Source organism: Azospirillum baldaniorum, assembly GCF_003119195.2.
Lineage (GTDB): Bacteria > Pseudomonadota > Alphaproteobacteria > Azospirillales > Azospirillaceae > Azospirillum > Azospirillum baldaniorum.
This window is the reverse complement of sequence record NZ_CP022262.1, coordinates 562672-675167: the sequence shown is the minus strand read 5'-3', so window position 1 is coordinate 675167 and position 112496 is coordinate 562672. Positions and strand designations below refer to the sequence as shown.

Genomic DNA, 112496 nt, shown 5'->3' with positions numbered 1-112496 from the left:
GTCGCGGCAGACGAAGCACAGCTCCTCGCTGCTGATCTCCTGATACTCGAAGCACGCGGCGTCGACGTGGTCGGGCAGGCGGCCGATCGCGAAATCCATGACGCCCTGCCGGACCCGCTCGGCCAGCACGTCGCTGGTCTCCACCGCCACGGCGATCTTCAGGTCGGGGTGATCGCGGGTCAGCGTGGTGATCACCGGCACCACCAGCTCCACCGCCGGGGCCATCACCGTGCCGATGGAGACGCTGCCGCTGTGGCCGGCCAGCAGGTCGTTCAGCTCCTCCCCCGCCTCCTGCAGGCCGCTGAGGATCGCCCGCGCGTGGCGGATCATCAGGCCGCCGTACCAGTTCGGCTCAACGCCGCGGCCATGGCGTTCGAACAGGGTGACGCCCAGCGACTCCTCCAGGTCGCCCAGCAGCTTCGAGGCGGCGGGCTGCGACATGGTCAGGCTGGCGGCGGCGCGGTGCAGGTTGCGGTGCTCGTCCAGCGCCACGAACAGCTGGAGATGGCGCAGCTTCAGCCGGGCCTTGAGGAACCAGTTGGCCGGGAAACGGTGCGGGGTCACGGGCGGGGGCCTCCGGTCTGGCGATGGCGTCGGCATACGAAATCTCGTATCGCCGGCGCCGATATTCGTATTGGACGATTATCAGAACGCTCTCTATTGTTGGCATGGTCAACAAAATTCAGAACGGGACCGCGAGGGGGAGGCGACACGGCATGCCGCAGGAGGTTCGTTGCGTCTGGCCCGCCCGGGCGCTCCTGGGCGAAGGCCCGCTGTGGTCGCCGGAGCAGGGCGCCGTCTTCTTCGTCGACATCCACGGATCGCGGATTCTGCGCCACGGGCTCGACGACGGGTCCCAAGCGGACTGGGCGCTGGAGGACGCGGCCTGCTGGCTGGTGGAATGCGCCGATGGCGACGGCTTCATCGCCGGGCTGCGCTCGCGCCGGGTGGTCCGCCTGCGGTTGGAGCCGGGCCGCGCGGTGATCGCCGGGGAACTGGCGCGGATCGACCCCGACCGGCCGGGCAACCGGCTGAACGACGCCAAGGCCGACGCGCAGGGGCGCCTGTGGATCGGCAGCATGGATGACGGGGAGGAAACGCCGTCCGGCGCCTTCCACCGGCTCGACCCCGACGGGTCGATCACCCGCATGGATGAGGGCTACACCGTCGCCAACGGCCCAGCCCTGTCCCCGGACGGGCGGACGCTCTACCACACCGACAGCGCGGCGCGGACGATCCATGCCTTCGACCTGGACGGCGCGGGACGGCTGTCCGGCAAGCGCGCCCACATCCGCTTCGCCGAGGCCGACGGCTATCCCGACGGCATGACCTGCGACGCCGAGGGCGGCCTGTGGGTGGCCCATTGGGACGGCGGACGGGTCAGCCGCTTCCGGCCCGACGGCACGCTCGACCGTGCGATCGCGCTGCCGGTGTCGCGCGTCACCTCCTGCGTCTTCGCCGGTCCCGCCCTCGACCGGCTGTTCGTGACCACCGCGGCGCATGGCATCGGCCGCGACGGCCGGCCGGACGAACCGCTGGCCGGCGCGCTGTTCGAGTGCGATCCCGGCGGCGTTCGCGGCCTGCCACCCGGCCGCTTCGGGCATCCGCCGGGCTGACCGGCTCCTCCGCATACCCGACAGAAGGACCCCAACGGCCATGGACCCCAGCGCCCGTCCCTACCGGGGAGTGTTCCCCGTCGTCCCCACCATCTTCACCGAGACGGGGGACCTCGACCTCGCCGGGCAGACGCGCTGCGTCGATTTCATGATCGACGCCGGCTCCGACGGCCTGTGCATCCTCGCCAACTTCTCCGAGCAGTTCGTGCTGACCGACGCCGAGCGGGAACTGCTGATGGAGACCATCCTCGGCCACGTCGCCGGGCGGGTGCCGGTCATCGTCACCACCACCCATTTCAGCACCGCCGCCTGCGCCGCGCGCAGCCGCCGCGCCCAGGAGCTTGGGGCGGCCATGGTGATGGTCATGCCGCCCTACCACGGCGCCACCATCCGCGTGCCCGAGGCGGGCATCACCGCCTTCTTCCAGCGGGTGTCCGACGCCATCGACATCCCGATCATGATCCAGGACGCCCCGGTCAGCGGCACCGCGCTGTCGGCGGAGCTGCTGGCCCGCATGGCGCGGGAGATCGCCAACGTCGCCTACTTCAAAATCGAGGTGCCGCAGGCCGCGGCCAAGCTGCGCCGGCTGATCGAGCTGGGCGGCGACGCCATCGAGGGACCTTGGGACGGCGAGGAGGCGATCACCCTGCTGGCCGATCTCGACGCCGGGGCCACCGGCGCCATGACGGGCGGCGGTTATCCCGACGGCATCCGCCAGATTGTCGATTCCTTCCTGGCCGGCGACCGTGAGGCGGCGGTGGCGGCCTACGGGCGATGGCTGCCGCTGATCAACCACGAGAACCGCCAATGCGGCCTCGCCACCGCCAAGATCCTGATGAAGGAGGGCGGCATCATCGCCTGTGACGCCGTGCGCCACCCGCTGGCGGACCCGCACCCGGCCAGCCGCGCCGGCCTGCTCGACGCCGCCCGCCGCCTCGACCCGCTGGTCCTGCGCTGGGCGCGCTGAGGACGGCGCCACCCCTCGCCAAACCGGGAGACCCATGATGACCATCACCGGCGAGATGCTGATCGGCGCCCGCGGCCACCGCGGCTCCGACGGCGCCTTGCGCGCCGTCGATCCCGCCACCGGCGCGGAGCTGGAGCCGGTCTTCGGCGGCGGCGGGGCGGCGGAGGTCGAGCGCGCCTGCGCGCTGGCCTGGGCCGCCTTCGACGCCTTTCGCGAGACCGGGCTGGAGGCGCGGGCCGCCTTCTTGGAGACCATCGCCGCCAACATCCTCGACCTCGGCGACGATCTGATCCTCCGCGCCATGGCCGAGAGCGGCCTGCCGCGCCCCCGGCTGGAGGGGGAGCGCGGGCGCACCGTCGGCCAGCTCCGCCTGTTCGCCCAGACGGTGCGCGAGGGCGGCTGGCTGGAAGCCCGCATCGACCCGGCTCAGCCGGAGCGCACGCCGCTGCCGCGTCCCGACGTCCGGCAGCGCCACATCCCGCTCGGCCCGGTCGCGGTGTTCGGCGCGTCGAATTTCCCGCTGGCCTTCTCGGTGGCCGGGGGCGACACCGCGTCGGCGCTGGCCGCCGGCTGTCCGGTGGTGGTCAAGGGCCACTCCGCCCATCCCGGCACGTCGGAGCTGGTTGGCCGGGCCATCCGGGCGGCGGTGGCCTCCTGCGGATTGCCCGAGGGCGTCTTCTCGCTGCTGTTCGGCGTCGGCACCCCCATCGGAACGGCGCTGGTGACCGACCCGCGCATCAAGGCGGTGGGCTTCACCGGCTCGCGCCGCGGCGGCTTGGCTTTGATGGAAGCGGCGGCCCGCCGGCCCGAACCGATCCCGGTCTATGCGGAGATGAGCAGCATCAACCCGGTCTTCCTGATGCCGGCGGCGCTGGCCGCGCGGGCGGAGGCGCTGGGCAAGGGCTTCGTGGCGTCGCTGACCATGGGCGCCGGCCAGTTCTGCACCAACCCCGGCATCCTGCTGGGCGTCGACGGGCCGGACCTCGACCGCTTCCTGGCCACCGCGGTGGATGCGCTGGGCGGCAGCGCCGCCTCGACCATGCTGACCCCGGCCATCCAGGCCGCCTATGATTCGGGGGTGGCGCGGCTGTCCGGAAGCGCCGCCGTGGCGACGCTCGCCCGCGGGCTGGCCTGTTCCGGCCCCAACCAGGCGCAAGCGGCTTTGTTCGGCACGACGGCCGACGCCTTTCTCGCCGACCCGGCTCTGCAGGACGAGGTGTTCGGGGCGGCGTCGCTGCTGATCCGTTGCCCGGACGTCGCAGCGATGCGGACCGTCGCCGAGCGGCTGGAGGGCCAGCTCACCGCGACCGTGCAGATGGAGCCGGCGGACGGCGACGCCGTGGCGGCGCTGCTGCCGACCCTGGAACGCAAGGCGGGCCGAATCCTGGCCAACGGCTGGCCGACGGGCGTCGAGGTCTGCCACGCCATGGTGCATGGTGGCCCCTTTCCGGCGACCTCGGACAGCCGGACCACCTCGGTTGGCACCTTGGCGATCCGGCGCTTCCTGCGCCCGGTCTGCTACCAGGACATCCCCGCCGCCCTGCTGCCGGAGGCGCTGCGCGACGGCAACCCGCTCGGCCTGTGGCGGCGGATTGACGGTGTGCCCGGAGAGGTCTGAGGGAAGGACCGGCAACGCTTTGCCCGCATCGGGCGATCATGCCGGTTTCGGTATCGCTTCGGTCGAGAATCGTATTGGACAGATATGGTTTTTGACGCCTAATGTTGGCGCAACGAACAGATGCGAGCGGGCACAGGCGGGTCGCCGGGGTTGCCCGGATCGATGACAAGACACCCAGGGGAGTGAAACGGTATGTCCAGGACATGGCTGATCTCCGCCGCTGCCGCCGCGGCCTTGTTGATCGGGCTCGGCGGCGCGCAGGCCGCCGACAAGAAGCTGGTGGTCGGCTTCTCGCAGATCGGCTCGGAATCGGGCTGGCGCGCCGCCGAGACCAAGACCGCCAAGGCGGAAGCCGAGAAGCGCGGGATCGATCTGAAGATCTCCGACGCCCAGCAGAAGCAGGAGAACCAGATCAAGGCCGTGCGCTCCTTCGTCGCCCAGGGCGTGGACGCCATCTTCATCGCCCCCGTGGTGGCGACCGGCTGGGATTCGGTGCTGAAGGAGGCCAAGGAGGCGAAGATCCCCGTTGTCCTGCTCGACCGCCAGATTGAGACCCGCGACCCGGGCCTCTACATGACCGCCGTCACCTCCGACACGGTGCTGGAGGGCCGGGTCGCCGGCGAGTGGCTGGCCAAGCAGACCGGCGGCACCTGCAACGTGGTCGAACTCCAGGGCACCGTCGGCTCCTCCCCCGCCATCAACCGCAAGAAGGGCTTCGACGAGGTCGTCGCCAAGACTCCCGGCATGAAGATCGTCCGCACCCAGTCCGGCGACTTCACCCGCGCCAAGGGCAAGGAGGTGATGGAGAGCTTCATCAAGGCGGAGAACGGCGGCAAGGGCATCTGCGCGGTCTACGCCCACAACGACGACATGGCGGTCGGCGCCATTCAGGCGATCAAGGAGGCCGGGCTGAAGCCGGGCAAGGACATCCTGGTCGTGTCCATCGACGGCGTGCCCGACATCTTCAAGGCGATGGCCGAGGGCGAGGCGAACGCGACCGTGGAGCTGACCCCGAACATGGCCGGCCCGGCCTTCGATGCGCTGGTCGCCTTCAAGAAGGACGGCAAGGCGCCGCCGAAATGGATCCAGACGGAATCGGCGCTGTTCACCCCGGACACCGCCAAGGCCGAGTACGAACGCCGCAAGGACGCCTACTGACCCGGCCGTCCCACGGAACTGCCGGCAAGGCCCCCCGCATGACGGACCCCACCCCCACCGCGTCCCCGCCGCTTCTGGCGATCCGCGGTCTGTCCAAGGCCTTCCTGGGCGTCCAGGCGCTCGACGGCGTGGACTTCACCGTGCGCCACGGCGAGATCCACGCCCTCCTCGGCGAGAACGGCGCCGGAAAGTCGACGCTGATCAAGACCCTGACCGGCGTCTACCAGCGCGACGCCGGCACCGTGACGCTGGAGGGGCGGGCGATCGCCCCGCGCGGCGTGGAGGAGGCGCAACGCCTGCACATCGGCACCGTCTATCAGGAGGTGAACCTGCTGCCGAACCTGTCGGTGGCGGAGAACCTGTTCCTTGGCCGGCAACCCATGCGCTTCGGCTTGGTCGACCGCGGCGCCATGCGGCGGCGGGCGCGGGCGGTGCTGATCCCTTACGGCCTGACCCTCGACGTGACGGCGCCGCTCGGCCGCTTCTCGGTGGCGACGCAGCAGATCGTTGCCATCGCCCGCGCGGTGGACATGTCGGCCAAGGTGCTGATCCTCGACGAGCCGACCGCCAGCCTCGACGCGCAGGAGGTGGCGGTCCTCTTCAAGGTGATGCGGACCCTGCGCTCGCGCGGCATCGGCATCGTCTTCGTCACCCATTTCCTCGACCAGGTCTACGCGCTGTGCGACCGCATCACCGTGCTGCGCAACGGCCGCCTGGTGGGGGAGCGGCGCACCGCGGAACTGCCGCGCCTCGACCTCGTCGCCATGATGCTGGGGCGGGAATTGGAAGCGGTGGCCCACCGCATCGCCCCGCCGGCGGACGACGCGGAGGAGGACGCCCGGCCGCCGCTGGTCCGCTTCCGCGGCTACGGCAAGGCGCGCAGCGTCGAGCCCTTCGACCTCGACATCCGCCCCGGCGAGGTGGTGGGGCTCGCCGGGCTGCTCGGCTCCGGACGGACGGAGACGGCGCGGCTGGTCTTCGGCATGGACCGCGCCGACCGCGGCGAGGCGGCGGTGGACGGCCAGGCGGTGCGGCTGCGCGGGCCGCGCGACGCCATCCGCCTCGGCTTCGGCTTCTGCCCGGAGGACCGCAAGAAGGAGGGCATCGTCGGCGCGCTGTCGGTGCGCGAGAACATCATCCTGGCGCTCCAGGCCCGCCAGGGCTGGCTGCGGCCGATCCCGCGCTGCCGCCAGGAGGAGATCGCCGACCGCTTCATCCGCCTGCTCGACATCCGCACGCCGCACGCCGAGCAGCCGATCCAGCTCCTGTCCGGCGGCAACCAGCAGAAGGCGCTGCTCGCCCGCTGGCTGGCGACCGAGCCGCGCCTGCTGATCCTCGACGAGCCGACGCGCGGCATCGACGTCGGCGCCCACGCCGAGATCATCCGCCTGATCGAGCGGCTGTGCGCCGACGGCATGGCCCTGCTGGTCGTCTCGTCGGAGCTTGAGGAGATCGTCGCCTACAGCCGCCGCGTCGTCGTGCTGCGCGACCGCCGCCATGTGGCGGAGCTGAGGGGAGGGGAGGTCGCCGTGGACCGCATCGTCGCCGCCATCGCGTCGGAGTCCGTTCCCGAGGAGCCGCGCCCATGACGCGGTCAGCCCCCGGCCCGTCGCGCAACCTGCCGCAATACGGCGCGCTGGCTGCCGTGCTGCTGGCCAACTGGCTGCTCTTCCCCGACTTCTTTTCGATCCGTCTGCAGGACGGCCGGCTGTTCGGCAGCCTGATCGACGTGCTGAACCGCGGCGCCCCGGTGGCGCTGCTCGCCATCGGCATGACCATGGTCATCGCCACCCGCGGCGTCGACCTGTCGGTGGGCGCGGTGATGGCGATTTCCGGCGCGGTCGCCGCCACCCTGACCCAGGCGGGCTGGGGCTTGACCCCGGTGCTGGCGGCGTCGCTGGCGGCCGGCCTGCTCTGCGGCCTGTGGAACGGGCTTCTGGTGGCCGTCCTGCGCATCCAGCCGATCGTCGCCACCCTGATCCTGATGGTCGCCGGCCGCGGTATCGCCCAGCTGGTCACCGAGGGGCAGATCGTCACCTTCACCAGCCCCGGCCTCACCTTCATCGGCAGCGGGTCGTTCCTGACCGTGCCGATGCCGGTGGTCATCACCGCCGTCCTGCTGGGGGTGACCGCACTGCTGGTCCGGATGACCGCGCTGGGGCTGATGATCGAGGCGGTCGGCGTCAGCCGGCTGTCCAGCGCCGGGGCGGGGGTCAACACGCCGGTCGTGCTGGTCGCCGTCTATGTCTGGTGCGGCCTGTGCGCCGCCGTCGCCGGTCTGGTGGTCGCCGCCGACATCCGCGGCGCCGACGCCAACAACGCCGGCCTGTGGCTGGAGCTGGACGCCATCTTGGCGGTGGTGGTCGGCGGCACGTCCCTGCTCGGCGGCCGGTTCGGGCTGCTGCTGTCGGTGGTGGGCGCGCTGACCATCCAGGCCATGAACACCGGCATCCTGCTGAGCGGCTTCAAGCCGGAGTTCAACCTGATCGTCAAGGCGGGCGTCCTGATGGTCGTCCTGCTGCTGCAGTCGCCGACCCTGACCCTGTTCCTGCCGCGCCCGGCCGGCCACCGACCCGCCCAGCCGCCGGTCCGGCCGCCGACTCCGCCACGGGCCAAGCCCGAGAGCCCAAGCCCGAGCGCGGGAGCGTGACGCCATGATCCACCGCTTCCTTCCCCTGCTGGTGACCAGCGCCGTCCTGGTGGTCGGCTTCCTGCTCTGCGCCGCGCAGTTCCCCAACTTCGCCTCGTTGCGGGTCGTCGGCAACCTGCTGACCGACAACGCCTTCCTCGGCATCACGGCGGTCGGCATGACCTTCGTGATCCTGTCGGGCGGCATCGACCTGTCGGTGGGGGCGGTGATCGGTTTCACCACCGTGCTGCTGGCCGTTCTGATCGAGCAGGGCGGTTGGCACCCCGTCTCCGCCTTCGCGGTGGCGCTGGCGGTGGCCGGCGGTTTCGGCGCCGCGATGGGCGCCGTGATCCACGTTTTCCAGATGCCGCCCTTCATCGTCACGCTGGCCGGCATGTTCGTCGCCCGCGGCCTCGGCTTCGTGCTGAGCACCGATTCCATTCCGATCAACCACCCGCTCTACGCCGAGCTGGGCGATCTGGCGCTGCGTTTCGACGGCGGGGGCAAGCTGACGCTGCCGGCGCTGCTGATGCTGGGGGTGGTGGCGGCCGCTGTGGTCTGCGCCCATTGGACGCGCTTCGGCGCCAACCTCTACGCACTGGGCGGCAACCGGCAGTCGGCGGAGCTGATGGGCGTGCCGGTGGGCCGCACCACGGTGGCGGTCTACGCCCTGTCGGGGCTGCTCGCCGGGCTGGCGGGGATCGTCTTCTCGCTCTACACCGGAGCGGGCTATTCGCTGGCGGCGACGGGGGTGGAGCTGGACACCATCACCGCGGTGGTGATCGGGGGGACCCAGCTGACCGGCGGCTACGGCTACGTGATCGGCACCTTCATCGGCGTGCTGATCCAGGGGCTGATCCAGACCTACATCACCTTCGACGGCAGCCTCAGCAGCTGGTGGACGAAGATCGCCATCGGCGTCCTGCTGTTCGTCTTCATCCTGCTGCAGAAGGGCCTGCTGGCGGTCTGGACCGGCCGCGGCGGCGCCCCAGCGGAGGCGTGATCCCGTTTACTTGACGGGCGCGGTCGCCAGGGTGACCTTGTTCATGAAGTTCTCGGCCTGCCCCTTCACGACCAGCGGGAAGGCGTCGGCAACGGCGTCGATCAGCGGGTCGAGCCAGCTCTGCTCGGCCTTGGCGAAGTCGTGGAGGACATAGCCGCTGACCCGGTCCTTGTCGCCGGGATGGCCGATGCCCAGGCGGATGCGCCAGTACTCCTTGCCGAGATGCGCGTCGATGGAGCGCAGGCCGTTGTGCCCGCCATGCCCGCCGCCCTTCTTCACCCGGATCTTGCCGGGCGGCAGGTCCAACTCGTCATGGATGACGACGACGTCCTCGGGCTTCAACTTGAAGAACTGGACGGCCGCGGTGACCGACTGGCCGGACAGGTTCATGAAGGTCAGCGGCTCCAGGGCGATCACCTTCTCGCCGCCGATCGTGCCCTCGGCGGTCTGACCCTGGAAGCGTTTGCGCCAAGGGCCGAAGCCGTGGCGGCGGGCGATCTCCTCCACCGCCATGAAGCCGATGTTGTGCCGGTTGCGCGCGTATTCGGCGCCAGGGTTGCCCAATCCCACCAGCAGCAGCATGGCGCATTCTCCTCATCTCATGACAGCGTAGGCCGGAAACGAAACAGGGGGCCGAAGCCCCCTGTCGCAACCCCAAAGGCGGCTTCCGATCAGGAAGCGGCGGCCTCGGTGGCTTCGCCCTCTTCGGACTTCAGGCCCGACGGGGCGACGATCGTGGCGATCGTGAAGTCGCGGTCGGTGATGGTCGAGGCGACACCTTCCGGCAGCTTCACCGAAGAGATGTGGATCGAATCGCCGACGTCGTAGCCCTCGCAGGAGATCGTGATCTGCTCCGGGATGTTGCCGGCGGAGACGGTCACGTCCAGCTCGTGGCGGACGATGTTCAGCACGCCGCCGCGCTTCAGGCCCGGCGACTTCTCCTGGTCGACGAATTCGACCGGAACCTGCACGGTGGTGCGGGTTTCGGCGGAGACGCGCAGGAAGTCGACGTGCAGCGGGACGTCGGTGACCGGATGGAACTGCACGTCGCGCGGCAGGACCCGGTGGGTGGCGCCATCGACGGTGACGTCGAACAGGTGCGTGAAGAAGCCCGCCTGGTTCAGAACACGGGTGAACGTGAACTTCTCCAGCGAAATCATGATGGGGGCCTGCTTGCCACCGTAGATCACGGCCGGGATACGGCCATCACGACGGGTCTGGCGGGCGGTCCCCTTGCCGGCCCGGTCGCGCGCTTCGGCGCTGAGCGGAACGATCTGCGTCATCGGAAAACTCCTTGAACGGAAAAAAGCGCCAGCCTCCAGGGGTGCTGACGCGTGGGCGCGGTGATTAAGCCATGCGGGGCGCGGCGTCAAGGACAGAGTCCGGAAACGCGCGGAAGACGGCCGGGAAGCCCAAGAAAAAAGCCCTTCCCCCGCGAAGGGGAAGGGCTTTCCACGTGGGATGGAGCGCTGTTACGAGAACAGGCTCGACACCGAACGCTCCTCGCTGATGCGCGTGATCGCGTCGGCGAGCAGCGGGGCGATGGTGAGCTGGCGGATGTTGCGGGACACGCGCACGGCCTCGGTCGCCTGGATGCTGTCGGTGGTGACGAGCTGCTCCAGCGGCGACACGGCCACGCGGGCCACCGCGCCGCCGGACAGGACGCCGTGGGTGCAATAGGCGTGGACCGACTTCGCGCCGGCGTCCATCAGGGCGACCGCGGCGTTGCACAGCGTGCCGCCCGAATCCACGATGTCGTCCAGCAGGATGCAGCGGCGGTTCTTGACGTCGCCGATGATGTTCATCACCTCCGACACGCCGGCGCGCTCACGCCGCTTGTCGATGATGGCGAGATCGGCGTCCAGCCGCTTGGCCAGCGAGCGGGCGCGCACCACACCGCCGACGTCGGGCGACACCATCGTCACCTCGCCGATGTCCTCGAAGGTCGCGCGGATGTCCTTCTCGAACACCGGGGCGGCCATCAGGTTGTCGGTCGGAATGTCGAAGAAGCCCTGGATCTGACCCGCGTGCAGGTCCATGGTCAGCACGCGGTTGGCGCCGGCCTGGGTGATCAGGTTGGCGACCAGCTTGGCCGAGATCGGCGTGCGCGGGCCGGTCTTGCGGTCCTGGCGCGCATAGCCGTAGTAGGGGAGGACCGCCGTGATGCGCCGGGCCGACCCGCGACGCAGGGCGTCGATGGTGACCAGCAGCTCCATCAGGTTGTCGTTGGCCGGGAACGACGTCGACTGGACCACGAACACGTCTTCGCCGCGCACGTTCTCCAGGATTTCGACGAACACCTCCATGTCCGAAAAACGGCGGATGCTCGCTTTGGTCAGCGGCACGCCGAGACAGGTGGAGATGGCCTCGGCCAGCGGACGGTTGCTGTTGCCGGCAAGCACCTTCATCGCAGTCGGCTCTCTCTGCAGGGAATAGGTTTCGGTGCGCCCGTCAGTCCCTTGCCGACGCCGCCCCTTGAAAACGCGGCGGACCATAACAAAGGGGCGCACCTATGTAAACGTTCCATGACGGGCGGTTCAAGACGCCGCAGCCAGCCGGCCCTGCGATTCCCGCATGGCGCAAGCGTGGCGGCAGGACACTTGCGCATCACCGCACGGCGAACTTCGCAAGGTGCGATTTCATGGGCAGGTCGGCCTTCACGAAATGGTCGAAGAACCAGAATTGCAGAAGCTCGTCCGCCTTGGCCTTCACATAGCTGTATTCGAAGGCCGACTCCTCGGCGTCCACCTGCCCGATGATGTCGTCCAGCAGGGTGGCCAGCCGGCGGTGCTGCGCCCGGTGTTCCTCCAGATGCGGGTAGCGCATCGAGGCCTGGACCCGCTCTTCCCGCAGGAAATGGCGGACGGAGACGCGGCGCAGCTCGTTCAGCAGGGCCAGCGCCGGCTTGCGCTCCGCTTCCTCGCCCGGCAGGGCGACGAAGCGGCGGATCAGTTCGTGCTGCATCCGGTGGTCGGCGTCCAGTCCGCCGTTGTCGAGCACCATCCGCGCGCTGCGCCAATCGCTTCGCCCGTCGCCGCCCCGCCCATCGCTCCGATGCGTGTCTTCCCGGTGCGCGTCCATCGTCATGCCGGCGTCTCCCTCTCCGGAATGCCCTCACCCTTGAGAATCGATCTTACCTGAAATAGGTCGTATCGCAATCAGTCAGAGGTAAGAACAAATTTCGGGCGGGAACTTTTCTGTCGTGTTCAGCCCTGAAGGACGATGGCCGACAGGCCGCGCCCATAGTCCTTTTCGCCGCGCAGGCAGGACCGGCGGTAGCTGAAGAAGCGGTCCTCCTCGACCACCGTGTCGTTGGGGCAGCGCTGGATGATCTCCACCCCGGTGTCGCCCAGGCGGCGGGTGATGTAGCCGGCCAGATCGAACAGGAAATGATCCGGGCGGCGGGCCGGCGCGAAGTAATCGCGGTTGCGCGGGTCCTCATCCAGGAAGGGGGCGGGGAATTCCGGCCCGACCTCGTAGGAGCGCTGGGCGATGCAGGGGCCGATGGCGGCGACGATGCGGTTGCGCTTGGCGCCCAACTCCTCCATCCGCGCGATGGTCGCCTCCAGAACGCCGCCCTTGGCGCCCTTCCAGCCGGCGTGGGCGGCGCCGATGACGCGGGCCTTCTCGTCGGCGAACAGCACCGGGGCGCAGTCGGCGGTCAGGATGCCCAGCGCGATGCCCGGACGGTCGGTCGCCATGGCGTCGGCGTGGGGCGCCTGATCGGGCGTCCAGGGCTCGGTGACGGCGACGCAGGTCGGGCTGTGCACCTGATAGCAGGTGACGAGCCGCTCCGGCGGAACGTCCATGCGGGCCGCGGCGCGCGCGCGGTTCTCCGCAACGGCGGCGGGCGCGTCCCCGGAGCCGAAGCCGACGTTCAGCGAGGCGTACAGCCCCGTCGACACGCCGCCGGTGCGGGTGAAGAAGGCGTGTCGGATGTGGGTGATGTCGTTCAGCGCGCCAAGCGTAATCACGAACCCGTCCCTTTGCTGTCGCGGTCTCTTGTTTGGATGCCAGTGTTCAGGATGCCAGACCCGGGCTTTCGAAGCCCGCCGGAGGCCCCAGGCCGGGGGAGGCGAGGGCCAGAACCTTGAAGAGGGTGCCCATTTGGTCGGGCCCGATCAAGCGGGCCAATGCGGAGTCGATGTCCGCGGCCTGCGTCGCCGTGGCGTTGCGCTTCAGCGCGGCGGCGCGCGGCTGGATGCCCAGCCGGACCAGCCAGTCGCCCTGGTCCACCGGGCCGAAGCTCTCCGCCCCGCCCTCGCGGGCCGCGGCGGCGATGGCGGCGAAATCCACATGGGCGGTCAGGTCGGCCTCGCCCGGTGCGTCCAGCACCGGGGCGTAGGCGTGGCGGCGCAGCGCCTGGAGCGTGTCGCCGACCGCCGGCCCGCCGCGGTAGCCGTAGTCGATCACCAGCGCCGCGCCAGGGTGGGCGGCCAGACGCTCCCCGATCAGGCGGGCCACCGCCTGGGAGGCCGGGGAGACCTCGACCACGCTGCCTTCCGGCGCGTCGCGCAGGGCCGGCGGGATCAGCCGGGCGCCGGCGCTGCCGAAGGCCTCCAGGACGAAGCGGAAGCGGGGCGTGTCGGCCGTCGTATCGGTGGGCACGGCGGGGTCGATGTCGATCAGCCGCTCGAACCAGCCGTGGTTGGTCTTCTGGACCTGACGGATGGGCAGGGCGTCGAAGAACTCGTTGGCGAGGATCAGGGTCGGGCCCTCGGGCACGTCCTCCAGCCGGTCGTGCCAAGCGACCGGAAGGCCGGCCAAAGTTTCCTTCTGGCGGGCGCGCAGCGTCGGGCTGGTTTCCACCAGATGGACCTGGGCGGCTTCGCGGAAGGCGGGGACGAGCGCGGCGGCGCGCAGGGCGTCCTGCATCAGCGTGCCGCGGCCCGGACCCAGCTCCACCAGATGGAAGGAGGCGGGGCCGCCCAGCCGCGCCCAGGTGTCGACGCACCACAGCCCGGCCAGCTCGCCGAACATCTGGCTGATTTCCGGGGCGGTGGTGAAGTCGCCGGACACGCCGAAGGGGTCCTGGCGCATGTAGTAGCCGAAGCGCGGGTGCCCCAGTGCCTCCGCCATGAAGGCGGCGACCGACAGCGGCCCGTCCATCACGATGCGGCGGGCGAGGTGGTGGGCGAGGCAATTCGGGGCGGCATCACTCATGGCGGGACCTTCCGACCTCAGACGGCGGCGGGGCGGCGGCGGGCCTGGGCGACCAGCCACACACCGAACAGAACCATCGGCACCGACAGAAGTTGTCCCATCGTCGCCCCGGCGTAGAGGAAGCCAAGCTGCGCGTCCGGCTCGCGGAAGAACTCCGCGATGATGCGCGACAGGCCGTAACCGATGAAGAAGATGCCCGCCGTCATGCCCGCCCGCCCGCGCACGGCGGGCATCCGCACCAGGATGGCCAGGAGGACGAACAGCACCGCCCCCTCCAGGAAGGCTTCATAGAGCTGGCTGGGGTGCCGCGGCACCTGCAGCGGGTCGCGCGGGAACACAACCGCCCAGGACACGTCGGGGGCCGGGCGGCCGTACAGCTCGCCGTTGATGAAGTTGGCGATGCGGCCGAAGAACAGCCCGATGGGGGCCGCCGCGGCGATCAGGTCGCCGAAGGCCAGCGGCGACAGGCCCCGCCTCCAGCAGAACAGCAGGATCGCGCCGAGGACGCCGATCAGCCCGCCGTGGAAGGACATCCCGCCGTGCCAGACCATCAGCGCGTCGAGCGGATTCTGGAGGTAGAAGGGCAGGTTGTAGAACAGCACGTAGCCGATCCGTCCACCCAGGATGACGCCGACCACGGCCCAGGTCAGGAAGTCGTCGTAATCCTCCGCCGAGGGGCGGCCGGGCGTGCGGCGGGCCAGCGCCAGGCAGTAGCGCCAGCCGAGCACGAAGCCCGCCAGATAGGCCAGCGCGTACCAGCGGATGACGATCGGCCCGAGTTCGAACGCCACGGGGTCGATGGCGGGAAAGGCGATGGCGAGCATGCGCGGCGGGTGCCTTTTGTTGTTTGGGCGTTTCCCCGGTCGGGGAGAGGCGGAACCGTCAGCGGTAGGGGTCGGGCTGCGACAGGAAATCTTGGACGTAGCGGCGCACGCCCTCTTCCAGCTCGGTGAAAGGCTGGTCGAATCCGGCGGCGCGCAGGCGTTCGGTGCGCGCCTCGGTGAAATACTGGTATTTGCCCTGAAGCTCGGCCGGCATGTCGAAATACTCGACGCGCGGCTCCAGCCCCAGAGCGGCGAAGGTGGCGAGCGCCAGATCCTTGAAGCTGCGGGCCTTGCCGGTGCCGACGTTGAACAGCCCGCTGACCTGCGGGTTGTCATACAGCCAGAGCATCACCGCCACGCAGTCGTCCACGAAGATGAAATCGCGGAGCTGCCCGCCATCCTCGAACTCCGGGCGGTGGGACTTGAACAGCCGCGCCGGTTCCCCGGCCTTGAGCTTGGGGTGCAGCTTGGCGACGACGCTCATCATGTCGTCCTTGTGCCGCTCGTTCGGGCCGTAGACGTTGAAGAACTTCAGGCCCGCCCACTGCGGCGGCAGGATGTCGCCCTCGCTCACCACGCGGGCGACGCGGCGGTCGATCAGATGCTTGGACCAGCCATAGGCGTTGAGCGGGCGCAGGGCCGCCAGCGCCTCCGGCGACCCGTCGTCGTCGAAGCCGGCGGAGCCGTCGCCGTAGGTCGCGGCGGAGGAGGCGTAGATCAGCCGCGCCCCCCGCCAGGAGGACCAGCGCCACAGGTCCAGCGTCAGCGCCACGTTGTTGGCGACGATCTTGTCCACGTCGCGTTCCGTCGTCGCCGAGATGGCGCCGAGGTGGAAGATCACGTCGATCTCCGCGGCGTGCTGGTCAAGGAAGGCGAGCGCGTTTTCCGGTGCGACGAGGGTGGCGAGTTCCCGCTTGGCGAGATTCTGCCACTTCTCCCCGTCGCCGAAGCGGTCGATCACCGCGACGTTGGTGATCCCGCGCGCGGCCAGGGCCGCCACGAGATTCGAGCCGATGAAACCGGCCCCACCGGTGACCACGATCATGCGCTTTTCCTTGCCGCCGGACCGAAAGAAAGGACGAGCGTCCTTATAGGGTCCGGGGGGCGGGGCCGCAAGGTGGGGTGGGGCGTATGGCCACCCTGCGGTTCCGGAAGGGCACGCGGTGCCTTACGAGCCCTTCCGCCGCTCCGCCTCCTCGTCGAGCAGGGCCTTGCGCGACAGCTTGCCGATCATCGTCTTGGGCAACTCGCCGCGGAACTCGATCGCCTTGGGCATCTCGATGGGGGAGAGCTTGTCTTTGAGGAAGCCGATCAGTTCCTCGCGCGTCAGGGTCTTGCCGTCGTCGACGCGGATGTAGGCCTTCACCGTCTGGCCGCGGTATTCGTCGGGCAGGCCGGCGACCACGCATTCCGCGACGGCGGGGTGCAGGTAGATCGCCTCCTCCACGTTGCGCGGGTAGACGTTGAAGCCGCTGCACAGGATCATGTCCTTGATGCGGTCGACGATGTGGGTGTAGCCGTCCTCGTCCATGTAGCCGACGTCGCCGGTGTGCAGGCGCCCGTCCACCAGGGTCAGCGCCGTTTCGGACGGCTTGTTCCAATAGCCCTTCATCACCTGCGGGCCGCGGATGCACACCTCGCCTTTCTCGCCGACGGGCAGGACGCGGCGCGGCTCCTCCAGGCTGACGATCTCAATCAGCGTGCCGGGCAGGGGCAGGCCGATGGAGCCGGCCTTGTTCAGCCCGGTTATCGGATTCGCGGTGGCGACGGGGGAGGATTCGGACAGGCCGTAACCCTCCACCAGGACGCAGCCGGTGTTCCGCTCGAACGCCTCCTTGACCTCCACCGGCAGGGGGGCGCCGCCCGACAGGCAGTAGCGGATCGAGGAAAGGTCGTATTTTTCCAAGTGCCTGTGGTGGTTGATCGCCGTGTAGATGGTCGGCACCGCCGGGAACAGCGTCGGTTTCCTGGCGTGGATGGTCTCCATCACCTGATCCAGCTCGAAGCGGGGCAGCATCACGATCTCCGCCCCTATGCGGATGCTGAAGTTCATCACCACGGTCATGGCGAAGACGTGGAAGAAGGGCAGCACGCCCAGCATCCGCTCCTCCCCCTGCCGCGCGCCGACGAACCACAGGCTGCACTGCTCGGTGTTGGCGAACAGGTTGGCGTGGGTCAGCATGGCGCCCTTGGGCACGCCGGTGGTGCCGCCGGTGTATTGCAGCACCGCCACGTCCTCCGTCGGGTCGATGGCGACCGGCTTCGGGGCGCCGTCGTTGGCGACGAGCCGGCGGAAGGACAGGTGGCGGTCGTCCGCGGGGATGCGTGCGACCTCCGCCCGCTTCACGATGGGGAACAGCCAGTTCTTGGGGAAGGGCAGGATGTCGGCCATCGGGCAGATCACCAGCCGCTTCAGCCCTGATTCGGCGAGCATCCGGGCCATCTTGCCGTAGAGCACCTTGAGGTCGAGCGTGACCATCAGCTCGACGCCGCTGTCGGTGATCTGGTGGTGCAGCTCGCGCTCGGCGTAGAGAGGGTTGAAGTTCACCACCGTCCCGCCGGCCTTCAGGATCGCGAAATAGCAGATCACGAAATAAGGCGTGTTGGGCAGGAACAGCCCGACGCGCACGCCCTTGCTGACGCCGATCGCCTGAAAGCCGCGGGCGGCGCGGTCCACCATCCGCGCCACCTCCGCGTAGGTCGAACGCTTGCCCATGAAGTCCAGGAAGGGGCGCTCGGCGAAACGGGCCGCCGCGTCCTCAAGCAGCGCGGTCAGCGGCTTCACCGGAATCGGCGCGTTCCAGTCCACGTCGGGCGGGTAGCCCAGGGTCCAGCTCTGGTCCGGCAATGTGCGGGCCGCATCCCCCATCATCGTTATCCCTCCCATGTTCGATTCTTGTTGGTTCGGTTCTTGTTCGGCCCTGGCGCCCGTTCGAGCTTAGTTGCGGGCCTTTGACGCGTTGTAGCCCTTTTGGAAACCCGTCATCCGGAGAAATGGTCCCTGTGACGGTGCCGCCGCCAGAGGCAAACGGCGGGCGTGAAGAAAAAATTACGCTGGAAACCCTATTTTTCGTGTGGCTAAATTCGTGTTCGGCGGACGATCCGCTTTCCGCGCTTGGCGCCTTGACCGAAAGGATCGGACCCTTGCCTTCAGCCGATTCGCATCCCAGCGGCGTTCCGGATGTTTTCTCCTCAGGCGAAGCAGCCCCGCTCCGCGCTTCGGTGAAGTGGTTCGATCCGGTCAAGGGCTTCGGCTTCGTGGCGCCGCAGGACGGGACGACCGATGCCTTCCTGCACTTCTCCGTCCTGAACCGGGCCGGGCTGCACGAGATCGGCGAGGGGGCGGAGCTTCTGTGCCGGGTGGTTCCGGGGGCCAAGGGGCCGCAGGTTGCCGACATCCTGGACGTTCTGAGCACCGGCACGCCTGCCGAAAGCCGCAACACGCGCCACGACGCAGCGTCCGGCCCCGAGGAGGAACTGACGGGCACCGTGAAGTGGTTCAAGCCGGAGCAGGGCTTCGGATTTGTCACGGCGGACGACGGGGCCAAGGACGTCTTCGTCCACAAGAGCGTCCTGCGCCGCTGCAACCTGACCGGATTGGAGTCCGGACAGCGGGTGCTGTTGCGGGCGCGCGCCGCGCCGAAAGGGCGGGAGGCGTCCTGGGTCGTGCTGCTGTGACGCGCTCGTCGACGCCGAAAGGTCGGCGGGGCATACGGACCTGTTGTATTTTCTTTAATTACCATTGATTACCATCGTCGACGCTCTTGTCCCTTCCAGGCTCACGACGATGCCTCTGTCCGGACCGCTTCACTTCCAATCCTCCGTCGGCAGCGACTGCCGCGGCGCGGATGGCGACGGGACGCGCGCGGACGGCAGCTACCTGGACCGCGAGTTCGGCGCCTATGTGGTTCCGGTGGTGCTTGGTCATCATCGGATCTCCGGGCGCGACGACGACATGCTGGTGACCACGCTCGGGTCCTGCGTCGCCGCCTGCATCAATGATCCGGTCGCGAGGGTTGGCGGCATGAACCATTTCCTGCTGCCCGGCTCCCCGTCCGGCGGCGAGGGCTTCGGAGTCGCCACCCGCTACGGCAGCGTCGCGATGGAACGGCTGATCAACGACCTGCTGGCGCGCGGCGCCCGCCGCGAGCGCATGGAGGTCAAGCTGTTCGGGGCGGCCCGCGTCATCGAGACCAGCCTGGACGTCGGTGCCGCCAACGCCGCCTTCGCGGTGGATTATGTGCGGCGGGAGGGGCTGGGGCTGGCCGTTCAGGATCTGGGCGGGGACAAGGGGCGGCGCGTCCATTTCTTCCCGGCCACCGGGCGGGCCTTCCGCCGCCTGCTGCGCCCCGAGGCGGAGCGGGAGACGGTGCATCAGGAGATGGACTATCTCCAGGCGCTGCGGCGCACCCCCGTCGAGGGGGAGATGGAGTTGTTCGACCGGCGCTGACGGGTCACTCGCGCAGAATTTCCACGGTCTCCACGGTCATCCACTCCGCCTGGTCATTGTCCTCGCCATCGGTGAAGAGGGCGACGGTCACCGGCTCCTCTCCCGGCTTGCGGGCGGGGAAGTGATAGGCGCAGGCCGATCCGCCCGGCCCGCCGCCGGTGTGTCCCCAGTAGGGTCCGGCCTGCCCGTCGCGCTCGACCATCAGGCCGAGGCCATAACCCGGCTCCACCCACGGGCGTCCGCGCATGGTTCCCGGCACCGGGAAGGAGTCCTGCATCCGCGCCGCCAAGGCGCCGGGCAGCAGGCCGTCCGCGAACAGCGCGTGAAGAAGACCGGCGATGTCCGCCGCCGTCGCCGCCACCACGCCGTGGGCCACCCAGCCGGGATGGTAGAGGGCCGCCACGGCGGCGGACGGACCGTCCTTGCCGCCGAGATAGGGGCTGGGGCCGGTCCACAGGCCGGACAGGTCGCCGCGCTCCGTCGGCACCGACCAGCCGGTCAGGCCCAGCGGGGCGAACAGCTCGCGGTCGAGAGCCTGGGCGAAGGGCAGGTCGGTGACCCGCTCCAGCACCCGCTTCGCCAGCAGGTAGCCAATGTTGGAATAGGAGAACTCCCGCCCCGGCGGGGCGAACAGGTCGGCGGCGCGGCAGCGTTCCAGGAACCCGTCCTCGCTCCACGGCTCCTCGCCCGCCCGCACGGCGGCATGGTAGGCGGGGCTGCCGCCGTAATTGCGCAGGCCGGCGCGGTGGGCGAGCAGTTGGGCCAGGGTGATCCGGTCGGCGGCCGCGAAGTCGGGCAGCCAGCGATCCAGCGGGGCGTCGGGGTCGATCAGACCTTGCCCGCACAGGCGCAGCAGGGCGGCAGCGGTCAGGGTCTTGGTGATGCTGTAGACGAGGAAGCGGGCCGTGACCGGCGGAGCCGCCGAGCCGCCGCGGGCGAAACCGGCGGTCCAGGAGCGCGGACCCGAACGGACCGCCACCACCGCGGCGCGGGCCGAGGCGGGGCCGTCGCCCTCGTCGAGACAGGCGACGAGGCGCTCGGTCAACAGATCGATGTGCCGGGTCGGAAGGGTGGCGTCAGTGTCCACGGAACCATCCCTCAAAAAACGAAGGCCCCCAGGGGTGGGGGCCTTCGCGTCGTCGGGTACCGGTCAGTCGCGTTTCACCGTGTCGGCGTCGAGCGCCGCCTGGGCGGCGGCGAGACGGGCGATCGGCACGCGGTAGGGCGAGCAGGACACGTAATCCAGCCCGACCTTCTCGCAGAAGGAGATGGAGGCCGGGTCGCCGCCATGCTCGCCGCAGATGCCGAGCTTGATGTTGGGACGGACCTTGCGGCCGCGCTCCGTGGCGATGGCGATCAGCTCGCCGACGCCGTCCTGGTCCAGCGTCTGGAACGGGTCGTGCTCCAGGATGCCCTGGCGCTGGTACTCCGGCAGGAAGGCGCCGGCGTCGTCGCGCGACAGGCCGAAGGTGGTCTGGGTCAGGTCGTTCGTGCCGTAGGAGAAGAACTCCGCCGTCTCGGCGATCTCACCGGCCTTCAGCGCGGCGCGCGGCAGCTCGATCATCGTGCCGACCATGTACTCGAACGTGACGCCGGTCGAGTCCATGACCTCCTTGGCGACGCGGTCGACGACCGCCTTGAGGATGTCCAGCTCCTTCTTGGTGCCGATGAGCGGGATCATGACCTCCGGCATCACCGTCTCGCCCGTGGTCTGGGAGACCTCGGCGACCGCGCTGAAGATGGCGCGGGCCTGCATCTCGTAGATCTCGGGGTAGGTGATGCCGAGGCGGCAGCCGCGATGGCCGAGCATCGGGTTGGCCTCGTGGAGCTGCACCACGCGGTGGTTCACCTTGAGCTGGTCGGTGCCGGTGGCCTTGGCGACCTCCGCCATCTCCGCCTCGGTGTTGGGCAGGAACTCGTGCAGCGGCGGGTCGAGCAGGCGGATGGTCACCGGCAGGCCCGACATGATCGTGAACAGCTCGGCGAAGTCCTTCTTCTGGAAGGGCTCCAGCTTGGCGAGCGCGGCGCGGCGGCCGGCCTCGGTCTCCGCCAGGATCATCTCACGCACCGCCAGGATGCGGTCCGGGTCGAAGAACATGTGCTCGGTGCGCGACAGGCCGATGCCCTCCGCGCCGAACTTCCGCGCGGTGCGGGCGTCCAGCGGGGTCTCCGCGTTGGTGCGGATCTTCATGCGGCGCAGCGAGTCGGCCCAGCCCATCAGCGTGGCGAAGTCGCCCGACAGCTCCGGCTGGATCGTCGGGACCTGGCCCAGCATCACCTCGCCGGTCGAGCCGTCGATGGTGACGATGTCGCCTTCCTTGATGGTGACGCCGCGGACCGACATGATCTTGGACTTGTAGTCCACGCGCAGGTCGCCGGCGCCCGACACGCAGGCGCGGCCCATGCCGCGGGCCACCACGGCGGCGTGGCTGGTCATGCCGCCGCGGGTGGTCAGGATGCCGCGGGCGGCGTGCATGCCGTGGATGTCCTCAGGCGAGGTCTCCACGCGGCAGAGAATGACCGCCTCGCCCTGGCCGGCCAGCGTCTCCGCCTCGTCGGCGGTGAAGACGACCTTGCCCGAGGCGGCACCCGGCGACGCCGGCAGGCCCTTGGCGATGACCTTGCGCTCCGCCTTCGGGTCCAGCGTCGGGTGGAGGAGCTGGTCGAGCGAGGCCGGATCGATGCGGCGCACGGCCTCCGCCTTGTCGATCAGCCCTTCCTCGGCGAGGTCGACGGCGATCTTCAGCGCCGCCGGGGCGGTGCGCTTGCCGTTGCGGGTCTGCAGCATGAACAGCTTGTTCTGCTGGACCGTGAACTCGATGTCCTGCATGTCGCGGTAGTGCTTCTCCAGCGTGAGGCGGACCTCGTTCAGCTGGTTGAAGACCTCCGGCATGACCTCTTCCATGGCGGGGAGGTCGGACTTGTTGGCCTCCTTGCCGGCAATGGTCAGGTGCTGCGGCGTGCGGATGCCGGCCACCACGTCCTCGCCCTGGGCGTTGACGAGGTATTCGCCGTAGAAGGCGTTCTCGCCGGTGGACGGGTTGCGGGTGAAGGCCACGCCGGTGGCGCAGTCGTTGCCCATGTTGCCGAACACCATGCACTGCACGTTGACGGCGGTGCCCCAATCGGCGGGGATGTCGTGCAGCTTGCGGTAGGTGATGGCGCGGGCGTTCATCCACGAGCCGAACACGGCGCCGACGGCGCCCCACAGCTGCTCCTGAACGTCCTGCGGGAAGGGCTTGCCGAGCTCGTGCTCGACGGCCTTCTTGTAGTCCTCGATGACGGCCTGCCAGTCGGCGGCGCTCAGGTCGGTGTCGAGGTTGTGGTTCTTGTCGCGCTTGTGGTTGTCCAGGATCTCCTCGAAGTGGTGGTGGTCAACGTCCAGCACCACGTTCGAGTACATCTGGATGAAGCGGCGGTAGCTGTCGTAGGCGAATCGGGCGTCGCCCGAGCGCTTGGCGAGGCCGGCGGCGGTCGCGTCGTTCAGCCCGAGATTCAGCACCGTGTCCATCATGCCCGGCATGGAGGCGCGGGCGCCGGAGCGCACCGAGACCAGCAGCGGGTTGGCCGGATCGCCGAAGGTGGCGCCCATGGCCTGCTCCAGCCCCTTCACCGCGCCGTCCACCTGGGCCTTCAGCTCCGGCGGATAGTTGCGGCCGTTGGCATAGAAATAGGTGCAGACCCCAGTCGTGATGGTGAAACCCGGAGGAACCGGGAGGCCCAGATTGGCCATCTCGGCCAGATTGGCTCCCTTGCCGCCGAGCAGGTTCTTCATGTCCGCCCGGCCTTCGGTGGCATCGGCACCGAAGCAGTAAACCCACTTGTTCTCGCCCTGGCTCGCCATCGTGAAATCCTCGTTCACCTCTATGGTCGTCCGGCCGTCGGCTGTGCGGGGAACCGGTGAAGATCAGCCCGGCGAACGGGTGTCCTTCTGGTATGACCGCGCAACCGCATCCGATGGAGCCCCTTCTAGCCCTCCGCGGAAGGAGAACACAAGACGATCCGTTGCATAGCGTGAGCGCGACGGTGCTGATCCCATTTATGCCACGGCGCGCAAAAGGGGCAGGCCGGACGGAAAGCTACCCCTTATCCCTTGCGCGAAAAGGGAAATCCGCTGCGGCCCTCACGGACCGCGGGCCAGATCGAGCACGGCGTCGGTGGCCGGCGGGGGCGGGCGTTCGCGGTCGGCGCCGCGGCGGCTGCGGAAGGTCCGGAAGGCGATGGCCATCCAGGTGCCGTGGAAGGCCATGCCGCAGAGCAGGACGATCTCCCCCGGCACCGGCCCGATGGTCGCCCGCGCGAACAACTCGTCCAGGCTCGACAGCGGGACCGGGTGGATCATCAGCTTGCCCAGATAGGCCACCACCTGGATCAGGAAGATCCAGCCGTAGTTCCGCCGCAGCCGGCGGCCCACCGCCTCCAGGTAGGTGATGTGCAGGTTGGGGTGCTGGTAGTCCTGGAACAGCGTCTCATTCCAGCCCCGGGCGAATTGGTCGCCCTGGCCGCGCAGGATGGGGCCGAGAAAGTACAGCTCCAGCACATGGGCGCGGATTCGCCAGAAGTCGAAGAAGCGGTAGCGCCGCGCCTCGATGTAGAGGAACACGGCGACCAGAAGCCCCACCAGCACCAGCGGCAGGGGGGAGGCGGTGGCGCTGCTGAAGGTCAGCGACAGGGCGATCCCGGTGGTGACCACCGCCCAGTTGGTGGTGGCGTCCAGCCGCGTGCGCCAGACGGTGCTGCGGTAGATCTCGGCCCTGTAGAGGTGCGACAGGGCCGTGACCTCGGCCGAGGTGTAGTGGGTCTTGGGTGCTTTGGTGGCGATGTCGTCCATGCTCGGCGTCCTCCCCCTGGCTTTTTCTTGCGCAGGGGCCGGGGACGCCGGCGCGTCAGTGGGCGCCGCCGTCGGCCTCCAGCCCCAGCCGGTCGAACAGCCGCCGGTCGGCCTCATGCTCCGGGTTGCCGGTGGTCAGCAGCTTGTCCCCATAGAAGATGGAGTTCGCGCCGGCGTAGAAACAGAGCGCCTGCCCCTCGTCGCTGAGCGAGCGGCGGCCCGCCGACAGGCGGACGTAGGAGCGCGGCATCAGGATGCGGGCGACCGCGATGGTGCGGATGAACTCGAAGGCGTCCAACGCGTCGACGCCGCCCAGCGGGGTGCCGGCGACCGACACCAGTTTGTTGATCGGCACGCTTTCCGGCTGCGGCGACAGGTTCGCCAGGGTCTCCAGCAGGCCGGCGCGGTCCACCCGGCTCTCTCCCAGCCCGACGATGCCGCCGGAGCAGACCTTCAGCCCGGCGTCGCGGACGTTGGCCAGCGTGTCCAGCCGGTCGCGGTAGCTGTGGGTGGAGACGATCTGCTCGTAGAACTCCTCCGACGTGTCGAGGTTGTGGTTGTAGTAGTCGAGGCCGGCGTCCTTCAGCGCGTCGGCCTGCGGGCGGGTCAGCATGCCCAGCGTCATGCAGGCCTCCAGCCCGAGGTCCTTCACGTCGCGGACGATGTTCGCCAGCTTCTCGACGTCGCGGTCCTTCAGCTCGCGCCACGCGGCGCCCATGCAGAAGCGGCCGGCGCCCGCCTGCTTGGCCTTCTCCGCGGCGGCGCGCACCTGGGCGCGGTCGAGCAGCTTCTCCGCCCCGACGCCGGTGTCGTACTTCACGCTCTGCGCGCAGTACTTGCAGTCCTCCTGACAGCCGCCGGTCTTGATGTTCAGCAGGGTGGAGAGCTGGACCTTGTTCGGGTCGTGGTGCTGGCGGTGCGTCTCGTGGGCGCGGTGCAGCAGCTCCATGAAGGGCAGCTCGAACAGGGCCAGGATGTCCGCGCGGGTCCAGCGCCGGGCGATGGTGGTGGTGGCGGAGTCCGCGGTCTGCATGGCGGTGTCGGGCATGGTTGGTCCTCGGGGGAAAAGCGAATCAGAGAAGGGTATCGGCGGCGTCGCGGATCGCGGCGTAGGCGCGGTCCAACTGCCCGTCCGTCACGCAGTAGGGCGGCAGCAGGTATATCACGGGGCCGAGCGGCCGCAGCAGCAATCCCCGCTCCAGGAAGAAGCGCTTCAGCGTCTGCCCGACCGCGGCGGTGTAGCCCTGCGCGTCGGTCACCTCGATGGCGGCGATGGTGCCCATGACGCGCCCGCGCGACAGCTTCGGGTGGCCGGACAGGTCGGCGATGGCGGCGCGGTGCCGCGTCTCGATGCGCGCGAGGTTGGCGGTGGTCTCCGCCGAGGTGGTCAGCTCCAGCGAGGCCAGGGCGGCGGCGCAGCCCAGCGGGTTGGCGGTGAAGCTGTGGCCGTGGGCGAAGGCGCGGTCGAAGCCGGCGCCGAGGAACGCCTCGTAGATCGAAGCGCCGCAGGCGGTGACCGACAGCGGCAGGAAGCCGCCGGTCAGGCCCTTGGACAGGCAGATCAGGTCCGGCGCGACCCCGGCCTTCTGGCTGGCGAACAGGGCGCCGGTGCGGCCAAAGCCGGTCATCACCTCGTCGAAGATCACCAGGCCGCCCGCCGCCCGCACCCGCGCCGCCATGGCCCGCAGGAACTCCGGGCGGCAGAAGCGCATGCCAGACGCGCCCTGGACCAGCGGCTCGATGATGACGGCGACCAACTCCGCCCCGTTGGTGGCCAGCCAGCGGTCGAGCCAGTCCAGTGCCGCGGCCTCCTTGGCCTCGACCTCCGGGTCGCCGTCCCAGGTGGCCGGGTAGGGCATGCGGTCGACGGCGAACAGCAACTCCTGGAACGGCGCGTAGAAGCCGGAGCCGACCCCCGCCGCCATGGCGCCGAAGGTGTCGCCGTGGTAGCTGCCCTCGAAGGCGAGGAAGCGGCGGCGCTGGCCCTCGCCCTTGTTGCGCCAGTACTGCCAGGCGAGCTTCAGCGCCACCTCCACCGCGGTCGAGCCGTTGTCGGAGTAGAAGACGCGGCCGAGGCCGCCCGGCAGCACCTCGGCCAGCCGGGCGGCGAGGCGGGCGGCCGGGCTGTGGGTGAAGTCGGCGAAGATCACCTGCTCCAGCCGGTGCGCCTGCTCCGCGATGGCTCCGGCGACGGCCGGGTGGGCGTGGCCGTGCAGGTTCACCCACCAGGAGGAGATGAGGTCGAGGATTTCCCGCCCGTCCTCGGTGAACAGGCTGGCTCCCTTGCCGTGGGTGACGGCCAGCGGCTCCGGTGCGGTCTGCGCCTGGGTGAAGGGGTGCCAGACGTGGCGCTGGTCGAGAGAAACGGTGTCGGTCATGGAAACACGCTGTCGAAGGAAGGGATGAGCGCCGCCGCGTCCGCGACGGTTTCGGCGTCGATTCGGTCGAGCGTTGGGATTTCGGCCAGGACGCGGACCTTGCCGAACCGTTCGATGGCGGCGCGGTTGCCGGGGTTGGGCGGGCCGTTCAGCACCACCCCGGCCACCGCCAGCCCGCGCGCCCGCAGCGCCTCCAGGCTGAGCAGCGTGTGGTTGATGGTGCCGAGCGTGCTGCGCGCCACCAGCACCACCGGCAGGCCGAAGCGGGCGATCAGGTCGATGATGAAGACGTCCTCCGTCACCGGCACCATCAGCCCGCCGGCCCCCTCCACCACCAGCGGGCGGCCGGTGTCGGGCAGAGTCAGGGCGCCGGCGTCGATGGCGACGCCCTCCAGCTCTGCCGCGGCGTGGGGGGACAGCGGCTCGGCCAGCGCATAGGCCGGCGGATGCACGCGCTCCGCGGGCAGGGCGGCAAGGGAGGTGACGGTGGGTGTGTCGCCGCCCTCGTCCTTCAGGCCGGTTTGCAGCGGCTTCCAATAGACGGCGGACCACGCCCGCGCGAGGCACGCGGAGACCAGCGTCTTGCCGACGCCGGTGTCGGTGCCGGTGACGAACACCCCGCGGGGCTGGGCGCCGTCCTTGCGGAACAGGCCGTAGGCGATGTGATGGGTCATGGTCAGTCCTTCCGGCCGTTCCAGCTGGCGCAGCACGCGGCGCAGGGCGCCCGGCGGCAGCGGGCGGCGGCCCTCCGCCGGCAGATGGGCGCCGATGCCCTTCAGTTCGGCCAGGAACTCCAGACCGTCGGCGTGACGGCGCAGCAGCCGCTCCTCCTCCACCGATCCCTCGCCCCCGGCGGGCCACAGCCGGTCGAGGGTGTGGCGGGTGGGGTAGGTGGGAACGCCGGCCTCAAGCCCCAGCGCATGGTGGGCCTCCCGCCATTCGAGGAAGCTGTCGGCGGCGAGCGTGGCGACGGCGATGCGCCCGCCCGGCGCCAGCAACTCCGCCCAGCGCGCCAGGGCGGCGGCGGGGTTGCGGAACCATTGCAGGGCGAGGCTGGAGACGATGAGGTTGAAGGGGCCGTCGAGGTCCGGCTGTTCTCCATCCACGATCCGGAATTCGGAATTGGCTGGGTCACCCAGCGTGGCGCGGCAGCGCGCCAGCATGCCCGGCGACAGGTCGGTGAACAGCCAGTCCGCCGGCCCGATCCGCTCGCGCAGGGCGCGGCTGAGGAAGCCGGTGCCGCAGCCGATCTCCAGCACGCGGGGGCGGGGCGGCAACGGCAGACGGGCGACGCGTTCCGCCAGACGTTCCGCCGCGACGCGCTGCACGGCGGCGTGTTCCTCGTAGCGGGGGGCGGCCTTGCCGAAGGCGGCGGCGATGGCGGCCTTGCGCGGGTCGGCGGTCATGCCGTCAGTCCGGCGGCGAAGGCGGCGATCCGCTCCGCGCACCAGCCCGGCGCGGTCAGCGGCAGCAGATGCCCGCCCTCCGGGTGCCACTCGACCGAAATCTGACCGTATCCACCATCCCCTCTCCCCCCTGGGGAGAGGGTTAGGGTGAGGGGGTTGCGCAATGCCTGATCGTCCGGTTCCCCGAGAACCCCCTCACCCGGCGCCTTCGGCACCACCCTCTCCCCGGAGGGGCGAGGGACAGAGTGGTCGTGAAACGCCTGTTCAGTCATGGCCGGCGGGACGATGGGGTCCTGCGCCCCCGCCAGGGCCAGCACTGGGCCGGTGAGCGCGTCGCGGGCGTCCCAGTCGCGCAGCGCCCGCAGCGCGTCGCCCAGCCGGGCCGCGTCCAGCCCCTCGGGCAATGGAGTCTCGACACCGCAGCGGCGCAGGAAGTCCGCGGTCACCGCCTCCGGTGCCGTGTCGAAGCGCGCGATCATGCGGTCCAGCAGCCGGCGCGGCGTGGCGGGGGCGAAGCCGTCGCCCTCGGTGAAGCGGGGGAAGCCGTTGACCAGCACCAGCCCGTCCCAGGCGAAGGGCCGCTCGTGCAGCAGCCACAGCCCCCCGAAGGAATGACCAACCGCGACGACGGGGCGTCCGGTGGGGAGCGCAGGAATCAATGGCGGGCCGCAGAAGCCCAGATCCACCGCCACGCTCTCCACCTCGGAAAGGGCGTTCCGCAAACCATCCCAGACGGCGGGGCCGAACCCCCAGCCATGGACGAAAACGAACAGCGGCTGGGTCATCGCCGGCCGAGTCATCGCCGGCTCCAGGCGTCGGCCACCGCGCTCACCAACGTCTCCAGGTCGGCGTCCGTGTGGGCGGCGGACAGGGCGAAGCGCAGGCGGCTGGTGCCCGGCGGAACGGTCGGCGGGCGGATGGCGATGCCCAGGATGCCGCGCTCCTCCAGCCGCCGGCCGAGGGCCAGCGCGTCCTCCTCCGCTCCGGTGATGGCCGGGACGATCTGCGTGCTCGACCCCGCCGTGGCGACGCCCAGCCCGTGCAAGGCGGTCCGCAGCCGTTCGGCCATGGCCTGGAGCCGCGCACGCTCCGCGTCCAGCTTCGGCACGAGGTCGAGCGCCGCGTCCATCGCCCCCAGCACGGCGGGCGGCAGGGCGGTGGCGTAGATCAGCCCGCCGCAGCGGTTCACCAGATAGTCGCAGAGTTCCCTCGACCCCGCCACGTAGGCACCGAAGCCGCCCAGCGCCTTGCTGAAGGTGCCCATGGCGAGGTCCACGCGCCCGCCGCCCAGCGCCGCCAGCCCCATCCCGCGCGGGCCGAGCACGCCGGTCGCGTGCGCCTCGTCAAGGAACAGGAAAGCGCCGTGCCGCTCCGCCAGCGCGGCCAGCGCCGGCACGTCGGCGCGGTCGCCGTCCATGCTGAAGACGCTCTCCGTCACGATGAAGCGCATGCCCGGCTCGCCCGTGCGTTGGGACAGAAGCGTTTCCAGATGGTCGAGGTCGTTGTGGCGGAAGCGGATCTGCCGCACCCCGGCGGCGGCGCAGCCATGGTGCAGGCTGGCGTGGTTCAGCCGGTCGGTGAAGACCTGGGCCTCCACGCCCAGAAGCTCGCGGTCGAACAGGGCGGGCAGGACGGCGGCGTTGGCCTGCCAGCCGGAATTGAACAGAAGCGCCGCCTCCGTGCCCTTGAGCCGGGCGAGCTTCGCCTCGACCTCCGCGTGAAGCTCCAGCGTGCCGCAGACGAGACGCGACGCCGTGGCCCCCGCCCCCCAGCGCCGCGTCCAGTCGCCGGCGCGCTCCACCAGCAGCGGATGGGAGGCGAGGCCGAGATAGTCGTTGCTGGAGAAGTTCAGCAGCGTCCGCCCGCCGCGCCGGATGCGCCCCGCCCCCTCCGGGCGCACGGGCAGCAGGGTGCGGCGCGTGTGGCGCCGGTCGAGGCGGTCGAGATGCTGGCGGAACAGCGGGTCGAGCAGGGACATGATGCGGGCGTGATAGCAGAGCGCGCCGCTGGGGCGAAAGGTCCGATTAACAACCGGTGCCCCCACGCTTCGGCGGCGGTAGACTGGCATGGCCATGCCGCCCGATCCGCAATTCCACGACCGCCCCGACACCCTGCCGCCCGAGCCCGGAGCCTATGTGCTGCTGATCGCGCTGGACCGGGACCTGCCGCTTCGCCTGCCCGGCAAGCCGGAGCGCGTGCTGGCGCCGGGCCGTTACCTCTACTGCGGCAGCGCGCGGGGGCCGGGTGGCCTGCGCGCGCGGGTGGGGCGCCATTTCCGCCAGGGCAAGCCGGAGCGCTGGCACATCGACCGGCTGACCGCGGCGGGGCGGATGCTCGGCGCCTGGATCGTTCCCGACGGCGACGAATGCGCCCTGGTCGTAGCGCTGTCCGGCCTGCCGGTGCCGGTTCCCGGCTTTGGGAGCAGCGATTGCCGCCGCTGCGCCAGCCATCTGCTGCATTGGCCGGACGGGGCGCCGATTCCGCTGCGCAATGCGCCGTTTTGAGGCTCCGGACGGGCTTCGGAACGGGAATTGAGGCGAATTGCTTGGTTCGACCGCCTTCCGGAGGTTATAGTCCCCCGTCATCGGGAGGCGGGCATGAAGACATTGACCCATAACCGCCGGGATGTCCTCCGGGCGTTCGGGGCCGCGGCCATGCTTCTGACGGCGCCCCAGGCGTTGGGGCAATCGGCACCCTCGGCACCGTCCACCCTTGGATCGCCCGCCCTTGGATCGTCCGACTTGGGCGTCGGCGTCCTCTACTGCGGGGACCGCGCGGATTTCGGCTTCAACCAAGCCCATGCGGAGGCCGCCCGCGCCCTGACCGGTTTGCCCGGCTTGCGGCTGGAGGAGCGGGAGCACGCCGCCGGCACGCTGGCCGCCACGGCCGAGGAACTGGTCGGCCCCGAGGGCTGCCGGATCGTCATCGTCACCGCTGCGGGTGACGCCCTGCCGGGGCTGCTGGCCCAGGCCGACGCCCACCGCGACACGGTGTTCCTGTTTGCCGGCGCGCCGCTGGATCGCGAGCGGCTGCCGATCAACACCGGCTTCTTCGAAGGCTATCTGGAGGAAGCGCAGCACATCTCCGGCCTCGTCGCGGGCTACGCCAGCCGGGCCAAGACGATCGGTCTCGTCGCTTCCCACCCCGCACCGGACGTGCTGCGCTGCGTGAACGCCTTCGCGCTGGGCGCCCGGCGCGCCGATTCCGCCACCGCGCTGCGCGTCGCCTTCGTCGGCGAGGCGGCGACGCCGCAGCAGGTCGCGGAGGCCGCCCGCGCCCTGGCCGAGGGCGGCGCCGACGTGCTGGCCGCCCAGCTCGACGGGGCCCGCCCGGTCTGCGAGGTGGCGGAGGCCCACGGCATCCTGTGCTGCGGCCTGCACACCGACCTGTCGGCCTTCGCCCCGCAGGGCTTCCTGACCGGGGCCGAATGGGCCTGGGAAAGGGCCTATGCCGAGACCGTCGCGCTGATCGCCGCGGGGAAGCCGTGGAAGCATCTGCGCCAGGGCGGCTTCGACCAGGGCTTCGTGCGCAACACCGCCTACGGTCCGGCGGTGGGGGTGGAGGCGCGGGCGCACGCCGACGCGGCGCGGATGCAGCTCGCCAACGGCAACGCCACCGTCTTCCGCGGGCCGATCCAGGACAACACCGGGCGGACGGTGGTTGCCAAGGGCAAGGCCCTGCGCGGCGGCGACGCGGAGCTTGGCCGCATGGTCTGGCTGGCCGACGGAGTCACCGAGGTCGGGCGCTGACCCTTACGCCCCGCTTCGTTCCGTCCAGCCGCAGGCGGCCAGAGCGTCCTGCATGTGCGGCGGGGGCGGCGCCAGGGCGGTGACCGGCTCGCGGTCGAAGGCCATGGTGAAGGTGACCGACCGCGCCAGCAGATGCAGGTTTCCCGGCGGCACGCGCACCGGACCGTAATAGGGCTCTCCCACCAGCGGGCAGCCGATGGCCGCGCTGTGGACGCGGAGCTGATGCGTGCGCCCGGTCCGTGGCCTCAGCTCCAGCCATGCCCGCCCGTTGCCGGTTCCCAGCACCTTGTACTGGGTGACGGCGGGCTGGCCGGTGGGGTGCGTCACGATGTTCCAGGCGCCGGGGATCAGCAGCTTCAGCAGCGGGAAGTCGATGACCCCCTCCGCCGTCTCCGGGATGCCCTCGCTGATTGCCCAGTAGGTCTTCTCGACATGGCCGGCGGCGAACATGTCGCCCAGCCGCTTCAGCGCCCAGAGTGACCGGCCGAGCACAAGGCAGCCCGCCGTGTCGCGGTCCAGCCGGTGGGCCAGCCGCGGCGGCGTGCCGTCCCCCTCCGCCAGGAAGGGCAGATAGAGGTCGAGATGGTCGGTGATCCGCCCGGCCTTGTGCACGGCCAGCCCGGCGGGCTTGTCGATGATGAAGACGTCCTCATCCTCGTGCAGGATTCGGGCGCGCAGCGTGGCGGGGGTGAAGGTGGTTCCGGCGTCGCTCATGGGCGCCACCCAAGCACGGCGCGGGGGGAGGGGCAAGCCCGCCGGATGTTCCGCGTCGCGGAACCCTATCGGCGCACAGCCTGTTGCCCAACGGGCGGCGTTGTGGACGAGTCTTGGATGGACGAGTCTGGACCCATGCCGCCGCGCCGCCCATCTTTACGGAATGACGAAGCACCGTGGCGAAGGGATGCGGGCGATGGCTGAACGCGACAATCTGCCGGCGCAGCAGCGGTCCACCCAGACCGAGGTGGACGATTTCCTGAGCCGTGTGGCGGCCCTTCCACGGGCAACGGGGGGGCCGCGCGGGCGCCTGATGTTCGCCATGGACGCCACGGCCAGCCGCGAGCCGACCTGGGACCGCGCCTGCCAGATCCAAGGGGAGATGTTCCAGGCGACCTCCGCGCTGGGCGGGCTGGACATCCAGCTCGTCTACTACCGGGGATTCCGTGAATGCCAGGCCAGCCCCTGGGTCGGCAACGCGCAGGACCTGCTGCGGCGGATGACCGCGGTGTCCTGCATGGCCGGCCAGACCCAGATCGCGCGGGTGCTGGGGCACTGCATCAAGCAGACGCGGGACCGCAAGGTCAACGCGCTGGTCTTCGTCGGCGACTGCATGGAGGAGGACGTCGATCAGCTCGCCCATCAGGCGGGCCAGTTGGGGCTGCTGGGCGTTCCCGTCTTCATCTTCCACGAGCGGGGGGACCTGATCGCCAAACGCGCCTTCCAGACCATCGCGCGGCTGAGCGGCGGCGCCTATTGCCCGTTCGACGGCTCGTCCGCCCAGCAATTGCGGGACCTGCTGAGCGCGGTCGCCGTCTATGCGGCGGGCGGCCGGGCCGCGCTGGAGCATTACAGCCGCGGGAGGGGAGACGCGGTGCGGCTTCTCACCAGCCAGCTTGGGAGCGGACAGGGGGGACGCGGAGACCAAACCCATGCATCATAGGGCAGGATTCGGCTAGAGATGGGGCAGAGCGGGATGTTTGGGTTTTTTCTCCTGGGCATCGCTCTGGTGGCCGGCCTTGCCATGCTGGCCCGCGTCTTCGTGTCCGCGGACCCGCGTGCGCTCGCCACGGCGGTGCGCTATGGCGGCGTCGCGCTGGCGGCCGTGACGGTCGTCATTCTGACTCTGACGGGGCGGCTGGGCACCGCCATGATGCTGGGCGCCTTGGCCTTTCCGTTGCTGACACGCTGGCGGACGCTGCGCGACGCCTTCCGCCCCTCGTCCTACGGAGCCTCCGCGGGCAGCGGACAGACCTCGCAAATCGAGACGCTCTATCTGCGGATGACGCTGCAGCACGACACCGGGGTGATGGCGGGGGAGGTGCTGCACGGGCCGTGGCGCGGGCGAACGCTGGAGTCGCTGACCCTGGGGCAATTGCTGGCGCTGCTGGAGGATTGCCGGCGCGACGATGCGCAATCGGCCTCCGTGCTGGAAGCGTGGTTGGAGCGTGCCCATCCCGGTTGGCAGACCGCTGAAGAACAACCCGCTGGCGGTGCGAACAATCCCGGCTCCAAGGACAGTGGCGGCGGTCGTGGGGGCGGTTCTATGACCCGCGACGAGGCCTATGATATTTTGGGGTTGTCGCCCGGAGCCACACCCGAACAGGTAAAGGACGCACACCGACGGCTGATGATGAAAGTGCATCCAGATCATGGGGGGTCCACCTATTTGGCGGCCAAGATCAACCAAGCGAAGGATTTGCTGCTTCGCAACTAACCTTTTGCCGGGTTACGGAAGGGGTGTTGCGCCACCGAATTCTCTGTGGCAGAAAGCTGGACGAGCGTTTTGCAAACCTGCGAATCGTCTCCGTATTCGAAGTATTTCCTCAAGCAACCACAAGAGAACCCCAATGCGAAAGCCTGTGCGCAAGGTGGTGTTCCCCGTCGCCGGTCTCGGTACGCGCTTTCTGCCGGCCACCAAGGCGATTCCGAAGGAAATGCTGCCTTTGGTCGACCGGCCTCTGCTTCAGCATGCCGTGGAGGAGGCGCGGGCCGCCGGCATCGAGGATTTCGTGTTCGTCACCGGCCGCAGCAAGCGCGCCATCGAAGACCATTTCGACACCGACACGGAACTGAACCGCACCCTTGAGGAGCGCGGCAAGCAGGACGCCCTCGAGGTGGTGCGCGACAGCGAGATCGCGCCGGGCCGCTGCTTCTACACGCGTCAGCAGGTCCCGCTGGGCCTCGGTCACGCGGTGTGGTGCGCGCGGGCGGTGATCGGCAACGACCCCTTCGCCATCGTCCTGCCCGACGACTTCGTCCAGGGCGACACCCCCTGCCTGAAGCAGATGGTGGAGGCCTACAACGAGGTGGGCGGCAACATCGTCGCCGTGGTGGACGTCCCGCGCGAGCGGACCAGCAGCTACGGCATCCTGGACGTGGAGAAGGACGACGGCCGTCTGGCCACCGTGCGCGGCCTCGTCGAGAAGCCGAAGCCGGAAGAGGCGCCCTCCACCCTGTCGATCATCGGCCGCTACATCCTGCAGCCGGAGGTGTTCGACCATCTGGAGAAGCAGCAGCGTGGCGCCGGCAACGAGATCCAGCTCACCGACGCGATGGCCAAGCTGATCGGCACGCAGCCGTTCCACGGCCTGCGCTTCGAAGGCACACGCTACGACTGCGGCGACAAGGTCGGCTTCATCGAAGCCACGCTGGCCCACGCGCTGCGCCGTCCGGACATGGCGGACAAGGTCCGCGACATGCTGCGCAAGTACTGCTGAGGCGGACGGCCCGCGGGGAAGGGCGCCGCCCTTTTCCCGCGGGCCAGCCGTTTTCCTGCGGGGCCGGCGCCCGTCAACGGCCGCCGGCGGCCCGGCGGGGAGGCCGCGCGGCTTCCTCCGGCGGAGCGGAGCGGCGGAAGGTGCTGAGTTCGGGGATGCGGTTCACCGACAGTCCGGCGACCCGGCAGGGCACCACCTCCAGCACCTGGAATCCGGCCTTGCGCGGGTAGCGGGCACTGACGCGCTCGCGCACCTCCCGTTCCGTTTCGGCGGTCAGGAGACAGCGGCGGATGCCCACCCAGCCGCGCTGGCCGGTCATCACGGTGGCCTCGCTCGGCAAGTGACGCACCGCGGCTTCCCAGAACCGGCCCGGCCGGGGTTCGGAGCGGTCGAACACGTGATAGCGCACGACCGGCGCGGTCTGCCTCGCCTCCAGTTCGTTCAGGGCGGCCTGCATGTCCTGCTCCGCCTTCTGGGCGCGCTTCTCGGCCTCGGCGTGCTTCTGGGTGATCTGGGAATAGGCGGTGGCGATGTCCTCCACGTCCTTCCCCACCTCCTCCATCTTCTCACGGATGCGCAGCTGGCCCTGCCGCAGACCTTCCAGCTGCCGCCGCCAGTAGCGGTTGGACAGCACCGTCAGCACCATCAGCCCAAGGCTGAGATAGAGCATCATCCCGGTCATGCCGCCGCTCCTTCCGCGTCGGGGTCGGGTGCCTGGGCGAGCGGGACGACCATGGTCGGCAGGACGCCGTTCTTCACGGTGAAGGCGACACGCGCCATCGCCGCCGCCTGATCGACGGAGTAGGTCCAGACGTGGGCGACGTTCGGATAGCTCCAGATCTGGCGGGCGAAGATCACGTCGCGCCGTTCGATGGTGGGGAACTCATCCTGCACCGCCAGCCGGACCCAGAAACAAGCGGCCTCCTCGCCGTCGCCCAGCTCATGCACGAACTCCACCTTGGTGAGTTCCAGCGCCCTGATCTCCGACAGCGCCTTCTGCCGTCGTCCGTTGCATTCGGTGGTGCGGGCCTGGAAGGCGGTCATTTCCTCCTGCCGCTGCTCCAGCTTGCGGGTCCATTCGCCCAGCGCCGTCTTCTTCCGGTCGTGCTGGCGCATCATCATGGTCTGGCGCGCCTTCTCCGACGTGATCTGCCCAACGTCGATGACGATGGACAGGCCGAGCGCCGCGGCGCTGGTGACCAGCAGAAGCATGCCCAGGAACTCGGCCGATAGAACCATTGGTGTACCTTATGGTTGCGGCGGAAGCTTCACGTCTCCTTTATTGAGGACCGGGAGCCACGACTTGGCACCGCGGTATTCCGTCGCACGGCCCGCCGCATGCAGACAGGAATATGTCGCGCGGTTGCAACAAACGGTCGATCGGGCTGAATTCCATTGATCTTTTCGGACCCATGCGCAAGCGTTCGGCCACAATGTCGCAGTGCTTGGACACAGTCCTGAAATGTTGCGCACCCCTGGTCACAGGACTGACATTTCCACCGTTTGAAGGGAGGACCCATGCTGGACCTGATGACTCGCAGCGACGAGGCGCTGGACACCATCCGCCGCACCTTTCCGGTGGCGCTCGGCGACTACGCGATGCCGGCCGGGGGCACCGGGCTGGTGATCGTCGACGAGGTGAAGGGGTTCGCCGCCGTCGGTTGCGGTCCGCTCGCCCCGGCGGCGCCGAACGCCCAGGTCGACCGCATGATCGCCGAGACGGACCGTCTGGCCCGCCGCTTCGCCGGGGCCGGCTGGCCGATCTGCGTCTCGCTGGACCGCCACGCCCCGGACAAGCCGGAGCCGCCCTATCCCCCGCACTGCCTGATCGGCACCGGCCATGACGAACTGGTGTCCGAATTGGCTTGGCTCGAGTCGGAGCCGTCGGCGACCCTGATCGCCAAGGACTGCATCAATTTTTTCATCGGCGCGACCGAACTGGGCGCGGGTGGCAAGGCCGGGCGCAACCGGCTGGTGGACTGGGTGAACGGCAACCGGCTGGTGTCGGTCGTCACCGTCGGCATCTGCACCGACGTGTGCGTGATGGATTTCGTCCTGACCCTGCTGTCCGCGCGCAACCACGGCATGATGCCGACGCTGAAGGACGTGGTGGTCTACGAGCCGGCCTGCGCCACCTACGACCTGCCGGAGGAGACGGCGCGGGACCTCGGCCTGCCGGAGACGGCGGCCCACCCGCAGGAGCCGGCGCACCACATGGGGCTCTACATGATGGCGTCGCGCGGCGCGCTGCTGTCCGACACGCTGCGCTGAGGCGAGGCAAATCAGGGCTTTCGCTTTTTCCAGGCGGCTCTGGTAACATCCCAGCGTGGCAAGGGTCCCGATCGTTCAACCGGCGTGCGGTGCCGGCGGAAACGGCTGGACGGCGCGGAGGCGTCGCACGTGGAAGAGCGATATCTGAGGGCGATCCGCAACGCGCTGGTCAAGCATCAGCAATGGCTGACGCGCGACCCCAGCATGAAGGGGCGCTGCGCCGACCTCAGCTTTCACAACCTGTCGGGTCTGGGGCTGCGCCGCATCAACCTCAGCGGCGCCAAGCTCAGCGGGGCGAACCTGAACAGCGCCCGGCTGTCCGGGGCCGTTCTGTCGCGCACCGACCTGTTCGGCGCCGACCTGTCCAAGGCCGACCTCACCGGCGCGTCGCTGGAGGGGGCCGACCTGCGCGGCGCGCGGGTGGAGGGCGCCTTGATGGAGGAGGCCAACCTGCGCGGCGCCGACCTGCGCAAGGGCATGATGCTGGGGGCGGACGAACGCAAGCCGGCGGGCAACGCCGACGGCAGCACCACCTTCATCGGGTCCAAGATGGCCCGCGCCATCCTGTCCGACGCGCGTCTGGCGCAGTGCGACTTTTCCGGTTGCGATCTCTGCGGCGCGACCTTTTCCGGCAGTGACATGACCGGAACCATCCTGATCGGCGCCAATCTGATCGGCGCGGTGATGGAGCGGGTGGAGATGCAGGGCGCCCTGCTGTGCGGCGCCCGGCTGGATGACGAACTGCGCCAGACGCTGGAGCGGCGCGGCATCGACGTCGACGGGACCGGGCTGGTCAGCCTCGCCGGGCGAATGGCCGACAGCATTTCCGCCCACCAGCTCTGGGTCGAGCGCAACGCCGCCGCCGGCCTCCGGCTGGAGATGCAGCGAGTCGACCTGCGCGGCTACAACTTCGCCAACCAACTCCTCGCCGGCAGCGTGATGCGCTTCTGCGGGCTGCGCGGGGCGGATTTCTCCGGGGCGAAGCTGGTCATGGCGGATCTGTCCTACTGCGACCTGCGCGAGGCGGACTTCACCAGCGCCGACCTGTCCGGCTGCAACCTGCGCGGTGCCAATCTGGCGGGGGCCAAGCTGTGGCGGGCGCGGCTGCGCCCGGTGGACCTCGCCGGGGACGGCAGCCGCCTGTGGCCGACCAACCTCGCCGAGGCCAGCCTGACCGGCGCCGATCTGCGCGACACCAGCCTCGCCCGCGCGATCCTGCACGGCACCGACCTGACGCGCGTCCGCGCCACGGCGGAAACGCTGCGCGGCGCCGACCTGAGCTTCGCCGTCGGGGTCGAACCGCAATACGCTTGAGGGTGGCTACGAGGCGTCGGCCACCCGGATGCGGCCCTGGATGATGGCCTCGCGCGCCTCCTCCAGCCGGTCCTTCATGGCGGGGGTGACCAGCGCGCGGTTGTTGTCGTCCAGCGCGTAATCGACGCCGCGCTCGGCCAGCCCCAGGGCGCGCGGGCCGGGGGTCCAGGCGCCGCTGCGGCCCTCCCCGAAGGCGCGCTCCACCGCCAGATCCACCCGCTTCAGCATCGAGGTCAGGATGGTGCCGGGGTAGAGGTGGTTCTGGTTGCTGTCCACCCCGATGGCGAGGCGCCCGCCATCCTTGGCCGCCGCGAAGATCCCGAAATTGGACACGCCGGCCCCGGCGAACACCACGTCGGCGCCGCGCTGGAACTGGGCCTTCGCCACCTCCGCCCCGGTGGTCGGGTCGTTGAAGGCGGCGGGGGTGGTGCCGACGAAATTGACCAGCAGGCCGATGTCCGGGCGGGCGTGACGGGCACCTTGCTGGAAGCCGGCGATGAATTTGCGGATCAGCGGGATGTCCAGCGCCCCGATGAAGCCGACGGTTCCCGTCCGTGAGGCCATGGCTGCCAGCATGCCGACGAGGAAGGACCCCTCCTGCTCCTTGAAGGTCACGGACTGGACGTTCGGTGCCTCCACCACCGCATCGACCAGGGTGAAGCGGACGGCGGGGTGCCTCGGCGCGAGGCTGGCCAGCGGCGCGGCGTAGTAGAAGCCGATCAGCGCGAGGTCGGTCACGCCGCGGCGCAGCAGGGCGGCCACCGCCTGCTCGAACTGCGCCGTGCTGGCCGGCAGATAGTCGCGGTAGGCGACCCCGGTGGCCTCCTTGAACCGCTCCGCGCCGGTGAAGGCGCCCTCGTTGAAGCTCTTGTCGAACTTTTGCCCGACCGCGTAGAGCAGCCCCGGCGCGAAGTCCTGCGCCCGCGCCGGAGCGGCGAGCGTGGCGAGGCCGGCGGCGCCCAGCGCCAGGACGGAACGGCGGGAGAGATGGGTTGTCATCGGGCGGGCTCGGCGGTCAGGATTTCGGACACCAGTGCCGCGTGCCGCGCCCGCAGCGGGGCGAGGGCAGGGCTGTCGGGCTGGGGCGGCTGGAGAACGAGCCGCGCGTCGGCGCGTCCGGTCGCGGCCAGGACCGCACCGGGGATGGCGTCGGCGGCGCGGCGCAAAAACTCCGCGAAGGCCTCGTCGGGCAGACCACTGTAAGGCGTCCCGTCGTTACCGCGCAGATTCAGAAACAGCAGCGTGTCGCCGAAGGCGGTGTAGCCGCCGCCCAGCCCCTCATGCTCCGCCGCGGCAGCGAGGAAGAAGCGCTGGGCGCGGTCCGGCGTCAGGCTACCCGCGGGAAAGCGGACCAGGGCATAGCCGGTGGCGCCGTCGGCGCTGTCGAAATCGGCCACCAGGACGCTGTCCTGTTCGAGGCTCCAGGCGATGGCCCCGGCCAGACGGTCGGCGGGACCATCCTCCAGCCGCAGGGTCAGGTGGAGCGACGGGTTGGTCCGGAGCTGGTAACCGCCCATCCGCAGGTCGGCGACCGCGGCCGCTCCATCCAGGCCGGCGGCGTCGAGAATGGCGGGCAGCAGCTCGGTCCGGGCTTGCTCGGTCAGGCGTTGCCGCGCCTCGTAGGACATGTTGAGCGGGGAGGCCGCGGGCACGGCCTCGAAGAACAGGTGCTGCGCCACCACCTGCGCGAAGGCGGGCGAGGCGCCGAGGAGCAGCGCGAGGGCGAGGATGTGACGGCGCACCGGCCGGAACTCCCGAACGAGAGGGGCAAGCGCAGTCTAGACGGGATGGGTGCGTTGACGCATAGGGTAATTGAATGACGCATGCGTCTGGACGAGTCGCGGGGGATGTGTGATAGCATCGCCGGCAACCGGCCAACTGCGGCGGAAGAACCATGGGGAGGGAAGCGACATGACGGACACCCGCACGCTGAAGGGCAAGACCCTGTTCATCACCGGCGCCAGCCGGGGCATCGGCAAGGCGATCGCGCTGCGCGCCGCCCGCGACGGCGCCAACGTCGTCATCGCCGCCAAGACGTCGGAGCCGCACCCCAAGCTGCCCGGCACCATCTTCTCCGCCGCGGAGGAGGTCGAGGCCGCCGGTGGCAAGGCGCTGCCGATCCTCTGCGATATCCGCGACGACGCCCAGGTGGCCGAGGCGGTGGCCCGCACGGTGGAGGCGTTCGGCGGCGTCGACATCCTGGTCAACAACGCCAGCGCGATCAGCCTGACCGGCACGCTGGACACGCCGCTGAAGCGCTGGGACCTGATGATGGGGGTCAACGGGCGGGGCACCTTCGCCTGCGCCCAGGCCTGCCTGCCGCATCTGCTGAAGGCGGAGAACCCGCACATCCTGACCCTGTCGCCGCCGCTGAACCTCAATCCGCGCTGGTTCCAGCACCACACCGCCTACACCATCGCCAAATACGCGATGAGCCTGTGCACGCTGGGCATGAGCGCCGAGTTCCGCGGCAAGGTCGCCGTGAATTCCCTGTGGCCGCGCACCATCATCGGCACGGCGGCCATCGCCATGCTGAAGGGCGCAGCCGAGTTCGACAATTGCCGCAAGCCGGAGATCCTGGCCGACGCCGCCCACGCCATCCTGACCCGCGACGCCAGGACCTGCACCGGACACTTCTTCATCGACGACGAGGTGCTGGCGGAGGAGGGCGTTACCGACCTGGAGCCCTACGCGGTCAAGCCGGGCGTCCCGCTGGCGCCGGACATCTTCCTGGATTGAGGGCGGTCCAACGGGGCCATGAAATCTGTCGAAGTGGCCGTGCCGTGGCTACCCCTTTTGCGTCCTGTGAACGCTCTTGGCGCAGAGCAGCGTTCCCACGATATCACAAGCATCGGCCGCCGGTTTCGATTACACTGCGGTTTGTTTGCTCCCCAAATCGAAAGGGACCCTTTTCGCCGATCGGCTGATCCCCGGATTCAATCCGCCAACCGGCAAGTGTCCGCACGTCCCTTTCCAGCTTGTTTTCACACACCGTCCGGTTGGGGCGGAGCGGATGCTCGAACAGCGTCAAACACTGAGCTTGTCCCAGAACAATCGGTTCATTCCGGAGCTCTTATGACCATCGAGCTGCACACCTTTACCGTTACCCTGAATCACTCGGAAGCAACGGCGTACAAGAGCTTGGCCGAGCATCGGGCCTGGGTTCGCACCGCGGTGTCCGACCTGTCGGAGGTGCTGCGCACCGCCGGCATGGGCGCGGAGGCCCGCCTGCGCGGGCACGACCGCTGCGGTCACCTCGTCGTCGAGGCGACCGACACGGGTGCCGACTTCCTGCGCACCCTGCCGGCCATCGTCAGCGTGGAGGTCCACTGACCGGCGAAGCGCAACGGTCCAGGGACATTGTGAAGGGGGCCGGAGCGGCAACGCTCCGGCCCTTCCGCGTTACAGGCCCCTTTGTTACAGCCCCTTCTTCGCGGCATCCCTCAGCCGGTGCAGGAAACGCTCGGCGCGGGCGAGTTCGCTCAGCTCCACATACTCGTCGGGCTTGTGGGCCTGCTCGATGTCGCCGGGGCCGCAAACCACGGCGGGGATGTTGGCGATGCTGGTGAACAGAGCGCCCTCCGTGCCGAAAGCCACCTTGCCGTGGCCGTTCTGCTCGGCGAGGTTCTTGACCAGCGTCACCTCCTCCGACTCCGGCGGGGTGTCGAGCGCCGGGCTGTCCGACAGGGTTTCCCAGGAGAATCCGGCATCGGGGCGGACGGCGCGCATCTCCGGTTCCAACGTCTTGGCGAAGTCCCGCAGCTCCTTCAGCATCGGCGCCACCGGATGGTCGGCGAGATGCCGGATCTCGAACTCGAAGGAGGCGTCGGAGGGGACGATGTTGCGGGCGGTGCCGCCCTCCATCACCCCGGTGTGCACCGTGGTGTAGGGAATATCGTAATCGTGGTCGAACGGCCCCTGCTCGGCGAAGCGGCGGCCCATCCCGCGCAGGAACGACACCAGCTCCGCCGCGTACTCCACGGCGTTCACCCCCTGCGGGGCGAGCGAAGAGTGGCAGGCGTGGCCGTGGACGCGGCAGCGCAGCGCCACCTTGCCCTTGTGGCCGACGATCACCCGCATCCGCGTCGGCTCGCCGACGATGCACAGGCGCGGCTTGACCGCCATCCCGGCGAGCTGGGTCAGCAGGCCGGGCACGCCGAGGCAGCCCAGCTCCTCGTCGTAGGAGAAGGCGTAATGGACCGGCGTCGTCAGGTTGGCGGCTAGGAAGTCCGGCGCCATGGCCAGCGCCGCCGCGATGAAGCCCTTCATGTCCGCCGTGCCGCGCCCGAACAGCTTGCCGTCGCGCTCCGTCAGGGTGAAGGGGTCGCTGGACCAGTCCTGGTCGTCCACCGGCACCACGTCGGTGTGGCCGGACAGGCAGACGCCGCCGCGGTCCATCGGGCCGATGGTGGCGTAGAGGTTGGCCTTGGTCCGCTCCTCGTTGAACACCAGCGTGCTGGACACGCCCAACTCCGCGAGATGGTCGCGGATGTAGTGGATCAGGTCGAGGTTGGAGTTGCGGCTGGTCGTGTCGAAGGCGATCAGGTCGCGCAGCAGCTCCAGCGTGCGCGGGCTGCACGCGGATGGGCCGGCGGGATCGGGTGAGGGCATCATGGACCTGTGGTTTCGTTCAGATGGCAGGCGGACCAGCGCCGGGGCGCGATCTCGCGCAGGGCCGGGCGTTCCGCTGAACAGCGTGGCATCGCGTGTGGGCAGCGCGGATGAAAGGCGCAGCCCGACGGCGGGTCGAGGGGCGATGGAATCTCTCCGCGGATCGGCGCGAACCGCCGCTTCTCCACGGACACGCGCGGCGCCTCGTCCAACAGCGCCTTGGCATAGGGATGATTGGGTTTGTCGAACAGCTCCGGTGTCGGGGCCAACTCCACGATTCGTCCAAGATACATGATCGCGGTGCGGTCGGAAATGTGTTCCACGACGCCCAGGTCGTGGCTGATGAAGAGATAGGTCAGCGACAGCTCTTCGCGCAGGCGCATGAACAGATTGATGATCTGCGCCTGGATCGACACGTCGAGCGCCGCCACCGACTCGTCGCAGACCAGCACGTCCGGCTTCACCGCCAGCGCGCGGGCGATGCCGATGCGCTGCCGCTGCCCGCCGGAGAACTGGTGCGGGTAGCGCCGCAGATAGGCGGGGTCCAGCCCGACCTGCCGCAAGGTCGCGGCCACATAGTCCTCCGCCTCCCTCCGCGGCACCAGCCCATGGACCACCGGCGCCTCGCCGACGATGTCGGCCACGCGCAGGCGCGGGTTGAGCGATGCCATGGGGTCCTGGAAGACCATCTGGATCTTCAGGTTGGCGTGATGGCGGTCGGCCGGGGACAGCTCCCGCAGGTCGCGGCCGCGCCAGCGCAGGGTGCCGGCGCTGGGCGGCAGGATGCCGGCGACCATGCGGCCCAGCGTGCTCTTGCCGCAGCCGGATTCGCCGACCAGCCCGACCACCTCGCCCTCGGCGATGGACAGGTCGACGCCGCTGACCGCCTGCACCGCCCGGTCGTCGATGGCCGCCCCCAGCCGGCGGGCGAAGCGCTCCACCACGTCCAGCTTGCGCGAGAAGCGTTTGGTCAGCCCATTCAGCTCGATGATCGGGGGAGTGGTCATGCGGCGTCTCCCCGGACTTCGGCCGCGACGGGGTTCCAGCAGCGCCAGGCGCGGTCCTCCCGCTCACCGCTCAGCTCCGGCATCACAGTGCAGGCTCCGGTGGACCGGTCGCAGCGCGGGCGGAAGGCGCAGCCCTCCGGCAGGTCGAGGACGGAGGGCGTCATGCCGGGGATGGAGCGCAGCGGCACGCCGCGCCGGTTGCGGCTGGGCACCGACTCCAGCAGGCCGCGGGTGTAGGGGTGGCGCGGGTTGCCGATGATCTCGGCCACCGTCCCGGTCTCCACCACCCGCCCGGCGTACATCACCGCCACCCGGTCGGCCAGCGCCGACACGACGGCGAGGTCGTGGGTCACCCAGATCAGCGCCGTCCCCGTCTCGCGGCAGAGCGTCTGCACCTCGAACAGGATCTGCGCCTGGATGGTGACGTCGAGCGCGGTGGTCGGCTCGTCGGCGATGATCAGGTCGGGGGAGTGCAGAAGGGCGATGGCGATGGCGACGCGCTGACGCATCCCGCCGGAGAACTGGTGCGGATAGGACGCCAGCCGCTCGTCGGGCGAGGCGATGCCGACGCGGGCCAGCGCCCGGCGCGAGCGCTCCCACGCCTCCGCCCGGCTGACCTTGTCATGAGCCCGTACGGCCTCGACCATCTGGGTGCCGATGCTCAGCACCGGGTTCAGCGTCATCATCGGGTCCTGGAAGATCATGGCGATGCGCCGCCCGCGGATGGCGCGCAGCCGCTTCTCCCCGGCGCCCACCAGATCCTCGCCTTGGAACAGCACCCGGCCGCCGACCACTTGGCCCGGCGGATCGACGAGGCCGAGAATGGATTGCCCGGTCACCGACTTGCCGGAGCCGGACTCGCCGACTAGCCCGAGGATCTCGCCGCGGTCGAGCCGCAGGTCGACCCCGTCCACCGCCTTCACGGTGCCGGCGCGGGTCAGGAAATGGGTCTTCAGCCCGTCGACGCGCAGCAGAGGTGCGGTCATCGCGTGCCCCCTCTCAATGATTGAGCCGCGGGTTGAGGACGTCGCGCAGCCGGTCCCCCACCAGATTGATCGCCACGATGGTGACCAGCAGGGCGAGGCCGGGGAACAGGCTGACCCAGTAATCGCCTGAGAGCATGTACTGGTAGCCCGACGCGATCAGCATCCCCAGCGATGGCTGGGTCACCGGCACGCCGACGCCGAGGAAGCTCAGCGTCGCCTCCAGCGCGATGGCGTGGGCGACCTGCACCGTCGCCACGACGATCAGCGGCGGCAGGCAGTTGGGCAGCAGGTGGCGCATCATGATCCGCCGGTGGGGCAGGGCAAGGCATTGCGCGGCCTCGATGTACTCCTTGCGCCGTTCCACCAGGGCGGAGCCCCGGATGGTGCGCGCGTAGTAGGCCCACTGCACGGCGGCCAGCGCGACGATGACCTTGTCGACCCCCTTGCCCAGCAGGGCCAACAGGATCAGCGCGATCAGGATGGCCGGAAAGGAGAGCTGGATGTCGACCAGCCGCATGACCAGCCCGTCCACCCGATCCCCCGCATAGGCGGCGAGCAGCCCGACCGCCACCCCGACGGCGAGCGCGATCAGCGTGGCGACCACCCCGACCAGCAGGCTGGTGCGCAGGCCGAAGACAATGGCCGACAGCATGTCGCGCCCCTGGTCGTCGGTGCCCAGCCAATAGGTCCAGCCGCCGCCGCCCAGCGATCCCGGTGCCATCATGCTGTCCAGAATGTCGAGCTGGGCGAGATCGTAGGGGTCCTGCGGCACCACCCAGCGGGCGAGCAGGGCGGCGAGCACGATCAGCACCAGCACCGCCAGCCCGGCCAGCGCCGTGCGCGACCGCGCGAAGTCCCGCGCCAGCCGCAGGAAGGGCGTCTCGACCGGCGGGGCCTTGGCAACGACGCTGCTCATGCCCGCCCTCCGCCCAGCCGGATTCGCGGGTCGAGCAGCGAATAGACCAGATCGACGATCAGGTTGATGACGACGAACAGCAGCACCGTCACCAGCAGGTAGGCGATCACCACCGGGCGGTCGAGCTGGAGGATGCTGTCGATCAGCAGCTTGCCCATACCCGGCCAGGCGAAGACCGATTCCGTGACCACCGAGAAGGCGATGACGCTGCCCAGCTCCAGCCCGAGGACGGTGACCACCGGGATCATGATGTTCTTCAGGATGTGCACCCCGACCACCCGCGCGGGCGCCAGCCCCTTGGCGCGGGCGAACTTCACATAGTCCTGCAAGGCGACCTCCCGCGTGCCGGCGCGGGCCAGACGGATGACCAGCGACAGCTTGAACAGGGCCAGATTGACCGCGGGCAGGATCAGATGGGCCAGCCCATCGGCGGTCAGAAAGCTCCACTGCACGCCGAACAGGCTGGCCGTCTCGCCGCGCCCGCCCGCCGGCAGCCAACCCAGAGTCACCGCGAAGGCCATGATGAGCATCATGCCCACCCAGAAGGTGGGCAGCGAGAAGCCGAGGATCGAGCCGGTCATGATGACCCGCCCGGCCAAGCTGTCCGGCTTCAGCCCGGCCCACAGCCCCAGCGGGATGCCCAGCACCACGGCCACCAGCATGGCGCAGAGCGCCAGCTCCAGCGTTGCCGGGAAGCGCTGCAGCACGAGGCCGAGCGCCGGTACTCCGTGCACGAAGCTGGTGCCGAGGTCGCCGTCGAGCGCGCTGTCCACGAAGCGGATGAACTGCTCGTGCATGGGCTTGTCGAGCCCCAGCCGGGCGATGGCGGCGGCGCGTTCGAACGCGTCGGCCTCGGGGCTGATGAGCACGTCGATGGGGTTGCCGATGGCGAAGATGCCGGCGAAGACCAGCACCGACATCGCCACCACGACGACCGCGCTCTGCGCCAGCCGCCGGAGGATGAAGACAAGCATGGATTTTAGCCCCTTAACCCTCTCCCCTCTGGGGAGAGGGTGGCCCGGAGGGCCGGTGAGGGGGATGCGCGTTGCGGAGCGTTCGGCAGAAGCGGAACCCCCTCACCCTAACCCTCTCCCCAGAGGGGAGAGGGGAAATGGAGGACCGCTCCACCTTTGCTACTTCGCCGGGGTCACCTTCTGGGCCAGCGTGTACTGGTCGGCGCGCGGTTCGTAGCTCAGCCCCTTCTTCATCGCCCAGACCGTCACCTCGTAATGCAGGGGAATGATGATGTCGGCGTCCACCGCCCGCTTCACCGCGGCCTGGAGCAGCTTCTCCCGCTTGGCGTCGTCCACGGTCGCCAGCGCCGTGTCCAGCATGCCGTCCAGCTCCGGGTCGGAATAGCTGGTGTAGTTGGTGGTGCCGTAGCCCTTCTCCTTGATCGGCGTGGCGATCAGCGCCTTCAGCGGCGACGACATCTCGCCGGAATCGGCGCCCCAGCCGGCCAGGAAGACGCTGTATTCCTGCTTGTTGCGCTTGGAGAAGAAGACGTTGGCGGTGGTCGCGTCGACCTGCGTCTGCACGCCGATGCGGGTGAACATCTGGGCGACCGCCTGGGCCACCTTGTCGTCGTTGATGTAGCGGTCGTTCGGCGTGCCGAGGGTGAGCTGGAAGCCCTTCGGGTAGCCGGCCTCGGCGAGGAGCTGCTTGGCCTTGTTGGCGTCGGTGGCGACGGTGACCTCCGGGTTGTTGCCATAGAAGCCGGCGGGGAGGTACTGATTCGCCGGCTCCGCCACGCCCATCATGATGCGCTTCACGATGGCGTCGCGGTCCACCGCCAGCGACAGCGCCTTGCGCACCTTCGGGTCCTTCAGCGGATTCTTGCCGTCGGTGCCGGTGATGGTCGGCGGGGTGTCCTGCACGCCCAGCGCCAGATAGATCACGCGGTTCGACTGGGCCTGGGCCAGGGAGACGTTGGGGGCGGACTTCAGCCGCTCGATGTCCTGCACGGGGGGCGATTCGATCATGTCCACGTCACCGGCGAGCAGGGCGGCGACGCGCGGCCCGTCGCTGGTGATCGGGCGGAAGACCACCGTGTCCCAGGCGGCCTGCGGACCCCAGTAGTCGGGGTTGCGCTCCAGCACCTGCCGGTCGCCCTTGGTGTAGGACTTGTGCTTGAACGGCCCGGTGCCGATCATCAGCGAGCCGTCGTTGAAGGCCTGCGTGGTCGGCCAGGAATCGGCCTTGCAGCCCGCCTTGTCGAAGGTGACGGCCTCGCCGCCCGCCGCCTTGGCGGAGATGATGCCGAAGGTCGACAGCTCCACCGGCAGAAGCGGATAGGGCTTGCCGGTCTTGATGATCAGGGTGTGCGGGTCCGGCGCCTCGATCCCCGCGATGCCCTTGGTATAGACGGTGAAGGAGGAGGGGCTGTTGGCGACGTTCGGGATGCGGCAGACCGTGTAGACGAAGTCCTGCGCCGTGAACTCGGTGCCGTCGTGGAACTTCACGCCCTTGCGCAGCTTGAATTCCCAGGTCGTCTCGTCGATGGCGCGCCAGCTTTCCGCCAGTTCGGGCTGGAGCCGCATCTTGGCGTCCATGCTGACCAGAGATTCGAACACATGCTTGCGGGCGCGCGTGTTGGGGCCGAGGTTGTGGTAGTGCGGGTCGAGCGCGCTCGGCTCCGCCGAGGTGCCGACCGTCAGGGTTGCGGCCTGAGACGGCGTTGGGGCCGCGGCCAGCAGGGCCAGGCAGGCCGCCGCCGGCAGGACTTGTTTCAAGGTTCCGGAACGCAGCGCATCCGCAAGACGCCGATGCCGATCACGTAAGGCCATCCCTCGTCCCCCTGATTGTACGTTTGATTTGTACCCGTGAAGCAGGCTCCCAGCCCTTGGGCCACGGTTGTTGCGGCCCGATTCTTGTCGTTCGGCTCGCCGCAAGCGGGGCGGCGGCATGTATGTGTTCAACGATCAGACCGTGAAACCATTGATCTGTCAACAGGGTCCGGTCTTCTGACCTATCCGGTTTTTCCCGATGGAAAGCTTTGGCAAACGGCTCCGGACGGGGCAGGATCGTTTCACCCGAAAATGCCAACGAAGAGAGCAAGGGGATTAGAGATGAAGACCTGCCAATCCTTCTACATCGGCGGCGCCTGGACCGAACCCGCGGCGGGCGCCACCGTGATGGAGGTGTTGAACCCGGCGACGGAGCAGGTGTCGGGCACCGTGGCGCTCGGCGGGCCGGAGGACGCGCAACGCGCGGTGGCGGCGGCCCACGCCGCCTTCGACGGCTTTTCCCGCACCCCCCTGAACGAGCGGCTGGAGCTGCTGGCCGCCGTCTGCGCGCTCTTCGAGAAGCGCATGGACGAGGTGGCCGACGCCATCACCGAGGAGATGGGCGCGCCGCTGGCGGCGTTGTCAAAGCCGGCGCAGGCCTTCATGGGGCTGGCCCATTTCAAGACGGCTCTGGAGGCCGCCCGCGAATACCCGTTCGAGCGGACCCGCGGCACCACCCGCATCCTGCGCGAGCCGGTCGGCGTCTGCGCCATGATCACGCCGTGGAACTGGCCGATCAACCAGATCGCCTGCAAGGTCGCCCCGGCGCTCGCCACCGGCTGCACGATGGTGTTGAAGCCCAGCGAGTTCGCCCCCTATTCGGCCTGGATCTTCGCCGAGATCCTGCACGAGGCCGGGGTTCCGGCGGGCGTCTTCAACATGTTCTACGGTGACGGCGCGGTGGTCGGCCCGGTCCTGGCCTCGCACCCGCTGGTCGACATGGTGTCGCTGACCGGCTCCACCCGCGCCGGGGCGTCGGTCTCCCACAACGCCGCCGACAGCATCAAGCGCGTGTCGCTGGAACTGGGCGGCAAGTCCGCCAACATCATCTGCGAGAGCGCCGATCTGACCAAGGCGGTGACCCACGGCGTACGGTCGATGATGTCCAACACCGGGCAGAGCTGCAACGCGCCGTCGCGCATGTATGTCCCGGCCTCCCGCCTGGACGAGGCGGAGACGATCGCCGCCCAGGTCTGCGCCCGTCTGGTGGTCGGCGATCCGCGCGGCGACCGCACCGGCGTCGGCCCGATCGCCAACCAGCGCCAGTACGAGCGGGTGCAGCGCCTGATCCAGGCCGGCATCGAGGAGGGGGCCACCCTGCTGTGCGGCGGTCCGGGCCGTCCGGACGGGCTGGAGCGCGGCTTCTACGCCAAGCCCACCGTCTTCAGCCGCGCCACCGACGGCATGACCATCATGCGCGAGGAGATCTTCGGCCCGGTCCTGACCATCCGCCCCTACGAGGACATTGAAGAGGCGATCCGCAGCGCCAACGACTCGCTCTATGGTCTGTCCGGCTATGTCTACGCGGGCACGGTGGACGAGGCGCGGGCGGTGGCGAAGCGCCTGCGCACCGGCATGGTGCATCTGAACGGCGCCTCCATTGACCTTGCCGCTCCCTTCGGCGGCTACAAGCAGTCCGGCATCGGGCGCGAGTGGGGCGAAGTCGGTTTCGAGGAGTTCCTGGAGACCAAGTCCGTCTACGGCAACGAACCGGCGGCGTAAGGGGCCGACCGGCGCTCGATGCTCCCTCTCCCGGTCTTCGGGAGAGGGTTTCGGGAGGGGGAAAACAGGTTGGGATGAGCGGCAAAAGGCCAGAATCAGCGCTCAGGCTCCTGTGCGGCGCAGCCCGAAGCCTTTTGATCCTCGGTGCGCTGGGCGGCGGGGTGGCCTGGGCCAAGGGGCCGCTCGACCGGACGGAGCCGGGACACATGCCGCCGGTGCCGCCCGGCGGCTATGACCTGCCGCTCTCGCCGCCGGTGGTCCAGTTCCCGCTGCCGCCGCAATGGGTGATGATCCGCTCCTCCCAGGACTGGCGGCACGCCGGGACCTTCGAGAAGGAACTGAGCAAGGCCTGCGCCGCCCGCCAGTTCCGGGAGCAGATGCCCCTGCGCTACCGCGCCATCTTCAAGGGCGAGGTTCTGGGCGTCGCCTTCGGCCATGGCCTGAACCTGCACGACCCGAAGAAGCAGGCAAACCGCCGGCTGATCTATCTCTTCCGCAACGGCGACAGCACCGGCTGCACCATCGTGTCGATCACCAACGAGGATGTGCGCGTCCTGAACGACGCGCAGCCCGCCGGAGCGACGAAGCGGTAGGGGTCATTCTTCTTCCGACCCGCCGCCGAAGACCTCCGCGAAGCTGGCGATCATGGCGGCGTCCACATCCTCCATGGTGACGAGGTGGCCGAGCGCGACGATGGAGGTCACCCCATGCTCGCTGATGCCGCAGGGGACGATGCCGGCGAAGTGCGACAGGTCCGGCTCGACGTTCAGGGCGACGCCGTGGAAACTGACCCAACGGCGCACGCGCACGCCGATCGCGGCAATCTTGTCCTCCTGGCCGGGCGCGCCGCCGTAGGGCTGCTTGTCCACCCAGATGCCGACGCGGCCCTCCCGCCGTTCGCCGCGGATGTTGAAGGCGGCCAGCGTGCGGATCAGCCACTCCTCAAGGTCGTGGACGAAGGCGCGGATGTCGGCGCCGCGCGTCTTCAGGTCCAGCATCACGTAGGCCACGCGCTGCCCGGGCCCGTGGTAGGTGAACTGCCCGCCGCGCCCGGCCTGATAGACGGGGAAGCGGCCCGGCTCCAGCAGGTCTTCCTCCCGCGCGCTGGTGCCGGCGGTGTAAAGGGGCGGATGCTCCAGCAGCCAGACCAGCTCCGGCGCGGCGCCGGCGCGGATGGCCTCGACGCGCGCCTCCATTTCGGCCAGCGCGTCGGGGTAGGGGACGGGCGTGTCGCTGATGCGCCACTCCACCGCTCGCGCCGGGAGGGCATTGGCGGTGGCAGCGGCATCGGCGGCGGGCGGAATAGGGGCGGTGAGATCGGTCATGCCGATGTTATGAACTTTCTTTGGCAAAAACGCGAGACACCGCTTGATCGGGCGATGGGGATCTGCTATTCCCCCGCTCCACCCGATGAGGGGAGCACTTCCCTCCTCGGTTCTACCAGCCTTGTGCGGTCGTGGCGGAATTGGTAGACGCGCAGCGTTGAGGTCGCTGTGGCAGAGATGCCGTGGAAGTTCGAGTCTTCTCGACCGCACCATCCCCCGGAAACGGGGGGTTCAGGCAAACAAACGAAAAGCCCGCCGGTCCATCGGACCACAGCGGGCTTTTTCGTTTTCAGACTTCCGTTTCCAGGCCGCCACGATCAGGACCATCCTCTCGGAGCCCTCGTCCTCAGCGGAACTCCACATACTGGTCGAGCGCCACGCGGCGCATGGTCTGCACAATGTAAGGTTGTGCATTGTGCACCGTCACCAGCCCCTTCGCGTCGCGGCAGCGGTTGGCCAGGACGAACAGCATGCCGATCGCCGCGGAGTCCAGGAAGGTCATGTAGCGCAGGTCCAACCGCACCTCGGGCCGCGCGCCGATGTCCCAGTCCGCCAGCAGATCATGGAACTTGCGGCTGTCATCGTAGGTGAAACGCCCCGACAGCATGATCCCTTCCTGACCGTCGATGTCGGTGTAGGCGTACTCCATCGTCACATCCGTTGGCCGGTGGTGTCTGTTTTTCGCTGCCCGCGCGGGGTGAAAAGCCCCGTTGGCATTATGGGTGCACGAATTGCGCAGCCCACGCAAGCATTGCGCGAGAGGCCGGAGGCCAGGGAATGGCCCGCCGCGCTGGACAAAGCGGTGTCACACCTATATTCGGTGGGCGCCCCGGCGGGAACCCGCAAGGGCTCCCCACCAACCCGCAAACGCCGGTGCGCCATGGTCGGCCGATCGCAGGACCATGCCGTCACGCCGCATTGCCATCGTACAGGGAGGGTGCCGCCATGCACACCGACCGCCAGGAACCGGATCGTATCCAGGACGATGTGCCGCACCCGGCCGAACGCCCCGCCCCGCCCCGCGAGGACGGCGAGGAGGAGCGCGCCTATGGTGTTGAGCCGGAGTTCGTGGAGGAGATCGTCGAACGGCTGCACGCCGGACGGCGCGACGATCTGCGCGCGGAGGTGGACAAGCTTCACCCCGCCGACATCGCCGACCTGATCGAGCAGCTCGGTCACGATGACCGGGAGGCGCTGATCGGTGTCCTGCGTCCCGACTTCGACGGCGAGGTGCTGAGCTACCTCAACCCCGATCTCCGCGAAGAGATCGTCGAGCTGTTCGAACCGAAGGAGCTGGCCGCCGCCGTCGCGGAGCTGGACACCGACGACGCCGTCGACGTCATCGAGGACCTGGACGAGGACACCCGGCGCGAGGTGCTGGAGAATCTGCCGGCCGCCGACCGCGCGCTGGTCCAGGAGAACCTGACCTACGACGAATACACCGCCGGCCGCCTGATGCAGCGCGATCTGGTGGCGGTGCCGCAGTTCTGGACGGTGGGCAAGACCATCGATTACGTCCGTGCCGCCACCGACGAGCTGCCGGAGGACTTCTACGATATCTTCGTCGTCGATCCGATGCACCGGGTGGTCGGCGCGGTGCCGCTGTCGCGCCTGCTGCGCCAGAAGCGGTCGATCCGCATTGCCGATCTGGTGACGGAGGAGGTGGACACCATCCCCGCCACCATGGATCAGGAGGAGGTGGCGAACCTGTTCCGCCAATACGCCCTGGTCTCCGCCCCTGTGGTGGATGCCGGCGGGCGGTTGATCGGCGTCATCACCGTCGACGACGTGGTCCACATCATCGACGAGGAAGCCGAAGACGACATCGGCAAGCTGGGCGGCGTCGGCGACACCTCGATCTACCGCTCGGTTCTGGAGACCTCGCGCTCGCGCATTTCCTGGCTGGGCGTGAATCTGTTCACCGCCTTCGCCGCGGCGGGCGTCATCTCGCTGTTCGAGGCGACCATCGAACAGATCGTGGCGCTGGCCGTGCTGATGCCGATCACCGCCTCGATGGGCGGCAACGCCGGGACCCAGACCCTGACCGTAGCGGTGCGCGCCCTGGCGACGCGCGAGCTGTCGTCCTCCAACGCGCCCCGCGTGGTGGGGAAGGAGGTTCTGGTCGGGCTGCTCAACGGCGCCGTCTTCGCCACGCTGGTGGGGGCCATCGCCGCGACGTGGTTCGAGCCGATGATCGGCCTGGTCATCGGCTGCGCCATGGTCATCAACCTGTTCGTCGCCGGCCTGTGCGGCGTGCTGATTCCCATCGGGCTGGACCGGCTGGGCGTCGATCCGGCGGTGGCGAGTTCGGTCTTCCTGACCACCATGACCGATGTCATCGGCTTCCTGTCCTTCCTGGGGCTGGCGTCGCTTTTGTTGTTGTGACCAACGAAAAGGGGCTTGCCAAAGGCGGCTCTCTTCCGGATGATCCGGGCATTGGCTGGGGTGCCGTGCGGGATGCGCTCACGCGGCTGAGATCACACCCATCGAACCTGTCTGGATAATGCCAGCGAAGGGAGCCGCCGCATGGTATCCGCGCCCTTATCTCATTCTGATTCCGCTCTTTCCGTTTCTGGAGGGCCCTCCATCGCCGTGATCGGCGCCGGGGTGATCGGCCTGTCCATCGCCTGGAGGCTGGCCGCCGCCGGCTGCCGGGTCGAGGTCTTCGACCGCGGCGCTGCCGGCCGGGGCGCCAGCCACGCCGCGGGCGGCATGCTCGCCGCTTGTGTCGAGACCGAACCCGGCGAAGAGAGCCTTCTGCCGCTGACCCGCGCATCGCAGGACCTGTGGCCCGCCTTCGCGGCGGAGTTGGAGGCCGCTTCCGGCATGGCGGTGGACCTGCGCGGCGAAGGCACGATGGTCATCGCGCTGAACGCCGACGACGCGGCCAAGGTGCGCTTCCTGCACGATTTCCAGACCAGGCTCGGCCTGCCGGTGGAATGGCTGAGCGGGGCGGAGGTGCGGCGGCGCGAGCCCTATCTCCAGCCGGGCGTCGCCGGCGCGCTGTTTTGCGCAGGCGACCATCAGGTCGACAACCGCAAGGTCGCCACCGCCCTGCACGCCGCCGCCCTGCGGGCCGGCGCCGTGGTGCACGAATACGCTGAGGTGTCCCGCATCGAAGTCCGCGGTGGTCGGGCGGTCGGTATCCAGGTCGAGGACCGTCTGGTCGAGGCCGATCAAGTGGTTCTGGCCGCCGGGGCGTGGTCGGGCTGGATCGACGGGTTGTCTCCGGCGGTGCGGCCGCCCGTGCGCCCGGTGAAGGGACAGATGCTCTGCCTGCGCATGGACGCCCGCCTGCCGTTGCTGCGCCATGTGGTGTGGACCCCCGGCACCTACCTGATCCCGCGGCTGGACGGGCGGCTGCTCGTCGGCGCCACGACGGAGGAGCGCGGGTTCGACGACCGGCTGACCGCCGGGGGCCAGTTCGCCCTGCTGGAGGGGGCATGGCGCGCCCTGCCGGGCATCGCCGAGCTGCCCATCGAGGAGGCATGGGCCGGCTTCCGCCCGGGCACCCGCGACGACGCCCCGATCCTCGGCCTCTCGGAGGTCGAGGGGCTGGTCTACGCCACCGGGCACCACCGCAACGGCATCCTGCTGACCCCGGTCACCGCGGATTCGGTGGCGCGTCTGGTCCTGACCGGGGAGGCCGATCCGGTGATCCGCCCCTTCGCGCTCGACCGCTTCGCCCAGCCGAAGGGGGCCGCGGCATGAGCGCCCGCATCCGTGTCAACGGGCGGGAGGAGGACCTCGCCGCCCCCACCGTCGCCGCCCTGCTGGCCGGGCGGGGAATCGCCGCGGGCACCCGCGGGGTCGCGGTCGCCCTCAACGGCGCCGTCCTGCCGTCCCGCCGCTGGGACGAGACGCCCCTGTCCGCGGGCGACGCCCTGGAGATCATCCGTCCCGTGCAGGGCGGCTGAAATTCTCACCCGCCGGAGCGCGGGTCCGACATCCAAGGAAACACCCATGAACGACACGCTCACCATAGCGGGCCGTGAGTTCCGCTCGCGCCTGTTTCTCGGCACCGCCGGTTATCCGAACCAGCAGGTCATGCTGGACGCGCTGGAGGCCAGCGGCAGCGAACTGGTCACGCTGGCCATCCGGCGCATCAGCCTGGACGGCTATTCGGAAAGCCTCGTCGACGTCATCGGCGACCGCGCCGGGCTGCTGCCCAACACCGCCGGTTGCCTGACCGCCAAGGAGGCGGTGCTGACCGCGCAACTCGCCCGCGAGGCGCTGGGCGTGGACTGGATCAAGCTGGAGGTCATCGGCGACCGCGAGCTGCTCTACCCCGACGTCGAGGAGCTGCTGCGCGCGACCGAGGAATTGGTGGCCGACGGCTTCACCGTTCTGCCCTACTGCAACGACGATCCGGTGACCTGCCGCAAGCTCGCCGACCTGGGTGCTGCGGCGGTGATGCCGCTGGGCGCCTTCATCGGCTCGGGGTTGGGCATCCGCAACCCGCACGCCATCGAGACGATCTGCGCGCGCAGCCCGGTGCCGGTGGTCCTGGACGCCGGAATCGGCACGGCGTCGGACGCCGCCCTGGCGATGGAGCTGGGCTGTGCCGCCGTGCTGCTGAACACCGCGGTGTCGAAGGCGCGCGATCCGGTGCGCATGGCGGCGGCGATGCGCGACGCGGTGGCGGCGGGGCGGGCGGCCCGTCTGGCCGGGCGCATGCCGAAACGAGCCTTCGCGGAGGCGTCGAGCCCGCAGCTCGGCTTGATCGGAACGTAAGGCTGGCGCAGGGTAAGGGCCGCCCGAACACAATCAGAGAGACCCGAGACGTGCCCAAGACCTTCGAACCGCGCGATCCGGACTGGGAGGCGCGCTGCCGCGCCGGCTTCGAACGCCAGCCGATCTGCAAGACGCTGGGGATCGAGCTGACGCGGCTGGAGCCTGGCTTCTGCGAGATGCGCCTGCCGTTCCGCGCCGACCTGACGCAGCAGCACGGCTTCTTCCACGCGGGCATGGTCAGCACGCTGGCCGACAACGCCGGGGGCTACGCCGGCTACACGCTGATGCCGGCGGGCAGCGAAGTCCTGGCGGTGGAGTTCAAAGTCAATCTGATGTCGCCGGCCAAGGGCGAGGTGATGATCGCCCGCGCCCGCGTGTTGAAGCCGGGCCGCACCCTGACCGTCACCAGCGTCGAGATCTCGATGCTCGACGGCGGGGTGGAGAAGGACTGCGCCATCATGCAGCAGACCCTGTTCTGCCAAGCTCCCGCCTGACCCGTCCCAACCCCTTCCATCCGATCCAGGAGGTTCGCATGCCGCTGTCGCGTCTTTTCGGTGCCGCATTGGTCGCGGGCATCGCCACCGTTGCGCTTACCCAGCCGGCCCTTGCCCAGAAGAAGGAGCCGCCGGCCTGCGGCGCCGTGTCCTTCCGCGCCATCGCCCCCGGCGCGCCGGACGGCGAAACCGACGCCGGCCTCTACAAGTCCCGATTCGGCAAGATCGAGGTGAAGGCCGAGGTCAAGGGCGGGCAGGCCACCAACTACTACATGGTGCTGAACGGCAAGCGCATCGACGCGTCGGCCAACCCGCCCAAGGCCGCCGATTCCTGCCTGAAATCCAAGAGCGTCAAGCTGCCCTATCAGAAGCAGGCTGCGGGCGCCTGCACCGGCAACCGCTTCCGCGTGGTCATCGACCGCTCCGGCAAGCAACCGGTGGCCCTGTTCTTCGGCCTGCACGGCGACGATTGGGCCTATTGCAGCGGCACGACGCTGGACAAGGGCGCCTGACGAGACCCGTAGGACACGATCGGGAGACCGCTCATGACCGGGACCATCGCCCATCTGTCCGCCGCGGGGCTGTTCCTGCTGCTGACGCATTTCGGCATTTCGAGCACGCCGCTGCGCGCGGCGCTGGTCGGACGGCTGGGCGAGAAGCCCTATCTCGGCCTCTATTCGCTGGTCTCGGCGCTGGGCTTCTGGTGGCTGGTGGCGGCCTACAACGCGGCGCCCCATGTGCCGTTGTGGCCGCCCGCCGGCGGGCTGGCCTGGGTGCCGGTCCTGCTGGTGTCGGTGGCGCTGTTCCTGCTCGTCGCCGGCCTTTCCACCCCGAACCCGACCTCGGTCGGGCAGGAGAGGCTGCTGACCGGCGACCGGGAGCCGGTCCGCGGCATCCTTCGGGTGACGCGCAACCCGTTCCTGTGGGGCGTCGGGCTGTGGGCGGTCGCCCATATGGTGCCGAACGGCGATCTGGCCTCGCTGATCCTGTTCGGCACGCTTGCCCTGCTGGCGTTGGGCGGCAGCGTCCTGATCGACGCGAAGCTGGCGCGGCGGCTGGGGGCGGAGTGGGACCGCTACGCCGCGCACACCTCCAACCTGCCCTTCGCGGCGATCCTGGCCGGGCGCCAAAGCCTCGTCTGGAAGGAGATCGGCTGGTGGCGCCCGGCGGTGGCTCTGCTGCTCTATGGCGGTCTTCTGCACCTGCACCGGATGCTGTTCGGCGTGTCGCCGCTGCCCTGGTGACGGAGCCTCCTCACCGTCAGAACGTCATGCCGCGCACCTGATCGCGCAGCGTGTTGCGGGCGGTGTCGGCCTCCTTGCGGGCGGTGGCCAGTTCGCGGGACAGGCCGTCGAGGCGGGTTTCCTGCTCGCCCATCTTGGCGATGGTTCGCTTGAACAGGTCGCTGTCGCGCGGCAGCGTGGCGAGGTTCTGGCGCAGCCGCTCCTGCTCCTTGCCGATGTCCGCCTGTTCGCGCTCCAACTCGCCGACGCGGCGCTCCTTGTCGGCGACAGCGCCGCGCAGGGTCGCGACCTTGGCCAGGGCCTCGCGCGCCGCGGGCGGCAGCTCCGCCGAGGAGGCGTAGGCCCGCACCTGCTCCGGCGACATCTCCGAGATGCCGAACCGTTCGATCCGCGGGCGCTCCAGCGCGACGGTCAAGGTCACCGTCTGGCCGGCGGGCACCGCCACCGGCAGACGGTAGGCGTCGGCGGTCAAGTCCGGGGCGCCCCCATCCGTCGCCCCACCGGTGGGCTGCACCAGCTCCCAGCCGGAACGCCGCGGATGCTCGACGATGACGGTGCGGTCCTCGCCCGCTGCGCCGGCGATCCGGTAGGTGGTGGTCTGGCGGTCGGTCACGGTCAGCTGCAGCACCCCGTCGGCCAGGGTGGCGCGGGACAGGGTGCGGCTCGGCTGCTCGGAACGGTCCACCGTCACCGCCTGATCCACCGCGAAGCTGAGGATCCGGCTTTCGCCGGCCGGAAGGGTGGCCAGCCGCGCGTCGCCCACATAGGCGGCGGCCCCGCCCAGCCGCTCATAGAGAGTCAGCACGCCCGGCGGCAGGCCGGTCTCGCCGGAGTCGCCGTTGCTGAGGCGCAGAGCGGCCAGCGGATGGCGCGGCTGGGTGTTGGGCTGGTAGAGCGACAGCCGCTCCGCCGGGATGGCGCGGGCGGTGATCGGCATCATCATCGTGCCGCCGTTCGCCAGTGTCACCGGCTGCGGGTAGCGGAACAGCACCTGCGCCGTCGCCTCCGTGCTTTCGGCGGGGGTGGTCTCCGCCGCGCGCTGGGGCATCGCGCCGGCAAAGGGCGCGCTCATGGCCGGTGCCGGGGCCGGCGGAGGCGGGGCGGCCATGGCGGTGGGGGCGCCGGATTCGGCGGCGGCGCGGGAGCGGACGGCCGAATCCTGCGCCTTGGCCATCACGTCGGCGGCCACGGCTCCCTCGTCGGGCGGCGGCAGGACGCGGCCCAGAACCTCCACCGGCACCTCCGGACGGTTCACGAAATAGGCGGAGTAGAGCGCCTGCCGGAAGGTGACCGGGTTGCCCGACGCCACCGACAGCTCCACCCCCTTCCAGTCGTCGCCGCTGAGATTCTCCAGCACGGCCCAGCCCTGGAGGTCGCCCGTGCCGCCCTCGGCCCCCTTTGCCGATTCGGGCAGGGTCAGGCGATAGGTCGCCTTCCACAGCGGGGCAGCGACCACATAGGCGACGCGCACAGTGCGCTCCGCGCCCGTGTCCGTCTGCGGCGCGGTGGTGCGGATGGTCAGGCGCCGCCGCTCCTTGCCCGCCGCAACGGCGACGGCGGCCAACGCCGAGTCGAGCTGCGCCTGCACCCGCGGGTCGGCGAAGCGCAGGGAATCGGTTTCCTCCAGGACGAGCTGGCGCAGCCCCTCCGCGGTCATCAGGCTGACGCGGTTGCGGGTGACGGTGCCGCCGCCGTTGGGAAGCTGGGTGTATTCCTCCGTCACCGAGAGCAGCCGGCCCGACACCGCGCGGGAGCCGCTGGTCTGCACCTCCGCCCCCTTCATGGCGTTCAGCAGGGCGGTGGGTGAGGCGAGATCCTGCGGCGTGAAGGGCAGCTCGCGGAAGGCGGTCTCCAGCGGCTCCTGCCCCGGCAGGTCCACCGTGCCGATGCCGCCGCGGTCGTCGTAGACCACGATGCTCTTCAGGACGTCGTCCACCTGGTCGCGGCGCACCTCCAGGGTCAGCGCGGCATCGCCGGAGACGCGCGCCTCATGCTCGAAATAGCCGACGCCGCCGGTGGACAGCAGCACCCGCTTCAGCGCCAGCGCTCCCGGCGGCTGGTCCGCCGCCAGGGCGGGCGCGGCCAGCAGCGGCACGGCAAGGGTGAAGAGGGCGGCTTTCGTGATCCCGGACATGCGGGTTTCTCCCGTTATGGACGATTGGGCGTTCTTGGCCTGACGGATTGGGCCTGACAGGCTGAGCCCGGCTTCCTTGCCCGGCTTACGCTTTGATTTGGGAAAGAATTGGGCAGGCGGGAAGACGCGAACCGCGCCGACATGCCGCGGAACCGCCGCCGGTCAGGGTTTGTGCGGCTTCGGCCCTCTGTGACATAAAGGCGCCACGTCGGTTCTGCTGACGATAAAGAACACAAACAATATGGGATGGAAGCGCCATGGATCTTGGCAGGAGCGGGGCCGGACATGGGGCCGGCTGCTGGCGCGGGGACGCTCCGCGAGCCCTCGTGGCGGGCCGCGTGACGGGGACCGCGGACGCTCCGGAACGGCGGTGGGTCTTCGTGCCCGGCACCTCCGGTTTCGATGCGGAGCGCCGGACGATGGCCGGCGACGTGGAGGAACAGGCGCGCCAGACCTTGCGCAACATTCGCCGGACCCTGAGGCGGTCGCAGGCGGATTTGTCGGACGTGGTGCGGATGCGGGTCTATCTGGCCGATGCCGCCGACTTCCCGCGGGTTCAGCCGATCCTGGCGGAGGAATTCCGCGATCGCCCGCCCGTCGGCACGACCATGGTCTGCCCGCTGGCCGACTCGCGCATGAAGATCGAGATCGAGGTCACCGCGCGCTGTTGAGCGTTCCGCGTCTCCGGCTCATGGCTCACCGACCAGCGTGCGCGCCGATTCGATGTGGCGGCGGGCCTCGGTCAGCAGCGCGCGGTGCTGGGCCAACGCTTCGCGGATGGGCAGGCGGTTGTTGTAGACGCGCACCTCGTTGAGCAGGCGGTCGGCGCGGTCCAGATGAGCCATCCGCTCCAGGCATTGGTCGAGCACGAACATGGTCATTCCCCTTCGGTGCGGGCTTTTGCCTTTCGCCTCGCGGCTGAGAGGAATAAACCAACCTGTGATGACCGCGTGATTTCAGGAAATCGGCTTTTTCGTTTCGATCGCACGGTAGGATGTTTCAGCCGATTCACCCATCGGTCGTGCAACGGGTGCCTGTTACGGGCTTGTAACCGATTGCGTGCACCCATGGCGGTGAGCTATGAAGAGGACGGGAGGTAACGGCCATGCACATTCTCGCGGTCGATGATGATGAGCCGGTGCGCGAACTTCTGGAGTCCTATCTGGCTTCGGAAGGCTACCGCGTGACCACCGCACCGGACACGGCCGCGGCGAAGAAGGCGTTGGAGAGCGATCCCGTCGATCTGGTGGTCTGCGACCTGCGGCTTCCGGACGGCGACGGGCTGGGGCTGGTCCGCCAGATCCGCACCGAATCGCACATTCCCGTCATCATCCTGTCGTCGAAGGACCAGGATGTCGACCGGATCGTCGGGCTGGAGCTGGGCGCCGACGATTATCTGACCAAGCCGTTCAACCCGCGCGAATTATTGGCCCGCATCAAGGCCGTGCTGCGCCGCGTCTCCGGCGAGGGCCGTCCTCCGCGCAGCCCCGACGACCTGCGCGCCGTGGTGCAGTTCGCCAATTGGGAACTGGACCTGACCGCCCAGCGCCTGCGCAGCCAGGAAGGGCGCGAGGTGGAGTTGACCAAGGCGGAGTTCGGCCTGCTCGCCGCCTTCGTGAAGCGCCCGCAGCGTGTGCTGACCCGCGACCAGCTGCTGGACCTGACCCGCGCCGACGGGGCGGAGGTGTTCGACCGCTCCATCGACGTGCTGATCCTGCGCCTGCGCCGCAAGATCGAGGCGAATCCGAAGGAGCCGCGGATCATCAAGACCGAGCGCGGCGCCGGCTATGTCTTCGACGCCAAGGTGAAGACGGTCTGAGTCCCGTCCAGCCGTCGGCGGCTGGACGGAACCTTCGGCGCGCGCTAGCCTTTCCGGAAAAGCAGAACCGGGAGGATGCGCGGATGGCCGACCCCATCGATTTCTATTTCGATTTCGCCTCGCCCTACGGCTATTTCGCCAGCCGCCGCATCGAGGAGCTGGCTGCGGCGCATGGCCGCACCGTCACGTGGCGCCCGATCCTGCTCGGCGCCATTTTCAAGGTGACGGGGATGAAGCCGAACCTCCAGCAGCCGTTGCGCGGCGAGTATCTGGTCCATGACGTGGGCCGGATCGCCCGGCTGACCAACGCGCCCTTCACCTACCCCGACTCGGCCCCCGCCAACAGCGTCGCCGCGTCGCGCGCCTTCTACTGGCTGACCGACGAGCATCCCGAGCAGGCGAAGCTGCTGGCCCGCACCCTCTACCACGCCCATTGGGGGGAGGGACGCGACATCGGCCCCGCCGAAACGGTGGTGGAGATCGCCGGCACGCTCGGCCACGACCGGGCGGCGGTGGCTGCGGCCCTTCAGGACCAGACCGTCAAGGACCGCCTGCGCGCCGAGAACGACGCGGCGGTGGACCGCGGTGTCTTCGGCTCCCCCTTCGTCATCGTCGACGACGAGCCCTTCTGGGGCTGGGACCGGCTGGACATGGTGGAGCGCTGGCTGAGCACGGGCGGCTGGTAGGCCCGCCGCAAAGCCCGTTGGGGGAGGGCGGTTGAAAGTCCTGCCATCGGGACCGGCGGTGGGGCTATAAGGTGGGCACCACCGACAACCGGTTCGCGCATGGACCAGATCCTCCCCGACCGCCGCTCCAGCAAGGCCGCCGGCCCCGCCCATACGTCCCGGCCGCGCGCCCGCCGGTCCTGGCTGACCGGCGCGGTGCTGACCGCGCTGATGCAGGGGATGATCGCCCTGTCCATCCGCTCGGTGTCGGGCGATCTGGCCTTCGCCCTGCTGGGGTCGGTCGGCCTCGTCGTCGGGGCCTTCCACTACCTGTTTCCGGGCAGCCAGTTCTTCAGCCTGGCCCTGGCGAACTTCATCGGCGTCTACGCCTGCGTCTTCGTCTTTTTCCTGGAAAGCAACTTCCACAGCATCCCGTCGCACATCCAGGCCGCCGCCTTCGCGATCCCGCTGATCGCCTTCCTGGGGGGCGCGTGGTGGCGGGCCAACACGATCCGCAGCATCGTGATGTCGCGGCGGCTGCGCGACGGTGGGCATTTCGACCGCATCTTCCTGTGGATGGCTCCGGTCTGGGGAATCGGCGCGCTGACCTTCCTGCTGCCGGGGCGGGAGGTGTCGCCGGAGATGCTGACGGCGATCTTCCTGCTGTCGATGTCGGCCATCGGAGTCGTCGTCGCGCTCGTCGCCCGCGACATCGCCGTCTTCCTGCTCGACGCCGGGCTGCTGTTCGAGGGTTTCTTCCAGCAGGCGGCCCGGCTGGTGCTGCCGGCCTTCGCCTTTCTGACCTTCTATTCGCTGTGCATCATCATGTTCGGCGCCTTCTACACCATCCTCGACCGCTTCATGGTGGAGCCGAACTTCATCATCGACGGCGTGCGCCGCGACCTGACCTTTCCAGAGGGGCTGTACTTCTCTCTGGTCACCTTCGCCACGGTCGGCTACGGCGACATCCACCCGGTGACGGGCGCGGTGCGGCTGATCTGCGGGATCGAGATCGTGATGGGTGTCCTGCTTCTGCTGTTCGGCTTCAGCGCCATCATCGGCCACGCGCCGCCCCGGGACCGCCGCGACCGTGATCGCGACGGTCCCCTCTGAACCGCATCACGGAGCCAGGAACACCGTCTCGGCGTGATGGGCCACACCGTCCGAGAGGCGGGTCAGGGTGAGGGTCAGCGGCATGGAGCCGGCCACCGCGGCGCCCGCCGGGGCACGGACATGGACGCGGTGGGTCTGCACCGTGTCGGGTTCGGCGCCCAGCACCGGCGCCGGGCCATCGGCACCCCCGCCACCGGCCGCGGTCACCGTGGCGCCGCGGGGGCCGGAGACCGTTAGCCGGTAGCCCTGCGGGGCGCGGGTCATGTTGGAGATCTTGACCGTGTAGCTGTTCTGGATCGCGCCGTTGGACAGGGTGACGTAAAGCGGCGCCCGGTCACGCAGGACGGAGACGTCCACCGTCGGCTCCAGCAGCACGCCCAGCGTCATCATCCCGCCGACCACCAGCATCACCAGCGAGTAGATGATGGTGCGCGGGCGGACCAGCCGGTAGGGCTCCGGCTTGCGGGCTACGGCCTTGGCCTCCTGGGCTGACTGGGTGTCGTAGCGGATCAGCCCGCCGGGGCGCCCGATGCGGCCCATCACGTCGTCGCAGGCGTCGATGCACAGGCCGCAGCTGATGCAGTCCATCTGCAGGCCGTCGCGGATGTCGATGCCGGTCGGGCAGACCTGGACGCAGGCCTTGCAGTCAATGCAGTCGCCGAGACCTTCGGCCGAGCGCTCCGCCCAGCTCTGCTCCTTGCGCAGCGGCGCCCGGCCGTCGCCGCGCCAGTCCTGATAGGTGACGGTGAGGCTTTCATCGTCCAGCAGGGCAGCCTGGATGCGCGGCCAGGGGCAGACATAGACGCACATCTGCTCGCGCATGAAGCCGGCCATGGCGTAGGTGCAGGCGGTCATGAACAGGATCCAGCCGGTCGCCACCGGCCCGGGCTGGAAGCGCAGCAGGTCCGCGACGTAGCCCGGCGCGTCCACGAAGTAGAAGAGGGCCGAGGCCCCGGTCACCAGGGCGATCAGCAGCCAGACCACGTGCTTGGCGGTCTTCTTGGCCAGCCAGCCCGCGTTGCGCGGGCCGTTGTCCAGCCGGATGCGGGCGCCGCGGTCGCCCTCGATCCACTCCTCCACCTTCACATAAAGGTCGGTCCACACCGTCTGCGGGCAGGTGTAGCCGCACCAGACGCGGCCGGCGAGCGCCGTCGCCAGGAACAGGCCGACCGCCGCCAGGATCATCGCGCCCGTCAGGTAGTAGATGTGCTGCGGCCAGAGTTCGAGGGCGAACAGGTAGAAGCGCTGGCTGTCCAGATCGAACAGGATCGCCTGGTTGGGCAGGCCGGCGCCGCGGTCCCAGCGCAGCCAGGGCAGCAGCATGAACAGCGCCAGCAGGCCCACCATCAGCGCCGACTTGATGCGGCGGAACCGGCCGCGCGCCGCCTTCGGGTAGATCTTCTGATGCGAAGCGTAGAACGGAGCCGGGGTCGAGGAAGCCGGGCTGGACGGGGCCGGAGCGGAGGGCGGCGGGGGAAGGCTGGACGAGCGGGCGAGATTCTGCATGGCGTGCCTCTGCGCAAACATCCGCACCACCCGAGCGGTGGCCTGCGGCATGGCGCCGACTGTATGCCTTCAATCGCCGACTTCGCAAGCGTGATTGAATGCATTCAATGGAGGATGTGTATGGAAAATCCTGATTCTTCAGGGGTCGATCCCAGCAATGCGACACTCTGAAGCAGGCTTTGATGGGCCTCAGATGATGACGCCCGCGGTGGCGGGGGGCAGGACCAGGGCGTCGGCCAGGATCTCCAGCGCGCGGCGGGTCTCGTCGCGGTCCAGCGGGGCGCCCAGGCAGAAGCGCAGGGCCGCGGGCACGTCCGGGGTGGTGGCGAAGGCCTCCGCGGCCACCGCCGAGATGCCTCGGCTGCGCAGGTGTGCGGTGAACTCCCCGCCGCTCCAGCCGTCCGGCAGGGTGAGCCAGAGATGGAAGGCCTCCCGCTTGGTGACGATCCGCTCCGCCGGCAGGAGCGATTCGGCGAGCGACCGGCGGGCCATGGCCTCCGTCCGGATGGCGTCGCGCACGGCCTCGGCGGTGCCGTCGGCGATCCACAGCCGGGCGATGGTGGCGGACAGCGGGGCGGCGATCAGCGTGGTCGCCCGCTGCGCCACCGCCACCCGGCGGGCCTGCCGGGCGTCGGGGGCCGCCACATAGGCGATGCGCAGCGCCGGGGACACGCATTTGGCAAGCCCGGCGACGTGGTAGGTCAGCTCCGGCGCGAAGGCGGCCAGCGGCGGCGGCGCCGTTTCCGGCAGCGGGCCGTAGATGTCGTCCTCGATGATCGGCACGTTGTGGTCGCGCATCGCTGCGGCGACCGCCTGCCGCCGCTCCTCCGGCATGGTCGCGGTGGTCGGGTTGTGAAAGGTCGGGATGCAGTAGAGCGCCTTGGGCCGGTGCTCGGCGAGCGCGGCGCGCAGCGCGTCGGGGTCGATGCCGTCCACGTCCATCGGAACGCCGACCACCCGCAGCCCGAGCTGCGCCGCGGCGGCGCGGAAGCCGGGATAGGTCAGCGCCTCCGCGCAGACCGTGTCGCCGGGGCGGGCCAGGGCGGACAGCAGGGCGAGCAGGGCGGCCTGCGTGCCGGGCGCCACCAGCACCCGCTCCGCCGTCAGGCCGGGCAGGCGGTGGCGCAGCCAATGGACCGCCGCCTCGCGGTCGTCGGGGCTGTCGGCCCCGTCCGGGTAGCGCAGCAGGTCCGGAAGTCCCAGAGCCGCGGTGGCCGCGGCGATTCCGCGGGTCATGCGGGCGGTCAGGGCGGCGGAATCCTCCGGCTGCGGCGGCTGGTTCATCGCCATGCTGACGGCCAGCGGCACCGTCGCAACGGTGGTGTGCGGCTCCGCGGCGAAGGGTGGGAGGACATGGCCCGTCTTGCGCACGAAGGTTCCCTGCCCGACCCGCGCGTCGACCAGCCCGCGGTGGCGCGCCTCCCCATAGGCGCGGCTGACGGTGGTGAAATCAATGCCCAGCCGGTCGGCCAGGATCCGCTGCGGTGGCAGCCGGTCGCCGGGCCTCAGCCGCCCTGACCCGATGTCCGCCGCGATGGCGTCCGCGATGGCGATGTAGACGGGCCGGCTGCGGTCCTCCAGCGAGGGGGCCCAGTCGATGGGTTGGGAAGCGGTTGGGGGGGCGGGAAGCGGCGGCATGGCGATCCTTGTAGGGAGGCGGGGCGCTCCCTTCCAAACATAAGACCCGCGATTGTATGGATTGTCAATGCGCGCGTCGGGAAAGCGCGACCGGCGGGTCCAGCACCGCATCGGCTTTGCGGCGCGGCGCCACATCCGTGATGACGAATCGGCTGCGCGGCACCGCGGGCATGCGCGACAGGTCGAGCGCCAGATCCTGCGCCGGCACGCTGTAGCGCATCTCGCGGGTCAGCAGGCGCAGCGCCGTCTTCACGACCTCGATGGTGATCCACTCCCCGGCGCAGCGGTGGCCGCGCAGGTGGCCGCCGCCCCCTTGCGGGATGAGGGCGAAGGCGCCCGGTTCGCGCCCGCGGAAGCGCTCGGGGCGGAACCGCTCGGGATCGTTCCAGATCCGCGGGTCGTGGCAGGTGCCATACAAATCCAGCAGCACCCAGGTCCCTTCCGCGAAGCGGTGGCCGCGCCAGTCGAAGGGCGTGCGCACGCGCCCTGCGACCAGCGGGAAGAAGGGATAGAAACGCCGGACCTCCTGGACGAAATGTTCAACCTCCTCCGGGCTGGCGTCCTGGAGTGCGGCCCGTTGCTCGGGATGCTCGTGCAGGGCCATGGCGGCGAAGACCACATACTGGGCGATCGCCACCACCGGGCGGAGGATGTTGATGAGTTCCACCGACGCCGTCACCGTGTCCAGACGGTTGCCGTCCAGACCGCGGTGGGTTGCGATGGCGTGGATGGCACGGCTTTCCGCATCACCCTCCGTCATCACCAGCCGCCCGGCGCGGACGTCCTCGATCAGGCCGCGCGCCCAGCGTTCGGTGCGGGTGCGCAGCAACAGGCCGCGCCAGTTGCGTAGGCCGACCGCTCCGGCCCCGTCGATCATCGCGGCAAACTCCGCAGTGCGGGGGCCGGCCTCTTCCTCCGCCAGGGGCACCCCGGCCCAGCGGCAGACGGCCCGGCAGAGGATCGCCCGCACGGCGTCGAGGAGGACGACCCGCTCCGCCCTCTCCCATCCTGGCAGGGCGGCGCGCCATTCCGCGGCGACCTCCCCGCACAGGCGGCGGATGTTCTCCGGCTCCATCAGCGCCATCAGCATCCGCTTGCGCCAGCGGTGCGCCTCGCCGTCCAGCGTCTGGGCGGCTCCACGGTCCTGCAGAAGCATCAGGGTGGTGATGGGCATCGCGCCCTTCCGGGTGAAGCGGTCCGGTTCGTAGAACATGCCGGCCGCCTCCTCCCCCATCACGCAGATGGCCTTGCGGAGCATGAGGCGGGTTTCGAAAATGTCGGAGCCGTGGCGCTCGCAGCGGTTCATCACGAAGCGGTAGCCCTCCGACAGCAGGGCCAGCGTGCTGTCCGGGCTGGCGTCGCGCGGGATCGGATGCATGGGAACCTCCTTTCCTCCCACTGGGGACAACAGGCTCCACAGCCAAAGCGTGCGCAGAAAAAAGGCCACCGGGGTGGACCCCGATGGCCTTCGAGTCTAGGGAGGAAACGTCCAGGACGTCGCACCAGCCGCCGCAACGGCGGCCCACAACGCTTGAACACAAGAGGAAGCATACTAATATATTAATATGAAAGCAAGCAGGAAATCGGGGGTGGCAATCCATTTTCGATGTCGGCCGACCATTTCGCCGCCCCACTTCCGTCCCGCCGGAGCGACGGGACGGAAGCGGCAACCGTAGAGGTCAGCCGCTGTTGCGCAGGCCGGCGGCGACGCCGTTGATCGACATCAGGATGCCGCGCCGCACCCGCTCGTCGCTGCTGCCGGCGCGGTGACGCCGCAGAAGCTCGACCTGGACGTGGTTCAGCGGGTCCATGTAGGGGAAGCGGTTGCGGATCGACCGCGCCAGCAGCGGGTTCTCGCCCAGCAGCTCGTCATGGCCGGCGATGGCCAGCAGATGGCGGCGGGTGCGCTGCCACTCCTCGCGGATGCGGCCGAAGATGCGCTCGCGCAGCTCGACGTCCTCCACCAGCTCCGCGTAGCGCGAGGCGATGGCGAGGTCGCTCTTGGCCAGCACCATGTCCATGTTGGACAGCAGCGACTTGAAGAAGGGCCAGGCGCGGTTCATGCGCTGGAGCAGGGCGAGCCCGTCCGGCTCCTCCTTCAGCCAGGCCTCCACGGCGCTGCCGAAGCCGTACCAGCCCGGCAGCATCAGGCGGCACTGCGCCCAGGAGAAGACCCAGGGAATGGCGCGCAGGTCCTCGATGCGGTCCGACTTGGTGCGCGAGGCCGGACGGCTGCCGATGTTCAGCGTGGCGATTTCCGAGATCGGCGTGGCCGTACGGAAATACTGGGTGAAGCCCGGCGTCTCGTAGACCAGCCCGCGGTAGGCGCCGAAGGCCAGCTCCGACAGCCGCTCCATCGCCGCGTAGAAGGATTCCGCCGGCTCGACGCGGTTCTCCAGGTCGAGCAGGGTGGCCTCCAGCGTCGCCGCGGTCAGGACCTCCAGGTTGCGCTGCCCGACCTCCGGGCGTCCGTACTTCGAGGCGATGACCTCGCCCTGCTCAGTGATGCGGATCTGGCCGGACACCGCGCCGGTCGGCTGGGCCAGGATGGCCTGATAGCTGGGGCCACCGCCGCGGCCGACCGAGCCGCCGCGGCCGTGGAACAGCCGCATGCGCACGCCATGGCGGTCGAACAGCTTCGCCAGCTCGATCTCCGCCTTGTACAGTTCCCAGCCGGAGGTCAGGAAACCGCCGTCCTTGTTGCTGTCCGAATAGCCGAGCATCACCTCCTGCTCGTCCCCGCGCGAGGTGACCAGGGCACGGTAGGCGGGCAGGGTGAACAGCCGCTCCATCGTCGCCGGGGCCTGCCGGAGATCCTCGATGGTCTCGAACAGCGGGACGATGTTGAGGCCGAGCGCCGGCTCGCCGCCCGCCTCCGGGCGCAGCAGGCCGGATTCCTTGAGAAGCAGCGCCACCTCCAGCAGGTCGGACGCGCCGTCCGTCTTGGAGATGATGCTGTTCGGCAGGGCGGCGGGTCCGTAGGTCTCGCGCAGCTGGCGGGCGGCGAAGAAGATCGCCAGTTCGCCCGCCGTTTCCTCCGAATAGGCGTGGTAGGGCGAGTGAAGCGGGCGCGGGCTCTGGATTTCCTCGGCCAGCAGGGCGATGCGCTCGTCCTCCGACAGGGCGGTGTAGTCGGCACAGCGCCCGGCGACGGCCAGCAGCTCCGCCACCGTGCGCTGGTGCACGTCGGAGTTCTGGCGCAGGTCGATGGGCGCCAGATAGAAACCGAAGGTCTTCACCGCGATGATCAGGCGGCGCAGCCGCCCGGCGGCCAGACGGCCCGCCCCGTGGGCCTTCAGCGAGGCGGCCAGCACCTCCAGGTCGGCCAGCAGTTCGGCGCTGGTGGGGTAGGGATCGCCCTTGCCGACCGCGTTGCGCAGCGCCTCATGCTGGTCGAGCGTGCGCGAGGTCGCCGCCAGACGGGCGTAGATGCCGGTCAGGGCGCGGCGGAACGGCTCGTCGGCGCGGTGCGGCGAATGGTCGGGCGAGCGCTTGGCCAGCTCCTCCAGCTCCGGCGAGGTGCCGAGCAGCAGCTCGGACAGCGGCAGCTCGCCGCCCAGCTCGTGGATCTCGGTCAGATAGTGGTCGAGCGCGGCGGTCGATTGCAGGCGCATCGCCTCGCGCAGGATCGGTGCCGTGACGAAGGGGTTGCCGTCGCGGTCGCCGCCGATCCAGGAACCGATGCGGAAATAGGGCGGCAGCGACCACTCCCGGTCGGGGAAGCGCTTGGCCAGCAGATCCTCGAAGCGGCAGAACAGCTTCGGCAGCTCGGAGAAGAAGGTGTCGGTGTAGTAGGAGATGCCGTTCTTCACCTCGTCGATCACGGCGAGGCGCTGCGGGCGCAGCATGCGGGTGCGCCACAGGGTCAGGATGGCCTCCTGGAGCGCGTCCATGTTGGCCTCCGCCTCCTCCGGCGTCAGGCGGGAGCGGTCGCGGGTGTCGAGCAGGGACGCCACTTTGTGCTCCAGCGCCAGGATGCTCTTGCGCTGGACCTCGGTCGGGTGGGCGGTCAGCACCGGGCTGACCTGGGCGATGTCCAGCACGCCGGCCAGCCGGTCCGACCCGACGCCGGCGGCCTCCAGCCGCTCCAGCGCGTAGGGCAGGGTGCCTTCGCGCGCCGGCGAGCCGGCGATGGCGTGGTCGCGGGTGCGCCGGATGTGGTGCTGGTCCTCGGCGATGTTGGCGAGGTGCAGGAAGTAGGAGAAGGCGCGCACCACCGACATCATCGTGTCGCGCGGCAGGCCGTTCAGGATCTCGGCCATCTCGCGGCGGGCGGAGTCATCGTCGTCGCGGTTGAAGCGGACCGAGGCCTGGCGCACGCTCTCGATGACGCCGTAGACGCCGTCACCCTCCTGCTCGCGCACCGTGTCGCCGAGCAGGCGGCCCAGCAGGCGGATGTCCTCGCGCAGCGGGAAATCCTTGTCGTCGGTGCCGGTTTCGGTGCCGGTTTCGGTATCGCTGACCGGAGCGGTGGAATGGAGGGCGGCGTCGGTGGTCATCGTGGGTCGCTCCGGCTGTGCGAAGGTGGAACCGTCGAAAGGATCGGCGTGCAACTGTAAAGCAGTTTGCTGCACCTGCTAAAGCCCTTTTCCCCTTGTGGGAGAACGGCTTCGGCACGGTTGCGGACGCCGCCGCCCCGGTGGCGCCGGTTGCGCTGCGGTGTCCGCACAGATCTATCACTTGGCCGAAGGGCTCGCCACGGCGGCGCGCGATCCTTCCGCCATGCGGTGACGGCTGCTGATCAGCGCCAGAGTTATACTAGTATATCAAATCCGCTGGCAAGACTCGCAGCCTGTTCAGGGCGTGCCGAATCGTCCCGGCGGCAGCCCGACGACGCCGGGCGTGCAGGCGAACAGCCCGCCGGCTAGCGGTTCTCCGTCCGGCGCGTCCTGGGCGGCGGTGGTGATGAACAGCTGGTCCAGCCCCGGCCCGCCGAAGGCGCAGGAGGTGACGTTGGACACCGGCAGCCGCACCACCCGGTCCAGCGTCCCGTCCGGCCGGAAGCGGCTGACCCGGCCGCCGCTCCAGTGCGCGACCCAGAGATGGCCCCGGCGTCGCAGGTCATGCCGTCGGGATAGCCGTCCTCCTCGCCGAAGCGGATGTGGGCGCGCTTGCCGGACAGGGTGCCGTCCGCAGCCAAGGTGAAGGCGAAGATGGTCCGGCGCGGGCTGTCGGTGTGGTAGAGCGTCCGCCCGTCCGGGGACAGGGCGGGGCCGTTGCTGACCGTGTAGCCCTCGTCCGCCCGCTCCACGGAACCGTCCGGCCCTACGCGGTAGAGCGAGCCGGAGGCGTCCTGCTCCGCGTCGTCCATGCTGCCCACCCACAGCCGGCCCGCCGCGTCGGCCATGGCATCGTTCAGCCGGTTGCCGGGGGCGTCCTCCTCCAGGCGCACAAGCTCACGGCCGATGGTCAGCCGTTCGCCATCCAGCCTCAGGCCGACCAGCCGGCGCGAGCGCAGCCCGGCGACGAAGCCGGCGCCGTCCGCCCGCTCGACCAGCCAGCAGGCGGCCTCCTCCAGCGGCCAGGCGCGGCCCCGACCGTCGGCGGGTGTGTAGCGCAGCAGGCGCGACCCCCGGATGTCCACGGCGAACAGAGCGTTGCGCGACGGCGACCAGACCGGCCCCTCGCCGAGCTGCGCGCCCGCCTCCCAGACACAGTGAGCGTCCATGGTCCCGGTCTCCTTGCTATTGCTGTCCTGCGGGATGCCGCGGGTCTTTTCGTCACAGGTCCGGGGTGACTTTCGCGGCAAGTCTTTTGCAGCGTTCCGGCGCGGGAAGTGGCAAAAAGAGCGCGTGGCGTTCGCCGGTCCCATGCCCATATGGGGCTTGACCGAACGATCGAACCGACGTTTGAACCGAAGTTCGAACCAAAGTTTCAAGGCAGTATTTTTCCGAGGGAGGAATTCACCCATGTCTGCCCCGACCCGACTGAAGCCCGGCGTCGTGACCGGAGAGGACTACCGCGCGCTGATCGCCGCCTGCCAGGACGGCGGTTACGCTCTGCCGGCGGTCAACGTGGTCGGCACCAACGGCATCAACGCCGTCCTTGAGGCGGCGGCGAAGAACCGCTCCGACGTGATCGTGCAGCTCTCCAACGGCGGTGCCCGCTTCTACGCCGGCGAGGGCATGAAGGACGCGCTCCAGGCGCGCATCCTCGGCGCCGTGTCGGCGGCCCAGCACGTCCATCTGCTGGCCGAGCAGTATGGCGTCTGCGTCGTCCTGCACACCGATCACGCCAACAAGGGCCTGATTCCCTGGGTCGAGGGCATGATCGACCACGGCGAGGAGCATTTCCGCCGCACCGGTCGTCCGCTGTTCAGCTCGCACATGCTCGACCTGTCGGAAGAGTCGCTGGACTTCAACCTGTCGGAATGCGCCCGCGTCCTCAAGCGCCTCGCCCCGCTGGGCATGAGCCTGGAGATCGAGCTGGGCGTGACCGGCGGCGAGGAGGACGGCATCGGGTCGGAAGACCTGGACGCCGCCAACAACGCCCACCTCTACACCCAGCCGGAAGACGTGCTGCGCGCCTATGAGGAGCTGTCGCCCATCGGCCACTTCTCGGTCGCGGCCTCCTTCGGCAACGTCCATGGCGTCTACGCCCCGGGCAACGTGAAGCTGCGTCCGGAGATCCTCGGCGCCTCGCAGGCCCTGGTGGCGGAGCGTCACGGCGGTGGCGCCAAGCCGCTGGCCCTGGTGTTCCACGGCGGTTCGGGGTCGGAGAAGGAGAAGATTGCCCAGGCGGTCGGCTTCGGCGTGTTCAAGATGAACATCGACACCGACACCCAGTTCGCCTTCGCCGAGTCCATCGGCGGCTTCGTGCTGGAGAACGAGGCGGCCTTCCGCCATCAGATCGACCCGCAGTCGGGCAAGCCGCTGAAGAAGCTGTACGACCCGCGCAAGTGGCTGCGCCTGGGCGAGCAGGGCATGGTCCGTCGTCTCGACGAGGCCTTCGCCGATCTGGGCGCCGCCGGCAAGTCGCTGGCCGGCTGATCCGTCGGAACGTGGGGGTGGGGGGCCGGCATGGCCGCTCACCCCTACACCGACGGCGGCACCGCGATCACCGGCTCCGGCGGTGTCGAAACCGCCGCCGGAGCCGGGGGTGCCGTGAAATCCACGGCCAGCTGCTCCACCGTCATCGACCCGGCACCCGCCGCCACTTCCGCGCCGAACTGGAAGCCCAGGATCCAGTCGGTTTCGCTGACGATCCCGCGGGTCTGAAGCTCGTCCAGCACCCCGTCCAGGTCCAGCGCTCCCGCCAGCCGGTCGTCGCCGTATTGCAGGACCGTGTATTCCCAGTCGATCGGGTTGCCGTCCACCCCGCCGCTGAACAGCGGCTTGTTCCACAGCGTGGCGTCCCCCTGAGCGTCGGTCAGCGTGGCGACCGGCTCCCCGGCGGGGGTGAAGTAGCCGCTGTGCAGCCACACCATCACCTCGTCGGTCACCCCTTCGATCCCCTTTTTCGGGTCGTCGCCGATCCACAGGCTGACCGCGACGTTGTAGAGGTTCGTGGCGCCGGTCAGGCCGACCTTGTAGGTCACGTCGAAATTCGGCAGGTCGGCGATCCGCGCCGGCAGGATCGCGCTGGTGGACGGCGCGCCGTTCCACGGGTTGACGCCGTGGGTCAGCTCCGGATAGGCGCGCACCGGGTAATTCTCGTAGGTCAGGGCGCGCCGGCTGTCGTAGGGCCAGCTCCAGCTGATCACCGTTCCGTTGGGAAAGGCCGCTTCGTCGAGGGCGATGGACTGGGTGAAGTCCTTGCCGTTGCGGTAGCCGCCCGGATTCCAGACGTTGCTGCTGGCCGCCCAGCCGCCCGCCTCCAGGCGGTCGGCGCCTCCCGTCAGCGTCGTGGTCATGGTTGGTCCCCGCTCCGTCCTGTTCTGTCCGGCGTCGCGGCTTCAACAAGGGCGGGCGACGATGATCGCGGTGGCGCTCAGCCCCCCATGGACAGCCGGCGGTCAATGTCGCGGGCGAGCCGATCCATCGGACTCTCCGGCTCGATGGCGTCGAACCACTTGTTGTGCCAGTGGAAGCAGAAGGCGCCGGGGAAGAAGCTGTCGAGGTCGAAGGCGACCGGCGACGCCTTCATGAAGTCGTTGAAGTGAAGCACGGGATTGTCGATCCACCCGGCGTCGAACCAGGGGCACGGCAGCACGAGGATGTCCATCGGCGTGTCGTAGACCAGGCCGGCCTGCTGGAAACCCCAGCCGCGGCCGCGGTTGCGGATGAAGTCGATGTTGCCCTTCATCGCTTCGGAACGCGGCGTGGGGGAGATATAGATCGCGCCGTTGGGATAGTTCTGCCGCTCCCATCGATAGGCCAGGATCTTGCCGGGGAACTGGTTCAGGAGCGGTGTGACGCTTCTCAGGAACAGGCAATCGAGGTCGAACCAGACGCCGCCGTGTTTGTAGAGCAGGATGTAGCGGACGATGTCGGAATAGAAGGACGCGTCGATCGACCGTCCGAAAGCGCTTCCCTCAAGAAAGGTGCCGCGGCACTCGTCGCGCTCGGAAAAGGTGCGTATCTCGGCGTATTTTCCGATTTCGCTCAGATAATCGTTGTCGACGCCGTTCTGGGTCCAGACGATGATTCTGTTCCCGTCGCCGTGCACGTTGAACAGATGGCAGCTTTTCACCGAAATGAGGTGCTTCTCGTTCAGCGCGCCGTCCCAATAGGCGTGGAAGGTGAGCGGCTCGGGCGGGGGCGTTTCGTCCTTGATGAGCTTGGCGACTTCGAGCGAGAGAAGCTCGTGGGAGAAGTCCTCCGGCGCGAATCGCAGCACTTCCATCGATGGACCCTTCACGACGCCGTTCTTGGGGGGATCTCCCGCCGAACGCCGTTATGCAACAGGTCCGGTGCCGCGGGCAACCTCACCCCCCATGGAAGGCGGGCACCCGGGGAACGGACGCCCGCGTCTCATGCACAAGCCTTCACTTGCCCTTGCGGGTCAGCAGGAAGGCGAAGACGCCGATGGTCACGACGAACACGCTGACGGCGCCGACCAGGGCGATGTAGGTGGTGGTATCGAAATTCATGGCGCGCTCTCCTTGGTGGACGAGAAAGACGGGATCAGGGGGCGAGGAAGACGGTTTCGTGCTGGACGGTCAGCCCGTCCGGCTGGCGGGTGACGACGAAGGCCGTGCGGGTCGAGGGCTGGCGCAGCGCCTCCTTCGGCACGCGGACCAGCACGCGGTGGGTCGCCACACTGTCGGGGTCGGCCTGGACCGGGACGGAGCCGTCCGCTGCCTCGCCCTCGCCACCGGCCACCGACAGGACGGCGCCGGGAAGCCCGGTGACGGACAGGCGGTAGCTCTGGGCCGCCCGCGTCATGTTCAGGATCTTGACCGTGTAGGCGTTCTGGATGTCGCCGTTGGACAGGGTGACGAACAGCGGCGCGCGGTCGCGCAGGATGTTCACGTCGACCTTCGGCTTCAGCACCAGCCCGGCGGCCATCATCCCGCCGACGACGGTCAGCAGCAGCGTGTAGATGATGGTGCGCGGGCGGACCGGCTTGAACGCCGGCTTGGCGCCGTTGGCCCGCGCGATCTGGGCGTTTAGGGAATCGAAGCGGACCAGATCGCCGGGCCGCCCGATCCTCGCCATCACGTCGTTGCAAGCGTCCACGCACAGGCCGCAGCCGATGCAGGCGAGCTGCGGGCCGTTGCGGATGTCCACCCCAGTCGGGCAGACATGGACGCAGGCTCCGCAATCGATGCAGTCGCCCAGCCCCTTCGCCTTGCGCTCGTCCCAGCTCTGTGAGCGCTTCAGGTGGCCGCGGCCCTCGCCCCGCCAGTCCTCATAGGTGACGGTCAGGCTCTCCTCGTCCTGCATCGCCGCCTGGAAGCGCGGCCAGGGGCACATGTAGATGCACACCTGCTCCCGCGCGTGGCCGGCCAGCAAATAGGTGGTCGCGGTGAACAGCCCGATGAACAGCAGCACGGACGAGGACGCCTCGAACCGCAGCATCTCCAGCGCCAGGGTTGGGGCGTCGTTGAAGTAGAAGACCCAGGCCCCGCCGGTCAGCAGAGCGATCAGCAGCCACGCGGCGTGTTTGGCCGTCTTCTTGCCCAGCTTGGCTGGCGACCAGGGGGCGTGGTCAAGGCGGATGCGGTCGCCGCGGTCGCCCTCGATCCGGCGCTCCACCCAGAGGAACAGGTCGCTCCACACCGTCTGCGGGCAGGCGTAGCCGCACCAGACGCGGCCGGCGAGCGCGGTCGCCAGGAACAGGCCGATGGCCCCCAGGATCAGCGCGCCGGTCAGGTAATAGACCTGCTGCGGCCACAGCTCGATGAAGAAGAAATACAGGCGGCGGCCCGGCATATCGACCAGCACCGCCTGATCCGGCGCGTTGGGGCCGCGGTCCCAGCGAATCCAGGGGGTGACGTAGTAGAGGCCGAGCAGAAGGATCAGCGTCAGCCATTTCAGCCGGCGGAAGGTGCCGGCGACCGACTTCGGGTATATCTTGCCGTGCTTGGCGTAGAGGCTGCTCTTGCGCGCGGATTCCGCGGTGTGGGAGGCGGTTTGCGGTTCGGTGGTGGAAACGCTCATCATGCTCGTCCGTGGTTTGGCCCGCGGACAAATGGGCAGGGGCGGGGCAGGAGGCGGGCCATCCCCGCAGGCTAGGGAGACGGCGCGGCGCCGCCTTTGCGAATCCGCAAACGGACGGGGGTTGGGTGGCGATTTTTGTCGGAAGGGGCGCTGGGGTGCGGCGCCTGCCCCCACCCTAACCCTCCCCCGCTGACGCAGGGGAGGGAACGGACGCCGCTTCGCAATAAACTCCCTCCCCTGCGAAGCGGGGGAGGGTCGGGGTGGGGGTGACGAGGGGTTGAGCCTCGCCTACCCGTCCAGCGCCACCGCCTCCAGCGCAGACAGATCGCAGATGAAGACGTTCGGCGCCTGCTCGACCACCAAGCCTGCGCGCTTGAACTCGGCGATGGTGCGGCTGGCCGTCTCCATCCCGACGCCGAGCATGGCCCCCAGATCCTCGCGGCCCGACAGCAGGACCGGCTCGTTCGGAGCATCGGCGGCGAGCTTCAGGAACAGCCGGGCCAACCGCCGGCGGGCGCTGCCGGTGGACAACTCGGTCAGCCACTCGTCGGCTTGGTGGAGGGATTGGTACCAGCGCTCCATCAGGCGGGCGTGCAGGCGCGGCGTCTCCTTGCTCAGCCGCTCGACCACCGCGCGCGGCAGGCGGCAGGTCTCGGCCTCCTGAAGCACGACGGCGGTGTGCTCGTAGGGTTTGCCGACCAGCACCTCCAGCCCGGCCACGGCGCCACGGCGGAGCAGCCGGACGATGCGCTGCGTGCCGTCGGGGAGGAACTGGACCAGCTTCACCAGCCCGCCGCGGATCGTGTAGAGGGAGCCGCCCTCGTCCCCCGCGCTGTAGAGCGTGGCGCCGGGCTGGAAGCGCAACTCGTCGATGGGAATGTGGATCAGGTCGAAGTCCTGGTCGCGCAGGTCGCCGAACAGGACGAGGTCCCGGATGGCGCAACTGCTGCAGCGCGCGGTGCCCAGCCGCGCGGCGTCGATTCCGTTCCGATGCACCCCTGCTTGCCTTCCGTCCGCCAGCCCCGTTCCGCCCGAAGCTCCGGAGCAATTTTACGCGGTCCGGTCGAAAAGTTCCAACCGCGTGGATCCGCCCCGGGCGATATCCCGTATCCTGTCCTACCCCCTCTTCACACGTTGCCCGAAGCGAAAGGGGATCTATATGACCAATCGCTTATGCCCTTGTTCTGAAGTGGTATTGTCTCAGTCCACCGCCGTTGATAACCAAAGAGATGCCCGCCACGTCAAAACATTCGACATTATCTGAAATCATCGAATAGACCGGACGGCGAGCAGGGCATTAAGGAGCGACCTATTGGATTGTCTTTGTTTTCGGAGTGAACGCTGCGGCAAGGACCAGCGCCATGACCGTTGGTGATTTGGACCTCGACGCCTGCAGCCGGGAACCGATCCATCGCCCCGGCAGCATCCAGCCCCACGGCATGCTGTTGGCCTTCTCCGGAAGCGACGCCGGCGCCCCCCTGATCCAGGCCAGCGCCAACGCCGCGCTGGCGCTGTCCCTGCCGCTGGAGCAGGCGTTGGGGCTGCCGCTGGAACGGGCGCTGCACCCGCAGATCGCCGCCGCCGCCCGCTCCTTCCTCGCCGCCGGTCCGGTTCCCTCCCGCCCGGTGCCGGTCGTCTTGACCGAACTGCCCGGTGCCGGCCGTCACCAGCTTCTTGCCCACGCCGTCGATGACGCGGCGGGCAACCGCGTGGTGATCCTGGAACTGGAGCGGCTGGACGGACTGGAGACCGACCTCCTCGACCACGTCTACCCGCGCATGCGCGAGGCGCTGGAGCGGCTGGACGCGCTGAACGCGCCGACGGACCTTCTGAGCTGCGCCGCGCAGGAAGTCCGCGCGCTGACCGGCTTCGACCGCGTGCTGATCTACCGCTTCGACGCCGACTGGCACGGCACGGTGGTGGCGGAGGATGGGAACGGGCGGCTGCCCTCCTACATGGACCTGCGCTTTCCCGCCTCCGACATCCCCACCCAGGCCCGCGAACTGTACCGGCTGAACCGCCAGCGGCTGATCCCCGACGCCGGCTACGCCCCGGTGCCGCTGGTCGCGCTGCCGCCGGCCCTCGAAGGAGCGCTGCCGCTCGATCTCAGCTTTTCCGTCCTGCGCAGCGTGTCGCCGGTGCATGTGCAATACATGCGGAACATGGAAACCGCCTCCTCCATGTCGGTGTCGGTCCTGCTGCACGGCGCCCTGTGGGGGCTGGTCTCCTGCCATCACCACGAGCCGAAGGCGGTGTCCTACGCCGTGCGCTCGGCCTGCGACCTGATCGCCCAGATCCTGTCGGTGCGCATCGCCGCGGTGGAGGACCGGCGCGACGCGGAGCACCGCATCGCCCTGCAGGCCATCCAGGCGCGGCTGCTCGCCGCCATGGCCCAGGCCGATCCCTTCATCACCGGCCTGACCGAGCATCCCGACGACCTGCTGCGCTTCGCCAACGCCAGCGGGGCCGCCGTCGTCTTCGAACGGCGCTGCACGCTGGTCGGCGACACCCCGACGGAAGAGCAGGTGCGCGGCCTTGTGGACTGGCTGGCCACCCAGGGCGAGCCGGAGCAGTTCGAGACCGACAGCCTGCCTGCGCTCTACCCGGCCGCCGCGGACTTCGAAGGCAAGGCCGCGGGGCTGCTGGCCGTCGCCGTGTCGAAGCTGCACGCCAGCTACGTGCTGTGGTTCCGGCCCGAGGTGGTGCGCACCGTCCGCTGGGGCGGCGACCCGCGCAAGCCGCTCGGCCGCGAGGGACAGGGGCAGGGGCAGGGGTTGAGTCCGCGCACCTCCTTCGAGACCTGGAAGGAGACGGTGCGCCACCGCGCGCTGCCTTGGACCGCGGCGGAGCGCGACACCGCCGCGGCGCTGCGCCACGCCGTCATCGGCATCGTCCTGCGCAAGGCGGAGGAGCTGGCCTCCCTGTCGCGGGAACTGGCACGCTCCAACAAGGAGCTGGAGTCCTTCTCCTATTCCGTCTCCCATGACCTGCGCGCGCCGTTCCGCCACATCGTCGGGTACGCCGAGCTGCTGCAGGAACTGGAGGCGGACCAGTTGAGCGAAACCGGGAAGCGCTATCTGGACGTCATCGTGGACGCGGCCAACAGCGCCGGCACTCTGGTGGACAATCTGCTGCACTTCTCCCAGATGGGCCGCAGCGAGTTGACCCCCGTGTCCATGGACATGAATGCCCTGGTCGCGGAGGTGCGGGAGACGCTGGCGCCCGACACCGCCGGGCGGGCCATCGAATGGGACATCGCCCCGCTGCCCACGGTGCGCGGCGACCCCGTGATGATGCGGCTGGTTCTGCAAAATCTTTTGTCGAACGCCATCAAATACTCCCGCGGCCGGGAACCGGCGCGGATCGCCGTGGGTTGCGAGGACCGGCCCACCGAAACCATCTTCTTCGTCAGGGACAACGGGGTCGGCTTCAATCAGGCTTACGAGAAGAAGCTGTTCGGGGTCTTCCAACGGCTGCACCGCAACGAGGAGTTCGAAGGCATCGGCATCGGACTGGCCAACGTGCGCCGCGCCGTGGACCGCCATGGCGGACGGACCTGGGCCGACGGGCGGCTCGACAAGGGAGCCATCTTCTACTTCACGCTGCCGAAGGCCGGGACGGCGAAACCCGATCTGCGAGACCTCGATGAGTGACCTGAAACCCATCCTGCTGGTCGAAGACAACCCGCGGGACCTGGAACTGACCCTGGCGGCGCTGGAGAAATGCCAGCTCGCCAACGACGTGATCGTCGCCCGCGACGGCGAGGAGGCGTTGAGCATGCTGACCCGCCGCGATCCGGAAACCGGAAAGCCGACCCAGCTTCCCGCCGTCGTCCTGCTCGACCTCAAGCTGCCGAAGATCGACGGGCTGGAGGTGCTGGAGCGGGTGAAAAGCGATCCGGAGACGCGGCACGTCCCCATCGTGATGCTCACCGCGTCGCGCGAGGAAAGCGACCTCGTGCGCAGCTACAAGCTGGGCGTGAACGCTTTCGTGGTGAAACCGGTGGATTTCAAGGCATTCTTCCAGGCGATCCGTGACCTGGGCGCCTTTTGGGCGATCCTGAACGAACCTCCGGTCGGCTGCGCCCGCCGTCCGGCGGGAACCCCGCCCACGGGAAAAGGCGCCTGAAGGAATGCCCGTCGGAATGCCCGCTGCCGTGACCATCCTGCATCTGGAAGACAGCCCGCTGGACTGCGAGCTGGCTTGCGCGCGCCTGCGGAAGGCGGGAATTTCCTGTGACGTGACCCGCGTGGACACCCGTGCGGCCTTCGAGGCGGCGCTGGACGGGCGGCGCTTCGACCTGATCCTGGCCGACTTCTCCCTGCCCGATTTCGACGGGCTGGAGGCGCTGGGCATCGCCAAGGCCCGCGTCCCGGAAACCCCGTTCCTGTTCCTGTCCGGGCGGATGGGGGAAGAGACGGCGGTGTCGGCGCTGAAGTTGGGCGCCCGCGACTATGTGCTGAAGCAGCGGCTGGCCCATCTGCCCACCGCGGTGGAGCGGGCGATCCTGGAGGCGCGCACCCTGGCCGAGCGGCGGCTGGCCGAGGAGAATCTGCGCCGGCTGCGGCAGGCCATCGACGACATCCGCGACTACGCCATCGTCACGCTGGACCTGGAAGGTCGCATCACCTCGTGGAACGAGGGCAGCCGCCGTCTTTTCGGGCACACGGAGGAGGAGGCGCTGGGGCACCCGCTGTCCCTGCTCTTCGCGCCGGAGGAGCGCTGCGCGGAAAACATCCGCGGCCTGCTGGCCGGGGTGGCGGAGAAGGAGCGCTGCGAGGTCGAATGGATCCACGCGGCGCGCGACGGACGGCGCTTCTTCGGCTCCACCGTGCTGACCGTGGCGCGCGACGCCGCGGGCGCGCCGGCGGCCTATTCGGTGGTGGTGCGCGACATCACCGACCGCCGCGCCTCGGAAATCGCGTTGCGCGACAGCGAGGCCAAGTTCCGCGCCATCGCGGAAAGCATGCCGCAACTCGTCTGGTCGGCCCCGCCGGACGGTCTCCCCGACTACTACAACCTGCATTGGTTCGCCTACACCGGCACCCGGCCGGAGGCGATGACCGGCACCGCCTGGATGGAGGTGGTCCATCCCGACGACCGGGCGCGGACCGCCGCCCTGTGGACCGCCGCGGTGCGGTCGGGCGATTTCTACGAGGTCGAGTACCGGCTGCGCGAGGCCGGGGGCCGGTACCGCTGGTTCCTCGGGCGGGCGGTGCCGCTGCGCGACGGCGACGGTCGGATCACCCGCTGGTTCGGCACCTGCACCGACATCGACGACGCGGTGAAGGCCCGCGCTGCCCAGGCCGACGCCCGCGAGGATCTGGAACGGCAGGTGGCCGAGCGCACGGCGGAGCTGGTGGCCGCCAACCGCCGGCTGCTGGGCGAGGTGGCGGAGCGGCAGCGCGCCCAGGCCGACCTCAGCGCGCTCTACGCCAAGACCCCGGTGCCGCTGCACTCCCTGGACGCCGAGGGGCGGCTGCTGAGCGTCAGCGACCGCTGGCTGGAGTTCATGGGCTATGAGAGCCGGGGCCAGGTGCTCGGCCGCAACATCACGGAGTTCATGCCGCCGGACGTCGTGCGGGAGCACCGGGAGCACCACTGGCCGGAGCTGCTGCGGCTCGGCGCGTTCCAGGACATGCCCTACCGGCTGGTCAAGCGGTCGGGGGAGGTCGCCGACGTTCTGGTGTCCGCCCGGGTCGAGCGGGACGGATGGGGCGCCTTTCTGCGCACCATGGCCGCGGTGGTCGACGTCTCCGCCCGCCTGCGCGCCGAGGCGGAGCGCGAGCGGGCGGAGGAGGCCCTGCGCCACTCCCAGAAGATGGACGCGCTGGGCCAGCTCACCGGCGGCATCGCCCACGACTTCAACAACCTGCTGACGGCGATCTCCGGCAATCTGGACCTGCTGCTGTCCCGGTTGGACACGGCGGAGCGGGCGGACCTGCGCGACTACGCCAGCCACGCCAAGGTCGGGGCGACCCGCGCCGCCGGTCTGACGCAGCGCCTTCTCGCCTTCGCCCGGCGGCAGCCGCTGCGCCCCGACGCGACGGAGCCCTGCGTGCTGGTCCAGGGGATGGAGGACCTGCTGCGCCGCACGGTGGGCGAGCAGGTGTCCATCGCGACCGACTGCCCGCCGGACGCCTGGGCGGCCTGGTGCGATTCCAACCAGCTGGAGATCGCCCTGCTGAATCTGGTGGTGAACGCGCGCGACGCCATGCCGGACGGCGGGCGCATCACCATCACCGCCGCCAACGCCCATCTGACGGCGTCCGACGTGGCGGGCGACGCCTCCGGCGCGGCGCCCGGCGATTATGTGGTCCTGACCGTCGCCGACACCGGCATGGGCATGCCGCCGGACATCATCAAGCGCGCCTTCGACCCCTTCTTCACCACCAAGCCGATCGGGCAGGGAACCGGGCTGGGGCTGTCGCAGGTCTATGGCTTCGTCAGCCAGTCGCACGGGCTGGTGCGCATCGACAGCGAGGCCGGTCGGGGCACCGCCGTGCGCCTCTATCTGCCGCGCTGCGACGGGGAGGAGGGCACCAGCCTTCCGCCGGGGACTACCGCGGCGCCCGTCGCCGACGGTGCGGTGGACGGTGCGGTGGACAACACCGCCGGAACCGTGCTGCTGGTCGAGGACGAGGCGCTGGTCCGCATGGTCGCGGTTCAGGCGCTGGAGGACGCCGGTCTGGACGTGGTCGAGGCGTCGGACGGGACGGAGGCGCTGGAGCTGCTGGACGGTGGGCTGCGCGCCGATCTGGTGGTGACCGACGTCGGGCTTCCCGGCATGAACGGGCGGCAGCTGGCCGAGGCGGTGCATGAGCGGCGGCCCGAGCTGGGCGTGCTGTTCATGACCGGCTACGCCTACGACGCGACGCTCGGCACCGGCATCCTGGAGCCGGGCTGCGAGGTGCTCCAGAAGCCCTTCGAGACGACGGCGCTGGTTGCCCGCGTCACCGGCATGCTGGCCCACACGCGTGGTGGCAGTGGCGGCGGCGCCCTGCGCGAATCTGTCCCGGAACGTCACTGCGACTGATGCGTTACTCTCCTCCAAGGACGAGTCCGGCCCCGCGCACGGACTCCGCGCGGGGGAGGACGGGCGATGCTTCAGGTCTCCGAATCGCAGGTGCGCCTTGGGCTCTCCGCGCCGGACAAGACGGAGGCCATCCGCATCGCCGGGCGGGCGATGGTCGACAGCGGCCTGATCGACCCCGGCTACATTGACAGCATGCTGGGCCGCGAGGCGGTGTCCGGCACCTATCTCGGCAGCGGCATCGCCATCCCCCACGGGCTTCCCGAGGCGCGCGATCTGGTGCGGCGGACCGGCGTGGTGGTGGTCCAGTTTCCGCAGGGCGTCGATTGGGGCGGCGGGGAACCGGCGCGGCTGGTCGTCGGCATCGCCGCCAAGTCGGACGAGCACATCGCCGTGCTGCAACGGCTGACCGGCGTTTTAGGCGATCCCGCGGAGGCCGCGCGGCTGGGCAGCACGGGCGACCCGCGCGCCATCATGGCCGTTCTGAACGGCGAGGCACCCGCCGCGCCCGCGAGTGAGCCGGTCACGCTTCCCATCGATGGGGGCTCCATAGCGGTCACCGCCCCGTCGCCCCACGGGCTGCACGCCCGCCCGGCGACGGCGCTGGTCGAGGTCGCCAAGCGCTTCCGCGCGGAGATCGCCGTCCGGCACGGCCGTACCACGGCCAACGCCAAGAGCCTGATTTCCCTGCTGCGGCTCGGCGCTTCGGGCGGTCAGCCGTTGACCGTCACCGCCTCGGGCGAGGACGCGGCGGCGGCGCTCCAGGCCATCCGCGCCGCCTTCGAGGCGGGGCTGGACGAGCCTGTCTCCACGACGACGCCCGCGGAGGAGCCGGCGCCGCGGGCCGTCCCGGCCGACCTCGATTATGACGGACGGGTGATCGCCGGCATCTCCGCCTCCCCCGGCGTCTCCACCGGCCCGGTCTGGAAGTTCCAGCGCGAGGAGCTGACGGTCGCCGAGACCGCCCCCGATCCCGAGGCGCAGCACCGCCGGCTCGATCAGGCGCTCGCCGCCGCCGCCGCCGACCTGCGCAACCTGCACGAGGAGTTCTGGAAGAAGGCCGGCGCGGCCAAGGCGGCCATCTTCAAGGCGCACCAGGAGCTTCTCGACGATCCTGAGATGGTCGCCGAGGCGCATGCCCTGATCGGTCAGGGTAAGAGCGCCGGCTGGGCGTGGCGCGCGGTCTACGAGGAGCGCGCCGGCACGCTGGCCCAGCTCGCCGACCCGCTGCTGGCCGGGCGGGCCGCCGACCTCAGCGACGTCGGGCGCCGCGTGCTGCGCCTGCTCGCCGTAGTGACGGAGAGCGTGGCGGCCCTGCCGGACCATCCCGTCATCCTGCTCGCCGAGGATCTGGAGCCGTCCGACACGGCGAAACTCGACCCGGCCAAGGTGCTGGGGCTGTGCACGGCGGGGGGCGGCGCCACCTCCCACACGGCGATCATCGCGCGCTCGCTGGACATCCCCGCGGTCGTCGCCGCCGGGCCGTCGGTGCTGGACCTGGAGAACGGGCGCGCGGCGATCCTCGACGGCGACGGCGGCGTTCTGGTCGCCGACCCCAGCGAGCGCGACCGCGGCCGCGCCGCCGAGGCCCGCATCAAGGTGGGCGAGCGGCGCGAGGCCGAGCGGCTCGACCGCTACAAGCCGGCCATCACCACGGACGGCCGGCGCGTCGAGGTCGCCGCCAACATCTCCGACCCGGCGGAGGCGGTGCAGGCCGTGGAAGCGGGCGGCGAGGGCGTCGGGCTGATGCGCACGGAGTTCCTGTTCCTTCAGCGCGACCTGCCGCCGGACGAAGAGGAGCAGTTCGCCGCCTACCAGACCATGGTGCGGGCGATGAACGGGCTGCCGATCATCCTGCGCACGCTGGACATCGGCGGCGACAAGAACGTCCCCTATCTGCGCATGCCGGCGGAGGGCAACCCCTTCCTCGGCGTGCGCGGCATCCGCCTGTGCTTCGAGCGGGAGGACCTGTTCCGCACCCAGCTCCGCGCCATGCTGCGCGCCTCCGTGGAGGGGCCGGTGCGCATCATGTACCCGATGATCGCCGCCCCCGCGGAACTGGAGCGCGCCAAGGCGATCACCGAGGCGGTGCGGCGGGAGCTGGACGTGCCGCCGGTGGAGCTTGGCATCATGATCGAGGTGCCGTCCGCCGTGATGATGGCCGACCGGCTGGCGCGGGAGGTGTCCTTCTTCTCCATCGGCACCAACGACCTGACGCAGTATGTGCTGGCGATGGACCGGCTGCACCCGGTCCTGGCCCCGCAGGCCGACGGGCTGCACCCCGCCGTCCTGCGCATGGTGGAGCGCACGGTGGACGCCGCCCGCCGCGCCGGAATCTGGGTCGGCGCCTGCGGCGGCGTGGCCGGCGACCCGGCCGGGGCGGTGCTGCTGTCCGGGCTGGGCGTCGCCGAGCTGAGCGTGGCCATTCCCGCCGTTCCCTCCGTCAAGGCGCGGCTGCGCGCCATCGCCATGGCCGACGCCGAGCGCACCGCCCGCGAGGCGCTGGACTGCGCCGACGCGGCCGAGGTCCGGGCGCTGGTCCGTCAACGTTTCGCCGACGCCGGAGGCGTGTCATGAGCGCACCGTCCACTCCACGCCCCGGCGTCGTCACCGTGACGCTGAACGCCGCCATCGACCAGACGCTCGACGTGCCGGGATTCGCCGCGGGAGCGGTCAACCGGGCGGTCGCCGAGACGCGGACCGCCGGCGGCAAGGGCATCAACGTCGCCGCCTTCCTGGCCGGAGCGTCCTTGGCGGGCGGCGCCACACCCGTCACCGCCACCGGCTTTCTGGGTGAAGAGAACACCGCCGTGTTCGACGCGCTGTTCCGCCGCCGCGGCATCCGTGACCGCTGCCTGCGCTTGGCCGGCCGCAGCCGGGTGAACATCAAGCTGGTGGATCGCGAGGGCCACTCCGTCACCGACATCAACCTGCCGGGCCTGCATGTCCCGGCGGAAAGCTGGCGCGGGCTGCTGACCGTTGTGGACGATCTCGCCGTCACCAACCGGACCTTCGTTCTGTCGGGCAGCGTCCCGGCGGGCGTTCCGGACACCGCCTACACCGAAATGGTCACCGCCCTGCACCGGCGCGGCGCCTTCGTCGTGGTGGACGCCAGCGGCCCGCCGCTGCGCCACGCCGTGGCCGCCCGCCCCGACATGGTGAAGCCGAACGCGGCGGAGCTGGCCGAACTGCTGGGCCGCCCGCTGAAGGATCGGGCCGAGGTGGTGCGCGCCGCCCGCGAGCTGTCGGAATCCGGCATCGCGCTCGTCGTCGTGTCGCTGGGCGCCGAGGGCGCCGTCTTCGTGGAGGGCGGCCGCGCCCTGCTCGCCATGCCGCCGCCCGTGGAGGTCGCCAGCACGGTCGGCGCCGGGGACGCCATGGTGGCCGGGGTCGTCGCCGCCCGGCTGGAGGGCATGGGGTTGGAGGACTGCGCGCGGCGCGGCACCGCCTTCGCCGCCGGCACGCTGTCCCGCCTCGGCCCCGAGTTGCCGCCGCCGGAGCGCCTCGCCGAGCTGATGCGGGCCGTTCGGGTGGAGGAATTGTAAGGCATTCAGCGCCGGAGGGATCGCGATGGCAAAGCTCGTGGCTGTGACCGCCTGCCCGACGGGGATCGCCCACACCGTCATGGCGGCCGAGGCGCTGCGCCGCACCGCCGCGCTGATGGGCCACGCCATCGCGGTGGAGACCCAGGGGTCGAACGGTGTGCAGACGCCGCTCTCCACCGCCGACATCGCGGCGGCCGACGCGGTGATCCTGGCCACCGACATCGCCGTGGACGATTCCCGCTTCGCCGGCAAGCCAATCCTGCGCACCACGACCGCCGCGGCGATCCGCGACACCAAATCGGTGGTTGGCAACGCCCTGGCCGATGTTCCCGGCGCGCAGCCCGAAGCCGCCCCTGCGCCGCCAGCCGCGAAACCGGCTCCCACCGTGGTGCGCAGTCCCGGCCTGCTGGTCGCCATCACCGCCTGCCCGACCGGCATCGCCCACACCTTCATGGCGGCGGAGGCTCTGAAGCAGGCCGCCCAGGCCAAGGGCTACCGCATCAAGGTCGAGACCCAGGGCTCGGTCGGCGCGAAGAATGCGCTGACGGAGGAGGAGATCGCCGAGGCCGAGGCCGTCATCATCGGCGCCGACACCCACGTCGCCACCGACCGCTTCGCCGGCAAGCGCCTGCTCAAGACCTCGGTGGGGGAGGCGCTGAAACAGCCCGCCCGCGTGATCGACGAGGCGCTCGCCCTGCCGGTCCCCGCCGCGACGGGGAATGCCGCCGCGCCCGCCTACGCCGACGCGGTGTCGGGTGCCAAGGCGCGGCAGAAGGAGGCGCAGTCCGGCCCCTACAAGCATCTGCTGACCGGCGTGTCCTTCATGCTGCCCTTCGTGGTGGCCGGCGGTCTGCTCATCGCCCTGTCCTTCGTCTTCGGCATCGAGGCCTTCAAGGAGCCGGGAACCCTGCCGGCGGCGCTGATGCAGATCGGCGGGGAGGCCGCCTTCGGGCTGATGGTGCCGGTGCTGGCGGGCTACATCGCCTATTCCATCGCCGACCGGCCCGGCCTCGCCCCCGGCTTCATCGGCGGGATGCTGGCGGCCAAGATCGGGGCCGGCTTCCTGGGCGGCATCGTGGCGGGATTCCTGGCCGGCTACATCGCCCGCTGGCTGCGCGACACCATCCGGCTGCCGCAGAATCTGGAGGGGCTGAAGCCGGTGCTGATCATCCCGCTCCTGGGCACGCTGGCGGTCGGTCTGCTGATGGTCTACGTCATCGGCACGCCGGTCGCCGCGATCATGAACGGGCTGACCGCCTTCCTGCAGAGCATGACCGGAGCCAACGCGGTGGCGCTGGGCGCGCTGCTCGGCGCCATGATGGCGCTGGACATGGGCGGGCCGGTCAACAAGGCGGCCTACACCTTCGCCGTCGGGCTTCTGGCCTCCAACACCTACACGCCGATGGCCGCGGTGATGGCGGCGGGCATGACGCCGCCGCTCGGGCTGGCGCTCGCCACCATGGTCGTGCCCAGCCGCTTCACGATGCAGGAACGCGAGGCGGGCAAGGCCGCCGGCGTGCTCGGTCTCGCCTTCATCACGGAAGGGGCGATTCCCTTCGCCGCCAAGGACCCGCTGCGCGTCATCCCCGCGGCCATGGCCGGGTCGGCGGTGGCCGGCGCCCTGTCGATGTGGTTCGGCTGCGGCCTGCGGGCGCCGCACGGCGGTGTTTTCGTGCTGGCGATCCCCAACGCGGTGGCGCCGCTCGGCCCCTATGTCCTGGCCATCGTCGCCGGGACCATCGTCACGACGCTCGGCCTGATGATCCTGAAGCGCCGTGTCGAGGCCGACCCGGCCGCGGCGCCGGCACTCGACACGGCGGCCCCGACCTCGTCCAGCCCCGCGCCCAGCGGGGCTGGACGCTGAAAGGCCGGGACGACCGCACCCGCTGATTGTCGGCTATACCGCAAATTAGTTTTAATTTTCGCCAAAATTGAAAGAACTCGACAACTCCAGAGTGCTATCGCTAGCTTTGCGATGTTCCGCCGCCGGCCTGTTCCGCAGTCCCCTGGAGGAACGGCAGCCGGCGGAGCGTGATGAGGATCTCGTATCGCATAGCGACGGTGGGTGGAATCCCGGTGGTCATCGCGGCGCTGATCGCGGTGTCCGCCTGGATTCTGCTGGAGCGCGCCGGCCGTTCGCGCGAGGCCGCGGTCCTGGCCGGCACCGTCTACCGCGAGATGATCGCCGCCACCGCGGCCCGCAACGACTTCATCCATTCCGCACCCGAAGGCCGCCTGCCCCACGAGATCACGTTCCGCCGCGCCACCCACGGCGCGCGGGAGGCGCTGGAGGCGCTGGGCGGCTTGGCGGACCAGGGCGCGCAGGCCGACGCGGTCGACACCGCCCGCCGCGCGTCGGACCGCCACACCGCCCGGCTGGAGGAGCTGGTGGATGCCATCGCCTTCGGCGACGCCCGCGCCCGCGGCATGGCGGAACAGGAAGCCCGCCTGCTCGCCCTGGCCGAACAGGCGCGCCAGCGGCAGCACGCCGGCAACGCCACGCTCGTCGCCTCCCTGGCCGAGGTCGACCGGCGGTTGCTGGACAGCCGTGCCGTGGTGGACGGTCTGCACGACCTGCGGGAAGCGGTGCTGCGCGCCCGGCTGGCTGCGAAGGACGCGGCGGCCACCACCGACTCGGACGCCGCTCCACCGCCCGAAGCGCAGCCGCGGCTTGATCCCTTGTCCCCGTCGCTGGACCGGTTGGAGCTCAGCGCGGACCGCCTTGCCGCGTCGCTGGCCCGGGCGGGCGAGGGGATGGGGCAGGACGGCGCACCCGCCGCCGCCAGCGACGCCTATGAGGTGGCCTTCGCCGAACTGACGCGGTTGCGCGCCGAGCGGCTGGACCGGTGGACGCTGCCGCAACTGGCGCCACGCTATGACGCTGTCGCCCAACGGATGCTGGACATCACCGGCACCGGCCATGGCGCCGTCCAGGCCGAGGTGGCGGAGCTTCTGCGCCGCACGGTGTCGGCCCACGCCATGGAACAGGAAACCCAGACGGTCGCCATGACCGCCCTGTCGCTCAGCGGACGGACCCTGAGAGCGCTGGAACGGCGCGACACGCGCGGACTGCGCGATGTCGCCACCGACAGCGGGCGGCTGCGCGACCGGGTGGCCGGGCTGCCCATTTCCCCGCTGATCCAGGACGGGATGCTGGCCGCCATCACCGCCTGGCGCGACGGGCTGGAGCGCGCCACCGACGGGCTGGCCCGCCAGAACGGGGCCATCGCCGCGATGGACATGGACGCCGCCGCGGTGATGAACACCGCCCGCCGTCTGAATGACCTGTTCCAGGACAGCGCGGTGCGCAGCGCCGGCCTGCTGCGCTCCACCCTGCTCATCGGAGCGACCATCGGCCTGCTGTTCGCCGCCGGGGCGGCGCTTCTGGTGGCCGGCGGCATCACGCGGCCCCTGCGCCGTCTTCAGGGCGCCACACGGCGGCTGGCCCGCGATCCGCGCGACGGGCAGGTGACCGACCTGGAGCGGCGGGACGAGCTGGGCGACATGGCCCGCGCCGTCCATCATTTCGCCGCCGAGATCAACCGCCGCGAGGACGAGATGCGCCGGGCCAAGGAGCAGGCGGACTCCACCCTGGCGGAGTTGCGGCGGACCCAGGCCCATCTGGTGCAGGCGGAGAAGCTGGCCGCTCTGGGGCAGGTGGTGGCCGGGGTGGCGCACGAGATCAACACGCCGCTCGGCATCACGCTCACCACCTCAACCCTGGTCCGCGAGAAGGTGCCGAAGATGAAGCGCCTTCTCGATTCCGGCCAATTGCGCCGCCGCGAGCTGGAACGCTTCCTGACCGACCTGGGCGACGTGTCCGAGTTGCTGGTCAACAACACCGTCCGCGCGGCGGAACTGGTCCAGCGCTTCAAGGAGCTGGCGGTGGATCCGGCGGGCGAGACGCGCCGGCGCTTCGACCTGCGCCTCTGCCTGATGCAGGCGGTCGAGGCGCTGGGACCTTTCTGGGAGCCGGCGGCACACCGGGTCGTCGTGGACTGCCCGCCGGGTCTGATGATGGACGGCTATCCACAGGCCATCGCGCAGATCGTCTCGCACCTGCTGCTGAACGCGGTCAACCACGGCTTCGCGGACGGGGAGGGGGCGGATGGGCAGGAGGGAGAAGGGCGGAGCGGCACGGTGACGGTCGTAGCCCGCCGGGCCGCGGCGGACGTCGTGGAACTGGCCGTCGCCGACGATGGGCGGGGCATCCCGGTGGCGCTGCGGCCGCGCATCTTCGATCCCTTCTTCACCACGCGCCGCGACCGGGGCCACGCCGGGCTCGGCCTGCACATCGTGCACAACACCGTCAGCCAGCTCGGCGGCACCATCGGTTTGGAGGAGGGAGAGGCGGAGGCGGGCGGGGCGCGCTTCGTCATCCGCCTGCCTTCCGCCACGCCGGAGAAGGAGGACGCGTGACGCCGTCGGACGCTTGCGCGCCGCGCCGGTTCCGGTTTACTGCAAGGCGGGTCCGTTCGACGATTTCCCGTTTGACGATTGCAGCGCGGGGTGCGGGGGCATGGCGACGATCGAGGAAGCCTACGCGGTCGCCATCGACCACCATCAGGCCGGGCGGCTGGACGAGGCGGCAGTCATCTACCAGCGCATCCTGGACGCCGATCCGGAGCAGGCCCACGCCGCGCATCTGCTGGGCATCGTCGCCGGGCAGCGGGGCCGTCCCGCCGAAGCCGTCGCGCTGATCGGCGCCGCGGTGGCGCGGGACGGGCTGAACACCGATTTCCTCGGGAATCTGGGCGCGGCGCTGAAGGCCGCCGGTCGCTACGATGATGCCATCCGTCATTTCGCCCGCGCCCTGGCGCTGGAGCCGTCGGCGCGCGGCGTTCCGGGCAATCTCGGCTCGGCCCTGGCCGCCGATGGCCGGATCGGCGAGGCCGTGCCTTGGCTGGGACGCGCCGCCGCCCTCGACCCGGCGCATTTCGAGACGCTTTTGAATCTGGGCATCGCGTTGCGCGACGCGGGCCGGTTCGACGAGGCGGAAGCGGCGCTGGAGGCGGCCAAGGCCCTGCGCCCGGACCATCCGCACCCGGTCTGCGAGCTGGCGGTGCTGAAGCTGGCGCTCGGCGATTTCGAAGAGGGTCTGGCGCTTTACGAACGGCGCTGGGACTATACCGGCCAATCCGCGGCGGTGTCCGGCAAGCCGGTGTGGCGGGGCGAGGACATCGCCGACAAGACCATCCTCCTCTATTACGAGCAGGGCCTGGGCGACACCCTGCAATTCGTCCGCTACGCGCCGCTGCTGGCCGACCGCGGCGCGCGGGTGCTGCTGATCGTCCAGCCGGAGCTGCGCCGCCTGCTGGCCTCGGTGCGGGGCATCGACCGTCTGGCCACCTACGACGACGCGGCGGCGCTGCCGGCTTTCGACCTGTGCTGCCCGCTGATGAGCCTGCCCTTCGCCTTCGGCACGCGCATCGACGGGATACCCTCCGGCGAGCCCTACATCGCGCCGCCCCCCGATCTGGCGGCCGCCTGGGCGGAGCGGCTCGGCTGGAACCAGACCGGAGACCCCGCCGGAAAGCGCCCGTTGCGCGCGGGATTCGTCTGGTCGGGCAACCCGCGGCGCCACGACCCCACCTCCCACGCGATGGACCGCCGCCGCAGCGTGCCCTTCGCGTTGATGGAACCGCTTCTGTCGGTGCCGGGGATCGCGGCGGTCAGCCTCCAGGTCGGGGACGCGGCGGAGCAGGCGCGGACGGCTGTCGCGGCGGGCCTGCTGACCGACCCCATGGCGGGCGTGACCGACTTCGCCGACACCGCGGCCATCGCGGCGCATCTCGACCTCGTCATCACCGTGGACACGTCGGTCGCTCACCTCGCCGCTGCCATCGGACGCCCGGTGTGGATGCTGTCGCGCTCCGACGCCTGCTGGCGCTGGTTCCGCGGGCGCGACGACAGCCCGTGGTACCCGACGATGCGCCTCTACCGGCAGGACTCGCCCGGCGACTGGGGGCCGGTCATGGCCCGCCTGGGCCATGACCTTGCCGCCGCCGCCGCGGCGTGGGATCAGAACTGCGCCGAGGCGCTCAGCAGGAAGGCCCGGCCCGGCTGGTAGAGCGGGGTGACGGTGCCGAACTCCTGCCCGTAGGTGGCGCGGTCGGCGTAGGTCTCGTCGAAGAGATTGCGGACGTCGAGGCGCAGCGCCAGGTTGGCGTGCTCCGGCAGCCGGTGCTCCACGAACAGGTTGGCCGTCTGATAGCCCTTCAGCGGCCGCTGCCCGGCCTGGACCTTGTCGTAGTCGAGCACGAACTCCACATCGGCGCCGAAGGTCAGGTTCCAGGACTGCACGGTGTGGGCGCCGCCGACGGTGAAGACCTGCCCGATCGGCGTGGCGAGGTAGGTGCCGGTGTCGGAATCCGCGGGCAGCCCGTCGATCTTCACGTCGATGTCGGCGTATTTGGCGCGGATGAAGCCGTTCGTCCAGGCGTAGCCGAGGCCCAGCTCATAGCCTTCCGACCGCACGTCGCGGGCAAGGGTGGCGCTCGTGGCGGCGAAGCGCGCGGCGCGGGCGTCGTCCAGCTTGGTGCGGAAGATCCGGCCTTCCGCGGTGAAGCCCTCGTAGCGGGCCTCCAGCCCGGCGGTGCTGTTGTAGGCCGTCACCGGGCGCGGGCCGGCGCCGTAGTTCCAGGCCGGGTTCATGATGTAGTTCTCGGCCAGCTGGACGCCGCCCCAGCCGCGGGACACGCCGGCCTTGGCGGTCAGGTAGCGGGGCAGCAGGTCGAACTCGCCAGAGAGGTTGTGGCTGAGGCCGTGGTTGGTCCACTCCCGCCCGGTCGTCCCCTCGAAGGTCTGGCGGTCGCCGCGCAGGCCGAAGGACAGGCGCAGACGCTCCATCGGCTCCAGCCGGGCCTGACCGTACAGGCCGTTGTTGCGCGCCCGCTCGGTCGCGGTCATCGTCCGGTCCCGGTAGTTGGCGCGGTCCACGTAGAAGTCGGTGCCCGTCGTGACGGTGCCGATCCGGAAGCCGAAGGTGTTCTCCAGCTTGCCGTTGAAGGAGCTGGTCGCCCCCTTGCCGGGGTAGCTCCCCGGCACGGTGCTGCTGCCGACCGGGCGGGTGAAGATCGGCGTCTCCACGTCGGTGCGGCCATAGGCGAGCACCAGCTTGGGGTTCCACAGCTCCGTCGGCAGGGCGTCGGTGTAGGTGAAGACCATATTCTGACGGTCGAGCGAGTAGTCCCGCACGCGCGGCTCCCAGGCCGGGCGGCCGGCCAGCGACCCGATGTTCGCGCGGAAGGGCCGCGGCGCGTCGTCGTAGACCCGCTCGTAGCTGGCCTGGAAGCGGTGGCCGCTCTCCGTCTGCACCGCCGCCTTGCCGAGACCGCTGACCACGTCCGTCTCGGTGCCGTCCACCTTGCGCCCGTTGCCCGCGGTGTATTTGCCGCCCTTGCCGTAGGTCACGGTGCCCAGCGCCTCCAGCCCCTGGTGGCGCCCGAAGCCGGCGAGGTTGGTGGTCAGGCCGGAGCCGTTCGTGTTGAAGGTGGTCTTGCCGAAGGCGCCGACGCCGTCACTCGCCAGAAAGTCGCTGGCGTCCTTGGTCTCGTAGGCGATGGAGCCGGCGAGCGCGCCCGGCCCGGCATCGGCGGGGGCGACGCCGGCGTCCACCCGCGCCACCTTCAGCAGCGCCGGGTCGATCAGCGTGGTGCCGTTGTGGTGGAAGACCTTGTTGTTCTGGCGGCTGCCGTCGATGGTGACGGCCAGATTGGTTTCCTCGACGCCGTTCACATAGACCTTCTGCGACATCGGCACGGAACTGCCCACGCGGATCGTCGGCTCACCGGAGAAGACGTCGCGGAGGTCGCTGGGATTCTTGCGCTCCAGATCCTCCCTGGTGATGGTGATGTTGCCGCTTCCGCTGCCGGCGCTGGTCGAGGCGGTGACCGACACCGGCGCCAGCATGGTGACGTCGCCGGTCGGGGCCGGAACCAGCGTCGCGGAGCCGGTGCCGGTCGTGCGGTAGCCGACGCCCGTCCCGGACAGCAGCGTGTCGAGCGCCTGGGCGGGCGTCATGCTGCCCGACACCGGGCGGGAGCTGCGCCCGGCGGCCAGATCGGCGGAATAGCCGATCTGCCAGCCGGTCTGGCGCGCGAAGGCGTCGAGCGCCGCGGGCAGGGACTGCGCCGGCAGCGCGAAGGCCATCGTCTGCGCGGCGCCAGGGGCGGGAGCGGCCTGCTGGGCCAGGGACGGGGAGGGGAGGGCCAGGACGCCGCCGAGCGCGGTGGTCGTCATCAGGGCCAGGATCAGATGCCGGGCGGCGGTTCCCCGCGCGCACACCAAGAACTTGCCTGTCGAAACCGTCCGGCCTTCCATTCCTCACAACTCCCGTCTGCGCTGGTGGCGGGGGCGTGATTACCGGTGTATGAACCGTGCCCCCTCTTTTCGGCAGACGCACGGGGGTATGGCGTCTCACAAAAAAATCCCGAAAGAAGGACAAAGCCTATCGAAGCAGGATGATTCCGGCAGGAAGCTCGGTCACGCGGGCGCCCACGACGTCGGCCAGCGAGCGGATCGCCGTAATGGGATCGTCCAGCCGGTAGTTTCCGCTGACCCGCGCGCCGGCCAGCCGGTCGCCGATCAGGACGATCGGTGCGCCATGGTAGCGCCGGATGGTGTCGACGATCGCGGCGAAGGGCTGGTCGTGGAACACGTAGCGCCCATCCTTCCAGGCAAGCGCAACCGCCGGGTCCGGCCGGGCGGGCGCCGACAGGCCGTCCACCGTGGCCGTCACCCGGTCACCCGGAACGAGGGTCACCGTCCGGCCCGGCGGTTCCCGCCGGCTGACCGACACCCGTCCGCGCTCCAGGAAGACGGCGTCCTGCCCGCCGTCCGACCGCACGGTGAAGGCGGTGCCGGTCACCTCCACCTCGCTGAAGCCGGCGGTGACGCGGAAAGGGTGGGCGGGGTCGCTGACCACGTCGAAGTAAGCCTGCCCGCGCAGCAGCCGGACGTGGCGCCGGCCCTCGGCGAAATCGAGCGCGACCGCGGAGTCGGTGTCGAGGATCAGCAGGGACCGGTCGGGCAGGGCGATCTCCCGCCGCTCCCCGGCGGCGGTGCGGTGGTCGGCGGTCAGGCGGAGCGCCAATGTGGGCTGGAGATGGACGCCGATGGCCAGCAGCAGCGCGGCGGCCAGCGAGGCCCGCCATCCGAACCGCCCGGACCGCCGCCGCGTCGCGGACCGGGTGGCCGGCGGCGAAGAGGCGGTCTGCGGGTGATGGGCGAGCGTCGCCGCCTGCAGTTCGGGCATGCTCCCAAGCGACGACAGGCGGTCGAACGCCGCCGCGTGGCGCGGGTCGCGGTTCCGCCATGCCTGATAGGCGGCTCGGGTGTGCGGGTCCACGGGCGCGTCGAGAAGCGTCACGAACCAGGTGAGCGCCTCGTCCGTGATCGGGTCCGCATGCCGGTAGGCCCCGGCATCCTGTCCGCCGTCTGCCTTGTCCTGCTCCACGCTTGGTCTTCCACTCTTCCTTGACCGGACTCACGTACAGTTGAGACGTTTCATCGCTCGGCGGGTCACAATTCGCAAACCGCGGGCCATGGCCCGCAGATGGTGATCGTCCTCGCGCCCGTCCAACCGGCTTGACATCTGAAATTGAGAATCATTATCAATCTCGATGTTGCAAGGCCGCCGATGTCGCACCGACCGCGGTGGTGTCCTTTCCGCCGCCGTACCGACAGGGCTATCATGTCCGCAAGCCTGATTGCGATCTATCTCGATCACCGCCGCTCGTTGTTCGGGTGCGCGATGAAGATTGTGCGTGATCTTCAGGTTGCCGAGGATCTGCTGCAGGAAAGTTATCTGCGCGCCTGCAAGGCGGTGGAGAGGGGACCCATCGACAACATCGGGGCTTTCCTCCACCGGACGGTCCATAACCTCGCGCTGGACCATCTCCGGCGCTGCCGGACCCAGGAGCGGTTCGAGGCCGGCCCGGCGGACACTGTCGAGGCGCTGGGCATCGCATCGGAAACCCCTTCGGCGGAAGAACGCCTGCTGCACCGCGAGCGGCTGTCGTGCTTCATGGACGCCCTGGACCGTCTACCGGCGCGGGCCCGGCAGGTGTGGCTTCTGAACCGGGTCGAAGGCCTGTCCTATCCCCAGATCGCCGCCCATCTGGGTGTGTCGCAGGGCACGGTCTTCAACGACATGAAACTGGCGATGGGTCATTTCGTGGACACCATGGCGCGCCGCGACCGCCCCGAATCCACCGCTGCCCGGCCCGGCGGGACGCTCTAGCCGCGGAACACGCTCCCAACCGGAAAGGGTGGGCCGAACCCCGGAGCACGGTAAGCAAATGCACGGATCCGAGTGTGGGTGTATGCATGATGCTTGTCCGTTTAAATCATCGTGGAAATCCCATAAGGTGTCTTATGGAAAATAAACGAGTTAGGCTTGCGCTGCGCGCCGTTGCCCGCAGGATGAAACTGCTGGGGCCGCTCAGCTATCGGAAGGCTGTCGGCACCCTTCGAGCCAAACGTCACCATGACCTTTGGGAACACACGCTCCTGCCGCCAAGCGTTCGATCCGCCTGACACGCTCGTCGAGCGCAGGATCATTGTCACGAAGCTTGAAGGTTGCTGGTGAGATGAGGACGGCCACCAATCGAGCAAACTCCGTGCTGTTTAACTCAGCCGGCGGCCGCCCATAGATTGCTGAACTTGCCTTATGAAAGCCAGTCACCCAACCTTCCGGACCTTCACCCATTTCCAGCGTATCGAGCCAAAGGGCCAGAATCTGATCCTTGGAGAGTCGGCTTTCCAGACCCATCGCATACCCGGTTTGTCGTATCTTCCCAACGCCCGGTTGAAATTTTTCGAAAGCAAGGCGCTTGGAAGCCGATTGCGTGATTGTCGTCGCTCCAGCGCCAGGGGTCGAAAAATCCACTCCGGCGTGATCGACGAAATTTGGGTCTTCAACTTTCAGCAACATCGCCAGATGGTCCGCGCCGAGCGAATCCCCTCCCAAACCTTGAGCTATCAGATCGTCTGCGCGCTGACGCAATTGCGGAGCATCCGATAGAGCGTCCCAGTATCCTTTTCCGCCGTAAGCAATGGCCGCGACGACAAGCAAAGCAACAAGAAGACTTGCGAGCTTGAAAATTCGTCTCATGAGTCGTTTCCCAAGGCGTGATGTATGAGCCGAAGCATTCATTTGGTTTCCCGCTGGTCTGGCCGAGCTGGTCATTCGGGCACAGCGGGCAGCATGATTTCGGCATTATTGCCGAGCGAAGCGATGGTTTCCAGCGTCATGCAGCGCGCGCTGGAAAGGGCTGGAGCGCCCATAGGATCACGGTGAACGGCAACGCCGCCGCCTTGCAGGAGACGTTCGGCACCAGGAACATGCAGGTCGGGTCCAGCCCCTACACCGGCGACGATATGATCATCTGGTAAACCCGCCCGCTGCGCGGATGGGGTTGTCTGGGTGGGCAGGCAATTTTCACAGCGTGAAAATGTGCAAAAATTCGTGGTGGCCCTTCATTTCCCGCAACATGGCTCCCCTTCCGGAAAGCGGCGTGCTAGGCTTTCGTCCGGCCTGTTGAAAGGCCCATGACCGGACCGACGGCCGGACCGGTCGGGAACATCAGGACAAGCCTACCATGAATCACATCGTCGCCCCCTGCTTTCAGGATCAGGGCCTCAAGGACCAGAACCTCAAGGGGTTGGACCGCCCGGAATCGCCCCTTCTGGAGGGCGTCGACGGCATGTGGGCGATGCTGCGCGCCGAGGCGGAGAACGTCGTCGTCAAGGAGCCTTGGCTGCGCCCCTTCATCGACACCGCCATCCTGCTGCACCATGACTTCCCGTCGGCGCTGGGCAGCCTGCTGGCGCGCAAGCTGGGCGACTCCTACATCTCCGCCGACCAGCTCGCCATGCTCGTGCGCTCGGCGGTCGCCGACGCGCCCTGCATCGTCGAGGAGGCCTGCTCCGACCTCCAGGCCATCTGCACGCGTGACCCGGCGGCCGACAACTGCCTGACGCCCTTCCTCTACTACAAGGGCTTCCACGCGCTGGAATGGCACCGCATCGGCCACTGGCTGTGGCGGCGCGAGCGGCGCGACCTCGCCCACTTCCTGCAGAGCCGGGTGTCGGAGGTGTTCGCGGTGGACATCCACCCGGCGGTCCCGGTCGGACGCGGCGTCTTCATCGACCACGGCACCGGCGTGGTGATCGGCGAGACCGCGGTGGTCGGCAACGACGTCTCGATCCTGCAGGAGGTCACGCTCGGCGGCACCGGCAAGGAGCATGGCGACCGTCACCCGAAGGTGCGCGACGGCGTCCTGCTGTCGGCCGGGGCCAAGATCCTCGGCAACATCGAGATCGGCAGCCGCGCCAAGGTCGGAGCCGGCAGCGTGGTGCTGAAGGACGTGCCGCCCTGCGCCACCGTCGTCGGCGTCCCGGCGCGGATCGTCGGCTGGTGCCGCGACACGGTGCCGGCGCTCGCCATGGACCAGACGGTGCCGGAGCCGGAGTATCACATCTAGCGGCCCTGGCCGCTCCGGAACTCCGGCGCGGTCATCTCCTCGCGGGTCAGGGCGATGAACAGGTCCACCACCGGGCTTTTGGAGCGGTTGGCGTCGAAGGCCACCTGGAAGGGGGCCTGATAGGACAGGATCTTGGGCAGCAGAATCCGCAGCCGCCCGGCCTTGACGTAGGGTGCGGCGTAATGGTCCGGCAGATAGCCGGCGTAGGCGCCGGACAGGATCAGCCGCGCCGCCCCCTCCATGTCGCTGACCGTCGCCTTGGGCGTTGATATGGCGAAGATCTTCAGGTCGCGCGATCCCCAATAGCTGCGCGCGACCAGCCGGTAGCGGCGGATTTCGTCCAGGTCGATGGCCTCGTCCGGCAGGGTGAACAGCGGGTGCCCGTCCGCCACGCAGAAGTGGATCGTCTCGTTGTAGAGATCCTGGTAGGACAGGCTGGGCACGATGCGCGGAAAGCTGGCGATGGCGAGTTGCAACTGCCCACCGATGACGTCGCGCAGCAGCTCGTTCGGCGGGCGCACGTTGATGATCAGCGAGACCTCCGGCGCCGCCTCGGTGAAGCGGGCGAAGACACGCTCCAGCGGGGCGCGCGGGTCGGTCAGCGTGTTGTCCACCAGCCCGACAGCCAGCGTGCCGGTCAGCCGCTCGCGCAGGCCGCGCACCCGCCCACGGAAGCGCTCCAGCGTGTCGAACACGCGCCGCGCCTCGTCATAGACCGCCTGCCCTTCCGGGGTGAGCTGGAATCCCGACCGTCCCCGCCGGCACAGCCGCAGGCCCAACCGCGTCTCCAGATCTGCGAAATGGGTTGAGATGGTGGACAGCGACAGGTTCAGTTCGCTCTGCGCCGCACTGAATCCGCCGGCCTCGACGATGGTCATGAACAACCGCAACAGGCGCAGATCCACGGTTTCCAGCTGAATCATCGCCACGACGCCCGCCCTCCCCTGCCCCGCCCGCCGGGTCCGGCCCCCCGATACTTCGGCCTGGATCGAAGTAAGGTACAAAACTTTCTGATTTTCGGGCAACGGCGCCGGGGGTCTAATGATCGCAGGCCGCAATGCTGGCCTCACGAACAGATAAGCTCGTCCGCAAGGAAAGGTCGCATCCATGAACGAGACGACGGGTAAGCAGGGACTTCACGCCGCTTTGACCGGCGGCATCAGCCGGCGCGCCGTCCTGGCCGGAGCGGGCACGCTGGCCACGGTGGCCGCCATCGGCTTTCCGAACATCGTCCGCGCCCAGTCGAAGACGCTGAAGGTCGGCGTCTACGGCGGCTACTTCAAGGAATCCTTCGAAAAGCACATCTTCCCGGAATTCTCTAAGGCCACCGGCATCGCGGTGGAGGCCATTGCCGAGCCGACCGGCGAAGCGTGGCTGGTCCAGCTCGAACAGGCGGCCCGCGCCCGTCAGGCGCCCGCCGACGTCTCGATGATGTCGCAGGTGGCGATGCTGAAGGGGGCCTCGGCGGAGCTGTGGGCTCCCTTCGACCTGTCGAAGATCCCCAACGCTGCCAAGGTCGTCCCGCACCTCATCAACAAATACCCGGACGGCAAGGTCAGCGGCATCGGCGCGGTGTCCTGGTACATCACGCTGGTCACCAACACCAAGAGCTACCCGCAGGCCCCGGACAGCTGGGCGGCGCTGTGGGACCCGGCGAACAAGGACAAGCTGGGCCTGCTGGCGCTGGTCAGCAACAGCTTCCTGCTGGAGGTCACGGCGGCCACTTTCTTCGGCGGCACCAAGCATCTGGACAGCGAGCAGGGGCAGCTCGACTGCTTCAAGAAGCTGGCGGAGCTGAAGTCCAATGTGAAGCTCTGGTACCGCGACGAGGCGCAGTTCGAGGCCTCGCTGAAATCCGGCGAGATTCCGATGGGCCAGTATTACCACGATGTGACCGGCCTTGCCGCCGCGGACGGGCAGCCGGTGCGCTCGACCTTCCCGAAGGAGGGCGGCATCCTCGACTCCGGCAGCTGGGCGGTCACCCGCGCCTCCAAGGCCGGCGACCTCGCGCATGTCTTCGTGGACTACATGTGCCAGCCGTCGATCCAGGCCCTGCTGTCGCGCAAGGTCGGCACCGCCCCGACCATCGACCGCAAGCTGACCGACCTGACCGACCAGGAGTTCGCCGCCGTGTCCTCCGACATCGCGCCGATCATCCCGCGCTACGACCTGTACACGAGCAAGTCCGACTGGCTGAACCAGAAGTGGACGGAAATGATCGTCGGGTGAGTGCCTAACCCCTCTCTCGTCTCGGGAGAGGGAGGGGGCCCGCCGCACCGCGGCGGGAGGGTGAGGGTGCCGCCAAGAATCAGCCCCTCGATTCTCGGACGACCCTCACCCGCCCGCTTTCGCGGGCACCCTCTCCCGGGACGGGAGAGGGGAATCACTCCCTCCATCAGAACAAAGCCATCCCATGTCAGCTCTTGTCCTCGACGGTCTCACCAAACGATACGGTCCCGTGACCGCGGTGCACGGCGCGTCGCTGCGCATCCCGCACGGGCAATTCGTCTGCCTGCTCGGCCCGTCCGGCTGCGGGAAGACGACGCTGCTGCGCATGATCGCCGGGCTGGAGGACCCCTCCGGCGGACGGCTGGTCATCGACGGGCGCGACATCACCACGGCCCCCGCCCACACGCGGGAGTTCGGGATGGTGTTCCAGTCGCTGGCCCTCTTCCCGCACCTGACGGCGGGGGAGAACATCGCCTACCCCCTGCGCATCCGCGGCGCCACGAAGGCCGAGCAGCGCAAGCGCGCCGACGAGCTGCTGGAGCTGGTGCGCCTGCCCGGCGTCGCCGACCGGCCGGTCTCCAAGCTGTCGGGCGGGCAGCGGCAGCGCGTCGCCATCGCCCGCGCGCTGGCGCTGTCGCCCAAGCTGTTCCTGCTCGACGAGCCGCTGTCGGCGCTCGACGCCAAGCTGCGCGAGGCCATGCAGATCGAGCTGAAGCAGCTTCAGCAGCGGCTGGGCATCACCACCATCGTCGTCACCCACGACCAGCGGGAGGCGATGACCATGGCCGACCTCGTGGTGGTGATGTCGCAGGGCCGCATCCATCAGGCGGCCCCGCCGATGGAGGTCTACCGCCAGCCCGCCGACGCCTTCGTCGCCGACTTCATCGGCATGACCAACCTGCTGGAGGGCGAGGTCGCCGCCCCAGGCACCGCCGCCGTGCCCGGCGGCACCCTGCACCTGCCGGACCTGCCGCCGACCGGCCGCGTCCTGCTGTCCGTCCGCCCGGAGGACGTGGTCGTCCACCCCGCCGGGACGGACGGGCCGAACCGGCTGACCGGCACGCTGTCCTTCATGCGCGACCTCGGCGCCAGCGTGGAGTTCCGCATCGACGTGGCCGGGCGGGAGATCGTCGCGCTGTCGCGACCGCAGGAGCGCCCGCCGGTCGCCCCCGGCGGCGCCCTGTCGGTGGAGTTCCCCCCGGCGGCCTGCGTCGTGCTGCCGCCGATGGCGGAGCGCCCGCAATGATCCGCCGCGCGCCCCGTGGCTTGGCCGAGCACGCGCCGATCCTCTTCCCGGCGCTGATGCTGGTCGTCTTCTTCGTCATCCCCTTCAGCCTGATGATCGCGGTCAGCGTCTTCCGGCGCGTGCCCGGCGGCTTCTACGAGCCGGACCTCGTCTTCGCCAACTACGAGCGCTTCCTGACCACCTTCTTCGGCGGGGTGATGTCCTTCTCGCTGGGGCTGGCGGCGCTGGTCGCGGCGCTGTCGGTGGGCATCGCCTTCCCCTTCACCTATCGGCTGGTCAAACTGCCGCGCGGGGCGCAGATCCGCTGGCTGGTCTTCCTGCTGTCGATCCTGTCGCTGTCGGAAGTCATCATCGGCTTCGCCTGGTCCACCCTGCTGTCGCGCACCGCGGGCATCACCAACCTGTTCGTCGCGCTGGGCCTGATGGCCGAACCGCAATCGCTCAGCCCGAGCTTCGGCGCGCTGCTGGCCGGGCTGGTCTATCAGGCCTTCCCCTACACGGTGCTGGTGCTCTACCCCGCCCTTGCCCGCCTCGACCCCTATCTGGAGGAGGCGGCGCGCACGCTCGGCTCCTCGCCGCTGCGCGCCTTCTTCACGGTGGTGGTGCCGGGGCTGCGCAACACCATCGTGGCGACCACGATCATGGTGTTCGTCTTCGCGCTCGGCTCCTACCTGCTGCCGCAGCTTCTGGGACGGCCCCAGCATTGGACGCTGTCGGTGCTCATCACCGATCAGGCGATCTACCAGTCCAACATGCCCTTCGCGGCGGCCATGGCCGTCTTCCTGGTGCTGGTCAGCCTCGCCCTCGTCGGGCTGGCGCTGCTCGCCGGGCGGCGGGAGGAGACGGCCTGATGCTGATGCGCACGCTGAATTCCCTGGCCGCCGGCCTGATCGCCCTGGTCCTGGCCGCCCCCATCCTGGTGGTGGCCGGCGTCTCTGTGAACGAGAAGAAGGCGCTGACCTTCCCGCCGCAGGGCTTCTCGCTCGCCTGGTACGCAGAGGTCTTCACCGATCCCGGCTGGCGCGGCGCGCTGATCACCAGCCTCGTCGTCGCCACCCTGTCGGCGGCGCTGGCGGTGCTGATCGCCTTCCCGCTGGCCTGGTTCCTGTGGCGCTGGCGCGCGCCCTGGGCGCGGGCGTTCGAGGTGCTGGGCATGACGCCCTTCATCCTGCCGCCGGTCATCACCGCGCTGGGCTTCCTCAGCTTCTGGGCGGCGGTCGGCGAGTACGGATCGCCCTGGACGGTGGTGGTCAGCCACGCGGTGTTCTTCGTGACACTGCCGCTGGTCACGCTGTCGCTGGGCTTCGGCGCGGTGGACCGCTCCTACGTGGAGGCGGCGGCGACCATGGGGGCGGACGACCGGACGGTGCTGCGCACGGTGGTGATGCCGCTGGTGCGGCCCTACGTGATCTCCGGCTTCGCCTTCGCCTTCGTGCTGTCGCTGAACGAGTACATCGTGGCCTACATGGTGGTCGGCTTCACGCTGGAAACGCTGCCCATCAAGATCTTCAACGCGCTCCGCTACGGCTACACCCCGACCATGGCCGCCGTGACGGTGCTGTTCGTGTCGCTGACGGCGGTGGTCTTCGGGCTGATCGCGTGGTTCGGCGACCTGCCCCGCCTGCTCGGCGCCTGGGCCAAGAACGACTAACCTTCTTTCCTTTTTCAAAGAGATCCGGACGATGATCGACCCTCAGAAGCTTGATCGTTTGCGTACGAAGTACAGCGGCTCCGGCGGCGACGACTTCCACGATCCGGAGTTCCAGCGGGTGGCCGCCCTCCAGTTCTCCGGCGGCAAGCGGGTGCAGCCCTTCGCCGGGGTGTCCACCCTGCTCGACGCCCCCTACCGCCCCGACGCGGCCGACGCCGCGGACTTCGGCGGGCTGGACATCGCGCTGATCGGCGTGCCGATGGACCTGGGCGTCACCAACCGGGCCGGCGCCCGCCTCGGCCCGCGCGCCGTGCGCGGGATGGAGCGCATCGGCCCCTACGAGCACGCCCTGCGCATGGTCCCGGCGGCCTCATGCAAGCTCGCCGACGTGGGCGACGTGCCGCTGTCCAGCCGCTTCAGCCTGGAGGCCTGCCACGGCGACATCCTGGCCTTCTACAACCGCGTGATGGACGCCGGCGTCGTCCCGCTGTCGGTGGGCGGCGACCATTCCATCACCTATTCGATCCTCAAGGCGCTGGGCCGCGAGCGCCCGGTGGGCATGATCCATTTCGACGCCCATTGCGACACCGGCGGCCCCTACGAGGGCGCCAAGTTCCACCATGGCGGCCCCTTCCGGCAGGCGGTTCTGGACGGCGTGCTGGACCCGGAACGCACGGTGCAGATCGGCATCCGCGGCAGCACCGAATATCTGTGGGAGTTCTCCTACGACAGCGGCATGACCGTGATCCACGCGGAGGACATCCCGGAGCGCGGCATCGCCAGCGTCATCGAGACGGCGCGCAAGGTGGTGGGCGACGGGCCGGTCTACGTCTCCTTCGACGTGGATTGCCTGGACCCGGTCTTCGCCCCCGGCACCGGCACCCCGGAGGTCGGCGGCCTGACCACACGGGAGGCGCTGGCGATCCTGCGCGGGCTCGACGGGCTGGACATCATCGGCGGCGACGTGGTGGAGGTGGCACCCCAGTACGACGCGACGACCAACACCGCCCACGCCGGCGCGCAGATGCTGTTCGAGATCCTTTGCCTGTCGGTGCGCGCCCTCGCCAACCGCCAAGGCCGAGGCTGACCGCATGCGGCTGACCCTCTTCCAGACGGACGCGGAGCCCGGTGCGCCGCACCGCAACCTCGACCGTCTGGAACGGGCGGCGGCGGAGGCGGCGGAGCGCGGCCCCGCCCTGCTCGTCGGGCCGGAAATGGGCCTGACCAGCTACGACATCGGCGCCGAGACGGTGCGCGCCCTGGCCGAGCCGGTGGACGGGCCGATGGCCGCGCGGGTCGCCGAGATCGCCCGGCGGCACGGCATCGCCATCCTCTACGGCTATCCGGAGCGCGGGGCGGACGGCGCCGTTTACAACGCCGCGCAGTTGATCGGGTCGGACGGTCAGTCCCTGCTGAACCAGCGCAAGACCCATCTCTACGGCGACCTCGACCGCGGCTCCTTCGCGCCGGGCGGCGACGCCTTCCCGACCGCAGAGGTCGACGGGATGCGGGTCGGCGTCGCGATCTGCTACGACGTGGAGTTCCCGGAACTCGTGCGTCGCCACGCCCTGGCCGGGGTGGACGTGCTGCTGGTGCCGACCGCGCTGATGACGCCCTACGAGATCGTCGCCACCACCGTCATCCCCGCCCGCGCCTTCGAAAACGGCATCTTCGTCGCCTACGCCAACCGCTGCGGGCGGGAGGGAACGTTGCGCTATTGCGGGCTCAGCAGCGTGGCGGCGCCGGACGGATCGGTGCTGGCGCGGGCCGGCGACGGCGAGGCGCTGCTGACCGTCGATCTGGACGCTGCCCTGCGCCGGGTCGGCACGCATCTGGCGGACCGCCGCCCGGACCTGTACGGTGCGGTCTCCAGTACGCCTGGGAAGGGCGGTTCGTAGAGGAAGCACAGGACATGCCGGTCACCATCGACGACATTCACGCCGCCGCCGAACGGCTGGCCGGACGCATCAGCCGCACGCCCTTCCTGCGCTCCGAAACCCTGTCGCAAATCACCGGCGCCGAGGTCTGGGTCAAGCTGGAGAATCTCCAGTTCACCGCCTCCTTCAAGGAGCGTGGGGCGGCCAACCGGCTGCTGCACCTGACGCCGGAGGAGCGGCAGGCCGGGGTGATCGCCATGTCGGCCGGCAACCACGCCCAGGCCGTGGCCTACCACGCGAAGCGGCTGGGCATCGCGGCGACCATCGTCATGCCGCGCTTCACCCCCTTCGTGAAGGTCAAGCGCACGCGCTACCACGGCGCCACCGTCATCCTGGAGGGCGATTCCCTAGCCGAGGCCGCGGCCTTCGCCCACGACCTCGCCAAGCGGGACGGGCTGGTCTTCGTCCATCCCTACGACGACGACGCGGTGATCGCCGGCCAGGGCACCGTCGTGCTGGAGATGCTGGCGGAGGTGCCGGACCTCGACGCGCTGGCCATCCCGGTGGGCGGCGGCGGGCTGGCCGCCGGGGCCGCGGTCGCCGCCCGCGCGCTGCGGCCCGGCCTGGAGGTCGTCGGGGTGGAGGTGGAGACCTACCCCGCCGCGGCGCAGCGCCTCGCCGGGCAGCCGGTCAAGGTCGGCGGCCCGACGGTGGCCGAGGGCATCGCCGTGCGCGACGTCGGCGACCGGCCCATGGACATCCTGAAGCAGAACGGCTGCGACGTGGTGCTGGTGCCCGAGGCGGTGATCGAGCGCGCCATCGCCATGCTGATCGAGGTGGAGAAGACCGTGGCGGAGGGCGCCGGGGCCGCCGGTCTGGCCGCCCTGCTCTTCCACCCCGAGCGCTTCCGCGGCAAGCGGGTCGGTTTGATCGTGTCGGGCGGCAACATCGACACGCGCACGCTCGCCAACGTGCTGATGCGCGGCTTTGCCCGCGACGGGCGCCTGATCAACCTGGACATCGACGTGGCCGACCAGCCCGGCGCGCTGGCCCAGGTGGCCCGCATCGTGGCGGAGTGCGGTGGCAACATCATCGACGTGCAGCATCAGCGCCTGTTCGGCGCCTTCTCCGTCAAGTCCGCAGAGGTCGCCCTGCTGATCGAGGTCGAGGACGAGGGCCACGGCGACCGCATCACCGAAGCCCTGCGCGGCGCCGGCCTGCCCGTCCGCAAGGCGGTGGTGGCGGAAGCCGTGCAGCCATTGTCCAGCGCGCGGCCCTGAGCCGAAGCCCTTCGCTTGCGACGCATTAGCCCTCTCCCCTCCGGGGAGAGGGTGGCCCGGAGGGCCGGTGAGGGGGTTGCGCTTGTGCCGGACGACCCGACACGCGCACCCCCCTCACCCTAACCCTCTCCCCAGAGGGGAGAGGGGACATTGGGCTGCCCATGGATTGAGCATCCTTCCCGAACGCCGCTGCCTTTCGCGGCACATGTCGGGGGGCCGCGCACGGGTCTCCCGCCCCGCCGGTTGTGGCACGGGCCATGCACTTCGCGCCTGTTCATTCGCGGAGGTCATGGATCATGTCGTCGCTGGAATCACCAACCCGACCCCACCCGGTTGACGAGAGGCTTCCGCTGCTGCGCCTGCTGGCGCTGGGCATGCAGCATGTGATGGTGATGTACGCGGGCGCCATCGCCGTGCCGCTCATCATCGGCGGCGCGCTGAAGCTGCCCAAGGACCAGATCGCGCTCCTCATCAACGCCGACCTGTTCGCCTGCGGCATCGTCACGCTGATCCAGACGCTGGGCTTCTGGAAGTTCGGCATCCGCCTGCCGGTGATGATGGGCGTCACCTTCGCCGCGGTCGGGCCGATGGTCGCCATGGCGGGGAACCCGTCGCTGGGGCTTCTCGGCATCTACGGCGCGGTGATCGGGGCCGGCGTCTTCGCCACGCTGGCCGCCCCGCTGGTCGGGCGCCTGCTGCCGCTGTTCCCGCCGGTGGTGACGGGAACCGTGATCGCCATCATCGGCATCTCGCTGATGCGGGTGGGCATCACCTGGGCCGGCGGCGGGGCCGGGAACCCGAATTTCGGCGATCCGCTCTATCTCGGCGTCGCCCTGTTCGTGCTGGCGGTGATCCTGCTGATCACCAAGTACGCCAAGGGCTTCTGGGCCAACATCTCGGTCCTGCTTGGCATCGTCGCCGGCTTCGCCCTGACCATGGTTCTGGGGCTGGTCAGCTTCGACGGGGTGGGACAGGCCAAGTGGGTGGACGTGATCTACCCGTTCCAGTTCGGCATGCCGGTCTTCGAGTTCTGGTCGATCCTGACCATGTCGCTGGTGATGATCGTCGTCATGATCGAATCCACCGGCATGTTCCTGGCGGTGGGCGAGATGGTCGGCCGCCCGGTGACGCCGGAGCAGTTGACCCGCGGCCTGCGCACGGACGGGCTGGGCACGCTGATCGGCGGCGTCTTCAACACCTTCCCTTACACCTCCTTCTCGCAGAATGTCGGGCTGGTCGGGATCACCGGGGTGCGCAGCCGCTGGGTCTGCGTGGCGGGCGGCGTCATCCTGGTCGCCTTCGGCCTGTTCCCGAAACTGGCGCACGTCGTCGCCTCCGTCCCCACCTATGTGCTGGGCGGGGCCGGGCTGGTGATGTTCGGCATGGTCGCGGCGACCGGCATCAAGATCCTGGCGAAGGTCGATTACACGACCAACCGCGGCAACATCTACGTCGTTGCCATCAGCATCAGCCTGGGCATGGTGCCGCTGGTCGCCGACAAGATCTTCCAGAAGATGCCGCCCTTCCTGTCGCCGCTCCTGCACAGCGGCATCCTTCTCGGCACCATCGCCGCGGTCCTGCTGAACCTGTTCTTCAATGGGCTGGGCAAGGCCAGCAGCGAGGAATTCGTCGCCGCCGCCAAAACCGCGGAGGCGTGAGGGCGACGCCCAATTGGGATCGAGGGCCGGTTGGGATCAGAGGATTGATCCCGACCGGACGTCACTGCGTCGGGCGTTGCTCGAAGACGCCCGGTCCGGGATCGCGGGCCGGCTCCACGGCGATGTCACTGACCACGGCGGCGGAGGGGCCGCGGCGGCAGGCTTCCAGCATCCGATCCACGGCGTCCGCCGGGCCGGCGAACAGCGCCTCCACCGTTCCGTCGCCGCGGTTGCGCACCCAACCGGCCAGCCCCAGCCGGTTCGCCGTGTCCACCGTCCAGCCGCGGTACCAGACGCCCTGCACCTTGCCATGAACGCGGGCCAGCACGGCCTTGCGGTTTTCCTCATCCGCCATTCTTATCCCCGGTATCGTTTCCGTACGGTCAGGACAATAGGACAAGAGCCGGTTCCGGAAAACCCGGCGCGCCCCGGCGCCTTCCCCTCCCCCAATGAACAGTGCCGCCAACCATTCGTCGGCGTATCATCCGTGCATGGCGGGGCGCGGGACCTCCTGTGACCGCCGGGCCGCGACAGCGAAGGCCGCGACCGGGCACGGGCGGGCTCGCACCCCCTGAACGAACGGTTCGGGAGGAACGGACATGACCATCCGAAACCCTGCGGAATGGGGAGCGGCACATTTCAAATCCTGGTCCCACGGCTTGGCCGAAGCGGGCCACGCCATCGCCCCGCCGGCGCGGGAACGGGCGGCGCTGGAGCCCACGGTGCGGCGCATCCGCAGCGACGACCTGCGCGACGCGCTGAGGAAAGGGCTCCATGACTTCATGGCCTGCCGGACCGACGTCCTCTTCATCGCCCTGATCTACCCGCTGGTCGGGCTGCTGCTGGCCGAACTTCTGCTCCACGGGAACGCGCTGCACCTGCTGTTTCCGCTGGCCTCCGGCTTCGTGCTGATCGGCCCCTTCGCCGCGGTCGGCCTCTACGAAATGAGCCGCCGACGCGAGCGGGGCGACCAAGTGTCCTGGGCCGACGCCTTCGCGGTGGCGCGCTCCCCGGCCTTCGGCGCGATCCTGGCGATGGGAGCGATCCTGACGGTGGTGTTCCTGCTGTGGTTGGTGGCCGCGCAGCTCATCTACATGGCGACCCTCGCTCCGCTGGCGCCGGAGGGGTGGAGCGCCTTCACCCAGGCCCTGTTCACCACCCGCGCCGGCTGGGCGATGATCGTGCTGGGGGTCGGGGTCGGCTTCCTGTTCGCCGTTCTGGCGCTGGCGATCAGCGTGGTCAGCTTCCCGCTTCTCATGGACCGCCGGGTCGGCGTGGCGACGGCCATCCGCACTTCCGTGCGCGCAACGCTGAGGAATCCCGAGCCCATGGCGCTGTGGGGCCTGATCGTGGCGGGCGGGCTGCTGCTCGGCTCGCTGCCCGCCTTCGTCGGGCTGGTGATCGTCATGCCGGTGCTCGGCCACGCCACATGGC

General features: G+C 69.6%; 98 protein-coding genes, 1 tRNA gene, 1 pseudogene and 1 riboswitch (2 of these 101 only partly in view). Of the genes and pseudogenes, 53 read left to right on the top strand and 47 right to left on the bottom strand.

All coding sequences use genetic code 11. The features are described from left to right. Window positions 1-564: the 5' portion of a LysR family transcriptional regulator gene (locus Sp245p_RS34425; RefSeq protein ID WP_014199945.1), read on the bottom strand. It extends 483 nt beyond the left edge of the window; 564 of the gene's 1047 nt are visible here — the first part of the coding sequence; the start codon lies at window positions 562-564; its stop codon lies beyond the left edge, outside the window. A gap of 152 nt (window positions 565-716) precedes the next feature. Between Sp245p_RS34425 and Sp245p_RS34420 the strand changes: the two genes are divergently transcribed. From Sp245p_RS34420 to yjfF, 7 genes are all read left to right on the top strand, one after another. Then, window positions 717-1616: an SMP-30/gluconolactonase/LRE family protein gene (locus Sp245p_RS34420; RefSeq protein ID WP_014199944.1), complete on the top strand. Its 900-nt coding sequence runs from the start codon at window positions 717-719 to the stop codon at window positions 1614-1616. A 40-nt stretch (window positions 1617-1656) separates the two neighbouring features. Next, the gene (locus Sp245p_RS34415) at window positions 1657-2583 is read left to right on the top strand and encodes a dihydrodipicolinate synthase family protein (RefSeq protein WP_109139322.1); all 927 of its coding nucleotides are present in this window, start codon (window positions 1657-1659) and stop codon (window positions 2581-2583) included. A gap of 34 nt (window positions 2584-2617) precedes the next feature. Then, on the top strand, window positions 2618-4201 hold the full coding sequence (locus Sp245p_RS34410; protein WP_165360032.1) for an aldehyde dehydrogenase (NADP(+)): 1584 nt from the start codon (window positions 2618-2620) through the stop codon (window positions 4199-4201). Between the two features lie 192 nt (window positions 4202-4393). Next, entirely contained in the window at window positions 4394-5359 is a 966-nt protein-coding gene (ytfQ, locus tag Sp245p_RS34405) for a galactofuranose ABC transporter, galactofuranose-binding protein YtfQ (RefSeq protein WP_014199941.1), read from the top strand. Between the two features lie 38 nt (window positions 5360-5397). Next, the gene (ytfR, locus tag Sp245p_RS34400; protein WP_014199940.1) at window positions 5398-6948 is read left to right on the top strand and encodes a galactofuranose ABC transporter, ATP-binding protein YtfR; all 1551 of its coding nucleotides are present in this window, start codon (window positions 5398-5400) and stop codon (window positions 6946-6948) included. Further along, window positions 6945-8009, top strand: a complete 1065-nt coding sequence (locus Sp245p_RS34395; protein WP_014199939.1) for an ABC transporter permease — start codon at window positions 6945-6947, stop codon at window positions 8007-8009. The genes ytfR and Sp245p_RS34395 overlap by 4 nt, the downstream gene beginning before the upstream one ends. Before the next feature lie 4 nt (window positions 8010-8013). After that, a complete protein-coding gene (gene yjfF / locus Sp245p_RS34390; protein ID WP_014199938.1) occupies window positions 8014-8991 on the top strand; it encodes a galactofuranose ABC transporter, permease protein YjfF in 978 nt (325 codons plus the stop codon). A 6-nt stretch (window positions 8992-8997) separates the two neighbouring features. Here the strand turns inward: yjfF and pth are convergent, their stop codons facing one another. The 9 genes from pth to Sp245p_RS34345 form a co-directional block, all read right to left on the bottom strand. Continuing rightward, on the bottom strand, window positions 8998-9573 hold the full coding sequence (gene pth, locus Sp245p_RS34385) for an aminoacyl-tRNA hydrolase (protein ID WP_014199937.1): 576 nt from the start codon (window positions 9571-9573) through the stop codon (window positions 8998-9000). Window positions 9574-9662: 89 nt separating this feature from the next. Continuing rightward, on the bottom strand, window positions 9663-10274 hold the full coding sequence (locus Sp245p_RS34380; protein ID WP_014199936.1) for a 50S ribosomal protein L25/general stress protein Ctc: 612 nt from the start codon (window positions 10272-10274) through the stop codon (window positions 9663-9665). Between the two features lie 189 nt (window positions 10275-10463). Next, complete coding sequence (locus Sp245p_RS34375) at window positions 10464-11399, bottom strand: ribose-phosphate pyrophosphokinase (protein WP_014199935.1); 936 nt, start codon at window positions 11397-11399, stop codon at window positions 10464-10466. 199 nt (window positions 11400-11598) lie between these two features. Beyond that, window positions 11599-12078 (bottom strand): bacteriohemerythrin, encoded by a 480-nt coding sequence (locus Sp245p_RS34370; RefSeq protein WP_014199934.1) that lies wholly within the window; start codon window positions 12076-12078, stop codon window positions 11599-11601. A gap of 119 nt (window positions 12079-12197) precedes the next feature. Beyond that, window positions 12198-12965 (bottom strand): peptidoglycan editing factor PgeF, encoded by a 768-nt coding sequence (pgeF, locus tag Sp245p_RS34365; RefSeq protein ID WP_014199932.1) that lies wholly within the window; start codon window positions 12963-12965, stop codon window positions 12198-12200. A gap of 46 nt (window positions 12966-13011) precedes the next feature. Beyond that, complete coding sequence (locus Sp245p_RS34360; RefSeq protein WP_014199931.1) at window positions 13012-14154, bottom strand: class I SAM-dependent methyltransferase; 1143 nt, start codon at window positions 14152-14154, stop codon at window positions 13012-13014. Between the two features lie 17 nt (window positions 14155-14171). Further along, a complete protein-coding gene (gene lgt / locus Sp245p_RS34355) occupies window positions 14172-14978 on the bottom strand; it encodes a prolipoprotein diacylglyceryl transferase (RefSeq protein ID WP_014199930.1) in 807 nt (268 codons plus the stop codon). Window positions 14979-15036: 58 nt separating this feature from the next. Then, window positions 15037-16023 (bottom strand): ADP-glyceromanno-heptose 6-epimerase, encoded by a 987-nt coding sequence (gene rfaD / locus Sp245p_RS34350; RefSeq protein WP_014199929.1) that lies wholly within the window; start codon window positions 16021-16023, stop codon window positions 15037-15039. A 123-nt stretch (window positions 16024-16146) separates the two neighbouring features. Further along, entirely contained in the window at window positions 16147-17847 is a 1701-nt protein-coding gene (locus tag Sp245p_RS34345; protein ID WP_109139321.1) for a long-chain-fatty-acid--CoA ligase, read from the bottom strand. Window positions 17848-18200: 353 nt separating this feature from the next. Between Sp245p_RS34345 and Sp245p_RS36410 the strand changes: the two genes are divergently transcribed. Both Sp245p_RS36410 and Sp245p_RS34335 read left to right on the top strand, forming a co-directional pair. Further along, entirely contained in the window at window positions 18201-18656 is a 456-nt protein-coding gene (locus tag Sp245p_RS36410) for a cold-shock protein (protein WP_014199927.1), read from the top strand. 109 nt (window positions 18657-18765) lie between these two features. Beyond that, the gene (locus Sp245p_RS34335; protein ID WP_014199926.1) at window positions 18766-19428 is read left to right on the top strand and encodes a chemotaxis protein; all 663 of its coding nucleotides are present in this window, start codon (window positions 18766-18768) and stop codon (window positions 19426-19428) included. A 4-nt stretch (window positions 19429-19432) separates the two neighbouring features. Here the strand turns inward: Sp245p_RS34335 and Sp245p_RS34330 are convergent, their stop codons facing one another. From Sp245p_RS34330 to bioF, 8 genes are all read right to left on the bottom strand, one after another. After that, on the bottom strand, window positions 19433-20515 hold the full coding sequence (locus Sp245p_RS34330; RefSeq protein WP_014199925.1) for a serine hydrolase domain-containing protein: 1083 nt from the start codon (window positions 20513-20515) through the stop codon (window positions 19433-19435). A gap of 63 nt (window positions 20516-20578) precedes the next feature. Further along, a complete protein-coding gene (gene ppdK / locus Sp245p_RS34325) occupies window positions 20579-23272 on the bottom strand; it encodes a pyruvate, phosphate dikinase (RefSeq protein ID WP_014199924.1) in 2694 nt (897 codons plus the stop codon). Window positions 23273-23551: 279 nt separating this feature from the next. After that, a complete protein-coding gene (locus tag Sp245p_RS34320) occupies window positions 23552-24259 on the bottom strand; it encodes a DUF2270 domain-containing protein (protein WP_014199923.1) in 708 nt (235 codons plus the stop codon). A 55-nt stretch (window positions 24260-24314) separates the two neighbouring features. Next, window positions 24315-25307, bottom strand: coding sequence for a biotin synthase BioB (bioB, locus tag Sp245p_RS34315; protein WP_014199922.1), 993 nt, complete (start codon window positions 25305-25307; stop codon window positions 24315-24317). Between the two features lie 25 nt (window positions 25308-25332). Next, window positions 25333-26637, bottom strand: a complete 1305-nt coding sequence (gene bioA / locus Sp245p_RS34310) for an adenosylmethionine--8-amino-7-oxononanoate transaminase (protein WP_014199921.1) — start codon at window positions 26635-26637, stop codon at window positions 25333-25335. After that, entirely contained in the window at window positions 26634-28043 is a 1410-nt protein-coding gene (gene bioD / locus Sp245p_RS34305) for a dethiobiotin synthase (protein WP_109139320.1), read from the bottom strand. Before bioD ends, bioA begins: the two co-directional genes overlap by 4 nt. Continuing rightward, entirely contained in the window at window positions 28040-28843 is an 804-nt protein-coding gene (locus Sp245p_RS34300; protein ID WP_014199918.1) for an alpha/beta fold hydrolase, read from the bottom strand. The genes bioD and Sp245p_RS34300 overlap by 4 nt, the downstream gene beginning before the upstream one ends. Then, window positions 28840-30021 carry an 8-amino-7-oxononanoate synthase gene (gene bioF, locus Sp245p_RS34295; RefSeq protein WP_014199917.1) on the bottom strand — a complete coding sequence of 394 codons (1182 nt, stop codon included), beginning with the start codon at window positions 30019-30021 and terminating at the stop codon, window positions 28840-28842. Before bioF ends, Sp245p_RS34300 begins: the two co-directional genes overlap by 4 nt. Before the next feature lie 88 nt (window positions 30022-30109). On the opposite strand from bioF, the gene Sp245p_RS34290 reads away from it, so the two are divergent. Both Sp245p_RS34290 and Sp245p_RS34285 read left to right on the top strand, forming a co-directional pair. Next, the gene (locus Sp245p_RS34290) at window positions 30110-30547 is read left to right on the top strand and encodes a GIY-YIG nuclease family protein (RefSeq protein ID WP_014199916.1); all 438 of its coding nucleotides are present in this window, start codon (window positions 30110-30112) and stop codon (window positions 30545-30547) included. Window positions 30548-30784: 237 nt separating this feature from the next. Further along, window positions 30785-31792, top strand: a complete 1008-nt coding sequence (locus Sp245p_RS34285; RefSeq protein WP_052584563.1) for a BMP family ABC transporter substrate-binding protein — start codon at window positions 30785-30787, stop codon at window positions 31790-31792. Window positions 31793-31795: 3 nt separating this feature from the next. On the opposite strand, the gene Sp245p_RS34280 is transcribed toward Sp245p_RS34285, so the two are convergent. Beyond that, a complete protein-coding gene (locus Sp245p_RS34280) occupies window positions 31796-32506 on the bottom strand; it encodes an RluA family pseudouridine synthase (RefSeq protein WP_014199914.1) in 711 nt (236 codons plus the stop codon). A gap of 196 nt (window positions 32507-32702) precedes the next feature. Here Sp245p_RS34280 and Sp245p_RS34275 point away from each other — a divergent pair, with 196 nt between their 5' ends. From Sp245p_RS34275 to galU, 3 genes are all read left to right on the top strand, one after another. After that, window positions 32703-33449 carry a hypothetical protein gene (locus Sp245p_RS34275; protein ID WP_014199913.1) on the top strand — a complete coding sequence of 249 codons (747 nt, stop codon included), beginning with the start codon at window positions 32703-32705 and terminating at the stop codon, window positions 33447-33449. A gap of 18 nt (window positions 33450-33467) precedes the next feature. Then, the gene (locus Sp245p_RS34270) at window positions 33468-34223 is read left to right on the top strand and encodes a DnaJ domain-containing protein (RefSeq protein WP_082188312.1); all 756 of its coding nucleotides are present in this window, start codon (window positions 33468-33470) and stop codon (window positions 34221-34223) included. Window positions 34224-34356: 133 nt separating this feature from the next. Further along, window positions 34357-35226 (top strand): UTP--glucose-1-phosphate uridylyltransferase GalU, encoded by an 870-nt coding sequence (gene galU, locus Sp245p_RS34265; RefSeq protein ID WP_014199911.1) that lies wholly within the window; start codon window positions 34357-34359, stop codon window positions 35224-35226. Window positions 35227-35299: 73 nt separating this feature from the next. Here the strand turns inward: galU and Sp245p_RS34260 are convergent, their stop codons facing one another. Then, window positions 35300-35908: a hypothetical protein gene (locus Sp245p_RS34260; protein ID WP_014199910.1), complete on the bottom strand. Its 609-nt coding sequence runs from the start codon at window positions 35906-35908 to the stop codon at window positions 35300-35302. Further along, entirely contained in the window at window positions 35905-36465 is a 561-nt protein-coding gene (locus Sp245p_RS34255; RefSeq protein ID WP_014199909.1) for a hypothetical protein, read from the bottom strand. The genes Sp245p_RS34260 and Sp245p_RS34255 overlap by 4 nt, the downstream gene beginning before the upstream one ends. Before the next feature lie 279 nt (window positions 36466-36744). Here Sp245p_RS34255 and Sp245p_RS34250 point away from each other — a divergent pair, with 279 nt between their 5' ends. Together Sp245p_RS34250 and Sp245p_RS34245 are read left to right on the top strand one after the other, a co-directional pair. Continuing rightward, the gene (locus Sp245p_RS34250) at window positions 36745-37497 is read left to right on the top strand and encodes an isochorismatase family protein (protein WP_014199907.1); all 753 of its coding nucleotides are present in this window, start codon (window positions 36745-36747) and stop codon (window positions 37495-37497) included. Between the two features lie 129 nt (window positions 37498-37626). After that, a complete protein-coding gene (locus Sp245p_RS34245; RefSeq protein ID WP_014199906.1) occupies window positions 37627-38811 on the top strand; it encodes a pentapeptide repeat-containing protein in 1185 nt (394 codons plus the stop codon). Window positions 38812-38817: 6 nt separating this feature from the next. Here the strand turns inward: Sp245p_RS34245 and Sp245p_RS34240 are convergent, their stop codons facing one another. Together Sp245p_RS34240 and Sp245p_RS34235 are read right to left on the bottom strand one after the other, a co-directional pair. Further along, complete coding sequence (locus Sp245p_RS34240; protein WP_014199905.1) at window positions 38818-39810, bottom strand: BMP family lipoprotein; 993 nt, start codon at window positions 39808-39810, stop codon at window positions 38818-38820. Further along, on the bottom strand, window positions 39807-40553 hold the full coding sequence (locus Sp245p_RS34235) for a hypothetical protein (protein ID WP_014199904.1): 747 nt from the start codon (window positions 40551-40553) through the stop codon (window positions 39807-39809). Before Sp245p_RS34235 ends, Sp245p_RS34240 begins: the two co-directional genes overlap by 4 nt. A gap of 169 nt (window positions 40554-40722) precedes the next feature. Between Sp245p_RS34235 and Sp245p_RS34230 the strand changes: the two genes are divergently transcribed. Both Sp245p_RS34230 and Sp245p_RS34225 read left to right on the top strand, forming a co-directional pair. After that, entirely contained in the window at window positions 40723-41550 is an 828-nt protein-coding gene (locus tag Sp245p_RS34230) for an SDR family oxidoreductase (RefSeq protein ID WP_014199903.1), read from the top strand. Between the two features lie 336 nt (window positions 41551-41886). Continuing rightward, window positions 41887-42144, top strand: a complete 258-nt coding sequence (locus Sp245p_RS34225) for a hypothetical protein (protein ID WP_014199902.1) — start codon at window positions 41887-41889, stop codon at window positions 42142-42144. A gap of 84 nt (window positions 42145-42228) precedes the next feature. On the opposite strand, the gene argE is transcribed toward Sp245p_RS34225, so the two are convergent. The 6 genes from argE to Sp245p_RS34195 all read right to left on the bottom strand — a co-directional run bounded on the left by argE (window position 42229) and on the right by Sp245p_RS34195 (window position 49063). Beyond that, complete coding sequence (gene argE, locus Sp245p_RS34220; RefSeq protein WP_014199901.1) at window positions 42229-43425, bottom strand: acetylornithine deacetylase; 1197 nt, start codon at window positions 43423-43425, stop codon at window positions 42229-42231. Further along, on the bottom strand, window positions 43422-44429 hold the full coding sequence (locus tag Sp245p_RS34215; protein ID WP_041814346.1) for an ABC transporter ATP-binding protein: 1008 nt from the start codon (window positions 44427-44429) through the stop codon (window positions 43422-43424). Before Sp245p_RS34215 ends, argE begins: the two co-directional genes overlap by 4 nt. Next, a complete protein-coding gene (locus Sp245p_RS34210) occupies window positions 44426-45415 on the bottom strand; it encodes an ABC transporter ATP-binding protein (protein ID WP_041814343.1) in 990 nt (329 codons plus the stop codon). Before Sp245p_RS34210 ends, Sp245p_RS34215 begins: the two co-directional genes overlap by 4 nt. Window positions 45416-45428: 13 nt before the next feature. Continuing rightward, window positions 45429-46331, bottom strand: a complete 903-nt coding sequence (locus Sp245p_RS34205) for an ABC transporter permease (RefSeq protein ID WP_014199900.1) — start codon at window positions 46329-46331, stop codon at window positions 45429-45431. Next, complete coding sequence (locus tag Sp245p_RS34200) at window positions 46328-47305, bottom strand: ABC transporter permease (protein ID WP_014199899.1); 978 nt, start codon at window positions 47303-47305, stop codon at window positions 46328-46330. Before Sp245p_RS34200 ends, Sp245p_RS34205 begins: the two co-directional genes overlap by 4 nt. Window positions 47306-47464: 159 nt before the next feature. After that, window positions 47465-49063, bottom strand: coding sequence for an ABC transporter substrate-binding protein (locus Sp245p_RS34195; RefSeq protein ID WP_040138116.1), 1599 nt, complete (start codon window positions 49061-49063; stop codon window positions 47465-47467). Between the two features lie 336 nt (window positions 49064-49399). Between Sp245p_RS34195 and Sp245p_RS34190 the strand changes: the two genes are divergently transcribed. Further along, window positions 49400-50839: an aldehyde dehydrogenase family protein gene (locus Sp245p_RS34190; protein ID WP_014199897.1), complete on the top strand. Its 1440-nt coding sequence runs from the start codon at window positions 49400-49402 to the stop codon at window positions 50837-50839. Between the two features lie 134 nt (window positions 50840-50973). Beyond that, entirely contained in the window at window positions 50974-51432 is a 459-nt protein-coding gene (locus Sp245p_RS34185; RefSeq protein WP_109139319.1) for a hypothetical protein, read from the top strand. A 3-nt stretch (window positions 51433-51435) separates the two neighbouring features. Here the strand turns inward: Sp245p_RS34185 and lipB are convergent, their stop codons facing one another. Beyond that, window positions 51436-52164, bottom strand: a complete 729-nt coding sequence (lipB, locus tag Sp245p_RS34180; protein ID WP_014199895.1) for a lipoyl(octanoyl) transferase LipB — start codon at window positions 52162-52164, stop codon at window positions 51436-51438. 125 nt (window positions 52165-52289) lie between these two features. Here lipB and Sp245p_RS34175 point away from each other — a divergent pair. Next, window positions 52290-52376, top strand: a tRNA-Leu gene (locus Sp245p_RS34175). Between the two features lie 134 nt (window positions 52377-52510). On the opposite strand, the gene Sp245p_RS34170 is transcribed toward Sp245p_RS34175, so the two are convergent. Then, entirely contained in the window at window positions 52511-52813 is a 303-nt protein-coding gene (locus Sp245p_RS34170) for an STAS domain-containing protein (RefSeq protein WP_014199893.1), read from the bottom strand. A 296-nt stretch (window positions 52814-53109) separates the two neighbouring features. Here Sp245p_RS34170 and mgtE point away from each other — a divergent pair, with 296 nt between their 5' ends. The 7 genes from mgtE to Sp245p_RS34135 all read left to right on the top strand — a co-directional run bounded on the left by mgtE (window position 53110) and on the right by Sp245p_RS34135 (window position 58636). Continuing rightward, window positions 53110-54549: a magnesium transporter gene (gene mgtE, locus Sp245p_RS34165; RefSeq protein WP_014199892.1), complete on the top strand. Its 1440-nt coding sequence runs from the start codon at window positions 53110-53112 to the stop codon at window positions 54547-54549. 46 nt (window positions 54550-54595) lie between these two features. Further along, window positions 54596-54699, top strand: a riboswitch (TPP riboswitch). After that, window positions 54691-55875: a glycine oxidase ThiO gene (thiO, locus tag Sp245p_RS34160; protein ID WP_052584562.1), complete on the top strand. Its 1185-nt coding sequence runs from the start codon at window positions 54691-54693 to the stop codon at window positions 55873-55875. It overlaps the preceding riboswitch by 9 nt. Then, window positions 55872-56081 carry a sulfur carrier protein ThiS gene (thiS, locus tag Sp245p_RS34155; protein ID WP_014199889.1) on the top strand — a complete coding sequence of 70 codons (210 nt, stop codon included), beginning with the start codon at window positions 55872-55874 and terminating at the stop codon, window positions 56079-56081. Before thiO ends, thiS begins: the two co-directional genes overlap by 4 nt. Window positions 56082-56127: 46 nt before the next feature. Then, complete coding sequence (gene thiG / locus Sp245p_RS34150; RefSeq protein ID WP_014199888.1) at window positions 56128-56898, top strand: thiazole synthase; 771 nt, start codon at window positions 56128-56130, stop codon at window positions 56896-56898. 50 nt (window positions 56899-56948) lie between these two features. Then, window positions 56949-57392 carry a PaaI family thioesterase gene (locus Sp245p_RS34145; protein ID WP_014199887.1) on the top strand — a complete coding sequence of 148 codons (444 nt, stop codon included), beginning with the start codon at window positions 56949-56951 and terminating at the stop codon, window positions 57390-57392. A 38-nt stretch (window positions 57393-57430) separates the two neighbouring features. After that, window positions 57431-57904: a hypothetical protein gene (locus tag Sp245p_RS34140; RefSeq protein ID WP_014199886.1), complete on the top strand. Its 474-nt coding sequence runs from the start codon at window positions 57431-57433 to the stop codon at window positions 57902-57904. A 33-nt stretch (window positions 57905-57937) separates the two neighbouring features. Then, on the top strand, window positions 57938-58636 hold the full coding sequence (locus Sp245p_RS34135) for an NnrU family protein (RefSeq protein WP_014199885.1): 699 nt from the start codon (window positions 57938-57940) through the stop codon (window positions 58634-58636). Window positions 58637-58652: 16 nt separating this feature from the next. Here the strand turns inward: Sp245p_RS34135 and Sp245p_RS34130 are convergent, their stop codons facing one another. Beyond that, the gene (locus Sp245p_RS34130; protein ID WP_014199884.1) at window positions 58653-60770 is read right to left on the bottom strand and encodes a DUF4139 domain-containing protein; all 2118 of its coding nucleotides are present in this window, start codon (window positions 60768-60770) and stop codon (window positions 58653-58655) included. A 338-nt stretch (window positions 60771-61108) separates the two neighbouring features. On the opposite strand from Sp245p_RS34130, the gene Sp245p_RS34125 reads away from it, so the two are divergent. Beyond that, window positions 61109-61441, top strand: coding sequence for a Rid family hydrolase (locus Sp245p_RS34125; RefSeq protein WP_158310469.1), 333 nt, complete (start codon window positions 61109-61111; stop codon window positions 61439-61441). Window positions 61442-61459: 18 nt separating this feature from the next. Here the strand turns inward: Sp245p_RS34125 and Sp245p_RS34120 are convergent, their stop codons facing one another. Next, window positions 61460-61651, bottom strand: coding sequence for a hypothetical protein (locus Sp245p_RS34120; RefSeq protein ID WP_246119835.1), 192 nt, complete (start codon window positions 61649-61651; stop codon window positions 61460-61462). 224 nt (window positions 61652-61875) lie between these two features. Here Sp245p_RS34120 and Sp245p_RS34115 point away from each other — a divergent pair, with 224 nt between their 5' ends. From Sp245p_RS34115 to Sp245p_RS34105, 3 genes are all read left to right on the top strand, one after another. After that, complete coding sequence (locus Sp245p_RS34115) at window positions 61876-62589, top strand: response regulator (protein WP_014199880.1); 714 nt, start codon at window positions 61876-61878, stop codon at window positions 62587-62589. A gap of 83 nt (window positions 62590-62672) precedes the next feature. Beyond that, window positions 62673-63275, top strand: a complete 603-nt coding sequence (locus Sp245p_RS34110; protein WP_014199879.1) for a 2-hydroxychromene-2-carboxylate isomerase — start codon at window positions 62673-62675, stop codon at window positions 63273-63275. 99 nt (window positions 63276-63374) lie between these two features. Beyond that, a complete protein-coding gene (locus Sp245p_RS34105) occupies window positions 63375-64367 on the top strand; it encodes a potassium channel family protein (RefSeq protein ID WP_014199878.1) in 993 nt (330 codons plus the stop codon). A 6-nt stretch (window positions 64368-64373) separates the two neighbouring features. On the opposite strand, the gene ccoG (Sp245p_RS34100) is transcribed toward Sp245p_RS34105, so the two are convergent. The 5 genes and pseudogenes from ccoG (Sp245p_RS34100) to Sp245p_RS34080 all read right to left on the bottom strand — a co-directional run bounded on the left by ccoG (Sp245p_RS34100) (window position 64374) and on the right by Sp245p_RS34080 (window position 73179). Further along, the gene (ccoG, locus tag Sp245p_RS34100; RefSeq protein ID WP_014199877.1) at window positions 64374-65873 is read right to left on the bottom strand and encodes a cytochrome c oxidase accessory protein CcoG; all 1500 of its coding nucleotides are present in this window, start codon (window positions 65871-65873) and stop codon (window positions 64374-64376) included. Between the two features lie 189 nt (window positions 65874-66062). Further along, on the bottom strand, window positions 66063-67511 hold the full coding sequence (locus Sp245p_RS34095) for an aminotransferase-like domain-containing protein (protein ID WP_109139318.1): 1449 nt from the start codon (window positions 67509-67511) through the stop codon (window positions 66063-66065). A 64-nt stretch (window positions 67512-67575) separates the two neighbouring features. After that, the gene (locus Sp245p_RS34090; protein WP_014199875.1) at window positions 67576-68889 is read right to left on the bottom strand and encodes a cytochrome P450; all 1314 of its coding nucleotides are present in this window, start codon (window positions 68887-68889) and stop codon (window positions 67576-67578) included. 301 nt (window positions 68890-69190) lie between these two features. Further along, window positions 69191-72010: a phosphoenolpyruvate carboxylase gene (gene ppc, locus Sp245p_RS34085; RefSeq protein WP_109139348.1), complete on the bottom strand. Its 2820-nt coding sequence runs from the start codon at window positions 72008-72010 to the stop codon at window positions 69191-69193. Between the two features lie 297 nt (window positions 72011-72307). Further along, a pseudogene (locus Sp245p_RS34080) lies at window positions 72308-73179 on the bottom strand (SMP-30/gluconolactonase/LRE family protein). 241 nt (window positions 73180-73420) lie between these two features. Here Sp245p_RS34080 and fbaA point away from each other — a divergent pair. Beyond that, window positions 73421-74500 carry a class II fructose-bisphosphate aldolase gene (gene fbaA / locus Sp245p_RS34075; RefSeq protein ID WP_014199870.1) on the top strand — a complete coding sequence of 360 codons (1080 nt, stop codon included), beginning with the start codon at window positions 73421-73423 and terminating at the stop codon, window positions 74498-74500. Between the two features lie 44 nt (window positions 74501-74544). Here fbaA and Sp245p_RS34070 read toward each other — a convergent pair whose 3' ends face one another. The 4 genes from Sp245p_RS34070 to Sp245p_RS34055 all read right to left on the bottom strand — a co-directional run bounded on the left by Sp245p_RS34070 (window position 74545) and on the right by Sp245p_RS34055 (window position 79051). After that, entirely contained in the window at window positions 74545-75363 is an 819-nt protein-coding gene (locus tag Sp245p_RS34070) for a GH12 family glycosyl hydrolase domain-containing protein (protein ID WP_014199869.1), read from the bottom strand. Window positions 75364-75440: 77 nt separating this feature from the next. Continuing rightward, entirely contained in the window at window positions 75441-76295 is an 855-nt protein-coding gene (locus tag Sp245p_RS34065; protein WP_014199868.1) for a glycosyltransferase, read from the bottom strand. Window positions 76296-76576: 281 nt separating this feature from the next. Next, window positions 76577-78055 (bottom strand): cytochrome c oxidase accessory protein CcoG, encoded by a 1479-nt coding sequence (gene ccoG / locus Sp245p_RS34060; protein WP_014199866.1) that lies wholly within the window; start codon window positions 78053-78055, stop codon window positions 76577-76579. A 288-nt stretch (window positions 78056-78343) separates the two neighbouring features. Then, window positions 78344-79051, bottom strand: a complete 708-nt coding sequence (locus Sp245p_RS34055) for a Crp/Fnr family transcriptional regulator (RefSeq protein WP_014199863.1) — start codon at window positions 79049-79051, stop codon at window positions 78344-78346. Between the two features lie 365 nt (window positions 79052-79416). Here Sp245p_RS34055 and Sp245p_RS34050 point away from each other — a divergent pair, with 365 nt between their 5' ends. From Sp245p_RS34050 to Sp245p_RS34015, 8 genes are all read left to right on the top strand, one after another. Next, window positions 79417-81708: an ATP-binding protein gene (locus Sp245p_RS34050; RefSeq protein ID WP_014199862.1), complete on the top strand. Its 2292-nt coding sequence runs from the start codon at window positions 79417-79419 to the stop codon at window positions 81706-81708. Continuing rightward, complete coding sequence (locus Sp245p_RS34045) at window positions 81701-82183, top strand: response regulator (RefSeq protein WP_014199861.1); 483 nt, start codon at window positions 81701-81703, stop codon at window positions 82181-82183. The genes Sp245p_RS34050 and Sp245p_RS34045 overlap by 8 nt, the downstream gene beginning before the upstream one ends. A gap of 16 nt (window positions 82184-82199) precedes the next feature. Then, window positions 82200-85091, top strand: a complete 2892-nt coding sequence (locus Sp245p_RS34040; RefSeq protein ID WP_158310468.1) for a PAS domain S-box protein — start codon at window positions 82200-82202, stop codon at window positions 85089-85091. Window positions 85092-85157: 66 nt separating this feature from the next. Continuing rightward, complete coding sequence (ptsP, locus tag Sp245p_RS34035; protein WP_109139316.1) at window positions 85158-87665, top strand: phosphoenolpyruvate--protein phosphotransferase; 2508 nt, start codon at window positions 85158-85160, stop codon at window positions 87663-87665. Beyond that, entirely contained in the window at window positions 87662-88633 is a 972-nt protein-coding gene (pfkB, locus tag Sp245p_RS34030) for a 1-phosphofructokinase (RefSeq protein ID WP_041814327.1), read from the top strand. Before ptsP ends, pfkB begins: the two co-directional genes overlap by 4 nt. A 25-nt stretch (window positions 88634-88658) precedes the next feature. Next, window positions 88659-90497, top strand: a complete 1839-nt coding sequence (locus tag Sp245p_RS34025) for a PTS fructose-like transporter subunit IIB (RefSeq protein WP_014199857.1) — start codon at window positions 88659-88661, stop codon at window positions 90495-90497. A gap of 170 nt (window positions 90498-90667) precedes the next feature. Further along, window positions 90668-93052, top strand: coding sequence for a sensor histidine kinase (locus Sp245p_RS34020; protein ID WP_129557302.1), 2385 nt, complete (start codon window positions 90668-90670; stop codon window positions 93050-93052). A gap of 100 nt (window positions 93053-93152) precedes the next feature. Further along, the gene (locus tag Sp245p_RS34015; protein ID WP_129557301.1) at window positions 93153-94703 is read left to right on the top strand and encodes a tetratricopeptide repeat protein; all 1551 of its coding nucleotides are present in this window, start codon (window positions 93153-93155) and stop codon (window positions 94701-94703) included. Here the strand turns inward: Sp245p_RS34015 and Sp245p_RS34010 are convergent. After that, the gene (locus Sp245p_RS34010) at window positions 94655-96955 is read right to left on the bottom strand and encodes a TonB-dependent receptor (RefSeq protein ID WP_014199853.1); all 2301 of its coding nucleotides are present in this window, start codon (window positions 96953-96955) and stop codon (window positions 94655-94657) included. The genes Sp245p_RS34015 and Sp245p_RS34010 overlap by 49 nt on opposite strands. A 127-nt stretch (window positions 96956-97082) precedes the next feature. Next, a complete protein-coding gene (locus Sp245p_RS34005; protein WP_014199852.1) occupies window positions 97083-98090 on the bottom strand; it encodes a FecR family protein in 1008 nt (335 codons plus the stop codon). Between the two features lie 183 nt (window positions 98091-98273). On the opposite strand from Sp245p_RS34005, the gene Sp245p_RS34000 reads away from it, so the two are divergent. Then, on the top strand, window positions 98274-98876 hold the full coding sequence (locus Sp245p_RS34000) for an RNA polymerase sigma factor (protein ID WP_338084179.1): 603 nt from the start codon (window positions 98274-98276) through the stop codon (window positions 98874-98876). A 201-nt stretch (window positions 98877-99077) separates the two neighbouring features. Here Sp245p_RS34000 and Sp245p_RS33995 read toward each other — a convergent pair whose 3' ends face one another. Then, complete coding sequence (locus tag Sp245p_RS33995; RefSeq protein ID WP_165360031.1) at window positions 99078-99749, bottom strand: transglycosylase domain-containing protein; 672 nt, start codon at window positions 99747-99749, stop codon at window positions 99078-99080. Window positions 99750-99769: 20 nt separating this feature from the next. On the opposite strand from Sp245p_RS33995, the gene Sp245p_RS33990 reads away from it, so the two are divergent. Together Sp245p_RS33990 and cysE are read left to right on the top strand one after the other, a co-directional pair. Next, complete coding sequence (locus Sp245p_RS33990; protein ID WP_109139313.1) at window positions 99770-100030, top strand: hypothetical protein; 261 nt, start codon at window positions 99770-99772, stop codon at window positions 100028-100030. A 206-nt stretch (window positions 100031-100236) separates the two neighbouring features. Further along, window positions 100237-101121 carry a serine O-acetyltransferase gene (cysE, locus tag Sp245p_RS33985; RefSeq protein WP_014199849.1) on the top strand — a complete coding sequence of 295 codons (885 nt, stop codon included), beginning with the start codon at window positions 100237-100239 and terminating at the stop codon, window positions 101119-101121. Here the strand turns inward: cysE and Sp245p_RS33980 are convergent. Further along, window positions 101118-102044 carry a LysR family transcriptional regulator gene (locus Sp245p_RS33980; protein WP_041814323.1) on the bottom strand — a complete coding sequence of 309 codons (927 nt, stop codon included), beginning with the start codon at window positions 102042-102044 and terminating at the stop codon, window positions 101118-101120. The two genes, cysE and Sp245p_RS33980, sit on opposite strands and share 4 nt — an antisense overlap. 184 nt (window positions 102045-102228) lie before the next feature. On the opposite strand from Sp245p_RS33980, the gene Sp245p_RS33975 reads away from it, so the two are divergent. From Sp245p_RS33975 to Sp245p_RS33940, 8 genes are all read left to right on the top strand, one after another. Further along, window positions 102229-103350 carry an ABC transporter substrate-binding protein gene (locus tag Sp245p_RS33975; protein WP_014199847.1) on the top strand — a complete coding sequence of 374 codons (1122 nt, stop codon included), beginning with the start codon at window positions 102229-102231 and terminating at the stop codon, window positions 103348-103350. 184 nt (window positions 103351-103534) lie between these two features. After that, a complete protein-coding gene (locus Sp245p_RS33970) occupies window positions 103535-104596 on the top strand; it encodes an ABC transporter ATP-binding protein (protein ID WP_041814319.1) in 1062 nt (353 codons plus the stop codon). Next, complete coding sequence (locus tag Sp245p_RS33965) at window positions 104593-105447, top strand: ABC transporter permease (RefSeq protein WP_014199845.1); 855 nt, start codon at window positions 104593-104595, stop codon at window positions 105445-105447. The genes Sp245p_RS33970 and Sp245p_RS33965 overlap by 4 nt, the downstream gene beginning before the upstream one ends. Next, entirely contained in the window at window positions 105447-106247 is an 801-nt protein-coding gene (locus Sp245p_RS33960; RefSeq protein ID WP_014199844.1) for an ABC transporter permease, read from the top strand. The genes Sp245p_RS33965 and Sp245p_RS33960 overlap by 1 nt, the downstream gene beginning before the upstream one ends. Window positions 106248-106278: 31 nt before the next feature. After that, complete coding sequence (gene speB / locus Sp245p_RS33955) at window positions 106279-107334, top strand: agmatinase (RefSeq protein ID WP_014199843.1); 1056 nt, start codon at window positions 106279-106281, stop codon at window positions 107332-107334. 4 nt (window positions 107335-107338) lie between these two features. Continuing rightward, on the top strand, window positions 107339-108145 hold the full coding sequence (locus tag Sp245p_RS33950; RefSeq protein ID WP_014199842.1) for a carbon-nitrogen hydrolase family protein: 807 nt from the start codon (window positions 107339-107341) through the stop codon (window positions 108143-108145). A gap of 14 nt (window positions 108146-108159) precedes the next feature. Beyond that, a complete protein-coding gene (locus Sp245p_RS33945; protein ID WP_109139312.1) occupies window positions 108160-109404 on the top strand; it encodes a threonine ammonia-lyase in 1245 nt (414 codons plus the stop codon). A gap of 296 nt (window positions 109405-109700) precedes the next feature. Beyond that, window positions 109701-111062, top strand: coding sequence for a nucleobase:cation symporter-2 family protein (locus Sp245p_RS33940; protein WP_014199841.1), 1362 nt, complete (start codon window positions 109701-109703; stop codon window positions 111060-111062). A gap of 61 nt (window positions 111063-111123) precedes the next feature. Here the strand turns inward: Sp245p_RS33940 and Sp245p_RS33935 are convergent, their stop codons facing one another. Further along, complete coding sequence (locus Sp245p_RS33935) at window positions 111124-111417, bottom strand: acylphosphatase (RefSeq protein WP_014199840.1); 294 nt, start codon at window positions 111415-111417, stop codon at window positions 111124-111126. Between the two features lie 244 nt (window positions 111418-111661). Between Sp245p_RS33935 and Sp245p_RS33930 the strand changes: the two genes are divergently transcribed. Further along, window positions 111662-112496: the 5' portion of a DUF2189 domain-containing protein gene (locus Sp245p_RS33930; RefSeq protein WP_014199839.1), read on the top strand. Its footprint extends 29 nt past the window's final position; only the first 835 of its 864 coding nucleotides appear in the window; the start codon lies at window positions 111662-111664; its stop codon lies off the right edge, out of view.

Excerpts from the sequence above, each read along its gene's own strand:
- Sp245p_RS33950 (WP_014199842.1), top strand. The coding sequence starts at position 107,339 with ATGCGGCTGACCCTCTTCCAGACGGACGCGGAGCCCGGTGCGCCGCAC.
- Sp245p_RS34200 (WP_014199899.1), bottom strand. The coding sequence starts at position 47,305 with ATGCTTGTCTTCATCCTCCGGCGGCTGGCGCAGAGCGCGGTCGTCGTG.
- Sp245p_RS34015 (WP_129557301.1), top strand. The coding sequence starts at position 93,153 with ATGGCGACGATCGAGGAAGCCTACGCGGTCGCCATCGACCACCATCAG.
- ccoG (WP_014199877.1), bottom strand. The coding sequence starts at position 65,873 with ATGCAGAATCTCGCCCGCTCGTCCAGCCTTCCCCCGCCGCCCTCCGCT.
- ytfQ (WP_014199941.1), top strand. The coding sequence starts at position 4,394 with ATGTCCAGGACATGGCTGATCTCCGCCGCTGCCGCCGCGGCCTTGTTG.
- Sp245p_RS34250 (WP_014199907.1), top strand. The coding sequence starts at position 36,745 with ATGCTGGACCTGATGACTCGCAGCGACGAGGCGCTGGACACCATCCGC.
- Sp245p_RS33960 (WP_014199844.1), top strand. The coding sequence starts at position 105,447 with ATGCTGATGCGCACGCTGAATTCCCTGGCCGCCGGCCTGATCGCCCTG.
- Sp245p_RS34415 (WP_109139322.1), top strand. The coding sequence starts at position 1,657 with ATGGACCCCAGCGCCCGTCCCTACCGGGGAGTGTTCCCCGTCGTCCCC.
- Sp245p_RS34070 (WP_014199869.1), bottom strand. The coding sequence starts at position 75,363 with ATGACCACGACGCTGACGGGAGGCGCCGACCGCCTGGAGGCGGGCGGC.
- Sp245p_RS34375 (WP_014199935.1), bottom strand. The coding sequence starts at position 11,399 with ATGAAGGTGCTTGCCGGCAACAGCAACCGTCCGCTGGCCGAGGCCATC.
- Sp245p_RS34215 (WP_041814346.1), bottom strand. The coding sequence starts at position 44,429 with ATGACCACTCCCCCGATCATCGAGCTGAATGGGCTGACCAAACGCTTC.
- Sp245p_RS33990 (WP_109139313.1), top strand. The coding sequence starts at position 99,770 with ATGTATGAGCCGAAGCATTCATTTGGTTTCCCGCTGGTCTGGCCGAGC.
- Sp245p_RS34170 (WP_014199893.1), bottom strand. The coding sequence starts at position 52,813 with ATGGAGTACGCCTACACCGACATCGACGGTCAGGAAGGGATCATGCTG.
- Sp245p_RS34010 (WP_014199853.1), bottom strand. The coding sequence starts at position 96,955 with ATGGAAGGCCGGACGGTTTCGACAGGCAAGTTCTTGGTGTGCGCGCGG.
- Sp245p_RS34090 (WP_014199875.1), bottom strand. The coding sequence starts at position 68,889 with ATGCATCCGATCCCGCGCGACGCCAGCCCGGACAGCACGCTGGCCCTG.
- Sp245p_RS34240 (WP_014199905.1), bottom strand. The coding sequence starts at position 39,810 with ATGACAACCCATCTCTCCCGCCGTTCCGTCCTGGCGCTGGGCGCCGCC.
- Sp245p_RS34205 (WP_014199900.1), bottom strand. The coding sequence starts at position 46,331 with ATGAGCAGCGTCGTTGCCAAGGCCCCGCCGGTCGAGACGCCCTTCCTG.
- lipB (WP_014199895.1), bottom strand. The coding sequence starts at position 52,164 with ATGACCGATCTCACCGCCCCTATTCCGCCCGCCGCCGATGCCGCTGCC.
- Sp245p_RS34230 (WP_014199903.1), top strand. The coding sequence starts at position 40,723 with ATGACGGACACCCGCACGCTGAAGGGCAAGACCCTGTTCATCACCGGC.
- Sp245p_RS33995 (WP_165360031.1), bottom strand. The coding sequence starts at position 99,749 with ATGAGACGAATTTTCAAGCTCGCAAGTCTTCTTGTTGCTTTGCTTGTC.
- Sp245p_RS34095 (WP_109139318.1), bottom strand. The coding sequence starts at position 67,511 with ATGCCGCCGCTTCCCGCCCCCCCAACCGCTTCCCAACCCATCGACTGG.
- thiO (WP_052584562.1), top strand. The coding sequence starts at position 54,691 with ATGGTATCCGCGCCCTTATCTCATTCTGATTCCGCTCTTTCCGTTTCT.
- Sp245p_RS34300 (WP_014199918.1), bottom strand. The coding sequence starts at position 28,843 with ATGACTCGGCCGGCGATGACCCAGCCGCTGTTCGTTTTCGTCCATGGC.
- argE (WP_014199901.1), bottom strand. The coding sequence starts at position 43,425 with ATGATGCCCTCACCCGATCCCGCCGGCCCATCCGCGTGCAGCCCGCGC.
- Sp245p_RS33945 (WP_109139312.1), top strand. The coding sequence starts at position 108,160 with ATGCCGGTCACCATCGACGACATTCACGCCGCCGCCGAACGGCTGGCC.
- Sp245p_RS34420 (WP_014199944.1), top strand. The coding sequence starts at position 717 with ATGCCGCAGGAGGTTCGTTGCGTCTGGCCCGCCCGGGCGCTCCTGGGC.
- Sp245p_RS34370 (WP_014199934.1), bottom strand. The coding sequence starts at position 12,078 with ATGACGATGGACGCGCACCGGGAAGACACGCATCGGAGCGATGGGCGG.
- lgt (WP_014199930.1), bottom strand. The coding sequence starts at position 14,978 with ATGCTCGCCATCGCCTTTCCCGCCATCGACCCCGTGGCGTTCGAACTC.
- Sp245p_RS34410 (WP_165360032.1), top strand. The coding sequence starts at position 2,618 with ATGATGACCATCACCGGCGAGATGCTGATCGGCGCCCGCGGCCACCGC.
- Sp245p_RS34345 (WP_109139321.1), bottom strand. The coding sequence starts at position 17,847 with ATGGGGGATGCGGCCCGCACATTGCCGGACCAGAGCTGGACCCTGGGC.
- Sp245p_RS34020 (WP_129557302.1), top strand. The coding sequence starts at position 90,668 with ATGAGGATCTCGTATCGCATAGCGACGGTGGGTGGAATCCCGGTGGTC.
- bioA (WP_014199921.1), bottom strand. The coding sequence starts at position 26,637 with ATGACCGACACCGTTTCTCTCGACCAGCGCCACGTCTGGCACCCCTTC.
- Sp245p_RS33940 (WP_014199841.1), top strand. The coding sequence starts at position 109,701 with ATGTCGTCGCTGGAATCACCAACCCGACCCCACCCGGTTGACGAGAGG.
- Sp245p_RS33970 (WP_041814319.1), top strand. The coding sequence starts at position 103,535 with ATGTCAGCTCTTGTCCTCGACGGTCTCACCAAACGATACGGTCCCGTG.
- Sp245p_RS34395 (WP_014199939.1), top strand. The coding sequence starts at position 6,945 with ATGACGCGGTCAGCCCCCGGCCCGTCGCGCAACCTGCCGCAATACGGC.
- galU (WP_014199911.1), top strand. The coding sequence starts at position 34,357 with ATGCGAAAGCCTGTGCGCAAGGTGGTGTTCCCCGTCGCCGGTCTCGGT.
- bioB (WP_014199922.1), bottom strand. The coding sequence starts at position 25,307 with ATGCCCGACACCGCCATGCAGACCGCGGACTCCGCCACCACCACCATC.
- fbaA (WP_014199870.1), top strand. The coding sequence starts at position 73,421 with ATGTCTGCCCCGACCCGACTGAAGCCCGGCGTCGTGACCGGAGAGGAC.
- Sp245p_RS34280 (WP_014199914.1), bottom strand. The coding sequence starts at position 32,506 with ATGAGCGACGCCGGAACCACCTTCACCCCCGCCACGCTGCGCGCCCGA.
- ccoG (WP_014199866.1), bottom strand. The coding sequence starts at position 78,055 with ATGAGCGTTTCCACCACCGAACCGCAAACCGCCTCCCACACCGCGGAA.
- mgtE (WP_014199892.1), top strand. The coding sequence starts at position 53,110 with ATGCACACCGACCGCCAGGAACCGGATCGTATCCAGGACGATGTGCCG.
- Sp245p_RS34225 (WP_014199902.1), top strand. The coding sequence starts at position 41,887 with ATGACCATCGAGCTGCACACCTTTACCGTTACCCTGAATCACTCGGAA.
- bioF (WP_014199917.1), bottom strand. The coding sequence starts at position 30,021 with ATGTCCCTGCTCGACCCGCTGTTCCGCCAGCATCTCGACCGCCTCGAC.
- Sp245p_RS34320 (WP_014199923.1), bottom strand. The coding sequence starts at position 24,259 with ATGGACGACATCGCCACCAAAGCACCCAAGACCCACTACACCTCGGCC.
- Sp245p_RS34275 (WP_014199913.1), top strand. The coding sequence starts at position 32,703 with ATGGCTGAACGCGACAATCTGCCGGCGCAGCAGCGGTCCACCCAGACC.
- Sp245p_RS34190 (WP_014199897.1), top strand. The coding sequence starts at position 49,400 with ATGAAGACCTGCCAATCCTTCTACATCGGCGGCGCCTGGACCGAACCC.
- ytfR (WP_014199940.1), top strand. The coding sequence starts at position 5,398 with ATGACGGACCCCACCCCCACCGCGTCCCCGCCGCTTCTGGCGATCCGC.
- thiG (WP_014199888.1), top strand. The coding sequence starts at position 56,128 with ATGAACGACACGCTCACCATAGCGGGCCGTGAGTTCCGCTCGCGCCTG.
- Sp245p_RS33980 (WP_041814323.1), bottom strand. The coding sequence starts at position 102,044 with ATGATTCAGCTGGAAACCGTGGATCTGCGCCTGTTGCGGTTGTTCATG.
- speB (WP_014199843.1), top strand. The coding sequence starts at position 106,279 with ATGATCGACCCTCAGAAGCTTGATCGTTTGCGTACGAAGTACAGCGGC.
- Sp245p_RS34025 (WP_014199857.1), top strand. The coding sequence starts at position 88,659 with ATGGCAAAGCTCGTGGCTGTGACCGCCTGCCCGACGGGGATCGCCCAC.
- Sp245p_RS34120 (WP_246119835.1), bottom strand. The coding sequence starts at position 61,651 with ATGACCATGTTCGTGCTCGACCAATGCCTGGAGCGGATGGCTCATCTG.
- Sp245p_RS34135 (WP_014199885.1), top strand. The coding sequence starts at position 57,938 with ATGACCGGGACCATCGCCCATCTGTCCGCCGCGGGGCTGTTCCTGCTG.
- pfkB (WP_041814327.1), top strand. The coding sequence starts at position 87,662 with ATGAGCGCACCGTCCACTCCACGCCCCGGCGTCGTCACCGTGACGCTG.
- ppc (WP_109139348.1), bottom strand. The coding sequence starts at position 72,010 with ATGACCACCGACGCCGCCCTCCATTCCACCGCTCCGGTCAGCGATACC.
- Sp245p_RS33935 (WP_014199840.1), bottom strand. The coding sequence starts at position 111,417 with ATGGCGGATGAGGAAAACCGCAAGGCCGTGCTGGCCCGCGTTCATGGC.
- Sp245p_RS34115 (WP_014199880.1), top strand. The coding sequence starts at position 61,876 with ATGCACATTCTCGCGGTCGATGATGATGAGCCGGTGCGCGAACTTCTG.
- Sp245p_RS34045 (WP_014199861.1), top strand. The coding sequence starts at position 81,701 with ATGAGTGACCTGAAACCCATCCTGCTGGTCGAAGACAACCCGCGGGAC.
- pth (WP_014199937.1), bottom strand. The coding sequence starts at position 9,573 with ATGCTGCTGCTGGTGGGATTGGGCAACCCTGGCGCCGAATACGCGCGC.
- Sp245p_RS34065 (WP_014199868.1), bottom strand. The coding sequence starts at position 76,295 with ATGGAAGTGCTGCGATTCGCGCCGGAGGACTTCTCCCACGAGCTTCTC.
- rfaD (WP_014199929.1), bottom strand. The coding sequence starts at position 16,023 with ATGATCGTGGTCACCGGTGGGGCCGGTTTCATCGGCTCGAATCTCGTG.
- Sp245p_RS34140 (WP_014199886.1), top strand. The coding sequence starts at position 57,431 with ATGCCGCTGTCGCGTCTTTTCGGTGCCGCATTGGTCGCGGGCATCGCC.
- ptsP (WP_109139316.1), top strand. The coding sequence starts at position 85,158 with ATGCTTCAGGTCTCCGAATCGCAGGTGCGCCTTGGGCTCTCCGCGCCG.
- Sp245p_RS34130 (WP_014199884.1), bottom strand. The coding sequence starts at position 60,770 with ATGTCCGGGATCACGAAAGCCGCCCTCTTCACCCTTGCCGTGCCGCTG.
- Sp245p_RS33965 (WP_014199845.1), top strand. The coding sequence starts at position 104,593 with ATGATCCGCCGCGCGCCCCGTGGCTTGGCCGAGCACGCGCCGATCCTC.
- Sp245p_RS34110 (WP_014199879.1), top strand. The coding sequence starts at position 62,673 with ATGGCCGACCCCATCGATTTCTATTTCGATTTCGCCTCGCCCTACGGC.
- ppdK (WP_014199924.1), bottom strand. The coding sequence starts at position 23,272 with ATGGCGAGCCAGGGCGAGAACAAGTGGGTTTACTGCTTCGGTGCCGAT.
- bioD (WP_109139320.1), bottom strand. The coding sequence starts at position 28,043 with ATGACCGCCGACCCGCGCAAGGCCGCCATCGCCGCCGCCTTCGGCAAG.
- Sp245p_RS34290 (WP_014199916.1), top strand. The coding sequence starts at position 30,110 with ATGGCCATGCCGCCCGATCCGCAATTCCACGACCGCCCCGACACCCTG.
- Sp245p_RS34270 (WP_082188312.1), top strand. The coding sequence starts at position 33,468 with ATGGGGCAGAGCGGGATGTTTGGGTTTTTTCTCCTGGGCATCGCTCTG.
- Sp245p_RS34000 (WP_338084179.1), top strand. The coding sequence starts at position 98,274 with ATGTCGCACCGACCGCGGTGGTGTCCTTTCCGCCGCCGTACCGACAGG.
- Sp245p_RS34105 (WP_014199878.1), top strand. The coding sequence starts at position 63,375 with ATGGACCAGATCCTCCCCGACCGCCGCTCCAGCAAGGCCGCCGGCCCC.
- Sp245p_RS34360 (WP_014199931.1), bottom strand. The coding sequence starts at position 14,154 with ATGAGTGATGCCGCCCCGAATTGCCTCGCCCACCACCTCGCCCGCCGC.
- thiS (WP_014199889.1), top strand. The coding sequence starts at position 55,872 with ATGAGCGCCCGCATCCGTGTCAACGGGCGGGAGGAGGACCTCGCCGCC.
- Sp245p_RS34050 (WP_014199862.1), top strand. The coding sequence starts at position 79,417 with ATGACCGTTGGTGATTTGGACCTCGACGCCTGCAGCCGGGAACCGATC.
- yjfF (WP_014199938.1), top strand. The coding sequence starts at position 8,014 with ATGATCCACCGCTTCCTTCCCCTGCTGGTGACCAGCGCCGTCCTGGTG.
- Sp245p_RS34335 (WP_014199926.1), top strand. The coding sequence starts at position 18,766 with ATGCCTCTGTCCGGACCGCTTCACTTCCAATCCTCCGTCGGCAGCGAC.
- cysE (WP_014199849.1), top strand. The coding sequence starts at position 100,237 with ATGAATCACATCGTCGCCCCCTGCTTTCAGGATCAGGGCCTCAAGGAC.
- Sp245p_RS34040 (WP_158310468.1), top strand. The coding sequence starts at position 82,200 with ATGCCCGCTGCCGTGACCATCCTGCATCTGGAAGACAGCCCGCTGGAC.
- Sp245p_RS34210 (WP_041814343.1), bottom strand. The coding sequence starts at position 45,415 with ATGACCGCACCTCTGCTGCGCGTCGACGGGCTGAAGACCCATTTCCTG.
- Sp245p_RS34255 (WP_014199909.1), bottom strand. The coding sequence starts at position 36,465 with ATGGTTCTATCGGCCGAGTTCCTGGGCATGCTTCTGCTGGTCACCAGC.
- Sp245p_RS34380 (WP_014199936.1), bottom strand. The coding sequence starts at position 10,274 with ATGACGCAGATCGTTCCGCTCAGCGCCGAAGCGCGCGACCGGGCCGGC.
- Sp245p_RS34260 (WP_014199910.1), bottom strand. The coding sequence starts at position 35,908 with ATGACCGGGATGATGCTCTATCTCAGCCTTGGGCTGATGGTGCTGACG.
- Sp245p_RS33975 (WP_014199847.1), top strand. The coding sequence starts at position 102,229 with ATGAACGAGACGACGGGTAAGCAGGGACTTCACGCCGCTTTGACCGGC.